Annotated in this window: 106 protein-coding genes (1 of these 106 running past the window's edge); 59 read left to right on the top strand and 47 right to left on the bottom strand. The window is 69.8% G+C overall.

Annotated elements, in window-relative coordinates:
- The 7 genes from AAF430_08545 to AAF430_08515 form a co-directional block, all read right to left on the bottom strand.
- On the bottom strand, positions 1 to 35 hold the beginning of the coding sequence (locus AAF430_08545; GenBank protein ID MEM7410267.1) for a biopolymer transporter ExbD. Its footprint begins 370 nt before the window's first position; the window shows 35 of its 405 coding nt (coding positions 1-35); it begins with the start codon at positions 33 to 35; the stop codon falls past the left edge of the window.
- 2 nt (positions 36 to 37) lie between these two features.
- Positions 38 to 439 (bottom strand): biopolymer transporter ExbD, encoded by a 402-nt coding sequence (locus tag AAF430_08540; GenBank protein MEM7410266.1) that lies wholly within the window; start codon positions 437 to 439, stop codon positions 38 to 40.
- 26 nt (positions 440 to 465) lie between these two features.
- Positions 466 to 1050 carry a MotA/TolQ/ExbB proton channel family protein gene (locus AAF430_08535; protein MEM7410265.1) on the bottom strand — a complete coding sequence of 195 codons (585 nt, stop codon included), beginning with the start codon at positions 1048 to 1050 and terminating at the stop codon, positions 466 to 468.
- The gene (locus AAF430_08530) at positions 1043 to 2518 is read right to left on the bottom strand and encodes a MotA/TolQ/ExbB proton channel family protein (protein MEM7410264.1); all 1476 of its coding nucleotides are present in this window, start codon (positions 2516 to 2518) and stop codon (positions 1043 to 1045) included. The genes AAF430_08535 and AAF430_08530 overlap by 8 nt, the downstream gene beginning before the upstream one ends.
- A 73-nt stretch (positions 2519 to 2591) precedes the next feature.
- Complete coding sequence (locus AAF430_08525; protein ID MEM7410263.1) at positions 2592 to 3356, bottom strand: DUF3450 family protein; 765 nt, start codon at positions 3354 to 3356, stop codon at positions 2592 to 2594.
- A 186-nt stretch (positions 3357 to 3542) separates the two neighbouring features.
- The gene (locus tag AAF430_08520; protein ID MEM7410262.1) at positions 3543 to 5105 is read right to left on the bottom strand and encodes a CHAD domain-containing protein; all 1563 of its coding nucleotides are present in this window, start codon (positions 5103 to 5105) and stop codon (positions 3543 to 3545) included.
- A gap of 9 nt (positions 5106 to 5114) precedes the next feature.
- Positions 5115 to 5663, bottom strand: coding sequence for a histidine phosphatase family protein (locus AAF430_08515; protein ID MEM7410261.1), 549 nt, complete (start codon positions 5661 to 5663; stop codon positions 5115 to 5117).
- Between the two features lie 70 nt (positions 5664 to 5733).
- On the opposite strand from AAF430_08515, the gene AAF430_08510 reads away from it, so the two are divergent.
- The 3 genes from AAF430_08510 to ppk1 all read left to right on the top strand — a co-directional run bounded on the left by AAF430_08510 (position 5734) and on the right by ppk1 (position 9359).
- On the top strand, positions 5734 to 6237 hold the full coding sequence (locus AAF430_08510) for an arsenate reductase ArsC (protein ID MEM7410260.1): 504 nt from the start codon (positions 5734 to 5736) through the stop codon (positions 6235 to 6237).
- Between the two features lie 137 nt (positions 6238 to 6374).
- A complete protein-coding gene (locus AAF430_08505) occupies positions 6375 to 7088 on the top strand; it encodes a response regulator transcription factor (protein MEM7410259.1) in 714 nt (237 codons plus the stop codon).
- A 75-nt stretch (positions 7089 to 7163) separates the two neighbouring features.
- A complete protein-coding gene (gene ppk1, locus AAF430_08500; GenBank protein ID MEM7410258.1) occupies positions 7164 to 9359 on the top strand; it encodes a polyphosphate kinase 1 in 2196 nt (731 codons plus the stop codon).
- Here the strand turns inward: ppk1 and AAF430_08495 are convergent.
- The gene (locus tag AAF430_08495) at positions 9347 to 11122 is read right to left on the bottom strand and encodes an ATP-binding protein (protein ID MEM7410257.1); all 1776 of its coding nucleotides are present in this window, start codon (positions 11120 to 11122) and stop codon (positions 9347 to 9349) included. The genes ppk1 and AAF430_08495 overlap by 13 nt on opposite strands.
- Positions 11123 to 11211: 89 nt before the next feature.
- Positions 11212 to 11895, bottom strand: coding sequence for a response regulator (locus AAF430_08490; protein ID MEM7410256.1), 684 nt, complete (start codon positions 11893 to 11895; stop codon positions 11212 to 11214).
- Between the two features lie 159 nt (positions 11896 to 12054).
- On the opposite strand from AAF430_08490, the gene AAF430_08485 reads away from it, so the two are divergent.
- Positions 12055 to 14352, top strand: coding sequence for a DNA polymerase II (locus AAF430_08485; protein MEM7410255.1), 2298 nt, complete (start codon positions 12055 to 12057; stop codon positions 14350 to 14352).
- Here the strand turns inward: AAF430_08485 and AAF430_08480 are convergent.
- Positions 14349 to 15458: a RuBisCO large subunit C-terminal-like domain-containing protein gene (locus AAF430_08480; GenBank protein ID MEM7410254.1), complete on the bottom strand. Its 1110-nt coding sequence runs from the start codon at positions 15456 to 15458 to the stop codon at positions 14349 to 14351. The genes AAF430_08485 and AAF430_08480 overlap by 4 nt on opposite strands.
- Before the next feature lie 125 nt (positions 15459 to 15583).
- Between AAF430_08480 and AAF430_08475 the strand changes: the two genes are divergently transcribed.
- The 4 genes from AAF430_08475 to AAF430_08460 are packed head-to-tail and all read left to right on the top strand — an operon-like array spanning position 15584 to position 21396.
- On the top strand, positions 15584 to 17356 hold the full coding sequence (locus AAF430_08475) for a MotA/TolQ/ExbB proton channel family protein (protein ID MEM7410253.1): 1773 nt from the start codon (positions 15584 to 15586) through the stop codon (positions 17354 to 17356).
- Between the two features lie 4 nt (positions 17357 to 17360).
- The gene (locus AAF430_08470; protein MEM7410252.1) at positions 17361 to 18152 is read left to right on the top strand and encodes a hypothetical protein; all 792 of its coding nucleotides are present in this window, start codon (positions 17361 to 17363) and stop codon (positions 18150 to 18152) included.
- A 20-nt stretch (positions 18153 to 18172) separates the two neighbouring features.
- Positions 18173 to 19174, top strand: coding sequence for a hypothetical protein (locus AAF430_08465; protein MEM7410251.1), 1002 nt, complete (start codon positions 18173 to 18175; stop codon positions 19172 to 19174).
- Positions 19171 to 21396 (top strand): DUF3604 domain-containing protein, encoded by a 2226-nt coding sequence (locus tag AAF430_08460; protein ID MEM7410250.1) that lies wholly within the window; start codon positions 19171 to 19173, stop codon positions 21394 to 21396. Before AAF430_08465 ends, AAF430_08460 begins: the two co-directional genes overlap by 4 nt.
- Here the strand turns inward: AAF430_08460 and AAF430_08455 are convergent.
- The 6 genes from AAF430_08455 to AAF430_08430 form a co-directional block, all read right to left on the bottom strand.
- Positions 21393 to 22058 carry an OmpA family protein gene (locus AAF430_08455; protein MEM7410249.1) on the bottom strand — a complete coding sequence of 222 codons (666 nt, stop codon included), beginning with the start codon at positions 22056 to 22058 and terminating at the stop codon, positions 21393 to 21395. The genes AAF430_08460 and AAF430_08455 overlap by 4 nt on opposite strands.
- Before the next feature lie 160 nt (positions 22059 to 22218).
- Positions 22219 to 22869, bottom strand: a complete 651-nt coding sequence (locus tag AAF430_08450) for a glutathione S-transferase family protein (GenBank protein MEM7410248.1) — start codon at positions 22867 to 22869, stop codon at positions 22219 to 22221.
- 93 nt (positions 22870 to 22962) lie between these two features.
- Complete coding sequence (locus AAF430_08445) at positions 22963 to 23907, bottom strand: alpha-L-glutamate ligase-like protein (GenBank protein ID MEM7410247.1); 945 nt, start codon at positions 23905 to 23907, stop codon at positions 22963 to 22965.
- Positions 23904 to 25430: a UUP1 family membrane protein gene (locus AAF430_08440; GenBank protein MEM7410246.1), complete on the bottom strand. Its 1527-nt coding sequence runs from the start codon at positions 25428 to 25430 to the stop codon at positions 23904 to 23906. Before AAF430_08440 ends, AAF430_08445 begins: the two co-directional genes overlap by 4 nt.
- Before the next feature lie 9 nt (positions 25431 to 25439).
- Positions 25440 to 25874 (bottom strand): RimK/LysX family protein, encoded by a 435-nt coding sequence (locus AAF430_08435; GenBank protein MEM7410245.1) that lies wholly within the window; start codon positions 25872 to 25874, stop codon positions 25440 to 25442.
- 442 nt (positions 25875 to 26316) lie between these two features.
- Positions 26317 to 27528, bottom strand: coding sequence for a citrate synthase (locus tag AAF430_08430; protein MEM7410244.1), 1212 nt, complete (start codon positions 27526 to 27528; stop codon positions 26317 to 26319).
- Between the two features lie 82 nt (positions 27529 to 27610).
- Between AAF430_08430 and AAF430_08425 the strand changes: the two genes are divergently transcribed.
- Together AAF430_08425 and AAF430_08420 are read left to right on the top strand one after the other, a co-directional pair.
- Positions 27611 to 28840: a citrate synthase family protein gene (locus tag AAF430_08425; GenBank protein ID MEM7410243.1), complete on the top strand. Its 1230-nt coding sequence runs from the start codon at positions 27611 to 27613 to the stop codon at positions 28838 to 28840.
- 122 nt (positions 28841 to 28962) lie between these two features.
- Entirely contained in the window at positions 28963 to 29967 is a 1005-nt protein-coding gene (locus tag AAF430_08420) for a hypothetical protein (GenBank protein MEM7410242.1), read from the top strand.
- A 10-nt stretch (positions 29968 to 29977) separates the two neighbouring features.
- Here the strand turns inward: AAF430_08420 and AAF430_08415 are convergent, their stop codons facing one another.
- Positions 29978 to 31156, bottom strand: a complete 1179-nt coding sequence (locus AAF430_08415; GenBank protein MEM7410241.1) for a cytochrome P450 — start codon at positions 31154 to 31156, stop codon at positions 29978 to 29980.
- A 42-nt stretch (positions 31157 to 31198) separates the two neighbouring features.
- Positions 31199 to 32662, bottom strand: a complete 1464-nt coding sequence (locus AAF430_08410) for an FAD-dependent oxidoreductase (protein ID MEM7410240.1) — start codon at positions 32660 to 32662, stop codon at positions 31199 to 31201.
- Between the two features lie 114 nt (positions 32663 to 32776).
- Here AAF430_08410 and AAF430_08405 point away from each other — a divergent pair, with 114 nt between their 5' ends.
- Entirely contained in the window at positions 32777 to 33373 is a 597-nt protein-coding gene (locus tag AAF430_08405; protein ID MEM7410239.1) for a TetR/AcrR family transcriptional regulator, read from the top strand.
- Positions 33374 to 33382: 9 nt separating this feature from the next.
- Here AAF430_08405 and AAF430_08400 read toward each other — a convergent pair whose 3' ends face one another.
- Positions 33383 to 33802 carry a Zn-ribbon domain-containing OB-fold protein gene (locus AAF430_08400; protein MEM7410238.1) on the bottom strand — a complete coding sequence of 140 codons (420 nt, stop codon included), beginning with the start codon at positions 33800 to 33802 and terminating at the stop codon, positions 33383 to 33385.
- Positions 33802 to 34971 carry an acetyl-CoA acetyltransferase gene (locus tag AAF430_08395; protein ID MEM7410237.1) on the bottom strand — a complete coding sequence of 390 codons (1170 nt, stop codon included), beginning with the start codon at positions 34969 to 34971 and terminating at the stop codon, positions 33802 to 33804. The genes AAF430_08400 and AAF430_08395 overlap by 1 nt, the downstream gene beginning before the upstream one ends.
- 115 nt (positions 34972 to 35086) lie before the next feature.
- Here AAF430_08395 and AAF430_08390 point away from each other — a divergent pair, with 115 nt between their 5' ends.
- Complete coding sequence (locus tag AAF430_08390) at positions 35087 to 35911, top strand: LLM class F420-dependent oxidoreductase (GenBank protein ID MEM7410236.1); 825 nt, start codon at positions 35087 to 35089, stop codon at positions 35909 to 35911.
- Between the two features lie 121 nt (positions 35912 to 36032).
- Entirely contained in the window at positions 36033 to 36677 is a 645-nt protein-coding gene (locus AAF430_08385) for a hypothetical protein (protein ID MEM7410235.1), read from the top strand.
- A gap of 3 nt (positions 36678 to 36680) precedes the next feature.
- Here AAF430_08385 and AAF430_08380 read toward each other — a convergent pair whose 3' ends face one another.
- Positions 36681 to 38375: a glutamine--tRNA ligase/YqeY domain fusion protein gene (locus AAF430_08380; protein ID MEM7410234.1), complete on the bottom strand. Its 1695-nt coding sequence runs from the start codon at positions 38373 to 38375 to the stop codon at positions 36681 to 36683.
- Between the two features lie 136 nt (positions 38376 to 38511).
- On the opposite strand from AAF430_08380, the gene AAF430_08375 reads away from it, so the two are divergent.
- Positions 38512 to 39552: an NAD-dependent epimerase/dehydratase family protein gene (locus tag AAF430_08375; protein MEM7410233.1), complete on the top strand. Its 1041-nt coding sequence runs from the start codon at positions 38512 to 38514 to the stop codon at positions 39550 to 39552.
- Here the strand turns inward: AAF430_08375 and AAF430_08370 are convergent.
- Both AAF430_08370 and selD read right to left on the bottom strand, forming a co-directional pair.
- Complete coding sequence (locus AAF430_08370; GenBank protein MEM7410232.1) at positions 39549 to 40649, bottom strand: inositol-3-phosphate synthase; 1101 nt, start codon at positions 40647 to 40649, stop codon at positions 39549 to 39551. The genes AAF430_08375 and AAF430_08370 overlap by 4 nt on opposite strands.
- Before the next feature lie 65 nt (positions 40650 to 40714).
- Positions 40715 to 42913, bottom strand: a complete 2199-nt coding sequence (selD, locus tag AAF430_08365; protein ID MEM7410231.1) for a selenide, water dikinase SelD — start codon at positions 42911 to 42913, stop codon at positions 40715 to 40717.
- A 172-nt stretch (positions 42914 to 43085) separates the two neighbouring features.
- Here selD and AAF430_08360 point away from each other — a divergent pair, with 172 nt between their 5' ends.
- From AAF430_08360 to AAF430_08345, 4 genes are all read left to right on the top strand, one after another.
- Complete coding sequence (locus tag AAF430_08360; protein MEM7410230.1) at positions 43086 to 43685, top strand: DUF924 family protein; 600 nt, start codon at positions 43086 to 43088, stop codon at positions 43683 to 43685.
- Positions 43686 to 43749: 64 nt separating this feature from the next.
- Positions 43750 to 44232, top strand: coding sequence for a hypothetical protein (locus AAF430_08355; GenBank protein ID MEM7410229.1), 483 nt, complete (start codon positions 43750 to 43752; stop codon positions 44230 to 44232).
- Between the two features lie 55 nt (positions 44233 to 44287).
- Positions 44288 to 44857 (top strand): lysophospholipid acyltransferase family protein, encoded by a 570-nt coding sequence (locus AAF430_08350; protein ID MEM7410228.1) that lies wholly within the window; start codon positions 44288 to 44290, stop codon positions 44855 to 44857.
- Positions 44858 to 44906: 49 nt separating this feature from the next.
- On the top strand, positions 44907 to 45560 hold the full coding sequence (locus tag AAF430_08345) for a GNAT family N-acetyltransferase (protein ID MEM7410227.1): 654 nt from the start codon (positions 44907 to 44909) through the stop codon (positions 45558 to 45560).
- A 10-nt stretch (positions 45561 to 45570) separates the two neighbouring features.
- Here the strand turns inward: AAF430_08345 and AAF430_08340 are convergent, their stop codons facing one another.
- Positions 45571 to 46461 carry a TauD/TfdA family dioxygenase gene (locus tag AAF430_08340; GenBank protein MEM7410226.1) on the bottom strand — a complete coding sequence of 297 codons (891 nt, stop codon included), beginning with the start codon at positions 46459 to 46461 and terminating at the stop codon, positions 45571 to 45573.
- 131 nt (positions 46462 to 46592) lie between these two features.
- Between AAF430_08340 and AAF430_08335 the strand changes: the two genes are divergently transcribed.
- The 3 genes from AAF430_08335 (at position 46593) to AAF430_08325 (ending at position 47617) form a co-directional block, all read left to right on the top strand.
- Positions 46593 to 47018, top strand: coding sequence for a DUF4345 family protein (locus AAF430_08335; GenBank protein ID MEM7410225.1), 426 nt, complete (start codon positions 46593 to 46595; stop codon positions 47016 to 47018).
- 23 nt (positions 47019 to 47041) lie between these two features.
- Positions 47042 to 47284, top strand: coding sequence for a hypothetical protein (locus AAF430_08330; protein ID MEM7410224.1), 243 nt, complete (start codon positions 47042 to 47044; stop codon positions 47282 to 47284).
- 108 nt (positions 47285 to 47392) lie between these two features.
- Positions 47393 to 47617 carry a hypothetical protein gene (locus AAF430_08325; GenBank protein ID MEM7410223.1) on the top strand — a complete coding sequence of 75 codons (225 nt, stop codon included), beginning with the start codon at positions 47393 to 47395 and terminating at the stop codon, positions 47615 to 47617.
- A 17-nt stretch (positions 47618 to 47634) separates the two neighbouring features.
- Here the strand turns inward: AAF430_08325 and AAF430_08320 are convergent, their stop codons facing one another.
- The gene (locus AAF430_08320; GenBank protein MEM7410222.1) at positions 47635 to 49599 is read right to left on the bottom strand and encodes a cation:proton antiporter; all 1965 of its coding nucleotides are present in this window, start codon (positions 49597 to 49599) and stop codon (positions 47635 to 47637) included.
- Between the two features lie 103 nt (positions 49600 to 49702).
- On the opposite strand from AAF430_08320, the gene AAF430_08315 reads away from it, so the two are divergent.
- The 3 genes from AAF430_08315 (at position 49703) to AAF430_08305 (ending at position 51864) form a co-directional block, all read left to right on the top strand.
- Positions 49703 to 50422: a hypothetical protein gene (locus AAF430_08315; protein ID MEM7410221.1), complete on the top strand. Its 720-nt coding sequence runs from the start codon at positions 49703 to 49705 to the stop codon at positions 50420 to 50422.
- A 74-nt stretch (positions 50423 to 50496) separates the two neighbouring features.
- On the top strand, positions 50497 to 50988 hold the full coding sequence (locus AAF430_08310) for a 2,4'-dihydroxyacetophenone dioxygenase family protein (GenBank protein ID MEM7410220.1): 492 nt from the start codon (positions 50497 to 50499) through the stop codon (positions 50986 to 50988).
- A gap of 12 nt (positions 50989 to 51000) precedes the next feature.
- The gene (locus AAF430_08305) at positions 51001 to 51864 is read left to right on the top strand and encodes a bile acid:sodium symporter family protein (GenBank protein MEM7410219.1); all 864 of its coding nucleotides are present in this window, start codon (positions 51001 to 51003) and stop codon (positions 51862 to 51864) included.
- A 9-nt stretch (positions 51865 to 51873) separates the two neighbouring features.
- On the opposite strand, the gene AAF430_08300 is transcribed toward AAF430_08305, so the two are convergent.
- Positions 51874 to 52632, bottom strand: a complete 759-nt coding sequence (locus tag AAF430_08300; GenBank protein MEM7410218.1) for a hypothetical protein — start codon at positions 52630 to 52632, stop codon at positions 51874 to 51876.
- A 157-nt stretch (positions 52633 to 52789) separates the two neighbouring features.
- Between AAF430_08300 and AAF430_08295 the strand changes: the two genes are divergently transcribed.
- Positions 52790 to 54970: a molybdopterin-dependent oxidoreductase gene (locus tag AAF430_08295; GenBank protein MEM7410217.1), complete on the top strand. Its 2181-nt coding sequence runs from the start codon at positions 52790 to 52792 to the stop codon at positions 54968 to 54970.
- A gap of 69 nt (positions 54971 to 55039) precedes the next feature.
- Positions 55040 to 56689 (top strand): AMP-binding protein, encoded by a 1650-nt coding sequence (locus AAF430_08290; GenBank protein MEM7410216.1) that lies wholly within the window; start codon positions 55040 to 55042, stop codon positions 56687 to 56689.
- A gap of 17 nt (positions 56690 to 56706) precedes the next feature.
- On the opposite strand, the gene AAF430_08285 is transcribed toward AAF430_08290, so the two are convergent.
- Both AAF430_08285 and AAF430_08280 read right to left on the bottom strand, forming a co-directional pair.
- A complete protein-coding gene (locus AAF430_08285) occupies positions 56707 to 56853 on the bottom strand; it encodes a hypothetical protein (GenBank protein MEM7410215.1) in 147 nt (48 codons plus the stop codon).
- Positions 56854 to 56864: 11 nt separating this feature from the next.
- The gene (locus AAF430_08280) at positions 56865 to 59102 is read right to left on the bottom strand and encodes a DUF3604 domain-containing protein (GenBank protein ID MEM7410214.1); all 2238 of its coding nucleotides are present in this window, start codon (positions 59100 to 59102) and stop codon (positions 56865 to 56867) included.
- Positions 59103 to 59530: 428 nt separating this feature from the next.
- On the opposite strand from AAF430_08280, the gene AAF430_08275 reads away from it, so the two are divergent.
- The 3 genes from AAF430_08275 (at position 59531) to AAF430_08265 (ending at position 63239) form a co-directional block, all read left to right on the top strand.
- Entirely contained in the window at positions 59531 to 60256 is a 726-nt protein-coding gene (locus tag AAF430_08275) for a PEP-CTERM sorting domain-containing protein (GenBank protein ID MEM7410213.1), read from the top strand.
- A complete protein-coding gene (locus tag AAF430_08270; GenBank protein MEM7410212.1) occupies positions 60243 to 61454 on the top strand; it encodes a hypothetical protein in 1212 nt (403 codons plus the stop codon). Before AAF430_08275 ends, AAF430_08270 begins: the two co-directional genes overlap by 14 nt.
- A gap of 120 nt (positions 61455 to 61574) precedes the next feature.
- The gene (locus tag AAF430_08265; protein MEM7410211.1) at positions 61575 to 63239 is read left to right on the top strand and encodes an amidohydrolase family protein; all 1665 of its coding nucleotides are present in this window, start codon (positions 61575 to 61577) and stop codon (positions 63237 to 63239) included.
- Positions 63240 to 63287: 48 nt separating this feature from the next.
- Here AAF430_08265 and AAF430_08260 read toward each other — a convergent pair whose 3' ends face one another.
- Positions 63288 to 64154, bottom strand: coding sequence for an NAD(P)-dependent oxidoreductase (locus AAF430_08260; protein MEM7410210.1), 867 nt, complete (start codon positions 64152 to 64154; stop codon positions 63288 to 63290).
- Between the two features lie 106 nt (positions 64155 to 64260).
- Complete coding sequence (locus AAF430_08255; protein MEM7410209.1) at positions 64261 to 65055, bottom strand: isocitrate lyase/phosphoenolpyruvate mutase family protein; 795 nt, start codon at positions 65053 to 65055, stop codon at positions 64261 to 64263.
- A 230-nt stretch (positions 65056 to 65285) separates the two neighbouring features.
- On the opposite strand from AAF430_08255, the gene AAF430_08250 reads away from it, so the two are divergent.
- Positions 65286 to 68342, top strand: a complete 3057-nt coding sequence (locus AAF430_08250) for a hypothetical protein (protein MEM7410208.1) — start codon at positions 65286 to 65288, stop codon at positions 68340 to 68342.
- On the opposite strand, the gene AAF430_08245 is transcribed toward AAF430_08250, so the two are convergent.
- Both AAF430_08245 and AAF430_08240 read right to left on the bottom strand, forming a co-directional pair.
- Positions 68339 to 69508, bottom strand: a complete 1170-nt coding sequence (locus AAF430_08245) for an acyltransferase family protein (GenBank protein ID MEM7410207.1) — start codon at positions 69506 to 69508, stop codon at positions 68339 to 68341. The genes AAF430_08250 and AAF430_08245 overlap by 4 nt on opposite strands.
- A 157-nt stretch (positions 69509 to 69665) precedes the next feature.
- A complete protein-coding gene (locus AAF430_08240; GenBank protein MEM7410206.1) occupies positions 69666 to 70382 on the bottom strand; it encodes a PEP-CTERM sorting domain-containing protein in 717 nt (238 codons plus the stop codon).
- Between the two features lie 359 nt (positions 70383 to 70741).
- Between AAF430_08240 and AAF430_08235 the strand changes: the two genes are divergently transcribed.
- Positions 70742 to 71272 carry a MarR family transcriptional regulator gene (locus AAF430_08235; protein ID MEM7410205.1) on the top strand — a complete coding sequence of 177 codons (531 nt, stop codon included), beginning with the start codon at positions 70742 to 70744 and terminating at the stop codon, positions 71270 to 71272.
- Positions 71265 to 72251: a fatty acid desaturase gene (locus tag AAF430_08230; GenBank protein ID MEM7410204.1), complete on the top strand. Its 987-nt coding sequence runs from the start codon at positions 71265 to 71267 to the stop codon at positions 72249 to 72251. The genes AAF430_08235 and AAF430_08230 overlap by 8 nt, the downstream gene beginning before the upstream one ends.
- On the opposite strand, the gene moaA is transcribed toward AAF430_08230, so the two are convergent.
- A complete protein-coding gene (moaA, locus tag AAF430_08225; GenBank protein MEM7410203.1) occupies positions 72248 to 73321 on the bottom strand; it encodes a GTP 3',8-cyclase MoaA in 1074 nt (357 codons plus the stop codon). The genes AAF430_08230 and moaA overlap by 4 nt on opposite strands.
- Positions 73322 to 73407: 86 nt before the next feature.
- On the opposite strand from moaA, the gene AAF430_08220 reads away from it, so the two are divergent.
- The 5 genes from AAF430_08220 to AAF430_08200 all read left to right on the top strand — a co-directional run bounded on the left by AAF430_08220 (position 73408) and on the right by AAF430_08200 (position 76455).
- Positions 73408 to 73908 (top strand): Rrf2 family transcriptional regulator, encoded by a 501-nt coding sequence (locus AAF430_08220; protein ID MEM7410202.1) that lies wholly within the window; start codon positions 73408 to 73410, stop codon positions 73906 to 73908.
- A complete protein-coding gene (gene grxD, locus AAF430_08215; protein ID MEM7410201.1) occupies positions 73905 to 74225 on the top strand; it encodes a Grx4 family monothiol glutaredoxin in 321 nt (106 codons plus the stop codon). Before AAF430_08220 ends, grxD begins: the two co-directional genes overlap by 4 nt.
- Before the next feature lie 137 nt (positions 74226 to 74362).
- Complete coding sequence (locus AAF430_08210) at positions 74363 to 74959, top strand: LemA family protein (protein ID MEM7410200.1); 597 nt, start codon at positions 74363 to 74365, stop codon at positions 74957 to 74959.
- A 71-nt stretch (positions 74960 to 75030) separates the two neighbouring features.
- On the top strand, positions 75031 to 75813 hold the full coding sequence (locus AAF430_08205) for a TPM domain-containing protein (protein ID MEM7410199.1): 783 nt from the start codon (positions 75031 to 75033) through the stop codon (positions 75811 to 75813).
- A gap of 3 nt (positions 75814 to 75816) precedes the next feature.
- Positions 75817 to 76455 (top strand): hypothetical protein, encoded by a 639-nt coding sequence (locus tag AAF430_08200; GenBank protein ID MEM7410198.1) that lies wholly within the window; start codon positions 75817 to 75819, stop codon positions 76453 to 76455.
- Between the two features lie 22 nt (positions 76456 to 76477).
- Here the strand turns inward: AAF430_08200 and AAF430_08195 are convergent, their stop codons facing one another.
- On the bottom strand, positions 76478 to 77350 hold the full coding sequence (locus AAF430_08195; protein ID MEM7410197.1) for a patatin-like phospholipase family protein: 873 nt from the start codon (positions 77348 to 77350) through the stop codon (positions 76478 to 76480).
- Positions 77351 to 77616: 266 nt separating this feature from the next.
- On the opposite strand from AAF430_08195, the gene AAF430_08190 reads away from it, so the two are divergent.
- The 8 genes from AAF430_08190 (at position 77617) to AAF430_08155 (ending at position 88279) form a co-directional block, all read left to right on the top strand.
- Positions 77617 to 78651 carry a PilZ domain-containing protein gene (locus AAF430_08190; protein MEM7410196.1) on the top strand — a complete coding sequence of 345 codons (1035 nt, stop codon included), beginning with the start codon at positions 77617 to 77619 and terminating at the stop codon, positions 78649 to 78651.
- A 311-nt stretch (positions 78652 to 78962) separates the two neighbouring features.
- Positions 78963 to 79859: an alpha/beta hydrolase gene (locus AAF430_08185; GenBank protein ID MEM7410195.1), complete on the top strand. Its 897-nt coding sequence runs from the start codon at positions 78963 to 78965 to the stop codon at positions 79857 to 79859.
- A 74-nt stretch (positions 79860 to 79933) separates the two neighbouring features.
- Positions 79934 to 80854: a lipoyl synthase gene (lipA, locus tag AAF430_08180; protein ID MEM7410194.1), complete on the top strand. Its 921-nt coding sequence runs from the start codon at positions 79934 to 79936 to the stop codon at positions 80852 to 80854.
- A gap of 13 nt (positions 80855 to 80867) precedes the next feature.
- A complete protein-coding gene (aceE, locus tag AAF430_08175) occupies positions 80868 to 83528 on the top strand; it encodes a pyruvate dehydrogenase (acetyl-transferring), homodimeric type (GenBank protein ID MEM7410193.1) in 2661 nt (886 codons plus the stop codon).
- Positions 83529 to 83530: 2 nt separating this feature from the next.
- Entirely contained in the window at positions 83531 to 84913 is a 1383-nt protein-coding gene (locus AAF430_08170; protein MEM7410192.1) for a dihydrolipoyllysine-residue acetyltransferase, read from the top strand.
- 8 nt (positions 84914 to 84921) lie between these two features.
- Entirely contained in the window at positions 84922 to 86652 is a 1731-nt protein-coding gene (gene lpdA, locus AAF430_08165) for a dihydrolipoyl dehydrogenase (GenBank protein ID MEM7410191.1), read from the top strand.
- A gap of 55 nt (positions 86653 to 86707) precedes the next feature.
- Positions 86708 to 87358 carry a PAS domain-containing protein gene (locus AAF430_08160; protein ID MEM7410190.1) on the top strand — a complete coding sequence of 217 codons (651 nt, stop codon included), beginning with the start codon at positions 86708 to 86710 and terminating at the stop codon, positions 87356 to 87358.
- 39 nt (positions 87359 to 87397) lie between these two features.
- The gene (locus AAF430_08155; GenBank protein MEM7410189.1) at positions 87398 to 88279 is read left to right on the top strand and encodes a haloalkane dehalogenase; all 882 of its coding nucleotides are present in this window, start codon (positions 87398 to 87400) and stop codon (positions 88277 to 88279) included.
- 9 nt (positions 88280 to 88288) lie between these two features.
- On the opposite strand, the gene AAF430_08150 is transcribed toward AAF430_08155, so the two are convergent.
- Together AAF430_08150 and AAF430_08145 are read right to left on the bottom strand one after the other, a co-directional pair.
- Positions 88289 to 89473 (bottom strand): HupE/UreJ family protein, encoded by a 1185-nt coding sequence (locus AAF430_08150; GenBank protein MEM7410188.1) that lies wholly within the window; start codon positions 89471 to 89473, stop codon positions 88289 to 88291.
- Between the two features lie 28 nt (positions 89474 to 89501).
- Positions 89502 to 90410 carry a peptidylprolyl isomerase gene (locus AAF430_08145; GenBank protein MEM7410187.1) on the bottom strand — a complete coding sequence of 303 codons (909 nt, stop codon included), beginning with the start codon at positions 90408 to 90410 and terminating at the stop codon, positions 89502 to 89504.
- A 101-nt stretch (positions 90411 to 90511) separates the two neighbouring features.
- Between AAF430_08145 and AAF430_08140 the strand changes: the two genes are divergently transcribed.
- Positions 90512 to 91258 carry a hypothetical protein gene (locus AAF430_08140; protein MEM7410186.1) on the top strand — a complete coding sequence of 249 codons (747 nt, stop codon included), beginning with the start codon at positions 90512 to 90514 and terminating at the stop codon, positions 91256 to 91258.
- A 15-nt stretch (positions 91259 to 91273) separates the two neighbouring features.
- Here AAF430_08140 and AAF430_08135 read toward each other — a convergent pair whose 3' ends face one another.
- The 3 genes from AAF430_08135 to AAF430_08125 form a co-directional block, all read right to left on the bottom strand.
- Positions 91274 to 91765, bottom strand: a complete 492-nt coding sequence (locus AAF430_08135) for a YHS domain-containing (seleno)protein (protein ID MEM7410185.1) — start codon at positions 91763 to 91765, stop codon at positions 91274 to 91276.
- Between the two features lie 70 nt (positions 91766 to 91835).
- Entirely contained in the window at positions 91836 to 92285 is a 450-nt protein-coding gene (locus tag AAF430_08130) for a hypothetical protein (GenBank protein ID MEM7410184.1), read from the bottom strand.
- 6 nt (positions 92286 to 92291) lie between these two features.
- Complete coding sequence (locus AAF430_08125) at positions 92292 to 92558, bottom strand: hypothetical protein (protein ID MEM7410183.1); 267 nt, start codon at positions 92556 to 92558, stop codon at positions 92292 to 92294.
- Between the two features lie 158 nt (positions 92559 to 92716).
- On the opposite strand from AAF430_08125, the gene AAF430_08120 reads away from it, so the two are divergent.
- From AAF430_08120 to AAF430_08080, 9 genes are read left to right on the top strand one after another with little or no spacing between them, the layout of a single operon-like run.
- Positions 92717 to 93469, top strand: a complete 753-nt coding sequence (locus AAF430_08120; GenBank protein ID MEM7410182.1) for a MerR family transcriptional regulator — start codon at positions 92717 to 92719, stop codon at positions 93467 to 93469.
- Positions 93460 to 94158 carry a ubiquinone/menaquinone biosynthesis methyltransferase gene (locus tag AAF430_08115; GenBank protein ID MEM7410181.1) on the top strand — a complete coding sequence of 233 codons (699 nt, stop codon included), beginning with the start codon at positions 93460 to 93462 and terminating at the stop codon, positions 94156 to 94158. The genes AAF430_08120 and AAF430_08115 overlap by 10 nt, the downstream gene beginning before the upstream one ends.
- The gene (locus AAF430_08110) at positions 94155 to 95549 is read left to right on the top strand and encodes a chorismate-binding protein (protein MEM7410180.1); all 1395 of its coding nucleotides are present in this window, start codon (positions 94155 to 94157) and stop codon (positions 95547 to 95549) included. The genes AAF430_08115 and AAF430_08110 overlap by 4 nt, the downstream gene beginning before the upstream one ends.
- Positions 95549 to 97354 (top strand): 2-succinyl-5-enolpyruvyl-6-hydroxy-3-cyclohexene-1-carboxylic-acid synthase, encoded by a 1806-nt coding sequence (menD, locus tag AAF430_08105; protein MEM7410179.1) that lies wholly within the window; start codon positions 95549 to 95551, stop codon positions 97352 to 97354. The genes AAF430_08110 and menD overlap by 1 nt, the downstream gene beginning before the upstream one ends.
- Complete coding sequence (gene menH / locus AAF430_08100; GenBank protein MEM7410178.1) at positions 97347 to 98204, top strand: 2-succinyl-6-hydroxy-2,4-cyclohexadiene-1-carboxylate synthase; 858 nt, start codon at positions 97347 to 97349, stop codon at positions 98202 to 98204. The genes menD and menH overlap by 8 nt, the downstream gene beginning before the upstream one ends.
- The gene (locus AAF430_08095; protein ID MEM7410177.1) at positions 98197 to 99099 is read left to right on the top strand and encodes a 1,4-dihydroxy-2-naphthoate polyprenyltransferase; all 903 of its coding nucleotides are present in this window, start codon (positions 98197 to 98199) and stop codon (positions 99097 to 99099) included. The genes menH and AAF430_08095 overlap by 8 nt, the downstream gene beginning before the upstream one ends.
- The gene (gene menC, locus AAF430_08090; protein ID MEM7410176.1) at positions 99096 to 100199 is read left to right on the top strand and encodes an o-succinylbenzoate synthase; all 1104 of its coding nucleotides are present in this window, start codon (positions 99096 to 99098) and stop codon (positions 100197 to 100199) included. The genes AAF430_08095 and menC overlap by 4 nt, the downstream gene beginning before the upstream one ends.
- The gene (gene menE, locus AAF430_08085) at positions 100190 to 101656 is read left to right on the top strand and encodes an o-succinylbenzoate--CoA ligase (GenBank protein MEM7410175.1); all 1467 of its coding nucleotides are present in this window, start codon (positions 100190 to 100192) and stop codon (positions 101654 to 101656) included. The genes menC and menE overlap by 10 nt, the downstream gene beginning before the upstream one ends.
- A gap of 52 nt (positions 101657 to 101708) precedes the next feature.
- The gene (locus tag AAF430_08080; GenBank protein ID MEM7410174.1) at positions 101709 to 103871 is read left to right on the top strand and encodes a transporter substrate-binding domain-containing protein; all 2163 of its coding nucleotides are present in this window, start codon (positions 101709 to 101711) and stop codon (positions 103869 to 103871) included.
- Between the two features lie 15 nt (positions 103872 to 103886).
- Here the strand turns inward: AAF430_08080 and cysK are convergent, their stop codons facing one another.
- A complete protein-coding gene (cysK, locus tag AAF430_08075; protein ID MEM7410173.1) occupies positions 103887 to 104843 on the bottom strand; it encodes a cysteine synthase A in 957 nt (318 codons plus the stop codon).
- 289 nt (positions 104844 to 105132) lie between these two features.
- Entirely contained in the window at positions 105133 to 105426 is a 294-nt protein-coding gene (locus tag AAF430_08070; GenBank protein MEM7410172.1) for a YheU family protein, read from the bottom strand.
- Between the two features lie 47 nt (positions 105427 to 105473).
- Here AAF430_08070 and metF point away from each other — a divergent pair, with 47 nt between their 5' ends.
- A complete protein-coding gene (metF, locus tag AAF430_08065; GenBank protein ID MEM7410171.1) occupies positions 105474 to 106334 on the top strand; it encodes a methylenetetrahydrofolate reductase [NAD(P)H] in 861 nt (286 codons plus the stop codon).
- A gap of 1 nt (position 106335) precedes the next feature.
- On the opposite strand, the gene AAF430_08060 is transcribed toward metF, so the two are convergent.
- The 4 genes from AAF430_08060 to AAF430_08045 are packed head-to-tail and all read right to left on the bottom strand — an operon-like array spanning position 106336 to position 109525.
- A complete protein-coding gene (locus tag AAF430_08060) occupies positions 106336 to 106932 on the bottom strand; it encodes a glutathione S-transferase family protein (protein MEM7410170.1) in 597 nt (198 codons plus the stop codon).
- A 2-nt stretch (positions 106933 to 106934) separates the two neighbouring features.
- Positions 106935 to 107993, bottom strand: coding sequence for an ABC transporter ATP-binding protein (locus tag AAF430_08055; protein MEM7410169.1), 1059 nt, complete (start codon positions 107991 to 107993; stop codon positions 106935 to 106937).
- On the bottom strand, positions 107990 to 108646 hold the full coding sequence (locus tag AAF430_08050; GenBank protein ID MEM7410168.1) for an ABC transporter permease: 657 nt from the start codon (positions 108644 to 108646) through the stop codon (positions 107990 to 107992). Before AAF430_08050 ends, AAF430_08055 begins: the two co-directional genes overlap by 4 nt.
- Positions 108647 to 108649: 3 nt before the next feature.
- Positions 108650 to 109525: a substrate-binding domain-containing protein gene (locus AAF430_08045; GenBank protein MEM7410167.1), complete on the bottom strand. Its 876-nt coding sequence runs from the start codon at positions 109523 to 109525 to the stop codon at positions 108650 to 108652.
- Between the two features lie 78 nt (positions 109526 to 109603).
- Between AAF430_08045 and greB the strand changes: the two genes are divergently transcribed.
- Positions 109604 to 110107, top strand: a complete 504-nt coding sequence (gene greB / locus AAF430_08040) for a transcription elongation factor GreB (GenBank protein ID MEM7410166.1) — start codon at positions 109604 to 109606, stop codon at positions 110105 to 110107.
- Between the two features lie 24 nt (positions 110108 to 110131).
- Positions 110132 to 110530 (top strand): NfeD family protein, encoded by a 399-nt coding sequence (locus AAF430_08035; protein ID MEM7410165.1) that lies wholly within the window; start codon positions 110132 to 110134, stop codon positions 110528 to 110530.
- A gap of 8 nt (positions 110531 to 110538) precedes the next feature.
- Here the strand turns inward: AAF430_08035 and AAF430_08030 are convergent, their stop codons facing one another.
- Complete coding sequence (locus AAF430_08030) at positions 110539 to 111936, bottom strand: aldehyde dehydrogenase family protein (GenBank protein ID MEM7410164.1); 1398 nt, start codon at positions 111934 to 111936, stop codon at positions 110539 to 110541.
- 57 nt (positions 111937 to 111993) lie between these two features.
- Positions 111994 to 113598, bottom strand: coding sequence for an apolipoprotein N-acyltransferase (lnt, locus tag AAF430_08025; GenBank protein MEM7410163.1), 1605 nt, complete (start codon positions 113596 to 113598; stop codon positions 111994 to 111996).
- A gap of 204 nt (positions 113599 to 113802) precedes the next feature.
- On the opposite strand from lnt, the gene AAF430_08020 reads away from it, so the two are divergent.
- Complete coding sequence (locus tag AAF430_08020) at positions 113803 to 114987, top strand: acyl-CoA dehydrogenase family protein (GenBank protein MEM7410162.1); 1185 nt, start codon at positions 113803 to 113805, stop codon at positions 114985 to 114987.
- The last annotated feature ends 356 nt before the right edge of the window (positions 114988 to 115343 follow it).

Genomic DNA, 115343 nt, shown 5'->3' with positions numbered 1-115343 from the left:
TCCTCCTGCTCGCTCAGTAGAGTCCGGTTCGGCACGACTAGTTCACCGTGTTGAAGCTCAACGCGACCGCGCCGCCGCGGCGGGCGGCGTCCCAGACGGCCACGAACACGCCGTGGCTCGCCTTCTCGTGGGCGCGAATCGTCACCGGCGTCTCCGGGTCGGAAACGCCGGCTTTCACGAGACCGGCGATCTCCGCGAGATTCACTTCCTGCCCGTCGTAGAGCACCTTGCTTTCGGCGGTGATCTCGAGCGTGACGTTCTCCGACTCCTCGAAGGAAGCGGCCGCCGCCACGTCGGGCTTGTCCGCCTGGAGCCCTTTCTCTTCGACGAAGACCGTCGTCACGATGAAGAAGATCAACAGAATGAAGATGCAATCGATCATCGGAGACAGATTGATCTCGGTGTTGTCTTCTTCATCGAGGATGCTGCGCTTCGGCATGGGGGAACCTGCGTCCGTTCGCCGGATCAGTCGAACTTGAAATGGCTGAGCGTGAGGCTCTCGAGGCGCGCCAGGGACGCTTCGATCTCGTGGCGCTGTCGCTGGATGATCATCACCAGGAAGAGCCCCGGGAGCGCGATCGTGAGGCCCGTCTGGGTCGTGACGAGCGCTTCGGAGATGCCCGAGGCCACGACGCCGGCGGTCTCGGCGCCGCCGCTGGTCGAGATCCCGAAGAAGGTCTGGAGCATGCCGAGCACCGTACCGAGCAACCCGAGCAGCGGGGCCGCGGCCACCAGGGTGCCGACGAACTTCGTGCGCCGGTCGATCAGCGAGACAATGCCGAGTCGCACCTCGTCAAAGCGGTTGCGGATCTGCTTCGCCGAGCGGACGTCGGCCTGGGTGTAGCGGATGATGTCGGCGACGTTGCCTTCGTCGGCCGACTCCGGGGCGCTCACCCACTGGAACCAGTGCGCCCCGCCCTTCTGCGAGATCTTCGTGCGCCGCACGTAGAGCACGAGCTGGAACGCCTGGGCGTAGATCAGCACGGCGACCGCGAAGAGCGGGATCATCACCCAGCCGCCCGACAGCCAGATGTCGAGAATCCTAGTCATCCGCGAGCCGCGCGCTCAGCGTGCGCGCGATCGCTCCCGAGGGAGGCGACGTCGCGTCCGGCGGGGCGGGCGCCGGCCCGCGCCGGATCGCCGTGGCGCCGTTGACGAAGGCGACCGACAGCTCCTCGAGCAGGCCCAGCTTCCGCTTCGCCATGCGCGACAGGGCGCCGTGCATGATCAAGGTGGGGATCGCGACGATCAGGCCGAGGGCCGTGGTGATCAGCGCCTCGGAGATACCGGAGGACAGGCTCTTCGCGTCGCCGGTACCGAAGATCGTGATGAGCTGGAAGGTCCGGATCATGCCGATGACCGTGCCCAGCAGACCCAGTAGCGGCGCCGCGGCGGCGGTGATCGCCAAGAACGGCAGGAAGCGTTCGAGCGACGGCCGTACGCGCAGGATCTTCTCGAAGAGCAGCTCCTCGATCACACCGCGCTTCTCGCCCGCGTTGGCGACGCCGGTCTGGAGCATCTCGCCCGCTACGCCGTCGACGCGCTCGGCCTCCCAGGCGGCGGCCTCGAGGTTGCCCTTCGAGAGCTCGCGGAGCACGCCGTCGACCTGCTCGGCCTCGGCCACCTGGAAGCCGAGGATCTCCATCGCCTTGAAGACCGTCAGCGCCAGGGCCGCCAGGCCGAGCCCGAGAATCACGTAGCCGACGGCCCCGCCATCATCGATGTACTGGAACAGGGTCTTCCGCGCCTTCTCGACTTTGAGGGCCTTGCCGAGCGTGGCGTCGAGGGGGAGGAGACCGGTGCCGGTGTTCGCGACCTGGACGATGTCACCGGCGAAACCACCCGGCAGGGGCACGACCACGGGGTCCGCCGCGTTCAACTGGTTCTCGACCAGCCCGCTGACCTCCCCGTCGGAACTCGCGTAGAAGACGGTCGGACCGAGGGCGATGAAGTTGCCCGCGGTCAACACGCCATCCGGGCTCAGGGCTTCGCCTGCGAACACCTGGCCCCCGAGCTGGGCGCCCAGCCGTTCGAGTCCGGCCTTCACCACGTCGAGCTGGGCTCCGCGGACGCCGCCGGCGTCGAGCTCCGGGTTCTTCTTCGCGAGACGCGCGGCGCTCGTCTTGGGCTCGTAGAGCGCGGTTTCCGAGATGTCGAGCCGGCTCTCGAAGTCGCGGACGAACTCGTCGAGGCGGCTGTCGATGAAGTCCTCTTGCCCGGACAGGGAGTCCACCTGCTTGCGCAGAGACGTCAAGTCGATGGTGCGGCTGTCACGCACTTTCAAGAGACCGTCGCGATCGCGGCGCAGCTCGAGCACCTGCTGCTCCAGCTGAGACACGGTGCGCGAGAGCGGGATCTTCTCCTTCGCGATTCGCGCGCGGGTGTCGCGCAGCTCGCGGAGGGCGCGCTCGAGGCGGCCGTCGATTTCGCTCTGGGCCCCGTCGAAGGACTGAGCGAGCGCGGGTGCGCTCAGACACAGCGCCGCGAAGATCACCAGAAGACAGGATCGCGTGTTCATTCGGGGACAGCCCGGCTCGTTCGGGGTTCTCGGGGTGACGAAAGATCGGAAGCGGACGACGGCGCCAACGCGCTCAGTTGGCTTGCACCGGCATCGGAACGAACTCGATCGTGTCGACGTTCCCCTCGTAGATGTCGAGGAGAAGGGCGGCATCTTCCGCGAGGTCGGGCTCATCGGTGAAGACCCAACCGTTCGCACCGGGACGCGCGATCCCGGCGGTCTCGCCCTGGGCGTCCACGTAGATCGCCTGGCCCAGACCCCAGTAGAGGGTGCGCACCTGGACTTTGCGATCGCCGCCTCCGACTGCGCGGGTCTCGCCGAGGAAGGTGGCCGTGCTGTTCCACTTCTCGGCTTGGGCCATCACGCCGAGTACGTTCATCATCCGCTGGCCCAGCTGGAGCTTCGTCAGGTCCGGGTCTTCGGGGATCTGGACGAGGAGCGGCTCGAGCCGCTTCTGCAGCGGCTCGGGAAACAGCGGCGCCAGCGCGAGCACCTCTTCTTCGAGGCCGCGGATCTCGGACTCGAGGGCCGCGTTCGCGCGCTGGTATTCGCCGCGCTGCAGCAGCAGGTCGCGTCGCTCGTCGTCGACCGTGGTAGACGACGCCTCGAGCTCCTGGATCTCGGCGTCGAGGATCTTCTTCTGCTGGCGCAGGAGATCCCGGGTCGAGCGCAGGGACTCCTGCTCGGCCTCCCAGTCCGACCGCTCTTCCGAAACGATCTGACGGGTCTCCACCCACTTGGATAGCTTCGCCCGGAAATCGCCCACGTTGTTCTGGGCCTGGGCGGGCAGCGCCAGTCCGAGAACACAACACACCCACGCGCTGGTCTTCGCCTTCACGGGCGCGAATCTATGGGACCGTCGCCGCGCTCTCGTGACGGAGGAGTCACGGTTGGACGGCGATTCCAGGGGACGTTGGAGTCGGTTTAGTGACGGTTTCGTGAATGCGGAGCGGTTCCTCGATCTGGATCCCGCCCGAGCGACTCTGCCCGCCCGCCCGGACCGGTCCTTGGCGGGGCCCCGATCCTACCGACGCGCCTTCCCTTTCCAGAAGGGCCTCGCCGACCGGAAGCGTTCCCAGGCCTCGTCCGCATCCGCGAGGGCCCGCTCGGCGTGTCGCACCATCCAGCCATTCACGAAACCGGCCATCTGATCGTGCGCGGGCATCCGCTCGTCACCGAGCCTCTCGAGAAGCACCCGGAGAATTCGCGAAACCGTTGCGCAGTCGTTGGAGCGCCCGAGCGCCCTCTGCAGCCTCGCGACGGGCTTCAGGAAACGCCGGGCGCGCGTTTCGGGGTAGAGGTCCCGAACGCTCTCGGCGAGATAGCGCAGGCGCTTGACGCGCAGCCGCACGGCATGGCGCTCGGCATCCGTGGTCGGGAGCGTTGCGCCTCGTCGCTTGAGCGACCGACGCCGGGAAGACAAGAGTTTGTCGGCGTAGTCCGTCGCCTGATCGAAGAGCCGGGCCGAGACCTCGTTGACCGGTTGGTTGCGCCAACCCGCCGCGGCGATCCAGCTGCCGATCTCGAGGGCGAGACGCGTGTGACGCTGGGAACGAATCGCATGGGTGGCTGCGCTCTGGCACTCGTCCCGAAGGGCCAACGCCTCCTCGCGGAGCCGTTTGAAGGCTTCGTCGTGGCCGCACCCGGCTTCCAGCGGCTGGATGACTTCGGAGAGGAACACGTCGAGATCACGCACGGGCCCGAGCATCTGTCCGAGCCAGCGGAGTTCGGAGCGGAACACGGCGACCCGCTCCTGGGGCAAGAGCTTGCGGAAGCCGCGGAGCGCCGCGCGGAGCCTGCGCACTCCGACGCGCATCTGATGGACCCCTTCGGGATCGCTGCCGTCGGCGGCAAGGTCGGCGTTCACCGTCCACTGGTGCAGCGCATGGGAGAGGATGCCGCCGAGCGCCGTTTCGACATTGGCGCCTGCAGGCAGGTCGACCCGTCCCTTGCGCTGTGCCCGGGGCATCTCGGCGCGCGCCAGCGCATGCCCGCGCTCGGCCTTGCTCCGTGCCAGCATCCACACGTCGAAGTGTTCCTGCAACATCAGCGCGAACTCGAAGAGGGCGGCGGGCGTGCCCGTCACGAGCTCGAGCTCGACTTCGTGGATCGGCATGCGTGCATCGCCGGCGATCACCTGCCCGCGATCGATGTCGACGCGGAACGCAGACTCGCCGCTGCCCAGCACGCGCGTGGAGCGCTCGAACTCGGTCCGGAAGCGCTCGACCAGCGGGGCGCCTCCCAGAGTCTCCTCGACGGCCGCGCGCATCGCCCCATCGTCGATGCGGCCGAGGTCGGGGCGCTCGCCGTGAAACGGCACTTCGATCTCCACGCGCTCGAAGAGCCCCCCGACGGTGGACCCACCTCCTTTCAGCGTCTGCACCGAGGTGTCGCCATCGCGGCGGAGGCGCAAAGCGAAGCCTGCGGCGGCGAGCCGGTCGTCGGCGCTGTCGAAGTAGCGCGACTCGAGCACGCGGGTCACAGCGCCGCTCACCGCGAGGGCCGTGACCACGGGGTGGGTCCCCAAACGCCGGAGATCCGACGTCGATGCTTCCAGCTTGAGTTCGACTTCGCGGGCGACGGCCACGGGACCAGCCTAACCCACGCCGGGGAGCGGCTGGCCATCCTCCGACGGTGGGGGCAGCTCGCGCGGCACCGCGAAGTGGACCAAGCGCCCACCGTTCCCGATCTCGGACCAGGATCCCTCGAGCTCGATCTGTGCCAGCGCCGCCGTCGGGAACTTGCTGCGCAGGCGCTCGCGTTGCGCTCTTTCTCCGCGCCGGGCCAGGTGAACCGCCAGCGCGGCGATTCCCGGGTTGTGCGCAATCACGAGCGCAGCGTCGACGGAAGCCGGTAGCGCCTCGAGACGACCGAGCAGGGTCGAGGGCTCGGCGAGGTAGAGGTCAGGCTCGGGTTCGAACCCGGGCCATGCGCCGAGCTCGGTCGCCAGGATTTCGGCCGTCTCGCGGGTGCGCACGGCGGACGAGCACAGCACCGCGTCGAAGCGTGCGCCGCGGGTCTCGAGATGACGGCCGATCCGGCGGGCCGCGTCGCGACCGCGCGCGTTGAGCGTCCGCTCGTGGTCCGAGGCGTCGGCGTCGGACCAGCTCGACTTCGCGTGTCGCAGCAGCCAGACGGTGTTCATGGGAACAGCGTAGCGCCGTGCGTCTCGCCACCGACCCACCGTTGTCACCCAGGATCCCTAGAATGCGCACATGGCCATTCCGAAGAACGTGCTCTTCCTCTGCACGGGCAACTCCGCGCGCAGCGTCCTCGCCGAGTGCCTGCTGCGGCGTCTGGGTGAGCCCGACGGCATAGCTTCCTACAGCGCGGGGAGCCATCCGAAGGACGCGCCCCATCCCCAGACGCTCGCTCTGCTCGAGGCGAAGGGATACGACACGAGCGACCTGCGCTCGAAGAGCTGGGACGAGTTCGCGGCCGAGGGTGCGCCACCGATCGACCTGGTGATCACCGTCTGCGACTCGGCCCGCGATGAGACATGTCCCATCTGGCCCCATGGGCCGATTGCGACTCACTGGGGAATCCCAGATCCGGCGGCCGCGCAGGGCAGCGAAGCCGAGATCGCGCGTGCCTTCGAAGCTGCGTACGCCGCGATGGAGCGCCGCATCGAGCGCTTCCTCGCCTTGCCGCGCCGCCTAACAGGCAACGACCTGGAGCGCGAACTGCACGCGATTGGCAACGAGACCGACGAGGGCTAGGGCCGCGGGTGGGGAACCGCGGGTCCTCCCTCACAAACGTGCTCTCCGCTTCACGCAAGCGTCACAAGGCTTTGGTTGCTTGGAGTGGCCCCTGAGGGCCGTTCACCGAAGTCGTAGGCGTGGAATCTCGTTTGGTCTTGGTCGTCGATGAGGACGCAGCAGTGCGGGCCGAGGTCCGGAGCTGTCTGGCGGATCGGCAACTCGCGTGCCGAGAGGCCGCGACTGCGAGCGAAGCGCTCGAAGCGGCTCTCGAGGAGCCGCCGGATCTCGTCTTGGTGGATCTGTACCTCCCGGACCAATCCGGCCTGGGTCTGTGCCGCACCTTCCGCGAATCGCCGGAACTGGAGTCGACTCCCATCATCGTGCTCACCAGCCGCGCGAGCGAGATGGATCGCGTGCTGGCGTTCGAATCGGGCGTCGACGATTTCCTGGCCAAGCCTTTCTACGCACCCGAACTCGGCGCCCGGGTGTCCGCCGTTCTGCGCGGGTTCGGTGGACGGCAACGACGCGACTCGGCCACGCTCTCGAAGGGCGGCGAGATCCAGGTCGATGTCGAGTCGGGCCGGGTCGTCGCCGGGGGACAGCGCGTCGACCTGACACCGCGGGAGCGGGATCTCTTGTTGGCCCTACTCGCCGAACCCGGCCGGGTGGTGCGCCGGCGTCAGCTCATCGACCGACTGTGGGGGGATGAAGCCCCGCACAGCGAACGGGCGATCGACGCGCACATCAAGAGCATCCGTCGCAAGCTGGGCGCCGCCCGGATCTACCTCGAAACCGTGCGAGGGGTCGGATATCGCGTATCCGAGGAAGGTCTGGCCGCCTCCCCGGACGGCGCGGGACCGAAGAACTAGCAGGATCTCCGGAGTCTCCCCGAGGGCGGGTGATAGACTCCCGCTCCCCTCCTGCCAGGAAAGCGATCTCGGTCGATGAGACGCGATCGGCTCCCCCACGACGCGTCGCGGGTCCCGGACCCGCGAAACGCGGAACAGACACGCTCGCCGGACGGCCACCCCGCCTTCCCGGAAGCGCGCTATTTCAACCGCGAACTGACCTGGCTCGACTTCAACGAGCGCGTACTCGCTCTCGCAGAAGACCCGTCTCTGGCTCTGCTCGAGCGCGTGAAGTTCCTGGCGATCGCAAGCCGCAACCTCGATCACTTCTTCCAGGTGCGCGTCGCCGGCCTGAAGGCCCAGGTCGAAGCCGACGTCGGTGCGCGTTCGATCGATGGGCGCTCGCCCGAGGAGCAGCTCGCGGCGATTCGCCCGCGCATCGTCGCGCAGATGGAGCGCCAGGACGATTGCTTCGGGAAGGAACTGCTGCCGCGCCTGCGCGACATCGGCGTCCGACTCTGTACCTGGGACGAACTCGACGCCAAGCGACAGTCCGCCCTCTCCGCGTGGTTCGAGCACCGTGTGTTCCCGGTCCTGACCCCGCTGTCGGTCGATCCGTCCCATCCGTTCCCCTACATCTCGAATCTCTCGCTCAACCTGGCGGTCGTGGTCCGGGATCCGGGCAACCAGGCCCTGCGGTTCGCGCGGGTCAAGGTTCCCCCGCTCTTCCCGCGCTGGATCCCGCTCCCCGACGAGCCGGACCACCGCATCCCGATCGAGCAGCTGATCGCCGCGCACGTCACTCTGCTCTTTCCCGGCATGGAGATCGCGTCGTGCACACCGTTCCGACTCACCCGTGACGCGGAACTCGCGCTCGACGAGAACGACGCCGAGGACCTCCTGCAAGCCGTCGAGTCCGGACTCAAGCGGCGCCTGCGCATGAACGCGGCCGTTCGGCTCGAAGCCCCCTGGCAGATGTCCGACCGCATCCTCGACCTGCTGCGGGCCGAGCTCGAACTCGGCGCCGACGACGTGTTCATGACCCGCGAGCTCCTCGATCTCGGCTCGCTCTGGGAGATCCACGGCATCGATCGCCCGGCCGCAAAGCGCGCCCCACACGTGCCCGTCACGCCGCCCGCTTTCGAGGGCATCGAGGACGGGGATGGAGGGCTGTTCGATGCGATGCATCGCGCCGACGTCCTGGTCCACCACCCCTACGAGTCGTTTCGAGATTCCTTCGAAGCGTTCCTCACCCAGGCCGCGGAAGACCCGGACGTGCTCGCGATCAAGCACACCCTCTATCGCACGGCCGGTGGTGGGGCCGCGGGCAGCGAGAGTTCGATCATCCGCACCCTGATCGACGCGGCGGAAGCCGGAAAACAGGTGGTCACCCTCGTCGAGCTCACCGCCCGCTTCGACGAGCAGGCGAACATCCGCTGGGCACGCGCCCTCGAAGAGGCCGGCGTCCACGTCGTCTACGGCGTGGTCGGCCTGAAGTCGCACTGCAAGGTCACCCTCGTCGTCCGCAATGAAAGCGACGGCATCCGGCGCTACGTGCACATCGGCACCGGAAACTACAATCCGCAGACGGCGCGCTCCTACGAAGACTTCGGACTCTTCAGCTGCAGCGGACCACTGGCTGCAGACGCCACCGACCTGTTCAACTCGCTCACGGGCTGCAGCAAACAGACCGACTACCGCAAGCTCCTGGTCGCACCGACGACCCTGCGACGCACTTTGCTCGAGGAGATCGAGCGCGAGAAGCAGGCGCCCGACGGGCGGATCGTGATCAAGGCGAACGGCCTCGCCGACCGCGCTCTGATCGACGCTCTCTACGAGGCGTCACGCGCGGGGACCCAGATCGACCTCATCGTTCGGGGCGTGTGCTGCCTGCGACCGGGCGTGCCGGGGCTCTCGGAGAACATCCGGGTGAGATCGCTCGTGGGCCCGTTCCTCGAGCACTCGCGCATCTTCCGCTTCGGGAGTTCGCCAGAGCGCACGCGCCTCTACCTCGGCTCCGCCGATCTGATGCCCCGCAACCTCGATGGCCGCGTCGAAGCCGTGGTGCCGATCGAGTCCCGCGAAGGCATCGAGCGCGTGGACGAGGTGCTCGAGCTCTGCATCGCAGACGACGCCCTGGCCTGGGAACTCGGTGCCGACGGCACCTGGACCCGGGCAGACCGGGGCCTCGGGCTCTCGGCTCAGGACGAGTTGGTGTTGCGCGCGCGCGAGCGGAGCCACTCGGCGATCGAGCAGCGCTTGCGGCGAGCGCCGGGACCCTACGGGATCTGAGTCTCGGCCTGCCCGACGACGGGTGCCGGTAGCGTGAAGATGAAACTCGAGCCTTCGCCCAGCTCGCTCTGCACGAAGATCTCACCCCCCATCGCCTGCACGAGATGCTTGACGATCGAGAGGCCGAGGCCCGTGCCTCCCAGCGCGCGAGAACGGGCGCGGTCCACCCGGTAGAAGCGCTCGAAGATCCGGGCCGTGTCCTCGGCGGGAATTCCGATGCCCGAGTCGCGAACGACCACCCGCACCCGGGACCCTTCGGACTCGATGGTGACGTCGATGGTGCCGCCGGGCTCGGTGTACTTCACGGCGTTGTCGATCAAGTTGGAGAGGACCTGATCGAGGGCCCTCGCATCAGCGAGTGCGGTCGACCCGTTCGGGACGTCGAGACGCACGCGGATCTCGCGCTCTTCGAACCGGAGCCCGGAGTCCGCGATCAGGCTTCGGGCGACCGTCTCGACGTCGATGGGAGCGATCTCGAGCTTCACCGTACGGCTCTCGATCGTGGACAGCGCCAAGAGGTCTTCGACGATGTTCGAGAGCCGCTGCGCGTGGCGGTGGATGACTTCTAGGTACGACTTCTGGTCCTCGGGAGCCAGCGACACCGACTCGAGCAGGGTCTCGGCGAACCCGCGGATCGCAGCGAGCGGCGTACGCAGCTCGTGGGACGCGTTCGCAACGAAGTCACGCCGCACGTCCTCGAGACGCATCAGTTCCGTGACGTCGTGCAACACCGCAACCGTCCCGATGCGCTCTCCGTCGGCGGGAAAGCGAGCCGCCTGCACCTGGAGCGTGCGCGGGTTCGCGCCGCCCAGCTCGAGGCTTCCCGCCACGGTCTCGTTGGTCGCGGCGGCGTCCATCAAGATGTCTTCGAGTTCGGCGTTGCGGATCCCCTCGAGCATCGGACGCCCCACCAGTTCCCCATGCAGGGCGAAGAGTTCGCCGAGGCGCGAGTTCGCGAGCAGGGTGACGCCACGCACGTCGACAACGAGCACGCCCTCCACCATCGCCTCGAGCACGGAACCGAGCTGCTCCTTGTCATCGGTGGCGCGCTGGAGCTGGGAGCGCAGCTGCCCCGCCATCCGGTTGATCGCGCGCGCGATTCCCGACAGATCGGGATCCGAGGTCTGAGGCACGCGCGCGTCCAGGCGTCCCTTCGAGATCCGGGCCGCCATCCGACGCATCTCGCGCATCGGACGCCGCTGAAACAGCCAATGGAAGAGCTGGAAGAGCGCCAGCGATCCGAGCGCCGAGAGCGCGATCAGCAGCAGGGCCTGTCGGCGAAAGCCACTCAGCGCCGCGTCGCGCTCGTCGAGATCGTGGGCCACGCGCACGAAACCGCCGGGCACCGCGATGGCGACGTAGCGCAGCGATCGACCGACCGTGCGGCTGGTTCGAGACGCGCGTCCGATCCCCGCCGCGCGTGCGGCCTGGACTTCCTCGCGCTCCCCGTGGTTCTGGACCGAGTCGATCCGCTGCGGCTCGATCTCGCTGTCGGCCAGCACCCGACCCGCGTCCTCGATCAGGGTCACGCGGATGTCGGCGTAGCGAGCAGCAGAGGCCAACGCTTCCGCCGCCCTCGGGCCACCGATCCCGCCGGGTCCCAGATTCGCGGCGATCGCCCGGGCGACGTGCTCGAGACGCGCGTCCAGACGCGCGAGATCGTTCTCGCGGAGCTGTCGATAGCCGAAGGGCTCCGCTGCGATCAGCAGCAGGGTCAGGAGCGCGGCGAAGGCCGCGGCGCGGGTGAGCGGTCTCCCCAGCATCCAACGGGTCTCCGGGGTGGGTCCGCGAGGGAACGAAGGGACACCGTGCGCGTCCCATCGCCCTGCTCGGAGAAGCGCTCGGAGGAGCGCTACTCCGAGAACCGATAGCCGACCCCGCGCACGGTCTCAATCAAGCTCCCCGCTGGACCCAGCTTCTCGCGGAGTCGCTTCAGGTGGGTGTCGATCGTGCGGGTCGTCACGGCGATGTCCGTGCCCCAGACGTCGTCCAGGAGCTGATCGCGGGTCATCACGCGCCCGGGACGGCGCATCAACCCGTGCAGGAGCGCGAACTCCTTGGCGGTGAGCTCGATCTCCTGGTCGGACACGAAGCAGCGGTGCCGTTCCGGGTCGAGCCGCAAGACCGCGTTCTCGAGCACGTCCGAGCTCTCGCGCGCCGCCGGCTGGCGCCGCCGCAGGACGGCGCGAGCGCGGAGTGTCAGCTCGCGAGGGCTGAAGGGCTTGGTCACGTAGTCATCCGCCCCGAGTTCGAGCCCCACCACGCGATCGACCTCGTCGGCCTTCGCGGTGAGCATGATGATCGGGGTCTCCGAGAGCGCCACATCGGCGCGAACCTGGCGACACACCTCGGTTCCCGAGAGATCCGGGAGCATCAGGTCGAGGATCATCAGGTCCGGAGGAGCGGCGCGCAGCTTCTCGAGGGCCTGGGAGCCGGTATCGGCGGTCTCGACCTCGAAGCCAGCCTGGCTCAGGTTGATGCGGACCAGTTCGAGCAGGTCGGGTTCGTCGTCGACGACGAGGATTCGCTGTGCCATCGGTCCCGAAGGCTATCGTGAGAGGGCTGCGATGCGGGAGGGATCGCGCGCCGCTGGCACCAAGAGTCTCGGAATCGTCACGGGTTCGCCACCCGGTCGCCCCGGGGGAGAAGCGCTGCGACGCCCCGGGCCGAGCGGCGCGCCCCCGCGAGAGGGTCCATGCCCGACGGCTACATCCTCCAACCCAGCTACCGCATCCGCGATGGGGTGGCCGTGGTCCAGCTCTTCGGGCGACTCGAGGATGGGCGCGCGTTCTGTGTGGAGGACGACCGCTTCCGGCCCTACTTCTTCGTGCGGGCCGAGGACGCCGACGCGCTCCGCGACACCGCGTCGGTCCGCATCGGCGACGCCGCACTGCGCAGCTTCGGGGGCCACGCTCTCGCGCGGGTCGAGGCCGCGACACCGGGCGACGTCCCGGCCCTGCGCGACCGACTCGCCCAGCAGGGACGGCCGCATTTCGAGTCCGACGTCCGCTTTCCCTATCGCTACCTGATCGACGCCGGCGTGCGGGCCGGCGTCGCGATCGACGGCGAGGCGACCGAACGCGACGGGCTGGTCTGGTTCCGCAACCCGGCGCTGACACCCGCGGCGGTGCGACCCCAGCTGCGCGTTCTGTCTCTCGACCTGGAGACCGATCCGCGCGGTCGCGAGATCCGCTCGGCCGCGCTCGTCGGCGACGACGCGGACGAGGTGCACCTCGCCGGGCGCGGAGAGATCACGGGCGCGACCGCCCACGCCGACGAACGTGCGCTGCTGCGCGCCGTCGCCGAGCGCATCCGCGCCCTCGACCCGGACGTGATCACGGGTTGGAACGTGATCGACTTCGATCTGCAGCTCATCGCCAAGCGTCAGCGGGAGCTGCGCGTCGGGGCCTCGCTCGGTCGCGTTCCGGGCGAGATGCGCTTCCAACAGGAGATGGGCTTCACCCGCCAGACGCGGGGCACCCTGCCCGGCCGGATCCTCTTGGACGCCCTCCCCGTCGTGCGCGATGCGCTGCGTCTCGAGGACTACCGGCTGGAGACGGTGGCGCGGCACGTGCTGGGGCGCGGCAAGCTCCTGTCCGAAGAAGTCGCGGATCCGGCCGCGGAGATCGATCGGCTCTACCGCGAAGAACCCGAGGCCCTGGTCGCCTACAACCGCGAAGACGCCCGACTCGTCCTGGAGATCCTCGAGCACGAAGGCCTCCTGGCCCTGAGCCTCGAACGCAGCCTGTTGACCGGGATGCCCCTCGACCGCGTGGGCGCGTCGATCGCTTCGTTCGATCGGCTGTACCTGCCGGCCCTCCGCAAGCGGGGCTACGCCGCGCCGAGCGTCGACAGCTCGCGGAAGAGCGCCCAGGTCCGAGGCGGCGCGGTGCTCGACAGCCGCCCGGGCTTCTTCGAGAACGTCGCGGTCTTCGACTTCAAGAGCCTCTACCCGAGCCTGATCCGCACCTTCCAGCTCGATCCGCTCGCGCACGTCCTGGCCGATGACGCGCCGAACCCGATCCAGGCCCCCGGCGGCGCCCGCTTCGCCCGCGAAGGCGCCCTGCTGCCCGAGATCCTCGAGGGCTTCGCCGAGCGCCGCGACGCGGCCAAGGCCCGCGGCGACCGGAACGCCGACCAGGCGATCAAGATCATGATGAACGCCCTGTTCGGCGTGCTCGGAGCAGCGTCGTGTCGCTTCTTCGATCCCGCCATCGCGAACGCGATCACCGGCTTCGGCCAGGAGATGCTCGCGCGCACCCGTGCCGCCTTCGAAGACGAAGGCGTCGAGGTGATCTATGGCGATACGGATTCGGTCTTCGTGCTGCTCGCCGCGGACGGCAGCGACGGCTCGGACCAGGCCGCGAAGCTGCGCGAGCGGGTGCAGACCCGCATCGCCGCATGGGTCGAAGAGACCCACGGCGTCACGTCCCACCTCGACCTCGAGCTCGAGAAGGTCTACGACCGCTTCTTTCTGCCGCGGGTGCGCGGCGGCACCAGCGGGAGCAAGAAGCGCTACGCCGGCCGTGTCGACGGTCGGCTGGCGGTGGTCGGCCTCGAATCCGTGCGACGAGATTGGCCGGCGATCGCGGGACACCTGCAGCGCGGCATGCTCGAACGCGCCTTCGACGGCGACACCGTCGTGCCCTTCGTCCGGGAGGTCGTGAACGCGGTCCGCGCCGGCGAACGCGACGCCGAGCTCGTCTACGTGAAGCGGCTGCGCAAGGGGTCGCTCGATCGGTACACCCAGTCGGCGCCGCCCCACGTCCAGGCCGCGCGCAAGGCCGGGCCGCGGGCCGGGCCGGTAATCCGCTACCTGGTGACCCAGCGCGGACCCGAGCCGGTCCTCCCGGGCCAACCGCTGCCCGACGACATCGACCGCGCCCACTACGTCGACCGGGTGCTGCGCCCCCTCGCCGAGGCCGTGCTCACGCCGCTCGGCGAGCACACCGAGGATGCCCTCGGAGAACCGCGCCAGCTCGGTCTCCTCTAGGCGGGCAGCGCGGCGGACGCGTCGTGCACGGCCTGCACGAAGGCGCGGCTGCGCGCCTCGGGGCCTGCGTCGTCGAGCTGCAGACTTCCCCCGACGAGCAGCATCGTGTCGCGCCCGTAGAAGGACACGATCTCCGCGGCGTTCTCGAGCTCGATGCCACCGCCCGGTACCGGCAGGCTCGGCCGCAGCCCTGCCCAGGGCGCGCGCAGCCCGTCGGCGATCGACGCGCAGGCGGGACGCGGCGTCTCGAAGCGCCCGCCGTACCCCACGAAGATCACCGCGTCGGCACCGTAGAGGCGCAGCAGCTTCCCAAAGAGCAGCTCGGGTGCGTACGCGACCGCGCCCCCGTGCGAGGGATGGGCCAACACCGGGACCGACGAACGCGCGCAGATCTCCGAGAACGTCGGCAGCCCGATCAGCATCGGCGACGCCATGACCGCGCGCGCACCCAGGTCTTCGGCCAGGCGAAGCTCGTCGAAGACCCGACCCGGGGTGCCGATCAGATTGGGCGCGTAGAGCACCCGGTGCCCGGTGGCGTCGGCGACCTCCTCGACGGCGCCGAGGCACGCGCGCACTCGGGCCTCGAAGGGACAGAACGCCTGATTCGCCAATCCCTGATCGTCCTTCACCACGTCGATCCCGGCCCGCCCGAAGGCGCGCAGCAGATCGGCCAGCGCCTCGGGGCGGTGGCCGAGCGGCTTCACCGCCGTGCAGGTGAGCGCCCGGTCGGCCGCCCCGGTGGCAGCGCGCAGGGCCTCGAGCCCGTGCCGCGGCCCGCCGAGGGCGCGCGCCAGGCTCTCGGGGACCTCGATGTCGACGCAGCGCACGTCGGCCGCGAGCGAGCTGTTGCCGAAGAGCACGCCCAGGGTCTGGGCCGGATCCAGCCCCGTGGCGTCCGCCGGGTAGGCGATCGTGGCGCGGCTCCGGCCTTCCTCACCGGCGGCCGCGACCTGCTCCACGCGCCCCAGGACGTGCTCGGCGATGAAGGCGTCGCGCACCACCACCCGCGGCACTTCGACCGTCTGTTCGCGGGCGATCCCCTCGGCCCGGGACTCGGCCTCCGGGAGGGGTACGGCGAGCTCGTAGGTGACGCGAAGGAATTCCATGGCCGCGGTCTCCCGGGGAGTCGAACGCCGCGGGAAGCCCCGAACCCAGCGCTGGGCGCAGTATATGCGGGGTCCTCGGCTGGGCGCCCCGACCGGGACATGAAATACTTCCGGCAGAGGAACGTTTGCCGGACCGCACACACAGCGAAGACGTCTTTGCCCACGCTGCCACCAACGTGGCGCTCGCCTGGACCGGCGCGGTCGCGGTGATCGTCACGGCCGTCTTCTACCTGGGTCTGGTCGATCCGCTCCTCGACACGTCCTTCGGCGCCCTCTTCGGAGATCGGGGACGGGTGCCCTACGCGATCACGTTCCTGTCGGCGTGGGCCGCCATCATCCTGGGCGTGAAGTACGCCCGGCTGCGCCGCGAGCGGGCGGTCCTCGAAGAGGACCTGCTCCCGGCCCGACTCGGCGACACGATCACCCCCGAAAACACGCCGGCGCTCCTGGCCCATCTGGATGCGCTCCCCGCGCCCGCCCGCTCGGGCGTGCTGGCGACGCGCCTGCGCCGCGCGCTGGTGCACTTCGCTGGCCGCGGCGACTCCCGAGAGGTGTCGCAACAGCTCGGCGCCCGGGCCCAGGCCGACGCCGACGCGGTCGAGTCGAGCTACACGCTGGTGCGCGTCTTCATCTGGGCGGTTCCGATTCTCGGCTTCATCGGCACGGTGATCGGTATCGGGACCGCGGTCGGGGGGTTCTCCGAATCCCTCGATGCCGCGGCCGATCTCGCGGTGATGAAGAGCGCGCTCGGCAGTGTCACGACGGGGCTGGCCGTCGCCTTCGACACCACGCTCCTGGCGCTCGTGATGAGCATCCTGATCATGTTCCCAGCCAGTGCCGTCCAGAAGTCCGAGGAGGACTTCCTCGTCGCCGTCGAGGACTACGCCGAACTCCAGCTGCTGTCACGCCTGGCGAGCGACCCGCTCGGTTCGGAAGCCGACGTCGCGCAGCGGGTCGAAGCCGCTGTCGCGCGGGCGATGGCGGCGCACGAGGCTCAGCTGCGGAACTGGGGAGAGCGACTGGGCCAGATCGGCGAGACGCTCTCGGGCCAGGTGCTCTCGGGTTGGCAGAAGGTCGACGAGCTGTTGCGCGTGCGACAGGGCGAACAGCTCGAGCGCCTCGACCAATGGGCGCATGCGCGCCAGCAAGAGGCCAGCGACGAACTCTCGGAAACCCAGCGCAACCTGCTCCGCGACTTCCGGTCGCACCTGGAAGGCATGGCCGCCGAGGCCCGGCGGATCCAGGAACTCGGTGCCGCCCGCGTCGACGATCAGCTCGCGGGGATCGAGCGCCTTCACCGCCGGCTCCAGGAACAGCAGGCGATGGCCGGGGAGGCCCAGCGCGTCCAGGCCCAGGAGCTCTCGGGAACGGCCGAGAAGCTGGCCCGCACCCTCGGTCACATTCGCAGCGAAGCCAGCGAGGTCCGCGACGAGGGCGCACGCGCCTTCGGTGACTTCGCCGAGCAGTTGCGCGACGCCGCTCGCGAGGCCCAGGCCTTCCAGCGAGACATGGCGAGCGCCGAAGAGTCCCAGGCCCACACACTGCACGCGGCGAGCGAACGACTCGCCGCGACCCTCGGGCGCATCGACGAGCAGGTGGGGGGCCTCGAACGCTGGCGCCAGGAGCAGGTGCGCGGCGTGATCGAAGCCGATCGGGAGTCGGCCCTCGAACGGCGCTCCCACGAAGAGCGGCACGCGGCGCTCCAGGAGCGTCAACGCGAAGCCCTCGGCCACGCCACCCACGAGCTGAGCGAAACCCTGCGTTCCCTGCGTAGCGATGCGAGCGCGGTGCGGGGAGATCTGGGCGAGGTGGCAGACCGCCTGGGACGTGCGCTCTCGGCGATCGAAGCGCGCGCGGGAACCGGCACGCGGCTCTCGCGCTTCTTCCGCGGAAGCTGAACCCATGCCGCGGCCGCGTCGGCGCAGCGCCACGGCGCTGTCGCTCTTCCCCTTCCTCTCCGTCCTCGCCTGCATCATCGGGACGCTGACGCTGCTCATCACCGCGACCGCCATTGGTGAGATCGGCCACGAGGCCGTCGACGAGGACGCGCACGCCGAACGCCTGGTCGCCAATCAGCAGAGCCGCGCCGAGCTCGAACGCCTCGAGGCGCTGGCAGCCGAGGTGACCCGTCTCGAGACCGAGCAGTCGACGGCCACCTCGCGACGGAACGCGCTGCGTTCAGAACGCGAGGCCCTGGGTGCGCGGCCGGACCGCGTCGCGCCCCTCCAGGCGCGCCTGACCCGCGCCGAGGCGCGGGTAACCGCGCTGCGCTCCGAACTCGAGGAGCAGATCGCCTCCCAGTCGGAGCTCGAGCGACAGGTGGAGGTGCGGCGGCGCGCGCGAGCGCAATCGCCGATCGCGCTCGAACCCTCGGGCAGCGGCCGCGACCTCGCGCCCCACTTCATCGAATGCCGACGCGACGAGATCATCCTCTACGAAGAGCCGGATCGGCGTCCGAGCCGGGTGCCCGCCCATCGCATCGCCACGAGCCTCGACGTGCGCCACTTCCTGAGTCGCGTGCGTGCCACCCCGGGCGCGTCTGCGATCCTGTTGAACCGACCGAGCGGTGTCGCCAGCTGCCGGGCGGTCGAACAGCAGGCCGGACTCCACCGCGCGCGACACGGGCGCATGCCGATCCCGGAAGTCGGTGAACTCGACTTCTCGCGCATTCCAAAGAGCCAGGGCAGCTCCTGATGGCGCGGTCGCGGAGAGGCGTGGAGGCCAACCTCGATTCGCTGCTCGACACGATGGCGAACGTCACGGGCATCCTGATCTTCATGCTCGCCGTCACCCAGCTCAGCATGGGGGACGCCATGGGTCGACTGCGCGCGCAACTCGGCGCCGAGGCGGCGGGAATCTCCGCCGAAGCCTTCGATGCGGCGATCGCAGAGACGCAGCGGCTCGAAGCTCAGCTGGCTCCTCTCCAGGCCGAGGGACTAGAAGCGCGTCACTCCGCAGCAGAGGCCCAGGCGCGCGCACTCGCCGACGAGATCGAAACCCTCGCCTCGGAAGTCGCGCTCGCCGGCGTCTCTCCCGAAGCCCTCGAGCGCCGCCTCCAAGCAGCCGAATCCCGGGCCGCCGATCTCGAACGCGCCGTCGCCGACGCGCGAGGCGAAACCGATCACTGGTCGGCGCGACTGGCGAGCGTGGCCAGCGCGCCGGTCGGACGCTCGGCCCGGCTGCCCGACCCGCGACCCGCACCGAGCGGCGCACGCCGGCTCGCGGTGCTGTGTCGCTACGGGCGCGTCCAGGTGATCGACGACCGTCGCCTCGTCACCGAGCTCTGGCGCGGAGTCGAAGAGGCCCTCGGCCGACCGCGGCACCAGATCGCGACGGGCTTCCTGCCGATGCTCGAGCGCATTCGGCTGAGCTCCCATTTCTCGCGCTTCCCGGTGGGCGCGGCCGGTCTGCGCTGGCAACTTCCGCGCGAGGGCGAGCTGGCGGCACGTCTCGAGTGGGCCCGCGAGAGCCTGGGAGAACCCGCCGAGACCGTGGCGCTGGCCGGGTCGAACTTCCAGCGCGAGCTGCGACGCACGAGCGCGCGACGGGCGTACCTCGAGTACTTCGTCTGGGAAGACAGCTTCGGCGCATACACCGCGGCGAGGCGGGCGTCCGACGATGCCGGTTTCGCGGCGGGCTGGCAGGCCTTCGAGAAGAACGAGGACCTCTTCCACTACCTCGGTCGCCAGGGCTCGTCTCCGCGGTTCGTCGATTGAGCGACCCGACACTCGCACGCACCCTGCTCGGTCTGCTCGGTCTGCTGATGGCGTGCAGCGGGTCCGAGCTCGACGTCGGCGAGATCGCGGGGGGGACGCGCACCCGCACGCCCCATGCGCGCGCGGACTCGGAAGCGGCGAGCGCGGCGGGCATCGCGAGCGAGAAGACGATCCTCTTCGGGGATCTCCACGTCCACACGACGTTCTCGATCGATGCCTACCTCTACGGGCTGCCGATCTTCGGAGGCGAGGGGGCGCACCCACCCGCCGACGCCTGCGACTTTGCGCGCTACTGCGCGGAACTCGACTTCTTCTCGCTGAACGATCATGCCGAGGGGCTCACGCCCGCACGCTGGCGCGCTTCGATCGAGAGTCTGCGCGCATGCGATGCACGTGCCGGCGACCCGGCGAACCCGGACCTGGTGCCGTTCATGGGTTGGGAGTGGACCCAGACGAACCCAGCGCCGGAGGATCACGAGGGACACAAGAACGTGGTCTTTCCCGGCCTCGGGGAAGACGACCTGCCGACGCGACCGATCTCCGCGCTGGCGGACAACACGATGGCGCGCGCCAGGGGCCTCTCGCTCGCGCGCGGCGCGGAAGCGCTCTTGAGCGTCACCGCACCTCACTACGCCGACTTCCTCTACTGGGTCCGCCAGCTCGCAGGAACGCCCTTCTGCGAACCCGGCGTCGACACGCGAACGCTGCCCGACGACTGCCACGAGAACGCGCCGACCGCGGCGATCCTCTTCGAGAAGCTCGATCAGTGGGGTCTGCCGTCGCTGGTGATCCCGCATGGAACCGCCTGGGGCATCCACGCGCCGCCGGGCGCCTCCTTCGCGACCCAGCTCGCGCAGGCGAGCCACGACCCGAAGCGCCAGCGGCTGCTCGAGGTGTTCTCGGGTCACGGTGCGTCGGAGCGCTACGCCCCTGCTGCGGCGAAGGCAGAGGCGGTGCAGCGCGCCGGAGGCTGTGCCGAACCGACCGCCGAGTTCCTGCCCTGTTGCTGGCAGGCAGGCGAGATCGTGAGGGCGCGCTGCGACGATCCCACCTCCGAGGCCTGCGCCGCGCGCGTCGCGGAAGCGCGTCAGCGCGCGAGTGAAGCCGGGCGGCGTCCCCACTGGGTGCTCCCGGATACCGAGCCGGCAGACTGGCTCGACTGCGATCAGGACCGCGGCGCCTGGAAGTCGGCGCTCACGCCGCGGCCCGGCATGAGCGCACAGGCCGCGCTCGCGTCGCACGCGACCGACGTAGACGGCAACGAGCTGCGCTTTCGCTTCGGCCTGATCGGCTCGAGCGACATCCACACCGCCCGCGCGGGCAGTGGCTACAAGCAGGTGCGTCGGAAGGGCATGACGGACGTGCGCGGTTTCGCCTCGGAGCGGGCCGAGCGTTGGCTCACGCGCTTCGTCCACGGCCGGCCACGCGCGGACGGGGGTGCGGTGGAGAGCTCGCCCGCACGCCTCGGCTTCCGGGGCCTGCTCGACGTCGGCCGGACCTCGAGTTTCCTCTACCCCGGCGGACTCGTGGCGGTCCACGCGGAGGGACGCGATCGGGCGAATGTCTGGGACGCCCTCGAACGCCGCGAGGCCTACGGCACCAGCGGTCCGCGTCTGCTCCTGTGGTTCGACCTGCTGAACGGGCCCGAGGGCCGAGCGCCCATGGGCAGCGTCGTTGCGCAGCGCGCGACGCCCGCGTTCGAGGTGCGCGCGATCGGCAGCCGGATTCAGCTCCCGGGCTGCCCGGACGAGACCCGGGCCGCGCTTTCCGAGTCACGGATCACGCGGCTGTGTTTGGGGGAATGCCATCACCCGGGCGAGGCCAGGCACCCGATCGAGGCGATCGAGATCGTGCGGATCACCCCGAGCGCCGACCCCGCGACCCTCACCGAACGCATCGAAGACCCGTGGCTTCGTTTCGAATGCCCGGGGGACCCGGCGGGTTGCACGGTCCGGTTCGAAGACCCGGCGTTCGGGGACGAGGATCGCGTCTACTACGCGCGTGCGCTCCAGGCGCCGACGCCGGCCATCAACGGGGCCGGTCTTCGCACGCGCTTCGACGCAGCGGGAAACGCCACCGGGGTCACCCCGTGCTACGGCGGATGGAGAACGCCCCGGGACGAGGATTGTCTCGCCCCGGGGCGTGAACGTGCCTGGTCGTCACCGCTCTTCCTCGACGTCGACGACGTCGAAGCCGAGAGCGAGAGCGAGCGCTCCGACTAGGTCTGGGTGAGCGGCACCAGGCGGAGCTCGACGCGGCGGTTCAGGGTACGGCCCCCGGCGGTGTTGTTGTCCGCGACCGGGAACTGCTCGCCGAAGCCCTCGGTGATCACGCGCTGGCGCATCACCTGCTGACCCACCAGGTACTGACCCACCGCCTGCGCACGCCGCTCGGAGAGCTCCTGGTTGTAGCTGTCGGAGCCGGTGCTGTCGGTGTGGCCGGTGACCTCGATGATCGTCTTGTCGAACTCGTCGAGGACGAGAGCGACCGAGTTCAGCACTTCGTAGAACTCGGGCTTGATCGACGCGCGGTCGGTCGCGAAGGTCAGGTTGCCCGGCATGTTCAGGTAGAGGTCGTCGCCAACGCGGGTGACGCTGACGCCACTGCCCTGCAGACGCTCGCGGAGCTTCTTCTCCTGCAGATCCATGTAGGCGCCGACGGCGCCGCCGGCGAGGGTGCCGACACCAGCCCCGATGAGTGCGCCGCGCGCCCGGTTTCGCTTGTCGGCCAGTGCGCCGATGGCCGCGCCGGCGGCCGCGCCCACCAGGGCGCCGATGGCGGTGCGCGCCACCTTGCGCTCGCCGGTAAAGGCATCGGTGGTGCAGGCCGCGAAGAAGACGCTGGCCACACATGCAGCGATCACACGAATCCGGTTTCGTCGCATCACGGTGTTTTCTCCTGGGTTTCCGCCCGCTTGCATACTAGCCCAGGGCTTCCCGGGCACGCGGGTGGGGACGTGGCGGCTTCGACGCAGAAGCCGCGGGTGAGATTCAGAACGCTCGCGTTCGCAGACGAGAACGCTCCTTTCGAGAATGGACTCGGAGTCAGGCGCGCATCCCGACGGCGCCTGCTTTCGGGTGCAAGCTCGCTTCGGCGCTCGGGCGCGCGTTCACGCGCTCGAACCACGCATCGACGTTCTTGAGTTCGGTGTCGCGGGGCTGTCCCACTCCGGCAAAGAAGTCCATCAACGTATAGAGCTGAATGTCCGCCAGGCTGAATCGGTCACCGCAGATCCAGCTGCGACCGGGCAGCAGACCGTCCAGCAGCGCCAACCCGTCCTGGGCGATGGCTTTCAGGCCGGGGGCGGCATCGGGAAGCGTGCGCATCCGGTCCTGGAACATCGAGAGTCCTTCGCCGTAGCGAAACCCGTTGGACATCGGCTCGGTGATGCCCAGCGTGAGGCGCCGCGTCCACATCCGCGTCTCGGCGCGCTCCTCGGCCGTGCTGCCGATCAGCGGCGGTGCCGGGTGCTTCTCTTCCAGGTACTCGCAGATCACCGTGGTCTCGGCGATCACCCCGCCGTCATCGAGAGCCAGGGCCGGCAGCTGGCCGTAGGGGTTCTTCTCGCGGTAGCCCTCCGCGCGGTTCTCGCCGCCCATCAGGTCGACGGCTTCCGAATCGATCGAGAGACCCTTCTCCGCCACGAACATGCGAACGAGGCGCGGATTCGGACCGAGAGCGTCATAGAGTTTCATGCGAGATCTCCTTGGATGGGGGCGCTTTGGCGCGCGGGCACCCAGCCGGCGGCGTGCCGGACGGCGCTGGGCCGGGCAGCATACAACGGTCGCCTAGAAGCTTCCGAAGTGGTCGCGCGCGAAGGCGACCCGGTCGGTCACCGGCGGGTCGCTGCGCTCGGCCAGCCAGGCATCCACGCGCTCGAGGCGGGGACGCAGCCCCTCGTCGTTCGCGGTCTGGATGCTGATCCCCGGCCGCGCGTTCAGCTCGAGCATCATCGGCCCGTACTTCGCATCGAGCACGACGTCCACGCCGAGGTAGCCGAGCGAGGTGAGATCGTGACAGCGCGCAGCCAGGTCGAGAAGCTGTCCCCAACCCGGGATGCGCAGACCTGCCAGGGTCTTCCCCGTATCCGGATGCGCCTCGATCATCCGCTCGCGACACACGGCCCGGCGGGTCGTGCCGGTCGCGAGGTCGATCCCCGCTCCGACGGCGCCCTGGTGCAGGTTCGCCCGCCCATCCGAGGCGCGGGTGGGCATGCGGACCATCGCCATCACCGGAACGCCGCGGTAGACGAGCGTGCGGATGTCGGGCACGCCGCGGAAGGCGACGTCTTCGAAGAGCGGATCGAAGGCCACGCGGTACTCGATCATCGCCGCGTCCGGCTGCCCGCCGAGGCTGTACATCCCCGAGAGCGCATTCGAAACGTGGTACTCCACGTCCTCGGCGCTGATCACCTCGCCGCTGGCCTTGACCAGGCGATCGCCGTAGCGATCGCTGATCACGAGGATCCCGTTGCCGCCGCTGCCGTGGGCGGGCTTGATGACGAACTCGTCGTAGTCGGCGAGACGCTCGCGTAGATGCTTGAGCTCGTGGTAGGCGCGCACCACGCCGTAGAGGGGAGGCACCGCGATGCCCGCCTTCTCCGCCAGCCGCTTCGTGCGCAGCTTGTCGTCGACGAGCGGGAAGTAGCGCCGCTCGTTCCAGCGACTGATCAGGTCGGCGTTTCGGGCATTGATGCCGAGTACGCCTCTCTCCTGAAGGCCCTGGAAGATCACGCCGACTCCTCGGCCGTCGTGCCGAGCGCGCGGAAGCGGTAGAGCTCGGAGAGGCGATACCCGCTGTAGCGGCCCAGGAGGAGCATCAGAGCCAGCGCCACGAGCAGGAGCTCGGGGAAGACGAAGCTCAGGTGCTGCACGAGCCGGTTCGAGAAGACGGCGTACGCGATCACCGCGACGACCAGGCTGCCGACCGCCTGTTGGAGGGCGGCGCGCGCCCCGACCTCTTCCCAGACGACGCTCATGCGCTCGATCACCATCGTCAGGATCACGATCGGGAAGAGCGCGGTCGACAGCGCGCGCTCCATCCCAGCCCCGTAGCCGAGCAGACTGGTGAGGCCGAGGATCAGCACGACGATCGTGAGGACCGCCGCCATCCGCGGGACGAGCAGGAGCTTCAGCCGCTCGAGGAAGCGTCGCGCGAGCAGACCGAGCGCCACCGTTGCGCTGAACAGCACGACCCCCCACAACAGCTGGGTCTCGCGAAACGCGAGAGCGATCAGGATCGGCATGAACGTGCCGAAGGTCGCGAGCCCCACGACGTTGCGCAGCAGCACCACGAGCAGACTGCCGATCGGCAGCAGGACGAGGACCTGGTACACGGCCTGGGTGGCGATCGGGAGCTCCAGGAACGACAGCCACGGGAGCGGGCTCCCGAGCACGGCGGCGCGCGCGCGTGCCACCTCGACCGATCCGTGGCGGTTGCGCAGCACCGAGAAATCGACGCGCGCGCGGCGTCCGCCTTCCACGTCGAGCAGGGGACCGTCGCCCCACGACCAGACCAGGAAATCGCTGGGCAGCCCGATCACGCCGGTCGTCGGATCGAAGAACACCCAGTCGGTCTCGTCGTGGACGGCCAGCCAGGAGTCCAGCGGGATCTCGCGGGCGCGATCGCGCAGCTGCAAGCCGCGGATCTCGCGCGCCGGAATGCGGGCGCCCGCCAACAGGTGGATCGCCAGCGGGACGCGCTCCATGTCGCGCTCGAGCACTGGGCGCGCGAACTCGTCCGGGGTCGGATCGGCGAGTCGCGCCAGCAGCATGGAGGCGAAGGTGGGGATGTCGGCCGACTGCCGGCGCACCTCTTCGCGCAGCGCCTCGGCGGCGGCGGCGAAGGCCTCGTCGGGTTCCTCGGGAGGCTGGGGGAAGTTCGGCGGCGGCGGCGGCGCGGACACGCTGCCGGGGTGGACGACGGCGCGGTAGTAGAGCGTTTGTTTTCCCGAGGCGCGCCGCTTCGCCCAGAGTGCGGCGCGCTTGCCGTCGACGCCTTCGCTGGTCAAGCCGAAGCCCGAGCTCACGAAGCTCTCGTCGATCACCTCGAAGTTGGGCGGGGACTCGGGGATGCGCAGTGCCACCCGCGCGGCCTTGTCGCGCGATTGGAACTGCACCCGCGCTTCGACGGTCCACACCGACGTACGTTCTCGCGGTTCGAGCGGCAAGCCGAGGATCGCGGCCTTGTAGTAGAAGAGGCCGAGACCGGCGAGCGCGATGATCGCGCTGAGAACGAGGAGTTGGTGGTTCCGCACGAGAACCTGCTACCGCGCCGCGGTCTCGGCGGCGCCGGGACAATCCGGCTCGGAGGTGAGGGTCTGCCCCGAGTCGACCACGGCGACGCCCGCCAGGAAGTTGCGGCCGAGCAGCACCGGGTAGACGAATCCCTCGCGGTCGGCGAGAGAGACCTCGACGCTGCGCAGCTCGCGGCCCAGGCAGAGGGACATCTTGACGACGGGGCGCCGGTCGAACTTGTCGTCGGGTCGCCGGATCTTCACGAAGCGTTCCACGCGGCGCTCGAGTTCGACCTCGCGACCGTCGCGGTCCTCGATCGTGAACCGGACCCAGCGCTTGCCGTCGCGCTTGAAGACCTCCTGGTTGCGGGCGTCGATCGAACTCGTGGTCGCGCCCGTGTCGAGCTTCGCCTTCACGCGCGTGGAGCCTGGCTCGACGCGCACCCACTCGACCCAACCTCGCACCCGTGGATCACCGGCCCGAGGCTCGGCTGCGCAGGAATCGGCACCGAGAAAGCCGAGGGCTGCGATCGCTGTGGCCCACGCCACCGGCCGACGCGCCCGGACCCTTCGCCCGCAGCCGCCTCGCCCACTCGCATGGGTGTACTCGCCGAAACCCACGTCTCCCCCGTACTCCGCCGCTGGTCAGCCCCCACGCGGGTCTCGGTGATCCCGCTGACGGGCGCTGTGACCCGAGTCACCGGACCCCGAGGCAGGGCTCGCGCGGCGGCGGGATGCTACTCGCCCGGAGGGTCCGGGGGAAGCCGAGGCCGACCCCCGTCGGTGGAGGCCGATCCGGGCCGAGGGGGACCCTACGGCGTCGGATTCCGACCATGGGCGCGGTCCAGACGACGCTCGGGCCTTGCCCGAGAGGTCTCTCGAACGGGCGACGCTTCCTGCGAACGGCCTACGCGGCCCGCTCGTCGGGCGAAAGCCAGCGCCGGCCGAGTTCGCCCGCGTAGTGGACCCGCGGACGAATCAGTCGATCTTCCTCGATCTGTTCGAGCACGTGGGCCGTCCAGCCCACCACCCGCGCCACCGCGAAGGTCGGCGTGAAGAGCGGCGTCGGCAGTCCGATGCCCGCCAGGAGCAGCGCCGTGTAGAACTCGACGTTCGTCTGGAGCGGACGGTCGGGCTTGCGCTCGGCCAGCACGCGCAGGACTACGGCCTCTACTTCGCGGGCCGCCCGAGGCAGGGAGGCGGCCGCCGGGTCGGGGAACAGGCGATCCACCGCCGCCCCGAGCACATCGGCGCGCGGGTCCCGCACTCGGTAGACGCGATGGCCGAATCCCATGATGCGGCGTCCCGCGTCGAGCGCGTCGTGCACCCATCGCTCGGCCAGCGAATCGAGGGACTCCCCGCTGCGCTCCGCCTCCTCTTGCAGGTGGATCACCATGTCGAGAGCGGGGCCCGGAGCCCCGCCGTGGAGCGGACCCTTCAGGGCTCCGAGTGCCGCCACGATCGCGGAGCCGATGTCGGAGCGCGTGCTCGTGACGACCCGCGCGGTGAACGTCGATGCGTTCATTCCGTGGTCGACGGCCGTGTTCAGGTACGTACCGAGGGCGCGAACCACTTCGGGCTTCGGCGGCTCACCGTTCAACATCCACAGGTAGTTCGCAGCGTGTCCGAGCGACGGATCCGGAGCCACCGGTGCAACGCCCCGCTGCAGCCGGGCAAAGGCGGCGACGGCGGTGGGAACCGCGGCCACGAGCCGCAGCGCGCGCTGTTGGTTCGCCGGGTTCGGCTCGGCCTGGAGCTCGGTGGCGTGCAATGCGGGCTCGCCCACCCCCAGACTGCCGATCGCCATCCGCAGCGCATCCATCGGCGCGACATCGGCCGCGGCCGCCGCCTCGAGCAGCGCCAGCGTCGGCGCGGGCAAGGCGCGCCGGGAGGCGAGCTCCCCGTGCAAACCCGCCAGCTCGGCCAGCGTGGGCAACCGGTCGTTCCAGAGCAGGAAGAGCGTCTCCTCGAACTCGGCCCGGGACGCCAGCTCTTCGAGCGCGTACCCCCCGATGACGAGCTCGCCGGCATCGCCGTCCACCCGTGAGAGGCGGGTCTCGGCGATGGCGACGTTTTCGAGCCCGCGCGAGAGCGGGAACTGCTGGGGCGGTTGTTGCATGAAGTCCTCCCGGGCGTTGGCGCGCACCGAGAGAGCTAGATCGATGCTTGAATATTGTCAATCTTGATGATTAAATCAAGTAATGGAGCAGAACCTCTCGCCCGCGGGCGGCGCCTGGCTCGACGCGGCCGAGGCGGCCCGGCGCCTCGGTGTCCGCCGGGACACTCTCTACGCCTACGTCAGCCGGGGCTTGATCCGCTCCGAGGCCCAGCCCGGGACGCGTGCCCGGCGCTACGACGCCTCGGACATCGAACGACTGCAGCAGCGTCGCGAGGCGCGCCGCGATCCGGCCAAGGCGGCCCAGGAAACCCTGCACTTCGGCGCTCCCGTTCTCGAGAGCGCGATCACCCGCATCGACGCGGGACGCCTCTTCTACCGCGGCCGCGATGCGACGGCCCTCGCGCGTTCCCACCGCTTCGAACAGGTCGCCGGCTGGCTCTGGGGCCTTCCGCTCGACGCCGGCCTGCCCGAGAGCGGGCGCAGCTGGCCCTCGGCCTGGAAGCGACGCCAGGCGCTCGACCATCTTCCCCCGCTCGAGGCGTTCGCGAGCGTGCTGCTGGCAGCGGCGGCCGAAGACGCGACCGGCTACACGCGCGACGTGTCTCTGTTGCGTCGACACGGGGCCCACATTCTCGAGCTCGTGACGGGTGTGGCGACGGGCCGCCAGACGGCCAGCCCCGAAACGGGGATCGCCAAACGGCTCCAGCTCGCCTGGGCACCCCGTCGACGCGCGGCGCGGGAAGTGATCGAAGCCGCGTTGATCCTCTGGGCCGACCACGAACTCAATGTGAGCACCTTCACGGTGCGTTGCGTGACGTCGGCGGGAGCCAGCGCCTACGCGGCCGTGGTGGCCGGCTTGTCCGCGCTACGCGGTGTGCTGCACGGGGGCATGACCGAACGCGTCGAAGCCCTCTTCGAGGAGGTCGGGCGACCCGAGCGGGCGGCCGAGGTCCTCGCCGCGCGCTTGCGACGCGGCGAGCGCCTGCCCGGCTTCGGGCATCCGCTCTACGCCGACGGGGACCCGCGTGCGGTCGCGCTGTCCGCGCAGCTGGCCGCGGCCGGCGGATCCAACGCGGAAGCCGATCTCGCGGCGGCGATCGGCGCCGAGAGCCAACGCCTGATCGGGCGCGCGCCGAACATCGACTTCGCCACCGTCGCGCTTCGGCGCGGACTGGGGCTCCCGAGTGGTGCCGCCCTCGCGCTCGTCGGGATCGCGCGCAGCGCCGGCTGGATCGCGCACCTGCTCGAGCAGGGGGCCGACGCGCGGCTGATCCGGCCGCGCGCCCGCTACGTCGGACCGCCCTGCGGCTAGCCCGCCCCGGCCGCCGCCGCGGGAACAGCGAAAAACCCCCTCCAGATCGGATGGTTAGCAGCCCTCAATGCCGCCCGCCGAGCTGCCGATACGGGTACCGACCCCCCGCGCTGGAGGTGCCCATGGCGTGGCCCGGATCGGCGACTGGAATCGCATGGGGAATGGGGTGTCTGCTGCTCGGCATGGCCTCGGTCGGGAAACTCGACGCCCCGGCGTCCCCTGACCTCGACCTGCCGGAGCAGCCGCTGCGCCGGATCTTCGAGCGGGTGAGCCCGAGCCCCGCGGCGTTGCTGACGAAGCAGCCCGGCGGCGGCGTGGTCACTGTGTCGCGACGCGGCGTCGAACGACTCGATCCCGACGGCGGGGAGAGCCGCAGGATCGCCCTCCCCGATTCCGACGGACGCGCGCGCGCAGGTCGCTTCACCGCCATCCATGTCGACCCGCGAGGAGCGCTCTGGCTCGGCACCGAGCAGGGCGCGGTCTTCGAACGGCAGGACTCCGCCTGGCTGCCGCGAAGCTCGGTGGGCCGGGGTCCGAAGGGACCGATCCGCGCGATCGCGAGCTTCGGTGACGACCGTTGGGTGGTGAGCGATTCGCTCTGGCGCGTCGGCCCCGAAGGCATCTGGATGCGCGTGCCGCTCCCGACCCTCGCTGCCGTCGATGCCTTCGCCGCCGACCCCGAGGCCGGCGTCCTCGCTGCGAGCGGAGGTCGGGTGTGGCGCTACGACGCGGCCGGTTGGCGGGCGATCTGGCGCTCCACGGGAACCACGCCGGACGTGCTGTGTCTCGCGCTGGGTCCGGAAGCGAGTGCCTGGATCGGAACCGACGACGGCCTTGCCGAGGTCGACGCCAGCGGTGAGGTGCACTGGTCGCTGCGGGGCGAACGCGTCACGGCGCTGGCGCCCCTCGCCACCGGCGCCTTCGCGATCAGCGACCGACGCGGACTGGTGACGCGGTTCGCCGGCGCCTGGCGCCAGGTGACTTCGTTCCGTGAGCTCGCCCTGCGCGACGTGGCGGCCCTCGCCGTGACGGAAGGCGGATCGGTCTGGCTCGCGCGCGGCCACCAGGGAACCTACGTGGGGGGCTTCACGTCCCCGGCTCCGCCGTCGGTGTCGAGCGGACCCTGACGCGAAACCCCTAGAAGGTCGCCGGCAGCTCCAGCCACCCCTGCACGAACTCGGTGCGGTTGCGCACGGCCCCCGCCTCGTCGATCTCGTACTCGGGGAGACGTCGCATGACTTCTTCGAGGGTGATCCGCGCCTCCATCAGCGCGACGTGCTTGCCGAGGCACATGTGGACGCCGTGGCCGAAGGCGAGCATCCGCGGCGGGCGGCGCAGCATGCGGTACTCGGTCGGCGCCTCGAATTCGGCTTCGTCGCGGTTGGCGGACGCCCACATGAACATGCACTTCTGGCCGGGCTTGAAGACGTGCCCACCGAACTCGACCTCGGCGGTGACGGTGCGGCCCAGATGCTGGGTCGGCGTATCGAGACGCAGACCCTCGAGGAAGGCGTCCTGGGCGAGGCTGAGGTCGCCGGCCAGCTGCGCGCGCTGGTCGGGGTGCTGCCAGAGCCGGTAGAGCGTCGCCGCGAGCGCCTTCGGCAGCGTGTCGGTGCCCCCGATGAGAATCACGCTCGCCAGCGAAGCGAGACGGAAGTCGTCCATCTTGTCGCCATCGACGTCGGTGTTCATCACGAGCTCCAGGACGCCCTTCGCCTGGCCCGGGTTCTTCCGCAGCGCCTTCACGTGGTCGAGGATCGTGAAGAACATCTCCTTGCCGGCCTCGTCACTCTTCTCGGTGGAGCCCCAGTGATCGTCGCGGCGGAAGAAGATCCCGTTCACCCAACCGAGCGCCTGGTCGGCGAGCTCGAGCGGCAGACCGATCGTCGAGAGCGCGCCCCGCACCGATACCTGGGCAGCCAGGTCCTGCACGAAATCGCAGCGGCCACGCTCGACGATCGCGTCGACGAGCTCGGTGACGATCGGGCGCAAGTCCGACTCCACGCGCTTCACCGCTCCCGGCTTGAAGAGCGACGCGACCTGGGCGCGGTACTTCGAGTGCTGGGGCGGGTCCATGCTCGCGAAGGACAAGTTCAGTGGCGTGTCCTTCGTCAACAGATGCAGCGGTGTGGTCCCTTCAGTGGCCGTGAAGTGCTTGAAGTCGGGACCGGCGCGCCAGATGTCCTCGAAACGCGACAAGAACCAACAGTCGTACTCCTCGACATAGTAGATGGGCTCTTCGGCGCGGATGCGCTCGTAGACCGGATAGGGGTCGCCGAAGCGGACCTCGTCCATGAAGGGGTGGTACTGGACCATCGATGTCGACTCCTGTGAGGCGGGACGGGCGGCCCCGCCCGTTCATGCGGCTGCGGCGCCGCGCCCTGCGATGCGACCGAAGATCTGCGCTTCTCCGATCGACGTCCCGCTGCTGTACCCGGGCGAAGAGATCGAAGCGGCGGTCCGACCGGCGGCCCACAGTCCGGCGATCGGCGCGCCGTCGGCGTCGAGCACGCGCGCCTCCGTGTCGGTGGAGAGCCCACCGAGGGTGAAGGCGGCGTAGATCGCCTTGTCCCAGGAGAGATCGATCGCGCCGAAGGGCGGCGTTGCCAGCGGCTTCACGTACTCGGTTGACTTGTGGAAGACGGGATCCTCGCCCCGCGCCGCGTTCTCGTTGTAGAGCGCGACGGTGGACTGGAGAGTCCCGGCGGCGAAGCCGAGTTCCGTCTCGAGTTCTTCCACGGTCTCGGCGGCGTGGATCTCACCGCCGGCGAAAACGGGGCGCTCGAAGCTCTCGTCGTCGAGGATCAGCCAGACCTCGCCGCCCTGCTGAAGCAGGGCAACCTCGCCGGCTCGCCCCTGATAGACGTCCTCGGGCATGAAGCGCTGCCCGTACTTGTTGACGAAGATGCCCTGCATGAGCTGCTTTGGCGGGTAGAAGGGCAGCGTTACCGAACCCATGTGCATGCGGATGGCGGCGCCGCCAGCGCCCATACCCATGCGGATGCCGCGCCCGTCGTCGCCCTCGGTGCTGGCGCGGAACCGTGCCTTGCGCAGCGCCGGTGCGTACTGGCGGATCATGTCCTTGTTGTTGATGAAGCCGCCCGCGCACAGCACCACGCCGCGTTCGGCGCGGTAGTGGCGGGGCTCACCCGCGACGATGGCGTGCACGCCGACGACCCGGCCGGCTTCGTCGACGATGAGACGTTCGCACAGAGTGTTCGCCTCGATCGTCGCACCAGAAGACTCGGCGGCCGCCATCAGCGTCTGCATCAGGAAGGCACCGGCCTGTCCTTCCTTCTGCGGCATGTGGGCGCGCGGCGCGGGTTTCGCCAGGTCGCGAAACGGATGGACGAGCTCGTTGCCCGAGTAGGTCAGGCCTTCCTCGCCGGGCGACAGCATGCGCAGGGGGTAGAACTCGGCCTTGAAGGGGACGCCGAGCTCCACCAGCCAATCGACGTGCTCCACGCTCGCCTCGCAGTAGGCGCGGATGCGCGCTTCGTCGGGCTCGGGACCGCACGAGGCCATCAGGTAGTCGACCATCGCGTCGACGCTGTCCTCGAAGCCGCAGGCGCGCTGCAGGGAGGTTCCCCCGCCGAAGTACATCATCCCGTCCGAGGCGGCGGTGGTGCCTCCGCCCCCGCCCGCGCGCTCGAGCACCCGCACCCGGGCGCCCGCCCGACCCGCCTCGATGGCGGCGCACGCGCCAGCGGCACCGAGCCCCACGATCAGGACATCGTCCGTGGCATCCCAGGACGGCACGGCGGCGGCCGGCAGGGCCGTGGCGGGACCGCTGCGGAGCGGGTTCGAAGCGGCTTCGGGCATGCGCGGGCTCCCGCGGTTGGAGGTGCCGAAAAAATTAGAGGAACCAGTTGAATAGGAGATTTTGTGAATGGTTGTCAACTGGTAACTTCCGGGCCGTCCGGGTAGCCTGACCGGGTGCGAAAGCGAACCTCCGAGCGGATCCTCGACGCGGCCGAAGCTGCCTTCGCCGAGCGGGGCTACGACGCCGCTTCCCTGGGCGAGATCGCGGATCGGGTCGGGATCCGACCTCAGGGCATCTACAACCACTTCGCGAGCAAGTGGGCGCTCTACGAGGCCGTGCTCGAGCGACTCCTCGATCCGTTCCTCGCGCTGCTCGACGACGCGGTCGAGCAGCCCGACCTCGAAGCCAGCCTTGCCCGCGAGGTCGCCTTCCACGCGCGCAACCCGCACCTCGCGCGGATCCTGCAGTACGCGACGCTCGCCGGCGGCGAACAGCTCGAGCTCTTGCTGGCCCGCTGGTACCGACCCTTCTTCGAACGGGCGCGGCTCCTCTCCCACGAGAAGAACGCGATCGTTCAGAAGAACCCGGCACTCCTGCCCTGGGTGGTGACCGGCTTCCACTCGCTGATCCTGGGCTACGCGACGATGGCGCCGCTCCACCGCGAGTTGCTCGGCATCGACCCCTTCTCGGGGGAAGGAGTGCTGCGCCAGACCGAGTTCCTCTCGGAGCTGCTCGGTCTCTTGAACGCCCAGGGCGCGCCCGCGCGCTGAGGCGTCGGCCTAGCGCAGGCGCCAAAACGGAATGCCGATCCCGTCACCGGCGGCGATCGCGTAAGCCTCGACCGGCAGGCCGATCCGCACGGCGTCGACATCGCAATCGGTGATGCTCCCGAGCATCTGCACCCCTTCCGGGAGCGCGATCATCGCAACGACGTAGGGCAGCTCGTCCTTGAAGGGCGGCGCGCCGAACTGTCGTACCACGGTGTAGGTGTAGACCTCGCCGACGCCCGACGCCTCGGCCCACTCCGGGTCGGCGCCGCAGGCGAGACACAGGGGACGGGGGTAGAACTGGCGATGACCGCAGTTCGGACACAGCTGGTAGAGCAGCCGTCCCTCGCCGGCCGCCTCCCAGAAGACGCTGTAGAGCGGATCGGGCTCGGGCAGAGGCTTCTGCCAGTCGACGCCCTTCACGACTTCCATCAAGCGTTCCCTCCGCGTCCGAGCAGCACCGCCCCGATCGCCGACAGCCAGCCACCCGACCCGATCGCGAGCGCGACGTCGCAGTCGGGCACCTGGGCCTCGCCCGCCTGTCCGCGCAGCTGTCGCACCGACTCGATCAGCAAGAAGACCCCGCGCATGCCCGGGTGACAGCTCGAGAGCCCGCCACCGTCGGTGTTCAAGGGATGGCGACCGCCACGCCGCAGGAACCCCTCGGCGACGTAGGGGCCACCCTCCCCCTTCGCGCAGAATCCCGCGTCCTCGAGCAGCATCAGGACCGTGATGGTGAAGCTGTCGTAGAACTGGAGCACGTCGACGTCCGCCGGCGTGAGCCCCGCCTGGTCGAAGGCTTCGGGCGCGCAGCGCGCGGCGGCGGAGCGGGTGAAGTCGCCCATCTGGTGGATGTTCCAGTGGGTCATCCCGCCAGCGGCGCCGAGCACCGACACGGCGGGTTGGCGCAGATCACGGGCGCGTTCTTCGGTGGTCAGGATCAACGCACCGCCCCCGTCCGACACCACGCAGCAGTCGAGCTTGTGAAGCGGGTCGGCGATCATGCGCGAACCGAGCACATCCTCGACGCCGATCGGATCGCGGTAGAGCGCGTTCGGATTGAGGCCCGCGTACTCGCGGACGCCGACGGCGATCTCCGCCAGCTGCTCCGAGGTGGTGCCGAACTCGTACATATGGCGCTGGGCCACCATCGCGTAGGCGCCCACCAGCGAGTTGCCATAAGGAGCGTCGAACTGCATCGGTCCGCCGACGCGACGACCGCCGCGCCCACCGCCCGTACCCAGGGCGCGCCCCATGCGCGAGAGGTAGTCGGACCCGTAGGTGATGGCGGCGGTCTCACACAGCCCGGCGCGCAGCGCAGCGACCGCGTGCTGCACGTGGAACTCGAAGGAGGATCCGCCGACCATCGTCCCGTCGATGAAGCGGTGCTCGATGCCGAGCGTCTCGGCGAGGGTGACGGGATCGTCCCCGGGCGCCATGCCACCCGTCGAGAGGAAGCCGTCGATCGCCGACTTCTCCAGGCCACAGTCGGCGAGCGCGCGCTGTAGCGCCTGGGCGTGATGGCCCACGGCGGAGAGGTCGGGCGCCTTCGGATAGTCGGAGAGTCCAACGCCCACGATCACCGGGTCTCGCGCCGCCATGTCGATTCTTCGTGGCCTCCTCGCTGGCGACGGTAGTCGCGGCTACCCAAAGCCTGCCACCGCGGTCTAGGATGAGCGCCGAACCGCGCGCCGCCAAACCGCCACGGAGGCCCCGATGCACACCGGCATCATGATCTTCCCGACCGACTACGCCATCCCGCTCCCGGAGCTCGCCCTCGAGGCCGAGAACCGCGGGCTCGAGTCGCTGTGGGTGGCCGAGCACTCCCACATTCCGACGTCGCGGAAGTCGCCGTGGCCCGGCGGCGCCGAGCTGCCGAAGATGTACTACGACTCGCTCGACCCCTTCGTGGCGCTCTCTGCCGCAGCGGCCGTGACCCAACGCATCAAGCTCGCCACGGGCATCTGCCTGGTCATCCAGCGCGACCCGATCCACACCGCGAAAGAGGTGGCCTCGCTCGACGTCATCTCCCAGGGACGCTTCCTGTTCGGCATCGGCGCCGGCTGGAACGAAGAAGAGATGAACAACCACGGCACGCCCTTCGAGGGGCGCTTCGGCCTGATGCGCGAGCGCATCGAAGCCATGCAGGCGATCTGGACCGGGGAAGAGGCCGAGTATCACGGGAAGCGCGTCGACTTCGATCCGATCTTCATGTGGCCGAAGCCGGTGCAGAAGCCGCACCCGCCGATCCACGTCGGTGGCGCCTTCCCCGGCGGCGCGAAGCGCGCCGCCCGCTATGGCAATGGCTGGATCCCGATCGGCGGTCGCGACGACGAACTCGTCACCCAGATCCCCGAGTACCGGAAGCTCGCCGAGGAAGCCGGCCGCGGGCCGGGCGAGGTCTCGATCTACGGCGCGGCGGTCGACGACTGGAGCCGCTACCAGGATGCGGGCGCGAACCGGGTGGTGCTCGGCCTACCGCCCGCGCCCCGCGACAAGATCCTGCCGATCCTCGACCACTACGCGAACTCGATCGGCTGATCCTCCCCGCGCGGTTGCGCGCCGCTGCAGAAACCGCTGTGAACTGCAACACAGGGGTTCGACCTGCGATGGGGTTTCCTGACGTCCGGGCTCACGGACGGGCCCACCGAAGGAGACCTCGATGCGTACCCCTGTGGCGATTGCTCTGCTCAGCGTGTTTCTGATTCTTGCCCCGCTCCCGAGCGCGGCCCAGTCGGGCAGCGACGGTCTCTCTGCCGAGCAGGCGGAAGAGCTGAAGCGCGCGATGGAGATGCTGAAGGCGCAGGGGATGGATCCGAAGCAAGCGCAACAGCTCGAGCAGATGCTGGGGGGCGCGGCGCGCCAGGAGAATCAGAACCGCCAGGCCGAAGCCGACCGCGCCCGCTCCGCGTTCCTCGCGGAACACGGTCCAAAGGGCACCGCGGTCGTCGAGGTCGACGGCGAGCGCTTCGAGCTCACGATCACCCGCTGCGAGACGTTCGCCGGGCCGAGCGTTCGCGACGTCTGGACGCTGAGCGCGCGACAGGGTCCGGACCGCCGCGAACCGACCCTCCACGTCACCAGCAAGGGCAGCCACTACCAGCGCGGACCGATCCAGTTCACCGACGGAGAGCGACGCTGGCGCAGCGTCGAAGAATTCGACGCTCCCTTCGCGGGTGGGAAGCTCCGTTGGAGCGGTGCCGTACACGTCCAGGCCGACGACGCTGCCCCCGCGACGGGCCAGACCCAGCTGCGGGTCGAGGCCGATTGCCGCCAGACGACCCAGTCCCCGATGCCCGGGGTCTGATCCCTACTTCCCTTTGCCCTTCACCTTGGCCCAGGTGTCGCGGAGCGTGACCGCGCGGTTCCAGACCGCCGTGTCACCGGTGGAATCGGGATCGGCGCAGAAGTAGCCGTGGCGTTCGAACTGCACGCGGCGCCCGACTTCGGGAGCGGCAAGCGCCGGCTCGAGTCGCGCCTCCTCGAGGACCTCAAGCGAGTTCGGGTTCAGGTGGACCGTGAAGTCCTCGCCCTCGGGCACGTCCATCGGGTTCTCGACGCTGAAGAGCGTCTCGTAGAGGCGCACCTCGGCCGGAATCGCATGCTCCGCCGACACCCAGTGGAGCGTCCCCTTCACCTTGCGTCCGTCCGGCGCATCGCCGCCGCGGGTCTCGGGATCGTACGTGCAGCGAAGCTCGACGATCTCGCCCTCCGCGTCCTTCACGACCTCGGTACAGGTGACGAAGTAGGCGTAGCGCAAGCGCACCTCGCGACCGGGCGCGAGTCGGAAGAACTTCTTCGGCGGATCCTCGAGGAAGTCCTCGCGCTCGATGTAGATCTCGCGTGAGAAGGGAACCTCTCGGGTGCCCGCGGACGGGTCCTCGGGGTTGTTGATCGCCGTGAGCGTCTCGCTCTGGCCCTCGGGGTAGTTCTCGATCACCAGCTTCAGCGGGCGCAACACCGCCATGCGGCGCGGCGCCGTGCGATTCAGCTCTTCGCGGACCGACGCCTCCAGGCGCGCCAGCTGGATGGTGTTGTCGCGCTTCGCGATGCCCACCTCGGTGCAAAAGCGCCGCATCGCCGTCGGCGGGTAGCCGCGCCGGCGGATCCCCGAGATCGTCGGCATGCGCGGATCGTCCCAGCCGCGCACGTGCCCCTGCTCGACGAGGCTGCGCAGTACGCGCTTGCTCATCACGGTGTGCGAGAGATTCAGGCGCGCGAACTCGATCTGCTGCGGGTGACACTCGACGTCCAGCTCGTCGAGGATCCAGTCGTAGAGCGCGCGGTGGTCGACGAACTCGAGGGTGCAGAGCGAGTGGGTGATGCCCTCGATCGAATCCGAAAGACAGTGCGCGAAGTCGTACATCGGGTAGATGCACCACGCGTCCCCGGTGCGGTGGTGCGGATGCTTGTGCACGCGGTAGAGGATCGGATCGCGCAGCGTCAGGTTCGGCGACCCCATGTCGATCTTCGCGCGCAGCGTGCGCTCGCCGTTGTCGAACTCGCCAGCCTTCATGCGGGCGAAGAGGTCGAGGTTCTCCTCCACGGAGCGATCGCGGTAGGGACTGTTCTCGCCGGGCTCGGTGAGCGAGCCGCGACGCGCCGCGATCTCTTCGCTCGAGAGATCGCAGACGTAGGCCTTCCCCTTCTCGATCAGCTGGACGGCGAAGGCATGCAGCGGCTCGAAGTAGTTGGAGGCGTAGTACTGGTGATCGCCCCAGTCGAACCCGAGCCAGCGAACGTCGTCGCGGATCGAATCGACGTACTCGACTTCCTCGGCCGTCGGGTTCGTATCGTCGAAGCGGAGGTGGCAGACCCCCTCGTTCTCGCCCGCGACGCCGAAGTTCAGACAGATCGACTTCGCGTGACCGATGTGGAGATAGCCGTTCGGCTCGGGGGGGAAGCGCGTCACGACGCGGCCCCCGTTCTTTCCCGCCGCGAGATCCGCGGCGATGATGCTGCGGATGAAATCGTTGGGCGGGTTCGGCGCTGAAGAATCGGCCATGGTCTCCTCGGCTCGGAGCGGCGCCCGAGTCTATCGGGGACTGCTTCGGCCACGCCAACGATAGGCTGTAGACGCGTTTGGCGGCAGCGTCGCGGGCCAGCGGCCCGTGCGGAGCCAGCCGCTAGACTGCGCGCCGATGCACGTCCTGGTCACGGGAGCGACAGGCTTCCTGGGCTGCTTCAGCGTGGCCGCGCTGCATGCCCGGGGGCACACCACGCGGGTGCTGGCGCGGAGCCAGGGCAAGGTCGAGCGGGTGCTGAACGCCCGCGGCGAGCGCCCCCGTGAAATCGTCGTGGGCGACGTCACCGACCCGGACGTGGTGGCGAAGGCCCTGGACGGGGTCGATGCGGTCATCCACGCCGCCGCCGTCGTGGCGATCGAAGCCCGGCGAGCGGACGAAGTCGAGGCCACGAACGTACGGGCCGTCGAGTTGGTGATCGGAGGCGCCCACGAGCGCGGACTGGGCGCGATCGTGCACATCTCGAGCATCGGCGCGCTCGTCACGCCGGGCGGACCGCCCGTCTCCCAGAACTCCCCGCTGGCGCGGCCCGACAACGCCTACTCGCGCTCCAAGGCCGAAGGCGAGGCGTTCGTCCGTCAGCTCCAGCAGGCAGGCGCACCGATCCGCACGCTGTATCCGGTCGGGATCCTCGGGCCCGACGATCCCGGCCTCAGCGAGAGCAACCACACGGTGCGCACCTTCATCCGCGACGCGATGGTCGACACGACGGGCGGCATGGAGATCTCGGACGTGCGCGATCTCGCCGAGATCGTCGCGCGCCTGGTCGAGCCCGAGAGCGCGCCGGGACGCTACGTCGTGGGCGGCTTCTACCTGCCCTGGCCCGAGCTGATCGCGCTGATGGACGAACTCACCGGTAGGCGGGTGCGGCGTATGACCGTCCCGGGCCCGCTGCTGCGCGTGATCGGAAACGCGGCCGACGTGGTCAAGCGCGTCGTTCCCTTCGACTTCCCGCTCTCCCGCGAAGCCATGCAGCTGGCCACCCAGTGGCCGGGGGTGGTCACCTCACCGAACGTCGAGGCCATGGAGATCGCGTTTCGCGATGGCCGCGAGACCTACCGCGAGACGATTCGCTGGCTCTACGAGACCGGGCACCTGACGCCCGAGGAAGCCGGGCTCCTCGCCGCCGCAGACATCGGGGCCTCGGCGAGCCGCTAGTCGTCCTCGCCGCGCACGAAGGCCTCGGTGCGGCGGTGCGCTTCGTCGTCGTTCCACTGACGCGGCGGGTGCTTCATGAAGAAGGCCGAGGGCCCCTCGACGACCCCGCCCTGGCCGCGGTCGGCGGCGAGCTTCGCGCAGCGGATCGCGTCGATCGACACGCCCGCCGAGTTCGGCGAGTCCTCGACCGAGAGTCGCAGCTCGAGGTGCATCGGCACGTCGCCGAACAGCCGCCCCTCCATGCGCAGGAAGCACACCTTGTTGTCGTTCTGCCATGCGACGTAGTCGCTCGGCCCGACGTGGATGTCGTCGGCCTCGATGCGTTCCGACGCCACCGACTGCACGGCTTCGGTCTTCGAGATCTTCTTCGACGCCAGGCGGTCGCGGTTCAGCATGTTGAGGAAGTCGGTGTTGCCGCCCGTGTTCAGCTGATAGGTCCGATCGAGCTTCACCCCGCGCTTCGCGAAGAGGTCGGTGAGCATGCGGTGGGTGATGGTCGCACCGAGCTGGGCTTTGATGTCGTCACCCAGGATCGGAACGCCCGCCTCTTCGAAACGCTTCGCGAACTCGGGATCGCTGGCAAGAAAGACGGGAATGCAGTTGACCACCGCGACGCGCGCCTCGAGCGCGCACTCGGCGTAGAAGCGCGCGGCCTCTTCGGAACCGACCGGGAGGTAGTTCACCAGGACGTCCACACGGGCGTCGCGCAGCGCCTCGACCACCTCGCTGCGGCTCGCCTCGGCCTGGTCCGACACCAGGAAACGACGGTCGTCGGCGTGGTCCTCGAAGTGATCGGCGACCCCATCGAGCACGCGCCCCATGCGGACGCGCACGCCGGTCTTGGGGACGCCCTCGCAGAAGACCTGGGTGCAGTTGGGCTTCTCGAAGATCGCCTCGGCGACATCCTTGCCGACCTTGCGCAGGTCGACGTCGAAGGCGGCCGCGACTTCGAGATCCTGGGGCCGCATTCCCCCGATCTCCCAGTGCATCAAACCGACTGCAGTCGCCGGATCGGCGTCCTGGTAATAGCGGATTCCCTGAACCAGCGAGCTGGCGCAGTTGCCCACCCCGACGATGGCGATTCGGACGTTGGGCACGCGATCTCGTGGCCCCCTCAGTTCCCCGTGGATCTGGTCTGGTTAGTGGAGGTAGCGAGGCCTTGTCAAGAATCCGAGCCGGCGATCTCGACGCGGATGCCATCGGCCTGCGCGGCGCGCACGGTCCCGATGCACGCGGCGTGCACGTCACCCGCTGCGTGCAGCGCGCGGAGCGCGCCCTCGAGCGCGGGCTCGGCGACGCCGAAGAGCAGCCCGCCCGAGGTCTGCGGATCGAAGAGCAGCGCGAGATCCACGGGTGCGGGATCTGCGGTCGGCACGAGGCCGGCCCGCGCGCGTTCGTTCTCGGCGTGGTAGGTGCTGCGCACGCCCCGCGCGAGCAGGTCGCGCGCGCCGTCCCAGCCCGGCACCTCCGCCGCAGCGACCCGGGCCGCGACGTCACTCGCCTCGCACAGCTCGCGAAGATGTCCGAGCAATCCGAAGCCGCTGATGTCGGTGCAAGCCCGCGCCCCCATGTCGAGCGCAATGCGGGCCGCGGCCGCGTTCGAACGGGACAGACCCGCGAGTAGCGCCACCAGCAGTGGCCCCGGAAGCTCGCCCCGCATGTCGGCAGCGAGCAGCACCCCACTACCGAGGGGCTTCGTCAGCACCAGCCGATCCCCGGGCTGCAGACCCGACGCCGGCAGCAGCCGATCCCCGGGCACCCCCGTCACCGACAGGCCGACGTAGAGGTCCTCCCCCTGCGTGGTGTGTCCTCCGAGCAGCGTGATTCCTTCGGCGTCCAGTGCAGCGCGCACGCCCGAGAGCACCTGGAAGAGCAACTCCTCGGCGCGGACAGGATCGCTCTCGGGCACGTTCACCAACGCCAATGCGTGTCGGGGCTGACCGCCCTTCGCGAGCACGTCACTCACGGCATTCACCGCCGCCACGCGCCCCACCGTGAACGGGTCGTCGCTGAAGGCCCGGAACGCGTCGATGGTGGCGAGCACGACGTCGCCGTGCGGGAGCTCGAAGGCGGCCGCGTCATCGGGCTCGGCGAGTCCCAGGCGAACGCTCGGGTCCTCGGGTGCCTTCGGCAGACGCGCCAAAGCAGCGGCGAGAGGGGTCGCTCCCACCTTCGCCGCGCAACCGCCGCATTCCATCTCTTCCATCCCCATGGACTCGGCGCTCGGGAACGACGAACGGGGCCGCCCCTGGGCGTCGAGCACCTGGAAACGGTCCATGAAGCGGCGATCGATCCAGTCCTTGAGCCGCCAGACGCGCGCCCCCTGCGCCGTGAAGCCCCATTTGGCGCCGAGCGCTTCGCGATTTCCGGTATTGAGCAACGCGAGGAAGTCGCGCTGGGGGCGATAGCGCTGCAGCGCACCACCGCGCAGCCGCGCGCGCAGGTTCGCGTCGAGTACGGGGCCTCCGCGCACCGCATAGACGCCCGCCTTCCGCACCCACGGCGCAAAGGGAAGTGCAGCGCAGTCGCCGGCGGCGAAGAGCTCCGGGAAGCCCTCGACCGAGAGCTCGGGCGTGACGCGCACGAAGCCCGCCTCATCCTTCGGAAGCCCGGGACCGTCGGGGAACGACAGCGGCGCCGCACCCGTCGCCCAGACGATGAGGTCGGTCTCGACCGCTTCGCCGTCGGTGAGCTCGATCCGTCCCGGCCCAACGGCCGCCACCCGCCCCTCGCGCGTGGCGATCCCCCGCTCGCGCAGCAGGTCCGCCGCGTGCCGCTGCAGTCGCGGTGACGTCCCCGCCAGCAGCGGTCCGGCGCTGATCAACGAGAGCTTCGGCCCGCGCGACTGCAAGCGCGCCTGCAGCGTGAGGGCGAGTTCGACGCCGGCGGCCCCACCGCCCACGACGTGGATGCGCGGCTGCTCCGAGAGCGCGGCGACACGCGCGTCGAGTTCGCGGACGAAGGTCGCGATCGGACGGGTAGCGAGCGCGTGCTCGCGCACGCCGGGCAGGTCCAGCCCGCGCACGGTGGCCCCTACGTCCAGACTCGCGACGTCGTAGCTCACGGGCGGTCGTCCCTCGAGTTCGATGCGCTTCGCTGCGGCGTCGATCGAGCGCGCTGCGGCGAGAATGACGCGTGCGCCGGCACGCCTCGCGAGGGGGCCCGCGTCGATCTCCAGGTCGGCCGCGCGGTAGTCCCCCGCGACGAAGCCGGGGACCATGCCCGAGTACACCGCGACCGGCTGATCTACGACGAGGGACAGCCGGACCCCGGCCACGGGCGCCATCATCCAGCGCCGCAGCACCTGGACGTGGGCGTGACCCGCGCCCACCAGGACCAGGTCTGCGGAAGTCGCGGCCATGGCGCGACGGTAATCCCGGCGCCCCGTGGCTCCAAACCGGCCGACCCGCCGGCCGGCTCGGGTAGAATGCGCCGCGGAACGGGGGGACGGCGTCGCAGCACAGGGACTGCGGCGCGGAGCTCCCGCCGGGTTCGCGGGTGACGCGAACCTTCTGTTCGGAGCGCAACCGCCGATGCTGCACGCGGACGAGCTGCACGCGTTCTGGTTCGGTGACCTGGGCAGCGACGGCCTGTCCGACTCCGAGCACAGCGAGCGCTGGTTCCGCCCCGACCCGGATTTCGACCAGGCCTGCCGCGAACGCTTCGGGGCGGCCGTCGAGCAGGCGCTGACGGGCGACCTGGACGGCTGGGCGGATGCGCCGCGCAGCCGCCTGGCGCTGGTGCTGCTGCTCGATCAACTGCCCCGGAACCTGTTCCGAGGCGATCCGCGGGCCTTCGCGGGCGACCCCGCTGCCCTGGGCTGGGCGGAGCGCTCGCTCGCCGAGGGCAGCGACCTGCGGCTGCTGCCCATCGAGCGCCATTTCCTCTACCTGCCCTTCATGCACGCCGAGGATCCGGGGCACCAGGAGCGCTCGGTGGACTGCTTCTCGCGGCTGGTGGACGACGCCCCCGCCGCCGGCCGGCCGCGCTTCGAAGAGGCCCTGCGGTACGCCCGGGAGCATCAGGACGTGATTCGGCGCTTCGGGCGCTTCCCGGGGCGCAACGCGGCCCTGAGCCGCGATTCCAGCCCCGAGGAGGCCTCCTACCTGGCCGAGTCCGGGGCCTTCGGATAGCCCCCTCCCGCTTCACTCCGGCGCGCGATTGGCCGATACGACGGGCGTTCCCCCGAAGGAAGCCATGTCGAGCCCGCCCTTCAGCGAGGAAGCGATGAAGACTCGAAGACGTGCGCGGAACTCTCTGATCGAGCCCCGCCTCCAGCTGGCCCTGCCGGCCCTGCTGGTCGTGGTGACGGCCGTCTTCGGTGCGGGTCAGCTCTACCAGAGCTATCTGGCGTTCGGTCGGTTCTACGCCGCGATCGAGGGGACGCTCGCCTCGGATGCGCACCATCGCCTGCTGCTCGCGCAGATGAACGACTACCTGACCACGAGTGCGGTGATCGCGATCTTCTACGTCCTGGTCGTGACCGCGATCGGGATCGCCTACACGCACAAGATGGTCGGCCCCATGGTCGCGTTCCGACGTCAGGTCCAGGCGCTGATCGGTGGTGATTTCACGGCCCGCGTGAACCTCCGCAAGCGCGACGCGTTCCTGGGGCTCGCGGACGACCTCAACGAACTCGCCGAGACCCTCGGACATCCCGAGAAGCCGCCCGCCGACTGATCGCCTTGCGCGCCCTGGGGAACCCGCCACACTCGGGCTTTCCCCAGGAGTCCCCTTGAAGATCCGCCTCGCGAAGTGGTTTCTGCGCCTGGCCGGCTGGACTCCCGAGGGAGCCGTCCCCGATGCGCGCGGTTACGTGCTGATCGCGGCGCCGCATACCACCAACTGGGACCTGCTCTACTTCCTCGCCCACGCCTGGTCGTTCGGGGTGCGGGTGTCGTGGATGGGGAAGCACACCCTGTTCCGCGGCCCCATGGGCAACATCATGCGACGTCTCGGTGGGATCCCGGTGCAACGGGATCGACGCAACGACCTGGTGGCGCAGATGGCCGAGGCCTTCGAGCGCCAACCCGACCTCGTGTTGACGGTGCCGCCCGAGGGCACGCGCAGCCGGGCCGAGCACTGGAAGTCGGGCTTCTATCGGATCGCGCGCGCTGCGGAGGTCCCGATCGTGATGGGTTTCCTCGACTACACGCGCAAGGTGGGAGGCCTCGGACCGACGCTCTGGACCACCGGCGACGTGAAGCGCGACATGGAAGAGATCCGGCGTTTCTACGGCGACATCGACGGCAAGTACCCCGAGCGCTTCGGGCCGGTCAGCCTCCAGGAAGAGGCCGCCGGCTAGCGCTCCAGACGCCTGTGTCCTGACTCGCCCCCCGGCATCGGAAGCGAGCATGGAACGAAGCGACGTCGTCCTGCGGCGCGCCGCGCCGACCGACGCCCCCTTCCTCGCGTGGGCGATGATCGAGGCCGAGCGCGGCACCGATCCCGAGGGCGAGTGGGACGCAGTGCTGCCGGGGCCGCCCGACGCGCGCGAGGCCCTGCTCGCGCGCATCGCGACCACCGAGCCGGAGCACTTCTGCCACTGGTCGCGCTTCCTGGTAGCGGAACACGCGGGCGAGCCGGTCGCCACGCTCTCGGGCTACATCGCCGCGCGTCACACCCATGCCCACTTCCGTCGCGCCTGGTACCAGGCCTTCCTGGAGCACGGACACAGCGTGGCCGATGCGCTGGACGCCTGGGCGCGCTTCGGGCCCTTCCAGCACGTCTCGGTCGATCTCCCGCCGGAGGCCTGGCGGGTCGAGTGGGTCGCCGTGCATCCCGCCTGGCGCGGGAAGGGACTCGTGGGCGCGCTTCTCGAGGCGAACTTCGCCCGGGCGCGCGCGGAGGGCTGCGACCGCGCCGTCGTCGCGACGGCGCTCGAGAACGCGCCGGCCCGGCGCGCCTACGAGGCGGCTGGCTTCGTGGCCTTCGCCCGGTGGGAGCACGACGACTACCGCCAGGCGAGCGGCAGCGCGGGCAACGTCTACCTGCGGCGCAGCCTCTGACGCATCCGGATCAGCTCGACGGCTTCTGCCGTCGCAGCCACTCGCGGAGCAGCTTGTCGTGGCGACTCGTGTCGCTCAGACCGCCCTTGCGCAGGAAGGGCTCCCAGCGCGCGGGCGCCGCGGCTTCGGGACGGTCTCCCATCACCGTGACGCGCTGGATGATGCGCTCCTCTTCGAAGTCGTTCAGCACGAAGTGCTGGGTGCACCGGTTGTCCCACATCGCGACCGTGCCCTTCGTCCAGCGGTAGCGGACGGTGAAGCGCGGGTTCGAGACCCAGCGGGTGAGGTGACCGAGCAGGAGGTCGCTCTCCTCACGAGACAGCTCGACGATGCGTCGCGTGAAGTGCTCGTTCACGTAGAGCACGCGACGACCGGTCTCCGGGTGGAGGCGGACCACCGGGTGCACCGTCATGGCTTCGGGACGCTGGTGAGGGTCGGCGTTGTGCAACGCCGTCAACCCGAGACAGAGTTCCTGGAGCGGCGCCGACAGCTCGTCGAAGGCGCGATACAGGCTCGACCACATCGTGTCTCCACCCACCGCCGGGCAGGCGACCATGTGAAGGATCGAGTAGAGCGCCGGCTCTTCGAGGAAGGTGAGATCGGTGTGCCACTCGTCGGCGACACCGCCGCGGCTCGCGCGCAGCTCGAAGACCTTGTCGGCGAGGTCCGAGTCGGCGTTCTTGAGATGCGGATGCCCCTGGAGCTCTCCGTAGTGGGCGCCGAAGGTGACGTGGGCTTCGACGGTCGGGTGCTGATCCGGGAAGAACAGCACCTGGTGTTCCCAGAGCAGCTCCTCGATCCCACGCGCCACCGTGGCATCGACCGCCGCGAGATCCACGCCGCGCACTTCGGCGCCCAGCGCTCCCGCCAGACGTGTGACTTCGAGTCCAGGTAGGGCCATCGGCGCTCTCCTCGCGTGGGGACGCCGAGTATCGCACGAAACGCCGTGCCCCCACGGCGGAGCCACTGGACCCGGATCCGCGCGGCGAAGTGGTCCTGACGGGCCGACGTCCCCTCTCCTACCTTCGTCGCATGGACGCGCCGCGAGACACCTGGGCCTGGGTTCTCGGGTTCATCGGCATCGTCAGCCTGTTGAACGCGCTCTGGATGCTGGCGGGGCCACAGCATTGGTACACCGAGATTCCGGCCGGCGTTCCCGACACCGGACCGTTCAACGCCCACTTCGTCCGCGACATCGGCTGTGCCTTCCTGACCGTCGGTATTGCGCTCGTGTGGGCCGCCCGCGTCCCGGCCTGGCGGCCGCCCCTGGTGGCGGTGTCGGCCCTCTTCCTGGTCGCCCACGCTCTGCTGCATGTCTACGACACGGCGCGCGGTGCGGTCGGACACGACCACTGGCTCCTCGACCTGCCGGGCGTCTACCTCCCAGCCGTCGTGACGGCGGTCGCCACGCATCGTTTCCTGTCGCGTTCGGGTTCGGCGGAACCCGACGCGCTCTGACCCTCGCACGCCCGGAGGCTCCCATGGCTCGCATCGAGGGCATTCAAGACGACCAGGCCTCGGCCCTGACGCGCGCGGTGTTCCGCGGTGCGAAGCAGCGCGCCGGCCAGGTGCCCGACCCGCTACGCATCATGGCCCTCAGCAAGTCGGTGATGTGGGCCGCGGGCTTCTACGAGCTCGCGAGTGCGAAGGGTTCGCGCGTTCCAGCGGCGCTGAAGGCGTTGGCCGGGGTCAAGGCCGCGGCCATGATCGGTTGCGTGTTCTGAATCGACATCGGCTCTGCCGTCGGCAGAGAACACGGCCTCAGCGAAGAGCAGCTCCTCGCGATTCACGACTTCGAGGAGAGCGACGCCTTCGACGCGCTCGAGAAGACCGTGCTCGCCTACACCGTCGCACTCACCGAGACGCCGGCGAACCCGAGCGACGCTCTGGTGACCGAGCTGCGCAAGCACCTCGACGACGAGCAGTGGGTCGAGCTGACGGCAGCGATCGCCTGGGAGAACTTCCGCGCGCGCTTCAACCGCGGCTTCGACGTGTCCGCCCAGGGCTTCTCGGAAGGGGCGGTCTGCCCGATCCCCGAACACGCGGCCAAAGCGTAGTCTCCGCGAGCGAGCGATCAGTCGTCTTCGTCGAACAGCTTGCGGAGGCGTTCCAAGGCCGCCGGCTCCCCCACCACCAGCAGACGGTCCCCGGAATGGAGCGCGTAGTTCGCCGGTGGACTCACCTGGGTGGACCCGTCGCGCTCGACCGCCACGACGCTCGCACCGGTGTCCTCGCGGATCGCCAGACTCGCGAGGGTGGCCGGGTCCAACCCCGCGTGGAAGCCGTGGGGAATCTCGACCCAGTCCGACGTGACCTCTTCGAGTAGGTCGGTGAGCCACGGGTCGAGGATCGTCTCGGTCTCGCGGAGGAAGACGTAGCCCTCGTCGCGAAGCTCGCTGGCGAAACGCAGGATCGACTCCTCGGGGAAGTTGAACTGACGCAGGGTCTCGGCCAGGAGCTCGAGCGTCGACTCGAACTCCTCGACGACCACCGTGCTGGCTCCGCTCTCGGCGAGACGATCGACGTCGAGGACAAAACGGGTGCGCGCGACGATGGGAACGTCCGGCGTCAAGCGGCGGACGCTGCGCACCACCTCGAGCGTCGCAGCAGCGTCGGCCAGAGCGAGCACCACCAGCCGCGCGTCGCGCACGTCGACCTGCGCGAGCAGGGTCGAGCGCGTGGCATCTCCGTAGACGACCGGCTCGCCCCGCGCCGCGGCTTCCCGCACCGCCGCCGCGTTCGTGTCGACGGCGCGGTAGGGGATCTGCCGAGAGCGCAGCACCCGGGCGATGTTGCGGCCGGCCAGTCCGAACCCGACCAGGACGACGTGGCCGCGCTCTTCGACGGGCGCCTCGGGATCCGGACGGCGTTCGAGGCCGGCGCCGAGCCCCCCGGCGATGCGCGGTGCGGCGGCGACCAGGAACGGGGTGGCGACCAGCGTGAGGATCGAACCCGCGACGAAGATCTGTCCCAGGGTCGGGTCGAGCAGCCCGGCAGCGGCGGCCACGCCGGAGAGCACGAAGGAGAACTCTCCGGTCTGGGCCAGCCACAGCCCGGTCAGGACGCCCAGGCGAACGCCGAGACGCAGCACGCCGGCCAGGATCAGCGCGATGAAGCCGGCCTTGAGCACCACGACGCCGGCCGCGTAGGCGAACACCGCCCCGGCCTGCTCCCAGGCGACGGCGGGATCGAAGAGCATGCCGACCGCGGTGAAGAAGACCGCGAGCAGCACGCCCCGCAGCGGGACCACCTCGGCGAAGAGCTGGTGGGCGTAGGGCGACATCGAGAGCACCAGCCCACCCATGAAGGCGCCCACGGAGAGCGTGAGCCCGATCTCTTCGGCCACCACTGCCGATCCGAGCACGGCCAGGAACGCCGCCATCGTGAAGATCTCTCGCGAGCGGATGCGCGCGAAGCGGTCGAGCAGGGTGGGCAAGACGAAGCGCGCGACGGCCGCGAACAACACCAGCGCAGCGAGGGCACGCCCGAAGGCGACCAGGATCGCGGTGCCCCCCGCTTCGGGGCCAGCGGCCAGGATCGGCACGGCGAGCAGGAACGGAACCACGCAGAGGTCCTGGAAGAGCAGGATCCCGATCGCCAGCTGACCATGGGGGGCGTCGAGTTCCCCGCGTTCGCCGAGCATGCGCATCACGAGCGCGGTACTCGACATCGCGATCAGCGCACCGAGCACCAGCGCCTCGCGCAGCGGCAGCCCGAACCCGGAGGCGAGTGCCGCGACGACACCCAGGGTGAGCGTGACCTGCAGCCCGCCCGCCAGCAGAGCGGGCTTCCAGAAGCGGCGCAGGCGCTCGATCGGCAGTTCGAGGCCGATCTCGAAGAGCAGGAAGACCACGCCGAGCTCGGCGATCTCGCGCACGACCTCGGGATCGGAGACCCAGCCGAGCCCGCCGGGGCCGACCGCCACGCCCACGACCAGGAACGCCGCGATCGACGGTAGACGCAGTCGCTCGAAGAGCGCCGCCGTGGCGGTGGCGGCGGCGAGCAGTCCGAGCAGCTCCGGTAGGAAGTCGAGACCCAAGCGCGCAAGGTGCTTCGAAGCGGCCCGCGACGCCATGCCACCGCACGCGTTCGCGGACGCCCGGACCCGACCGCGCTATGGATTGCGCGCACGGAGGACCGACATGGCACGCTTCCTCGGGTACGGGATCGCCGCGCTGGTGGGATTGATCGTCGTCGCAGGCGCGATCGTCTACCTCTCCCTCGATTTCTTCGTGGCCCGGGCGATCGAGAGCGAGGGCAGCGCCGCGCTCGGGACGCCCGTGCAGGTGGATGCGGTGGATCTCACCCTCACCGAGAGCCGCGGTGCCGTTCGGGGCGTGGAAGTCGCCAACCCGGAGGGGTTCAGCGACGCACCCGCCTTCGTCCTCGGCGAGGTCGCGCTCGCCATCGACGCCGAGTCGATGGCCGAGGAGACGATCCGCTTGAACGAGATCCGGATCGGCGATTCCCGGGTGCGCGTGGAACTCGGCGAGCGCGGGTTCTCGAACCTGGAGAAGCTCCTCGAGGTCGTCCGCAGCCCGGCCGAGCCGACGCCCCAGGAGAGTGCCGGCGAGCCCGCGCGCTTCCGGGTCGACGAGCTGCGTTTCGCTGGGGGGGAGATCGTCCTCGCGCGCGAGGGGAAGAAGGACCAGATCCTCGACCTGCCCGAGATCCGGCTGCGGGACCTCGGGGGCAGCGAGGGGGCGACCGGGGCCGAGATCGGCCGCCTCGCCACCGAGGCGCTGCTCCAGCGCGTGGCGCTGACGGCCGCCGGTCACGAACTCGGGGACGTGCTCGAACGGGAGATCGGCGGCGCCGCGGGCGAAGCGGCCGGCGACATCCTGCGCGGCATCTTCGACTGAACCGCCCCGAGCCTGCGCTTGCCGGCGTCGGCACGCCTTCGCTACGCGTGACGCCAGCCGGTGAAGGAGTTCCCATGGCCACTGCGAGCGAATCAACGACGGTCGGCGACCCCACGGCAGCGGCGCCCCTGGCCGTGCATTTCGGCGCCGAAGACCTGCCCTTCGTGGAGATCGGCGACGGCAGCCAGCTCAAGGTGATCCAGGTGGATCGCGCCCAGGGCCTGTGGGTGATCGAGAACGTCTTCCAGAACGGCTACCAGGTGCCCACCCACAAGCACACTGGCCCGGTCTGGGGCTTCACGGTGTCCGGGGCGTGGAAGTACGCCGAGTACGACTACGTCAACCGCGCGGGCTCGATGCTCTACGAGCCGGCGGGCTCGGTCCACACCCTCCAGTGCATCGAAGACACGACCCGCGTCTGGTTCCACATGACGGGCTCCAACCTCAACCTCGACGCCAAGGGCGAGATCGAGTCGGTGGTGGACGGCGACGTCACGCTGCAGGCCTACCTCGCGCTGTGTGAGGCGCAGGGCTTCGCGCGACCGAACGTGCTGATCAGCGGCTAGCCCGCGACGCGAATGCAGCAGCTCGATCAGGTCCTGCTGGCGCTGTTCCTGTTCCTGACCATGTTCGGGATGGGCTCGACGCTGTCGGTGCCCGACTTCCGACGCGTGCTCGCGCGTCCGCGCGCCCTGGCTATCGGGGTCGCGAGTCAGTTCGTCTGGATGCCTTTCGCGGCCTTCCTGCTGGCGCGCGCGCTGGGCCTTCCCGACGCCCTCGCCCTGGGCCTGATCGTGATGGGCTGCTCGTCGGGCGGCACCACCTCGAACCTCTTCTCCTACTACGCGGGCGCCGACCTCGCCCTGAGCATCGCCATGACGGTCACGTCGACGGTCGCGGCGCTCGTGCTGATGCCCCTGGCCCTGGGGATCTACACCGCTCCCTTCACCGGCGACGACCTCGAGGTGCCCTACGCCAACGTCGTTTCGACCCTCGTGGCCGTGTTGGTCCCGGTAGCCGCCGGGGTCTGGCTGCGCACGCGCCGCCCCGACTGGGCCCGGCGGGCCGAGCGGGTGGGTAGCCTCGCCGGCATCGCGGTCCTGGTGCTCGTCTTCGCGGTGAGCGTGTTCCGCGACCACGAGCGGATCACGAGCTTCAGCGCGGCCGAAGTCTTCGCGGGCACGGCGCTGGGGCCGCTGGGCTTCGTCTTCGGGTGGCTCGGCGCGCGTCTGTTGCGCGTGCCGGGCCCCCAGCGTCGCGCGATCTGCCTCGAGACAGGCATCCAGAACGCACCGCTCGCGATCGGTGTGATCGTGGTGAGCTTCGCCGATGCCCACGCGCAGGAGATCCTGCGCGTGCCGCTCCTCTACGGCGCGCTGGTCGTGCCCGCCTCTGCCGCGGTGGCCGTCGCCTTTCGGCGGGCGACCACCGAGGCCAGCTGAGCTCCCGGGCTAGCGCGCGCGGGAGGCCGGCAGCGGCTTGCGGAACGCGACCTCGACGCCTTCGCGCAGGGCGCGGTCGTCGTCGAAGGCATCGTCGCGCAGGGTCGCCGCGATCTCGTCGCGGGTGTCCGGCTTGATTTCCTGGAGGAGCGCCAGGCCGCCGGTGCCCTCGAAGAAGAGCTGGCCATCGGACTGGAGGATCGCCACGTGGAGCGAGGCCGCGGCGAGCTCGCCGTTGACGCCGCGCTGGGCCACGACGAGCCCCTCGATCGCAGGCACGTCCAGGGACGGCATGTCGATCCGCTGGCGGACGCCGTCCCAGCTCGCGGTGCTGCCACGCACCTTCGCGACGCGGGTCACGAGGGACGGGAAGACGATCTTCTCGTAGTCGACCTGCTCGGCCACGCGCTGGGCGAAGAGCGCGTAGGCGTCATAGACGCCGGGCTTCTGGCCCGTCTCTTCCTCGCGCTTCTGAAGCTCGGCCATCACGTCGTTCCAGAGCGCGACGCCACTGGTGCGCTCGATCGCGGTGACGGGGCGCTCCTGGGCCGCGAAGTGCTGGAGCATCTCCTGCCAGACCGGCTCGATGCCGGGCTCCACCTCGTCCACGGCGCGGACACCGAGGTTGGGCGGAACGAGCACGATCCGGCCGTTGCCGAGATCGACGCTCTCTTCGGAGAAGGCGGGAGCGGCCGAAGCCAGGATCCCGACCAGGAACAGGAACACGACGAGGGGGAGCGCGCGCTGTGCGCACTTGGGGTGGTGCATGAGGTGTCTCCGTCGCAGGCGCGAGTGAGGTCCGGCCCAGGTTTCGACGCGATGCGTCGGCGACTTGAGACCCAAGAGGGGTCATTTTCCACATGCGCGTGTAGGGCTTCGAAGCTGCCGCCTCACGCACCGGCAACGGTGTGCGAAAATGAGGAGGATGGCCCGAGAAACCCGCCCCTCGTACTGCCGATTCTGTTTCAACGCCTGCGCGATGCTCGTCGACTTCGAGGACGGCGAACCGGTCGCGGTCCGCGGGGACCGCGAGAACCCCGTCTACCAGGGCTACTTCTGCGTGAAGGGCCAGCAGCTGCTGGAGGCGCGCCGACACCCGGAGCGGCTCCTCCACAGCCAGAAGCGCGACGCGGCGGGGCAGCACCGGCCCATTCCTTCTACGCAGGCCTTCGACGAGATCGCCGAGCGACTCGCCCGAATCCGCGAGACCTACGGCCCGCGCTCGATTGCGCTCTACAGCGGCACCTTCAGCACCGCCAACCCGGCAAACGGGACCCTGGCCACCGCGTGGATGAAGGCCCTCGGATCTCGGATGGCGTTCAACTCGAACACCATCGATCAACCCGGGAAGGCGCTGGCCCAGGCACTCCACGGGATGTGGATGGCGCCCTTCCAGGACTTCGCCACGGCCGACGTCGCGCTGCTGATCGGCGTCAACCCGCTGGTCGCGATGTCGGGCGGGATCCCCCAGGGCAATCCGGGCCGGTTCCTGGAGGACGCCCTGGCGCGCGGCTTGCGTCTGATCGCGATCGATCCGCGCCGCACGGAGACCGCCCGCCGCGCCCAGCACTACCTGCAACCGCGCCCCGGGGAAGATGCGGCGATCGTGGCGGCGCTGCTGCACGTCATCCTGGAAGAGGGGCTACACGACGCCGGGTTCTGCGAGGAGCACGTCGGGGGCCTGGATGCCCTGCGGGCCGCGATCGCGCCGTTCACCCCTGCCGAGGTCGCGCGCCGCGCCGACCTCGAGCCCGACGCCCTGATCGCCGCCGCGCGCCTCTTCGCCACCGCGGGGCGCGGCGTCGCCACGGCCGGGACCGGCCCGAACATGTCGGGCAACGGCACGCTCTTCGAGTACCTGCTGCTGTGCCTCAACACGGTGTGCGGCCGCTGGCTGCGCGCCGGCGAGCGCGTCGCCAACCCGGGCGCGGTCGTCCCTACCTTCTCCGCGAAGGCACAGGCGCTGCCCCCCTGGCCGGCCTGGGGCTTCGGCGAGAAGCTTCGCGTACGCGGTTTCACCAACACGGCGGCGGGTATGCCGACCCCGGCGCTCGCGGACGAGATCCTGCTGGAGGGCGAGGGGCGGGTGCGGGCCCTGGTGAACCTCGGCGGCAATCCGGTCGCCGCGTGGCCCGACCAGCGGAAGACGCTCGCGGCGCTCGAGAAGCTCGACCTGCTGGTCCAGATCGACATCAAGATGTCGGCGACCGCGCAACTCGCCGACTACGTGATCGCGGCGAAGCACTCCCTCGAGATGCCGGGCATCACGCTCAATCAGGACTACCTGGCGCTCTACGGTGTCGGCTTCGGTTACCCGGAAGCCTACGGCCAGTACACGCCGGCCCTGGTGGCGCCGCCCGAGGGCTCCGACGTCGTCGAGGAATGGGAGTTCTTCTACGAGACGGCCCGCCGCATGCAGCTGCCGCTCGCGCTGAAGCAAATGGCACTGACCGGGCCGGCACGCGGCGAACCGATTCCCCTCGACATGGACGACAAGCCGAGTTCCGAGGACATCTTCGCCATCCTGATGCGCGACGCGCGCATCTCCTTCGAGGAGCTCAAGCGCCATCCCCACGGCGCCACCTTCCCCGAGCCGGCCGTGCACGTGGCCCCGAAGGACGCCGGCTGGACCGGACGCCTCGACGTCGGCAACACCGACATGCTCGCCGCGCTGGCTGGACTGTCCGCCGAAGCGCGCGTGGAGCCTGGCGAAGCGTACCCGCTGCGCTTGATCTCCCGGCGCATGATGAATGCGTACAACTCCTCGGCGCGCGACCTCCCCGCGCTCCAGCGCAAGTGGCGCTACAACCCGGCCTTCCTGCACCCGGACGAGCTGGCCACCCTCGGCCTCGCGCCCGGCGATCGCGTGTCGATCGTGTCCGACCACGCGCGCATCGACGGCATCGTCGAAGCCGACGCCAGCCTGCGTCGCGGCCTCGTCTCGATGAGCCACGCCTTCGGCGGGGCCACCGACGACGACGACGTCGCCGAGCTCGGCAGTAATACCGGCCGCCTGACTTCCGTCGAACGCGAATACGACCCCTTTTCAGGGCTGCCGCGGATGAGCAACATTCCGGTCCGCATCGAACGCGCCGCCCTGCGCTGAGCTCCTTCCGGCCTGCGCCTCGTCGCGTCCGCGTTCACCCCCCCACGACCCCGACTGGAGGCAGCCGCTTTGGAGTTGGTCCCGTTCCGTCATTGGATCGTCGCGCGCCGCGACGACGACCGCCCTGCCCTGCGCTTCGAGGATCAGACGCTCAGCTACCGCGCGTTCGTCGCGGGCTGCGCCCAGCGCGCCGCGTACCTGCTGGCGAATCGGGGCGACGGCCCCCTGCACGTGGGCGTCCTGCTCGACAACGTCCCCGACTTCCCGATGTGGATCGGCGCCGCCGCGCTCGCGAAGGGCGTCATCGTCGGCATCAACCCGACCCGCCGCGGCGCCGAGCTCGCCCGCGACATCCGCCACACCGACTGTGGCTGGATCGTGACCGAAGCCGCCCACCGCGACCTGCTCGCGGGCCTCGACACCGACGTCCCCGCCGATCGCATCCTCGACGTCGACACGCCGGCCTTCGCGGAAACGCTCGCGCCCTACGCCGGGGCCGACATTCCCGACGTCGAGGTCGAGATGAGCGACCTCCTGCTTCTGCTCTTCACCTCGGGCACGAGTGGCGCACCGAAGGCGGTGATCTGCAGCCAGGGGAAGCTGTCGCTCGTCGCCCAAAATCTCGCGGGCCGACTCGCCCTCGACGAGAACACGGTCTCCTACCAGTCGATGCCAATGTTCCACAGCAACGGGCTGTTCACCGGCACCGCACCCACGATCGTCGTCGGCGGCACCGCCGTCCTGCGCCGGAAGTTCTCGGCGTCGGGCACGATCCCTGACATCAAGAAGTACGGTTGCACCTACTTCAACTACGTGGGCAAGCCGCTCTCCTACATCCTCGCCCAACCCGAGCGCCCCGACGACGCGGACAACCCGCTGCGGGTCGTCTTCGGCAACGAGGCCGCCGACCTCGACATCGAGCGCTTCGCGAAGCGTTTCGCCACCGAAGTCGTCGACGGTTACGGGTCGACCGAAACCGGTGTCGCCGTCCAGCGCACGCCCGACATGCCGAAGGGATCGCTCGGACGCGGCGACGACGCCACCCGCGTGCTCGATGCGGAAACAGGGAACGAGTGCCCGCCGGCTCGGTTCGATGATTCGGGTCGCCTGCTGAACGCCGAGGAAGCCATCGGGGAGCTCGTCAACACCGGCGGACGCGCGCTCTTCGAGGGCTACTACAACAACGACGAAGCGAACGCCCAGCGCATGCGCGACGGCATGTACTGGACCGGCGACCTCGCCTATCGCGACGCCGACGGCTTCATCTACTTCGCCGGCCGCGACTTCGAGTGGCTGCGCGTGGACGGCGAGAACTTCTCCGCCGCGCCCGTCGAGCGCATCCTCGCGCGCTACCCGGGGGTGGTGCTGTCCGCCGTGTACGCGGTGCCCGACGAAGAGGTGGGCGACCAGGTGATGGCCGCCCTGGAGGTGACCGATCCCGACGGGTTCGACCCCGCCGCCTTCGACGCCTTCCTCGCCGAGCAGGCCGACCTCGGCACCAAGTGGACGCCCCGCTACGTCCGGCTGAGTACCGCGCTGCCGGTGACCCAGACCAGCAAGGTGCAGAAGCGCCAGCTGCGGGCCGAACGCTGGGAGTGCGACGAGACCGTGTGGTACCGCCCCGAACGCGGTGCCGCGCTGCGTCGGCTGGAAGCGGCGGACATCGCTGCACTCCGCGAGCGCTTCGTCGCCCGCGGACGGGAATCCCAGCTGATCTGAGCCGCGCTCCGACCGTGCTAGGGCGCGGGCACGTCGACGGGTGCGGGCGCGGAGGTCTCGACGGGCGGAGGCGACTCGGTGCGCGAGAAGCGCAGGGCACCGAGCACGGCACTCAGCGCGAGCACCAGGATGGCGATGATCAGCGGACGTCGGTCGCGGAACACGGCGGCGAAGCTTATCGCATTGCCGCCGACAGCCCGGCGGCGCGCGGCAGCGCCGCCGTCGCTTCCGAGACGGGCGCGGCGGCCGGGGTGACGAAGATCGGCGACGACCAGGCGCGCTCCTCATTGTCCGCGAGGCAGTCGTCCTCGGGCGACGTGCGGTCGTCGCCGTAGCAGGGGTCGACCTCGAGACAGTCCCCCGCGTCGTCGGTGGTGCAGCGGACCCCGCCGGCATTCACGGCCGGCGTCGGTTCCTGGATCGCGCGCACGTAGTAGGCGACCTCTCCCTCTGCGGACGTAAACTCCGGGTCTTCGAACTCGACGCGGCAGCCATCGCCTGCGTCTTCACAGGGCAACACCCGCCAGGGGTCTTCGACCCGCGTCTCGACGGGCGACGCGCCGGCGCTCGCCCGGATGCGCACCACCTCGATGCGGGTGATGCGTCGACGGCGTTCGCCGGGGTGGAAGCACTCGCCGAGACACAGCGCCTCGAGTCGCTCGGGGGTGAGCGCGTCATGCACCGGATCGGGGCAGCCCGGGCGTTGTTCGAAGGCGCCCGCCGCTGCGACACGGAAGCGCGGCGTATCGGCGAAGTCCTGGACCCAGGCGCCCATCGGCTGGGGACCCTCCGCGCTGTTCATGAGATCGAACCACAGGAGAATCCGGTCCCCCGACGTCCCGTAGACCTCGCGTCGCTCGAAGGCATCCCAGATCGCTTCGCGATCGCGCCCGCGGGCGTGCACCGCGGCGAGCCCTCCCGTGTACAGGTACGACGCCGCGCGCTCCATGTAGCGCCGCCCCGCGGTTCCGATCTTCGCCCAGTCGATCGGGCGCGACTCGGCGACGGGATCGTCGCCGCTGCCGTTGCGCACCGGCGACGCCTCCGTGTTCTCGAGGCGCGCGAACTCCTTGAAGCCGTTGCCCGGTCTCGCGTCGTGGGTGTCGCTCGAGCCGATGAACCCGAACCGGTAGCGGCGTTCGGCGCCGCCCGGCCCGTCGGTGGAGGCGAACGCGGTCGCCGCCTGGGCGGACCCGGCGGGACGATGGGAGAAGGCCGGGTTGAAACAATCGCGACACTGATCGCAGTCGAGCCAGTCGGCGACCTCGGCGCCGGGGACGGTCTGGAAACCCGACGCTCCGGCCTCGAGGTAGTGACGTTGCGCCGTCTGGGCGCGGGCGTCGCAGTCCTCGCCCGACTCGCGCTCGCAGCGTTCCCGGATGATCTCACCGGCGCGCCAGCAGCAAGGCAGATAGTCCGGCGTCGGCACGGGACACATCGCCGCCTCCCCGGGCCCCTCGGCCGCCCAGTCGCGGTAGGGCTCGGCGCTGCCGTGCCCCGAATAGATCTCGAAGAGGCGCTGACGCGACGGGTCGTGTTGTCCCGCGGCGAGTTCGCGTTCGAGGGAGAACCCGCGCGGTGTCATCAGGCCCCAGCTCGTGCCGTGGGGGATCACGATCGATGGCGTGTCCCAGGCGTCGAGCTTCGCGTGGAGCGTGCTCGGATCCGGCGCAACTTCGTGACAATCGAGAGGCAGCTCACGCGGGTCGACCCCGGCGTCGCAGGCGGGCACTGCCTGCAACGCGTCGGTGTAGTAGCCGTAGTCGAAGATCCGCTGACGCTCCGAGAAATGCAGGGTGGCCAGGGCGAGGGTCGCCACCGGACCGAACGACATGGCGCGAAACTGGGGGCGGGGTGCCGCGATCGGGCGGGCGGGAACCCGCGTCCGATCGGTTTCGAGGAGCACCACGTTCTTGTGTCCGTAGTGCTCTTCCGGCGTCGGACCGACCTGGCTCCATTCCCAGCCCAGGAAACTCACGAGATCCGGTGTGTCCCCGGAGCCGGCCACGCGGTTGCACTCGGTGATGGCGTCGATCGTGTCGGACCAGTGGCGCGGCGAGATGCCCTCGGCGTGGTCGTTGATGCTCCAGAAGTCCAGATCGGCGCAGAACCGCGCGAAGTCGCAGGCGTCGGCGGGAGGGTGGACACCGCTCCCCCCGAGCATCGGCAGCGACATGATGAACGCGTCGGGGGAGAAGGTGGTGTGGGTGTGGAGGTCGCCGAACAGCACCTGGCTGTCGTCGGGCAAGCCGTTTTCCGCGCGCACGGCGGACTGAGCCGCGTCGGGAGCCCGCTCCCAGCCGGGATCGAGCGCATGCTCGGTCACGGCTCCCGGCCCCTGGTGCTCGCCGCTGCACGCCAACAGGGCGGCCACCCCGATCAGGCTTCCTGCGAGACGGCGTCCCCGTGCCATGGGCTCCTCCAACTCGTCCGCGCTCCCGGGCCTCGGGTCCGTCGATGCCCGGGGGCTACGCGCGGGCCGGCAGGGTACTCCGGCCCGGCGCTCGGTGAGCACGAGGATCGGCAGGCCGCTTGGCCCCTAGGGGAAAACGGAAACGCGTTTCCATCGCCCGGTGGAAAACCCCTTCCGTGTTCCGCTGCGTGCCGCCTGCCGCTCACTTGCCGGCTCTCGAGCACGCGGGGAATAGGCGTAACCTCTCAATTTCAATAGGGAATTTTTACCCGAAAAAGCTCCCCCTGTTTTCCGCCATGGCATTAAGATTGCAACCTCGCGCGACTGGGAAGGGGCGCGATCCAGCGCCTGCCGCGGCCGCTTTTCGAGCCGCGCGGCCGGGCTCCTTCCACGAAGCGTTTTCAACCCTTGGGAAGGGGACCCTGAAGATGATTGCCTCTCGCTGTGCACGCGGATTTGCTCTCGCCGCCGTCCTTCTGCTCCTGGCGCCCACCAGCGCCCTCGCCGTCAACTACGGCGACTTCACTTCGGACACCGTCGAGTTCCTCCAGGTGACCGATTTCGGCGGCGGCTTCGGCACGCCGACCACGAACCTCGACACCCTCGACTTCAACCCGAGCATCGTCGCCGGCCCCGGCGGCTTGGCCTTCGAGCAGCTGAACTTCACGGTTCGCACGCTCGACCCCGACGGCCCGGGCCCGGACCGCTTCCTGATCGACCAGTTCATCGTCGACATGGACGGCATCGCGAACGTCTTCACCGGCACCTCGGTGGTGGACGCGAGCGTCACCGTCGACATCACGGAAACGAACCTCGGCGGCACGGCGCCGGTGAACTCCACGACGACCCCGTACAACCAGGTCCTGAGCGTCCCCGGCGGCACCTGGAACAACAGCTTCGTCTTCGATGTCGGCACCATCCTCGGCGGCTTCCCGGGCTTCGAGACGGCCTCGGCCACCGAGATCCAGATCTCGATCCTGATCACGCTGAACAACACGGGCGCCGGCGTCAGCTCACTGACCAACACCGAGGGCATGACCTTCACGTTCCTCGGGCCCGGTTCGGTCGTTCCGGAGCCTTCGACGGGTCTGCTCCTGAGCTTCGCCCTGGGCGGTCTCGGCATTTGGCGCCGCCACGACCGTGGGCGCTGCTAAGCAAGGGAAGCGACGCACCGGCTCCCTCGCCCTAGCGATCGCACTGGTTCTCGGCTGGCTGCCGCTCACGGCGACCGGAGTTGTCGTCCTCAACGGGCAGCAGCCGGCACAGAACACCACCAGCGCCGGCCTGAACGGTGAGGCGGCGGTGGTGCAGGACGCCGGCGTGTTCGGTGGCTTCCTGGCGACCGCCGTGGGTCCGCGTCACTTCCTCGCGGCGAAGCACATCGGCGGCAGCGTCGGCCAGACGATCACTTTCGACGCTGGCCCCAACCAGGGCACCTACACGACGATCGGGTTCGTCGACGATCCCGCGTCGGACCTGCGCCTCTGGCGCATCAGCGGCCTGTTCGCCTCCTGGGTGCCCCTCTACACGGGCAGCTCCGAGCTGAACGCCACCATGACCGTGTTCGGCAGGGGCGGCGGCGCGGGGCCGAACGTGTTCGTCTCCGGGCAGTTGCGCGGGTTCGAATGGGGTGGCAGCGGGGTCTGGTCCTGGGGCCGCAACCGCATCGAGCGCTTCGTCAACGACCCCCAGCTCGGACCGCTGATCGCCGCCGACTTCAACGCCTCCGGCGGCGTCGCGAACGAGTGCCACATCTCCGGGGGCGACTCGAGCGGTCCCTGGCTCGTCTTCGACACGGTCGACGGCGCCTGGGAGCTCGCCGGCATCAGCTCCTCGGTGACCGGCCCCTTCCAACAGAACGTCGGTGGCCCGTCCGGGATCGTCTTCGACGCGATGCTCTGGGAGTACGGTGGCCTCTACATCGGCGAGGCGGGTTCCGAGTTCCTGGTGCCGTTCAACCCCTTCGCCCCGCGCCCGACGTCGGCGTTCGCCGTTCGCGTTTCGGATCGCGCGGCCTGGATCGCGCCGCAGCTGGTCGTCGACACGGACGGCGATGGCCTGACCGACGATGTCGACAACTGCACGCTGATCTCCAACCCGTCGCAGGGGGACACGGACTCCGACGGCTTCGGGAATGGCTGCGACTGCGACTTCAACCAGGACAATCTCTGCGACTCAGAAGACTTCGGCGACAACTTTCTGCCCGCCTACCAGACGGGCGTCGATCCCGGGATCGGCACGGACATGAACACCGACGGGGCCGTTTCCGGTGAGGACTTCCTGCTCTTCCTGCCGGGCTTCGAGACCTTCGGTGCGCCGGGACCCTCCGCTGGGACGGCCTGGAAGCCCTAGCACCCGCTTCCGACCGATCCGCACCCCGCCCTGCGCGCGCCCGCGGTAGAATCGCTCTCCGCGCCCCCACCGCCGGCTGCTCCTGGCCCGCGGCTCGTGGCGCAGACCAGGAGTGAAGCGATGTCCTCCCTCGTGATCCGCGGCGGCAGCGTAATCGACGGCACGGGCCGTCCGGGCTTCGACGCCGACGTCCGCATCGAAGACGGCCGCGTGGCCGAGATCGGGACCCAGCTCTCGGGCGACACCGAACTGGATGCCAGCGGCGCCGTCGTGACGCCCGGCTTCATCGACATCCACACCCACTACGACGCCCAGGTCTTCTGGGACCCGGCCCTCACCCCGTCCTGCTTCCACGGCGTGACCACCGTCGTCGCGGGGAACTGCGGCTTCTCGGTCGCCCCGACCCGCGCAGCCGACCGCGAGACGATCGCGCTGACCCTCGAGAAGGTCGAGGACATGAATCCCGCCTCCTTGATGGAAGGGATTCCTTGGGACTTCGAGACCTTCCCGGAGTACCTGGCATCGGTGGAGCGGCGGGGCACCGTCCTGAACTACGGCGCCTACATCGGGCACACCGCCCTGCGTCTCTTTCACATGGGCGCGGACGCCTACGAGCGCGCCGCCACCGACGACGAGGTGACGGCGATGGCCAGCTCCGTGCGCGAGGCCATGCAGGCCGGCGCCGTTGGCCTGGCGTCGAGCTTCGCGCCGACCCACGTCGGCATCGACGGCAAGCCGGTGTGCAGCCGTCTCGCCGAGCTGTCCGAGTTCGAAGCGCTCGGCAAGGAACTCGCGAAGCTCGGACGCGGCGTGATCGAAGCCACGCTGGGCGAGGGGTTCGCCTTCGACACGATCTACGCCTTCCAGCGACGCGTCGGCGTGCCGGTGACCTACACGGCCCTGCTCGCGATCCCGGGACTCTGGCAGCACGGCTCGAAGATCCACGCGGAGCAGCTCGCCGAGGGCACCGACGTCTGGCCCCAGATCTCGTGTCGCAAGATCACGCTCCAGACCCAGCTCAAAGAGCCTTTCCCCTTCGATCAGGCCGCGTGCTTCGCGGCCCTCCACGCGGGAACGCGCGCCGAACGCGAAGCCGCCTACCGCGACGCGGCCTGGCGATCCCGGGCGCTCGACGAACTGGCGAACACCCCGCTGCCCACGCGCTGGGAGAACTTCGAGCTCGCCGAGAGCAACGTGCACACCGACCTGATCGATCGCAAGCTCGTCGACCTGGCGAAGGAGCGGGGCGAGTCTCCGCTCGACACGATGATCGCCCTCTCTCTGGAAGAGAACCTCGAGACGCGCTTCCGCTACGTGCAGGCGAACGACGACGAAGAAGGCATCGCCCATCTCCTCCAGCAGGAACAGATGGCGATCGGACTCTCAGACGCCGGAGCCCACGTCGGCATGCTCTGCGACGCACCGCTCCCCACCGACCTGCTGGGCAACTGGGTGCGGGAACGCGGCGTGCTGCCGCTCTCCGAAGCCGTCCGCAAGCTCACGTCCGAGCCTGCCTCGATTTTCCGCTTCGAAGATCGCGGCGTGCTCACCCCCGGCGCCCACGCCGACGTGTGCGTCTTCGATCCGAACACGGTCGGGCCCGGGAAGCTGCGTCGAGTGCGCGACTTCCCGGCCAACGCCGACCGCCTCACGGCCGACACCCCGAGCGGAATCCGCCACGTGCTCGTGAACGGGACCCCGATCTGCCGCGACGGCGAGAGCCGGGTCGACCAGCTGGAGGACCGGCCGGGCGTGCGTCCGCGCCAGCTGCCCTTCGGGTCCTGAGATGATCCCGAGCGGTCGACGGCCGCCGCGGCGATGGACCGCCGCGCATCAGCGGCGCGCCGGGTCGGTCACGCCGTAGAGCCGCGCCATCGACTGGGAGACCAGCGAGCCGACGGGCAGCGACACCCCCGACTTGCGCGCCAGCGTGAGCGCCCAGGCGAGATCCTTCTCGGCGATGTTCATGTGGTTTCGCATCAACGCCTGAAAGCCGTCGCTCGTCCGCACGTCCTCGGGCGCTTTGTGCGTGGCGAGGTACATCACCATCATGTCGGTGAGCTGACCGTTCGCGCGACCCGCCTGCTCGAGAACCTCCTGGGGCAACCCGACGGCCCGGGCCAGCGCCATCGATTCGTAGGCCGCCGCCCACTGGATGTAGGTGATGAGATTGATGCAGAGCTTCAGCTTCGCACCGCTGCCGAGTTCCCCGGCATGCACGAGGGGAACCTCGCTGGTGGCCTCGAGGTAGGGCCGCGCCTTCTCCAAGGCGTCTTCCGGCCCGCCGATCAGGTAGGTGATCTGCTTGTTCTGGGCGCGCGCCGCGCCTCCGGTGACGCAGGCGTCCATCACGGCCACCTGCTTCTCGGCCGCGGCTGCCGCGACCTCGGCCGCGGTCTCGGGCAACACCGTACTGTGAATCAGGATCACGCCGCCCGCCGACATTCCGGCCACGAGTCCGTCGTCGCCGAGCGCGACCTGGCGGACGTGATCGTCCTCGGGCACGCAGATCCCGACGATGTCGGCCTGGGTCCCGAGTTCGCGTGGTGTGGCCGCGGCCTTGGCTCCCCCGGCGGTCAACTCGGCCACCGGTTCGGGCGCGATGTCGAAGACCGTCGTCTCGAAGCCCGCAGGCGCCAGGTGCGCGGCGATGGGCTTGCCCTGATTGCCGAGGCCGATGAAACCGGTGCGAATCGTCATGGAAGCTCCTTCGGGCGCCAACCCTATCACTCGCTCCCGCCGGGACGCGAGCCGAGGAGTCCGGAGAACCGAGGGTCGGGATGACCGAGGAGTCCAGAAGAAAGGGTCAGCTCAAGGCGTCGCGAACGGATCCGGCGTGGGCGAGCGCTCGCTGCCAGAACGCGTGGGTGCCCGCGCCCAGCAACTCCTGGGCCGCCTCGAGCAGCGCCGCCTGGGTCGCCATGTGGAGGGCACTCCCCGTCGAGACGCGCGTGACGCCCGCCTCGAACAGCTCGGGCACGGAGGGACCCCCCGGCAGGATGAGCCCGTTGATCGGACGGTCCACCGATGCGACGACGCTCCGGAAGTCCTCCAGGCTCGAGAGACCCGGCGCGTAGAGCACATCGGCGCCGGCCTCCTGGAACGCCTGCAAGCGCGTGATGGTGTCTGCCAGATCCGGATGGCCCCGGAAGTGATTCTCGGCGCGAGCCGTCAGAACCAGCGGCTCCTCGAGCCCCTGGTTCGCCTCCACCGCCGCACGAATGCGCTCGGCCGCCAACTCGGCCGGATAGAGACCGACGTCGGGTCCGCCGTAGTCCTCGATCGAGCCACCCGCGAGCCCGGTCTCGGCCGCGCCGCGGATCGTCTCGGCCGCGTCCTCGGGACGGTCTCCGAACCCGTTCTCGAGATCGGCAGAGATCGGCAACTCGGTGACACCGACGAGGTCGCGCGCGTGGGCGAGCACCTCGTCGCGGGTCACGTCCCCATCCAGCCGCCCGCGGGTGCCCGCGAACCCGGCACTGGTGGTGGCGAGGGCGGGAAACCCGGCCGTCTCGAGCAGCCGCACCGAGCCGCGATCCCAGGGGTTGGGGATGATGAAGGGCGTCTTGTGAAGCTCGAGGAAGCGTTGGCGCTGACCCATGGATCCTCCGACGGTTGGGGCGCCGAGTATCGCTTCGCCGGGTCTCCCGGAGAAGGTCCAACCCCGCGCGGGCAGCAGGGGCCAGTGCTCGGATCGGCGCCCGGCCCGGGTCCGACCCAGAGTCGGAGAACCCTCCCACCCCACGGGGCCGCCAGCTCCCGGCCCCGCGAAAACCACCCGTTGGCGCGCCGCCTTGGGCACAATGGGCCGTCCCAATTTCCGGAGGTCCCATGCGTGGTGCCCGCGCCGCTGTCCCTCGCGCGGCGGCAGCTCTGCTGTTCCTGCTCCTTTTCGCGTCTGCCGGGCATGCCCAGCCCGCCTACGTCCTGTTCGAGAGTGGCCCGGTCCGGCCGGTCGCCCTGTCGCCGAACGGGCAGAAGCTCTTCGTGGCGAACACACCGGAGGGCCACCTCGAGATCTTCGACGTCGACGCAGAAGGCGAGCTGACTCCGGCAGGGAGCGTGCCCGTCGGCCTCGAGCCGGTCACGGCCGTCGCCCGAACCGACAGCGAAGTCTGGGTGGTGAACCATCTCTCCGACAGCGTGAGCATCGTCGACGTGGGCAGCACGCCGCCCCGTGTCACGCGCACCCTGCTGGTCGGCGACGAGCCCCGCGACCTGGTGTTCGCGGGCACGCCCGAGCGGGCCTTCATCACCACCGCCCACCGGGGCCAGCACCGCATCGATGGGTCGATTTCTGCGGTGACCGGGGCGGGCGATCCCCAGCTCACGACCGAGGGCATCGGACGCGCCGACGTCTGGGTATTCGACGCCGCGTCGCCCGGTGCGGCCCTCGGCGGTGTGCCGGTCGAGCTCCTCAGCTTCTTCGCGGACACGCCGCGCGCCCTCGCGACCGATGGCACCACCGTCTACGTCGCGGCCTTCCACTCGGGCAATCAAACCACGGCGATCCCCGAAACGGCGGTGCCGAACGCGTTTACCAACAGCTGCGGCGGGGGCGGCGTCGGTACCGGCGTGCCGGGCCCGAGCGACAACGCCAATGGCGATTCGGCCCCCCAGAGCGGACTGATCGTTCAGTTCAACGGATCCGATTGGGTCGATGCCCAGGGCTGCTCCTGGAACGCGGCCGTCGAGCTCGAGCTGCCCGACCAGGACGTCTTCGCCGTCAACGCGAACACGTTGGCCTCGGGCAGCGTGTTCACCTCGGTGGGAACGATCCTCTTCAACATGGTGCTCAACCCGACGACCGGGAAGCTCTACGTCACCAACACGGAAGCGCGGAACGAAGTGCGCTTCGAAGGGCCAGGCGATCACGGCGGGACCACGGTGCAGGGCCACCTGGCCGAGTCGCGCATCACCGTCATCGATCCGGCCGCCCCGATGACGGCGCCCGATCCTCAGCACCTGAACCAGCACATCGACTACGGCCAGCTCCACACCGACGCCGGTGCCAACCATGCGGCGATCGCCGCCCAGATCCCCCACAGCCTCGCGACTCCCGTACAAGCGGTGGTGGGCCCGGATCAGAAGGTCTACGTCGCCGCGTTCGGCTCGGCAAAGATCGGCGTGTTCGACGCGTCCGATCTCGAGGACGCGAACTTCGAGACGAATTTCGACCCCACGGTGGAGAGCGCCAACTACATCCCCACCGGTGGCGGTCCGGCCGGCCTCGCCCTCAACACCGCTGGCGATCGGCTCTACGTCTACACCCGCTTCGACAACAGCGTGTCGATGATCAAGGTGGGCGGCGCGTTCACCACCACGGTGCAGACCGTGCGGATGCCGACCGCCGAGCCGGATTCCGTCGTCGACGGTCGCCCGGTGCTCTACGACGCCGTCAACACCTCGGGGAACGGCGAGGCCTCGTGCGCCAGCTGCCACATCTTCGGCGACTTCGACAGCCTCGCCTGGAATCTCGGCAACCCGGACGACCCGTCGACGTCGAACCCGCAGGACGTACTCGGCGCAGGCCCGGGCACCGGGCCCGACTTCCACCCGATGAAGGGGCCGATGACGACCCAGACGCTACGCGGCATGTCGACCCACGGCGCCCTGCACTGGCGCGGCGACCGCAGCAACGGCTTCTTCAACCCGGCGCCCTCCCCGTGCGTGAGCCCGGCCGCCGGCGACTGCGATGAAGCGCTCTCCTTCAACAACTTCATCGTCGCGTTCGAGGGCCTGATCGGACACGAAGGCCTCATCGCCACGACCGAGATGCAGAAGTTCACCGACTTCACGATGCAGCTCATGCAGCCGCCGAACCCGGTGGCCGCCATCGACGGCACCCAGACCCCCGAAGAAGCGAACGGCGAGACCGTCTACTTCACGAACCCCTCGGACGCGAGCATCACCTGCAACTTCTGCCACGTGTTGAACCCGGGATTCGGATTCTTCGGGTCGGGCGGGTCGCAGACCTTCGAGGGTGAGCCCCAGCTCTTCAAGGTCGCTCACCTGCGCAACATGTATCAGAAGGTCGGCATGTTCGGGCTCGTCGGCGTGACCGGTTCCACGAACACCGGCCCCCAGGTACGCGGTTTCGGCTTCCTGCACGACGGCGCGGTCGACACGCTCTTCAACTTCCTGAACGAAGGTCCCTTTGCTCTCACGACCAACCAGATCGAGGAGCTCGAGGCCTTCATGCTCGCCTTTCCGAGCGACCTGGCCCCGGTGGTCGGGCAGCAGATGAGCGTCGGGCCAGGTAGTGATGGCAGCCTGAACGGCGCGGGCGACACGATCACGGTCGGCGTGAACGGGCGCATCGATCTGCTCGACACGCGCGCCAGTACCTTCTTCTCGTCGGCCACCCTGGGCGGCCCCGTCACCGAGTGCGACCTGATCGCGAGCACCGTCGAGGGCGGCGCGCAGCGCAGCTACGCCGAGGTCGGCGGCATGATGCAGCCCGACGACGGCGGCGCGGCGATCGCGCTCGCCACGCTGAAGAACCTGGCGCGAACGAGCGGCGCCGGCTCGAACTCCCAGGACATCAACTTCTCCTGCGTGCCGCCGGGTTCGGGCGTGCGGATGGGCAATGACCGTGACCAGGACGGCACACTGAACGCCGTCGACAACTGCCCCGGCTGGCCGAACGGAGCGTCGCTCGGCACCTGCACGGCGGGCGACGCCGCAACGCTCGGGGGCACCTGCACGGCGAACGGCGACTGCGGGGCGGGCGGCGTCTGCTCCCTGGCCCAGGAAGACGGCGACGGGAACGGCACCGGAGACGCCTGTGAGCCGGTGCTGCTGCCCGAACCGTCGCGGGGCTTCGAGGCTGTCGCGATCGTCGCAGCGGTGCTGACCTTGGCTCGCGCGCGGCGGGCCCGGGCCTAGCTCCGGCCTTCCACGGGCCGCTCCCGCGGCCCGTGGAGCCAACGCCCCAAGCCCCGGTAGCGCACGCCCGTGTGATACAGCGCCAGTAGCAGAGGGAAGCTGACGCCCAGCACCCCGGCGAACTTCAGCGCGGCCGGCAGCGGCCAGGAGGCCGCGCAGATCCCGAGCGCCGCGATCAGCGGGAAGTGGGTCAGGTAGACGAAGTAGGCGGCGTCCGAGAGGTAGCGCTGGGTCGGATGGGCGTCCGAGAAGCGCACCCAGAAGAAGCCCACGACGCCGTAGAGCAAGCTGCAGGTGAGCACGGCGGAGAGGACGCGCCCGGCGACGTCGACCCAGGGCGCGGGCGCGCCCGCGGCGACCCGGCTCAGCGCGATCAACCCCGGCAGCACGACCGCCACGGCGACCAGCAGGTGCGCACGCCAGCCGTGGGCGAGCCGGTCGAGCTCGGCGCGTCGCGAGAACAGCACGGCCCCCGCCGCGAAGAAGAGCCCGTAGTAGGCGAGCAGATGCGGAACGGGCGCCAGCTCCGAGACGCCGTCGACGTTCCAACCGCTCATGAAGCCCATCGCGATCGCCGTGGGAACCACGAGCCAGACGGCGCGCGCGCGACCGGTGAGCCCCGATCCGAGACGCGCCGTTCCTGGGAACGAACGCCCGTCGAAGAGGCCCTGCCAACCCACGAACACGGCGGTGTGGATCAGCAGGTACTCCAGGAACCAGAGGTGCCAGACCGTCGCGAAGACGCCGAGCCCGTGCTCATGAAAGTGAGCGGACAGGGAGGCGATGAAGTCCCCCACCACCGGGTCGATGGGACGCGCGAACGCTCCCCAGATCCAGATCGCGCGGGTCAGCGGCACCAGGACGAGACAGGCCACGACGAACGGCACGACGATCCGCTTCACCCGATGGCGGAGGAAGGCGCGCGTGCCCACGCGATCCCACAGGAGCGCGGCGAAGAACCCGGACATCAGGAAGAACGCGGGCATCCGCACCGCGTGGATCAGGGTGTTCGCCAGATCGAAGAGGCCGCTGCGGGACGGGTCGCAAACCGCCCAGCTCGAGGGACACCCCTGGGTGTAGGGAACCGCCGCGTGCAGGACGAGTCCCAGCTCCATCGCGCTCGCCCGCAGGGCGTCGAAGGCGGGGTAGCGCTGTGGAGCGGTCACGCGCGCTGGCCTCCACCTTGCGGGCCAGCACGCCTGGCCCGGGCCGTCAGTCTACCGGCTCGGTGCGCGCGACTGCGGTGAGAAGACGCCCCGAAGAGAAACGCCCCGGTCCAGGGGAGCCGGGGCGTTTCGATCGAAGCGAGAGCAGCTTGGCGCGTTAGGAGCGGCGGCGCAGCGCGAGAGTCCCGAGGCCCAGCCCCACCAGGAGCACAGTGCTGGGCTCGGGCACGAAGACCAGGTTGTCGAGGGCGGCCGAGCCGGCGAAGAACACGTCGAGCTGGACGACACCGGTATCGTCGAAGCCGGCATCCTGGGACGCGGTGGCCAGCGGATTCCCGGGACCCACACCCACCTGAGCGGCGAGCGTCGTGAGGTCGAGGGTCTGGATGCCGATCGCGCCCTGGGCGATGTCGCCGGTCCAATCGAAGGGCACGTCGTAGATGCGGCTGTTGCCTCCCCCGTCGGTGAGGGTGACGGTGGCCGGGCCGTTGCCGTTGATGTCGATCAGGTCGAGCGAGAAGAGCTGCGCCGCCTGGGAGAAGACGAAGCTGATCGTGCCGCCGTTCGCGTCGTCGTCCGGCACGTCGAAGATGCCGGAGGTGGTCTGGGTCGGCTCGTTGTCGTCCTGCAGGATCAGCGCGAGGCCCGAGTTCACGAGCAGGTCGGTGTCCTCGCCACCGGCGTTCGGGCCGGGGTCGCTCGTGTCGAAGGCCGCGACGCCCTGGTTCGAGCCCGAGCCCGAGATCGTGACGGTGCCGTCGGGGGTGACGACGACGTAGGGCCCAGCTTCGCCGTTCAGCAGGAACTCGAAGTCCAGGGTCGTGGCCGCGGAGGCCGCGCCGGGAGCCAGCAGACACGCGGCGACCAGGCCCACCAGGCCAGTCGTGACAGATCCGCGTGTCGAAACAGAAGAGCGTCGGCACAGTGCCGGAGGGAACGCCATGGTCTCGATCTCCTTCCCGAGGAGGGCCCAATGAACGGGGAGGACAAGAGCAAGTTCCGTACCAGGTGACGCGATCTCGTGTCGCCCGGATGGGGGATCCGCAAGCAGCCGAAAAGTCAGGGATTTCGCGGCTCTGCAAGTTCGCCTGCACGCGCTCTGCCGGCCCGGGACAGGAACCGGATTGCCATCTCGACGGAACGATAATTCCTAGCGGGCCCGCGGTTTCCCACCGGGGACCCGTTTTGCGGACTAGTCTTGTATTTCAGAAATTTCTGAAATACAGTGACTGCATGTCAGCGACTGCCGAATCTGCGGAAGCCGCGTTCGTCGATGCCTGGGCATCGATGGCGGGGCTGTTCAGTTTCAGCCCATCGACCGCACGGATCAGCGGGCTCCTGATCGGCTCGGGCCACGCCCTCTCGCCAGCGGAGATCTCGGAAAGGCTCGGGCTGAGCCGGGGCAACGTGAGCATGTGCTTGAAGGAGCTGCGCGGTTGGGGAGTCGTGCAGCGGTCGTCGCGCCCAGGCGACCGGTGCGACTACTACGAGAGCCGCGGCGATCTCTTCGAGCAAACCCTCGCGATCGCCCGCGAGCGCAAGCGACGCGAGTTCGATCCCGTCGTGCATCAGGCGCTCGATGCCCTCGCAACGCTCTCCGAGCAGGCCGACGACCCAGAGCGGGCCGCGCGACTGGCGGCGATCGGTGAGTACCTACGCACCGTCGACCGCCTGGGACGGGAGGTTCTCGACAACCCAATGGCCTCGGCCGCCATGATCGCACTCTTGAAGAGCCAGTTCGGAGCGGAAGGAAATGATGCCTAGCGCGACTTCCCACCGTCTAGAACACCCCGCGAGCGCGCTGACGCGCGACGCCCTGCAACCCGTCACGAACGGCGGCGCTGCGGCGTCGGGATCCATCGGTCGCATCGAGTTCGCTCCCGGGAAGTCCCTGTGGCTCTGGCTTCATCTGGTGGCCGCCGGTGTCGTATTGGCTCGAGGTATCGCCATCGGGGACGCCCTGGCGGCCTGCCTGCTCACGCTTCCGACACTTTGTCTGGGGCACTCGGTAGGCCTGCACCGGGGAATCATCCATCGGACCTATCGAACCTCACGATTCTTCCAGCGATTCCTGGTGTCCCTGTTCCTGCTAACGGGTCTGGGCGGCCCCCTGTCGTGGATTCGTCTCCACCACGTTCGCGACTACTGGCAGAACCGCAGCGATTGCCCGCGCTACTTCGCGTATCGACACAGCCTGCTGCGTGACTTCCTGTGGAATCTGCACTTCCGCTTCGTACCCGCGTCCTGGGACCGGTACGAGCTCGATCCGGAAATCGAGTCCGACCCGTTCCTGCGATTCTGCGAACGCACGTGGTGGATCTGGCCGATCCTTGGCTTCGCTCTCGTCGGCGGCACCTGGGGGTGGGAGACGGCCTTGGTGGTGGGTCCCGCTCGTGTCGCGGGCGGCGTGGTGGGCCACTGGTTCATCGGTTTCTGGACCCACAAGCACGGCCGATCGCGCTTCGATATCGCCGGCGCGACCGAGGTCGGCACGAACTCACTGTTGCTGGGATGGATCTCCTTCGGCGAAGGATTCCACAACAACCACCACGCGCATCCAGACTCCGCGCGCTTCGGCGTGGAACCGAGCGAGTTCGACTTGGGCTGGACGATGCTGCTCGCGCTCGAGCGCCTTGGACTCGTACGAGACCTGCGAGCGTGGTCGCGCGGAAACGCCCCACGCCGTTCGCAGGCGCCAGGCTTCGAACGCGCATTGGCTCCGTTGCGAGCCGTCGAGCGCTAACCGCCGACCTGGTACATCTCGATCTTCGGGCGGGGTCGGGACGCGTCCGCCGGGCCGAGCCCGGCACGCTCCTCCGAGTAGCGATCCCGGCGGGCGTGCCAGACGTCGGCGATCCGCTCGCGCAGTTCGTCGTCGCTGGCGCCGTCGCGGAGCGGGCCGCGCAGATCGACGCCCCCCGCAGCGAAGAGGCAGGTGACCAGGCGGCCCTCGATGGTGAGTCGCGCGCGAGTGCAGTCGCCGCAGAAGGGCTGGGACACCGATGCGATCACGCCGATCTCTCCGCCGCCGTCGCGGTAGCGCCAGCGCCGGGCCACCTCACCGGCATAGTTGGCGTCCTGGGCCTCCAAGGGAAGGGCCGCGTCGATGCGTTCGACGATCTCCTGGGCGGTCACCACCTGGGAGTGGTCCCAGGCGTTGAGCGTGCCCACATCCATGAACTCGATGAAGCGCAGAATGTGGCCGGTGCCGTGGAAGTGGCGGGCGAGCTCGACGATCTGGTGATCGTTCACGCCCTTCTGCACGACGCAGTTGATCTTGATCGGGCGCAGCCCGGCGGCGGCCGCCGCGTCGATGCCCTCGAGAACCCGCGCCGGGCTGAAGTCGCGGCCGCTCATCTTGCGGAAGATCGCCTCGTCGTGGCTGTCGAGGCTCACGGTGATCCGCTGGAGGCCCGCGTCGGCGAGGGGCTGGGCGAGCTTCGGAAGCAGGTAGCCGTTGGTGGTGAGGGTCAGATCCTGAAGCCCCTCGATCGCGCGCAGCGAGGCGATCAGGTCGGGCAGGCCGGTGCGCAGCAGCGGCTCGCCCCCGGTGATGCGGATCTTCTCCGCCCCGAGCTCCACGAAGAGGCGCGCCAGGCGCTCCAGCTCCTCGAAGCGCAGCAGCTGGGGCCGCGGCAGGAATTGATATTTCTCGCCGTAGATCTCCGCAGGCATGCAGTAGGGACAGCGGAAGTTGCAGCGATCCGTCACGGAGATCCGCAGGTCGTGCAGGCGACGGCCCAGGGCGTCTCGGGCCGGCGCACCGGGCGACGCGGACGCGGGGGTTTCGGAGGGCTCGGTGTGGGGAGGCACGGAGAACCAGACGGAGGCCGCGCTCCCATGGGAAAGGAGCCGCGGGGAATGTTGACTCGCGGGTATAGTATCGTAGCCTGAGCCGGGTGCAGCTCCTGGCCAGTGAAGAGTACGGCCTTCGCTGCCTGCTCCAAGTGGCGCGGGCGGGCGGGCCCGACGCGACCCCGGTCTCGATCTCCGCGATCGCCGAAGCCGAGGGGCTCTCGCCGCAGTACACGGCGAAGCTGATGCGCGAGCTGCGGATCGGGAAGCTGGTCGAGAGCGTGCGCGGTGCCGACGGCGGTTACCGTCTGGCGCGACCGGCCCGCGAGATCAGCGTCTGGAACGCGCTCCAGGTCCTCGGGGGCACCTTCTTCTCCGAAGCCTTCTGCGCCTGCCACGGCGGCCAGCAGCCCCAGTGCGTACGAAGCAGCGACTGCTCGCTCCGCGCGCTCTGGCGCACGATCCAGGCGGCCCTGCGCGACACCCTCGAGGGCGTGTCCCTCGCCGACCTTCAACGCGACGAGCGCAGCATGCTGCACTGGCTCGACCCGTCGCGGCTCACCCCACTCACCGCCCTGCCGACTCCGAAGGAGGACCCGCAATGAACGAAGACATGCGCAGCCGCATCGCCGCCCTCGTGCAGGACCACCCGGTCCTGCTCTTCATGAAAGGGCACCGCCACATGCCGCAGTGTGGGTTCTCGGCAACGGTCGTTCAGATCCTCGATCAGCTGCTCCCCGAGTACGAGACGGTGAACGTGCTCGAAGACCCCGAAATCCGCGAAGGCGTGAAGGCGTTCTCGTCGTGGCCGACGATTCCCCAGCTCTATGTGGGCGGTGAGTTCCAGGGCGGCTGCGACATCGTGATCGAGATGTACGAGAGCGGCGAACTCCAGCGCCTGCTCGACAAAGCCGCGGCCTGACCCACGGCGCGAAGCCATCGCGGTCTTTCGCCGCCATCGCGCCCGGATGCAGTGGAACGACCGCGGCGCCCTGGTGCAGACTCCCGGGCTCCGGGCCCGCGCGACTCCGCGCGACTGCCCCCAACCGGGAGACCCTCGTGAATCAGAGCCTTCGCTACGCGCGCGTGGCCTGCCTTCTCGTCGTATTGGCCCTGGCGCCCCAGGGCTGCGGCTACAACCGCATCCAGGGTGCGGACGAAGAGGTGAAGGCCGCCTGGTCGGAAGTCAGCAACCAGTACCAGCGTCGCGCCGACCTGATCCCGAACCTGGTCGCGACAGTGAAGGGCGCCGCCGATTTCGAGCGCGAGACCCTCGAGGCGGTCGTGCGCGCCCGCGCCAGCGCGACGAAGATCGAGGCCGGCCCCGAGCTGCTGGAGAACGCCGAGATGTTCCGGCAGTACCAGGCGGCCCAGGGCGAGCTCTCCCGTTCGCTGGGTCGGCTCCTCGTCACCGTCGAACGCTACCCTGACATCAAGGCGACCGAGGCCTTCCGCGACCTCCAGGCTCAGCTCGAGGGCACCGAGAATCGCATCGCCGTCGCGCGCAAGCGCTACGTCGATCAGGTCGCCGAGTACAACAAGCTCGTGCGCTTCTTCCCGACCAACCTGACGGCGCGCTGGCTGCTCGGCGCCGAGGTCCGCCCGAACTTCGAAGCGGAGCCGGGTGCCGAGACGGCGCCGGAGGTGCAGTTCTGACGCGATGCGGGGTCGGTGGGCTGGCGCTCGGGCTGGTCCTGCTCGCCGCGATCGCGCACGCGCAGCAGCCGATGCCGCGCCTCGAGGCGCGCGTCACCGATCTGGCGGACGTGCTCGCACCCGACGCGGAGGCGCGGCTCGCGTCGCAGCTGGCCGCCCTCGAGCAGGAGACGAGCCATCAGCTGGCCGTGCTCACGGTCCCGTCGCTCGAGGGCGAGCCGATCGAGGAGTTTGCGCTGCGCGTGGCCGAAGGCTGGGGGCTCGGGCGCGCCGGCTTCGACAAAGGCGTGCTGCTCGTCGTCGCGATCGCCGAACGCCGCATCCGCATCGAGGTGGGCTATGGGCTCGAGGGGGCGATCCCGGACGTCACGGCGAAGCGCATCATCTCGGATGGAATCCGCCCGCTGTTTCGCCGCGGCGACATGGCCGGGGGCATCACGGCCGGGGTGAACGCGCTCGACGCCGCGGCGCGCGGCGAAGTCCTCCCCCTGCCCGAGCGCGGCAGGCCCCGCCGCGGCGGCTTGCCCCTCGAAGAGCTCGCCTTCGCCGTGTTCTTCGGCGGGATCTGGGCGCGCATTCTCTCCGGTGGCAAACGCGTCGGGGGTGCGCTGGTGGGTGCGGGGATCGCGGCCGGTATGGCGACTCTCTGGGCCGGCTTCGGATGGTGGGTCGGGGTCGCGGCGGTGCTGGCGTTCCTGTTCGGCATGTGGTGGCCGGGGCACCCGGGTTCGCTGGGTTCGCATGGGCGTGGCGGCGCCTGGGGGGGCGGCTTCGGCGGTGGCGGTTTCGGAGGCGGTGGCTTCAGCGGTGGAGGCGGAGGCTTCGGAGGCGGCGGCGCCTCGGGGGGTTGGTAGGCGATGCGGCCGAGCACCTGGATCGATGCCGATGGACGCGAGCGCCTCGAGGCCACCATCCACGAGGTCGAACGAGCGACCGAAGGAGAGTTGATCGTCGTGGTGGTCCCCGCCTGTGACGCCTACGCCGACGTCGGCTGGCGCGTCGGCGTCACCTTCGCGCTCCTGGCCTATCTCGGGGTCGCGATCGCGTTTCCGCCGCAGCCCTTCTGGCTCTACCTCGGGGTCCAGGGCTTGGCCCTCGCCCTCGGGCACGCGCTGGCGCGGCTCGCACCGCTGCGGCGCCTGCTGCTCCCCGGGCCCTGGGTCGAGCACCGCCTGGCGCAGCGCGCACGTCGTGCGTTCACCGAGCACGGGCTGGCGCGCACCCGCCGACAGACCGGGATCCTGGTCCTCGTCTCGCTCCTCGAACGCCGGGTGATCGTGCTGGGCGATGCGGGGATCAACGCGGTGCTGGATCCGGACGAGAGCTGGCAGCAGGTCGTCGACCTGGCGGTGAAGGGATTGCACGCCGGGCAACCGGTCGACGGTCTCGACACCGCCCTGCGACGCTGCGGCGAGATCCTCGCGCGACACTTCCCGGCCCCGACCCCGCGCGAGGATCAGCTGCCGAACGCGGTGATTCTCGAGGACGAGCTCTAGCGCCGGGACGCGCGGGCCCGCGTCAGTGGATGTGGGGCATCAGCTGCATGGGGAAGGGATCGCCGGTGCGTCCCTCGAGCCCTCCGTCGTCGATCCAGGCCGCGGTCGTGCTCTCGCCCGCATCCATCAGCTCTTCCGTACGGCTGAAGTCCGACGACGACACCTTCAACGGGCAAAGAGGCGGCACCACCAGGACCTCGATGTCGCGCTGGAAGCGCTCGACGTCCACCACGAGCTGACGGCACATGATGTGGTTCAGGGAGTTCAACACGACGCCGAGAGGCCCGCGCGGCCGCTTGCCGAGCGCGCAGGCGTAGCCCGCGGGCAGGACCACCACCCGGGTGGCGCCTAGCGTGGCGGCCACCGAGATCGGCGTATTGCTGGCAACACCGCCGTCCACGACCTCGCGGTCACCGACGCGCGCCGGCGGGAACATGCCGGGAATCGCCGCACTGGCGACGAGCGCATCGATCGCGTCTCCCTTCGACACGACCACCTCGGTCCCCGACAGGATGTCGGTGGCCACGGCGTAGACCGGCACCTGGGTGTCCTCGAGGCGCTCGTAGGGAAGATTGCGCTGGAGCATGCGCCGCAGTCCGTCGGGCTTCACGAGGCTGTCTCCCACCGCGCAGATCCCCAGCACGCTGCGCATCGGCGAGAAGGGGAAGATCGTGCCGCGGGTGATTCCACGCCAGATGCGCTCGAGACCAGCGACACCCTCGCCGTCGGGCGACCAGCCGAAGTAGGCCGAGTTGATCGCCCCGACGGAGGCCCCCACCAGCAGGTCCGGCACCACACGATGGGCCGCCAATGCGCGGAGCATGCCGACCTGGATGGCGCCCAGACTGCCACCGCCGGCCATCACGAACGCCAACTTCTCTTCGCCGCCTGCCATCGGCTCGCCTCCACGTTTCGGGCCCGTTGGATGACGCGATCCCCGCGGCGTTGCGCGGCGAACGGTCCGACGCATCCTAAGCCAACGGGTGCGCGGTGCCGACCTGCTCGGCACCGGGCCGGAACTCTGGTGGAAACCCAACAGGGAATCTCCGCGCGCAGTGCTGGAGCTTTCCGCTGCCCCTGGGTCCCATCCGAGGCGCCGCCCCCCGCCGCGCCCGCGGTTCCACGTTCAGCCGCGGGCACAACACGCCGAAGAATCGCGGGGTGCTGGACGCGAATCGACCGGACATTCAGGCCGTGTTCCTCGACCGCGGGGAGCTCGACGATGTGCGCAGTCTGCTGCGCGACCTCGAGATCGAGTTCTGCGCAGCGCGCAACGCCACGGTCGGCGAGCAGGTCGCGCTGCTGATCTCGACGCCCGACCAGGCGCGCGCCCTCGCGGCGGGCGACGCGGAGGCGCCGCCCCATCGCCTGCATCTCTCCGTCTGCCGGGACGCAGCAGACCTGTCGGTTCCCTGCGACCTGACCTTGTCTCGCCCGATCGACCCCGAGGCGTTGCGGCTGCTCGCGCGCCGTCTGGATGCGGACGGCGCCGATCGCCGACTCGCCACCCGGGTCGCGCTCGCGCTGCCGGTGCAGATCGTGGTCGGCGAGGACCGCCGCGACGTCGTGCTGGCCCGCGCTTCGATCGGAGGCTGCGGGCTGATCTCGCCGGCACCGGTGCCCGTGGGCGCGCCCCTGCGGATCGAGGTGCCCGAGGATCTCACCGCGCCGCGCCGCCTCGCGCTGGCCGGCTGCGCGCTCTCCTGCCGCGAGACGACCACGGCGGACGGCGACACCTTCGACATCTCGGTGGCCTTCGAGCCCCTGGAACTGACCGATCGCGTGACTCTCCGGTCGCTGATGGCGGGACACGCGGTCGACTATCGGCCGGAGCGCGGCAAGGCGAAGCGCAACGGCCAGCGGGTCGGACGCGAGCGGCCGCGGGGTCGCTACCGACGCCGGGTGCTCGCGGCCTGCCGCGGCGACGCCGCCGTCCTGCTCGCACGCGATCTTTCGAGTGAGGGCGTGGCGATCGAGCTGCAGGACCACTTCACGCTCGGCGATCGGATTCGGGTCGCGCTGACCGACACCTCACCCGATCCGCCGCTGCTGCTCGAGGCGGTGCTCGAGCGGCGCGAAGAGGACAGCGGCTTCCTCCGCTTCTGCACCCTCGACGACTCGGCCCAGGCGCGCCTGGATGCGCTCCTGCGCGCCGTCGCTGGCGAAGACAGCGACGAAGCGCGCCTCTCGCTCTAGCCGCTCACGCGCGCTGGAGAACCCGGTCGGCGGCGACCCAGGTCGCCTGCGGCTGGCCGGTGCGGTGCGTCTGCGGGGGGCCGCGGCGGCGTGGGGAGGGGGAAGGTTGAGGCGGCGAGGCGCGGGGTACTCGACTTCAGCAGCAGCGCAGCGTCTTCAACAGGGCAACAGCACACATCTACGTGCCCCTCGCCGACCCCTCCCGGGATTTTTCATCGGGCGACCGTCGCTGGGCCTTGACCGCCGAGTGCAGGCACGGAACGGTTTTGTCTGCGTCCCGTCTTGTTTCGCGCCCAGAGGAACGAACGCTCATGACATCCCCGCAAGCGAGGCCCGAGTGGTTCGACCGGGCACTCGCAGAGACGCCGACCGACGGTCACATCACCGTCGAAGGAGCGAAGATCCACACCCTCACGTGGGGAGAAGCGGGCCGCCCCGGTATCGTGTTCGTGCACGGAGGAGCAGCCCACGCACACTGGTGGAGCTTCATCGCTCCGCTGTTCCTGCCCGAGTACCGCGTGGTGGCACTCGACCTCTCGGGACACGGCGACAGCGATCGCCGCGACAGCTATCCGCGCGAGCTCTGGGCGCGCGAAGTGATGGCGGTGATCCAGGCAGCCGACTTCGCCGGCCCCCCGATCGTCATCGGGCACAGCATGGGCGGCTTCGTCACGATCGCCACCGCCGCGGCCTACGGCGATCAGCTGGCAGGGGCCGTCATCCTCGACTCACCAGTCCGCCGGCCGGATCCGGAGGAAGAGGAAGGCACCCACGGTCGTTCGTTTCGAAACCCGAAGACCTACCCGAGCATCGAGGCGGCCCTGGAGCGCTTCCGCACCGTCCCCGGCCAGCCGAGCTCCCTGCCCTACGTCATCGACCACATCGCTCGGCACTCGCTGATGCGGGTCGAGGCGGGCTTCACCTGGAAGTTCGACCCCGCCCTGTTCGTGCGGACCACGCGGCGCGCCACCCACGAGATCCTGCCGAAGGTCAGCTGCCGGGTGGCCCTGTTCCGCGCGCAGCACGGGCTCGTCACCCCGGACATTGGGGAATACATGTACGAGCTGCTGGGCAGAAACGCGCCCGTCATCGAGATCCCGGAGGCGTACCACCACATCATGCTGGATCAACCGCTTTCGCTCGTGACGGGCCTGAGGACGCTCCTCGCCGATTGGGAGCACTCCCTCCCCCGACGTCGGCGGTCCTGAGGCGCCCGCCCGGACGCGCCGGTCGCAGCTCACCTGCTTGCGGGATCCGTCGATACGGTAGTTTGGAGTAAGGCATGGATTCCGAACCCACCCGCCTCGCCAAGACCGACGTCCCGCCGGCGAAGCCGCCCTGGCTGCGGATCCGGCTGCACGAGTCGGCCGAGTTCCAGGACACCCGCGCGCTGATGCGGCGGCTGAAGCTCGGGACCGTCTGCGAGGAGGCCGCCTGCCCGAACATCCACGAGTGCTGGTCGCAGAAGCACGCCACCGTCATGGTGCTCGGTACGGTCTGCACCCGCGCCTGTGCGTTCTGCAACGTCGCCACGGGGCGCCCGGACCGGGTCGATGCCGAAGAGCCCGCTCGGCTGGCCGAGGCGGTGGCCGAACTCGGCCTGCGCCACGTCGTCATCACCTCGGTCGATCGAGACGACCTCGAGGACGGCGGCGCCGAGCACTTCGTCCGCTGTATCGAAGAGATCCGGCGCGCCACGCCCGCTACGACCATCGAGATCCTCACGCCGGATTTCCGCCACAAGGAAGGCGCCATCGAGCGCGTGGCTCGCGCGTGCCCGGACGTGTACAACCACAACGTCGAAACCGTGCCGCGGCTCTACCGGCGGATCCGCCCGGGAGCCAACTTCGAGCACTCGGTGGAGCTCCTGGCCCGCGCGAAGCGCTGTGAGCCGCGGCTGTTCACGAAGTCCGGGCTGATGGTGGGGTTGGGTGAAGAGCCCGATGAGGTGCTCGCCGTGATGGACGCGCTGCGCGCGGCCGACGTCGACTTCCTGACGATCGGCCAGTACTTGCGCCCGACGCCGAAGCACGCAGCGGTCGAGCGCTACGTCACCCCCGAGGAATTCGAGCAATACCGTGACCAAGCCGCGCAGCGCGGCTTCCAACTGGTGTCCGCCTCGCCGCTGACCCGGTCCTCCTACCACGCAGACCGCGACTTCCAGCGGCTGCGCGCTGCGCGAGACGAAGCCCAACCCCGCTAGCCCGGAGGATCGCGTGTCCGATCGTCCCGTCGACGTCGACCCCCAGGAAACCCAAGAGTGGCTCGACGCGCTGGAGTCGACCCTGCAGCGCGAGGGGCCGCTGCGCGCGCACTACCTGATCGAGCGGCTGATCGACAAGGCGCGCCGCTCCGGGGCGCACCTCCCGTACAAGGCGACCACGGCCTACCTGAATACGATCCACGCCGCGGACGAGCCGGCGCCGCCTGGCGAGTCCGGGCTCGAGCACCGGATCCGCTCGATCATCCGCTGGAACGCCCTGGCGCTGGTGGTCCAGACCAACCGCGAGAGCTCGGAGCTCGGCGGCCATATCGCGAGCTTCGCGAGCGCCGCCACGCTCTACGACGTGGGCTTCAACCACTTCTTCCACGCGCCGAGCGAGGACTTCGGCGGCGACCTCCTCTACATCCAGGGACACTGCTCGCCCGGCATCTACGCGCGGGCGTTCCTGGAGGGACGCATCGGTGAAGCCGAGATGCATCGCTTCCGCCGCGAGGTCGGTGAGCGGGGCCTGTCGAGCTACCCCCACCCGTGGCTGATGCCTCACTTCTGGCAGTTTCCCACCGTCTCGATGGGGCTCGGCCCGATCATGGCGATCTACCAGGCGCGGCTGATGAAGTACCTCGCGCACCGCGGCCTGATCGACGCCACCGAGCGCAAGGTCTGGGCGTTCATGGGCGACGGGGAAATGGACGAACCCGAATCGCTCGGCGCCATCGGTCTCGCCGCCCGCGAGAACCTCGACAACCTGGTCTTCGTCGTGAACTGCAACCTGCAGCGCCTCGACGGCCCGGTGCGCGGAAACGGCAAGATCATCCAGGAGCTCGAAGGCACCTTCCGCGGCGCCGGCTGGAACGTGATCAAGGTGATCTGGGGCGACCGCTGGGACCCCCTGCTCGCGAAGGACAAGAACGGCCTGCTCCTCCAGCGGATGGAGGAGGCGGTCGACGGCGACTACCAGAACTACAAGGTGCGCGGTGGCGCCTACACCCGCGAGCACTTCTTCGGGAAGTACCCCGAGCTCGCCGAACTCGTCGCCAACATGACCGACGACGACATCTGGCAGCTGAACCGCGGCGGCCACGACCCCCAGAAGATCTTTGCGGCCTACGCCGCGGCGACCCAGCACACCGGCCAGCCGACCGTGATCCTCGCCAAGACCGTGAAGGGCTATGGCATGGGCGAGGCCGGCGAAGGCCAGAACATCACCCACCAGCAGAAGAAGATGGGTGAGGACGCGCTGCGGGTGTTCCGGGATCGCTACCGCATCCCGATCCCGGACGACCAGATCGCCGAAGCGCCCTTCTACAAGCCGGCCGAGGACAGCCCGGAGCTCCGCTACATGCACGAGCGCCGACAGGCGCTCGGTGGCTATCTGCCCGCGCGGTCGAGCGAGACGCCCACGCTGGAAGCGCCTCCCCTCGAGACCTTCGAGAACGTGCTCAAGGGGTCGGGGAAGCGCGAGATCTCCACGACGATGGCCTTCGTGCGCATCCTCACCGCGCTCGCCCGGCACCCGGAGCTGGGAAAGCGCGTCGTGCCGATCGTTCCCGACGAGGCGCGCACCTTCGGTATGGAAGGCCTCTTTCGGCAGCTCGGGATCTACGCGTCGGAAGGCCAGCTCTACGAGCCCGTCGATCACGAGCAGGTCATGTACTACCGCGAGGATCAAGAGGGACAGATCCTGCAGGAAGGCATCAACGAGGCCGGCGCGATGTCTTCGTTCATCGCGGCCGGTACGGCCTACGCCAACCACGCCGTCCAGCTGATCCCCTTCTACATCTTCTACTCGATGTTCGGGTTCCAGCGCATCGGCGATCTGGCCTGGGCCGCCGGCGACTCGCGCACCCGGGGCTTCCTGCTCGGAGGCACGTCCGGACGCACCACCTTGGCCGGCGAAGGCTTGCAGCACCAGGACGGCCACAGCCATTTGATGGCCGCCACCATCCCGAACTGCGTGGCCTACGACCCGACCTACGCCTACGAGCTCGCCACCATCATCCAGGACGGGCTGCGGCGCATGCTCAGCGAGCAGGAAGACGTCTTCTACTACATCACGGTGCTGAACGAGAACTACCACCAACCGCCGATGCCCGAGGGTGTCCGCGAAGGCATCGTGCGCGGGATGTACCTGCTCGAGGAGGGCGAGGCGAAGGGCCAGGCGCGGGTGCAGCTGCTCGGGAGCGGCGCAATCCTGCGCGAGGTGCGTGCCGCGGCCGAGCTGCTCCAGAACGATTGGGACATCGACGCCGACGTGTGGAGCGTCACGAGCTTCAACGAGCTGCGACGCGACGGACTCGAGAGCGAGCGCTGGAACACGATGCACCCGCTCGACACGCCGAAGACGTCGCACGTGCAGTCCTGCCTCGCCGATCGCCGCGGGCCGGTCGTCGCGGCAACCGACTACATCCAGTCCTACGCCGATCAGGTCCGACCCTTCGTGCCCGGGCGCTATGCGGTCCTCGGCACCGACGGCTACGGCCGCTCGGACACCCGCGAGCGCCTCCGCCACCACTTCGAGGTGGACCGCTACTACGTCACCGTCGCCGCGCTCAAGGCGCTGAAGGACGACGGAGAGATCCAGCCGAGCGTCGTCGCCCAGGCGATCGAGAAGTACGGCATCGATCCCGAGAAGCCGTCACCGGCGAGGAGCTGAGCATGGGCGAAAAGCGCGAAGTGCTGCTCCCCGACATCGGTGACTTCGAGGACGTCGAAGTCTCCGAGGTGCTGGTGTCCGCCGGGAGCACGGTCGCCGTCGAGGACTCGCTGATCGTCCTCGAGAGCGACAAGGCGAGCATGGAGATCCCCTCGCCCTTCGCGGGCACGGTGCTCGAGATCAAGGTCGGCGTGGGCGACATGGTGAGCCAGGGCGCTCTGATCGCGGTGCTCGAAGTGAGCGACGCCGCCGCGGCGACCGAGCCCGAAACCGCGGAGACGGCGCCCGCTCCGCCCGTCGAAACGCCTGTACCCACGACGGATCGGCCGGCACCCGCCGCGCCACCCGAACCCCAGCCGATCGCGCCCCCAGCGCCGCGGACCGCCCCTTCGGTGCCCACCACGGCCCCGGCCGAAGGCGCCGGAGCCGAGGTCGCCTCGGCGCCGCCGCTCACCCCGGCCCCCGACGCCGCCCCGCCCCACGCAAGCCCGTCGGTGCGGCGCCTGGCCCGAGAACTGGGCGCCGACCTCGCCCTGGTCCCCGCCACGGGCTCGAAGGGCCGCATCCTCAAAGAGGACGTGCAGCGCTACGTGAAGAGCATGATCGAGAAGGGAACGGCTGCGGGCGTTCCGATCTCGGGCGTGTCGGTCGCTGCACCGCCACAGATCGACTACGCGAAGTTCGGGCCGACGGAGATCCAGCCGCTCAACCGGATCCGCAAACTCTCCGCCGCGAACCTCCACCGAAGCTGGGTCACGGTTCCCCACGTCACCCAGTTCGACGAGGCCGACATCACCGAGCTGGATCGCTTCCGCAAGGAGATGAAGCCCGAAGCCGAGGCGCGTGGCACGAAGCTCACCTTCCTGCCCTTCGTGCTCAAGGCCTGCGCCTACGCCCTGAAGGAGCACCCGCACTTCAACGCTTCCCTCGACCATACCGGCGAGAACCTGATCACGAAGCAGTACTACAACGTGGGCGTGGCGGTCGATACGCCCGCCGGCCTCGTCGTCCCCGTGGTGCGCGACGCCGACCACAAGGGCCTGTACGAGATCGCGAGCGAGCTGATGGAGATCTCGGAGAAAGCGCGCACCCGAAAGCTCCGCCCGACGGACCTCCAGGGAGCCAGCTTCAGCATCTCGAGCCTCGGCGGCATCGGCGGCACCTTCTTCACCCCGATCGTGAACCATCCAGAAGTCGCCATTCTCGGCGTCGGGAAGATGGACTGGCGTCCGACCTGGGACGCGGGGACGAAGACCTTCGAACCGCGGCTGATCCTGCCCCTGTCGCTCTCCTACGATCATCGCGTCATCGACGGAGCGGATGCCGCGCGGTTCACCACCCGGCTCGCCGCGCTGCTCTCGGACCTGCGGCGCCTGATCCTATAGGAAGACGCGTGGCCACCAAGACGATCGCGGTACCGGACATCGGTGATTTCGAAGACGTCGAGGTCATCGAGGTCCTCGTCACACCGGGTCAGCGCATCGCGCGGGAAGATCCGCTGGTGACGCTCGAGAGCGACAAGGCCTCGATGGACGTGCCGTCGCCCGAAGCGGGCGTCGTGCGCGAGGTGCTCGTCGCCGTCGAGTCGCGCGTGCGCCAGGGCACGCCGCTCGTGGTGGTCGAGGTCGAGGCGTCGGCCGGGACGGCCGCACCGGAGGCGAAGCCGACGACGACGAGCGCTCCCCCGGCATCAGTGGCAGAGCCCGTGCCGAGTGCAGGCGACGCCGACGTCCGGGCCGAGGTCCTGGTCATCGGCTCGGGACCCGGGGGCTACACCGCGGCGTTTCGCGCGGCGGACCTCGGGAAGCAGGTCATCCTCGTCGAGCGCGACGAGACGCTGGGCGGCGTGTGCCTCAACGTCGGGTGCATCCCTTCGAAGGCTCTCCTCCACGTCGCCGAGGTGATCGGCGAGGCGCGCGCGCTCGCGAAGCACGGCGTCGACTTCGGCGAACCGACGCTCGATTTCGAGAAGCTGCGCGCCCACAAGGACGGAGTGGTGGGACGCCTGACCGGGGGCCTCGTCCAGCTCGCGAAACAGCGCAAGGTAGGGGTCGTGCGCGGGGTGGCACGTCTGGTGGACGCGCACGCTGCGGTCGTCGAGACCTCCGAAGGCCCCCAACGAATCGCTTTCGATCACGTGATTCTCGCCGCCGGGTCCGAGCCCGTCGCCTTGCCTGGACTGCCCGACGATCCGCGCATCGTCGACTCCACCGGCGCGCTCGAGATCGACCCCGAGGTGAAGAGCCTGCTCGTGGTCGGCGGCGGCATCATCGGCCTCGAGATGGCGACGGTGTATGCGGCACTCGGCTGCGCCGTCACCGTGGTGGAGATGCTCCCCCAGCTCATGACCGGCGCCGATCCCGACCTCGTGCGACCGCTGCTGCGTCGGATCCAGAAACAGTTCGCCGCCATCCATCTCGAGACCCGCGTCACCGACGTGTGGGCCGAGGATGACGGCATTCACGTCCGCTTCGAAGGCGCGAAGGCGCCCGACGAGGCGAGCTTCGACCGCGTGCTCGTCGCCGTCGGGCGGCGTCCGAACGGGACCACGCTGGGCCTCGATGCCGCCGGGGTCCGCGTGGACGAACGCGGCTTCGTCCCGGTCGATGCCGAGCAACGCACCGGCGTGCCCCACATCTTCGCGATCGGGGATCTCACGCCCGGCCCGATGCTCGCGCACAAGGCGACCCATGAAGGCAAGACAGCCGCAGAAGTGATCGCCGGCGAGCCCGCCGCCTTCGACGGCGACCGGATACCGTCGGTGGCGTACACCGACCCCGAGGTCGCCTGGGTCGGGCTGACCGAGACGGCCGCGAAGGAGCAAGGGATCGAGGTGGAGATCGCCCATTTCCCGTGGGCGGCCAGCGGCCGTGCCCTGTCGGTGGCCCGTAACGAAGGCCTGACGAAGCTCATCCTCGAGCCGAAGACGCGACGCCTCCTCGGGGGCGGCATCGTCGGTCCGAACGCCGGCGAACTGATCGGCGAGATCGTGCTCGCGCTGGAAATGGGCGCCGATGCAGAGGATGTCGCGCTGACGATCCACCCCCACCCCACTCTGTCGGAGACCGTCGGGCTGACAGCCGAGGTCGCCACGGGTAGCGTGACCGACATCCTGAAGCGCTGACCCTGCCACGCGCGGGGTCTTGGCGACCACTCTCTTCGTGGGGGGCGAGGTGGCGGTGGAACGGTCCCGGGACGAGCTCTTGGCGGAGATCGCGGCCCTGCGCGCGCGGGTGGCCGAGCTCGAACGCCCGGAAGCCGGGCCGAGTTCCCAGCGGGTGCGCGAACTCCTCGAGCAGATCCCCGCCTTCGTGTGGACCATCGACCTCGAAGCGCGCCTGACCTGGTGGCGCGGCGGCGCCCTGCAGAACCTGCCCCTCGACGAGGTCGAGACCCTGGGCAAGACCGCCACCGACGTGTTCGGCGACCATCCGGAACACCCGGTCATCCAAGCCCACCGGGCCGCCCTCGAAGGCGAGCCCTGCCGCTTCGAAGTCGAGATCGGCGATCGCGTCGTGCGCGCCCACATCGAGCCGCTGCGCACTTCGGGCGAGATCATCCAGGGCGCCATCGGCGTCGCCTTCGACATCACCGAGCGCGTCCGCGCCGAGCGCGATCGGGAAGCCTTGATCGTCGATCTCCAGGCCGCGCTCGACCGCGCGAAGGCGCTCGGTGGACTCGTGCCCATCTGTACACACTGCAAGAGCATGCGCGAGCCTCGGGGACGCTGGCTGCCCGCGGACACCTATCTTCAGCAGCACTTCGATGCCGACCTGAGCCACGGCATCTGCCCGGCGTGCATGTCCCAGGTGATGCCGGTTCGCCGCTAGCCCAGCGGCGGGGTGCCCTGCCAAGCTACCCTGCGCGGCATGATTTCCCCCGACGAACGCTACGAGAAGAAGCGCATCGAAGTCCTCGGTCAGGAGATGGCCTACGTCGAGGTGGGCAGCGGCGACCCGATCGTCTTCCAACACGGGAACCCCACCTCTTCGTACCTCTGGCGCAACATCATTCCCCATCTCGAAGGTCACGGGCGCTGCATCGCGCCGGATCTCGTCGGGATGGGCGACTCGGCGAAGCTCCCGGACTCCGGCCCGGAGCGGTACACGTTCACGGAGCACGCGCGCTACTTCGAGGCCCTGCTCGAAGCGCTCGACGTGCGCGAGCGCGTCACGTTCGTAATCCACGACTGGGGTTCGGCGCTCGGCTTCGACTGGGCGCGGCGCCACCCCGACGCCGTCCGGGGTATCGCGTACATGGAAGCGATCGTGTGCCCGATGTCCTGGGAACATTGGCCGGAAGGAGCAAAAGGTGTCTTCCAGGGCTTCCGCTCGCCGGCGGGCGAGCAGATGATCCTCGAGAAGAACGTCTTCGTGGAGAACGTGCTGCCGGGTTCCGTACTGCGTGGTCTCACCGACGCGGAGATGGACGTCTACCGACGACCCTTCGCGAACCCGGGAGAGGACCGTCGCCCCACGCTCACCTGGCCGCGACAGCTCCCGATCGATGGCGAACCAGCCGACATCGTCGCGCTCTCGACGCAGTATGCCGACTGGCTCGGACAGAGTCCGGTGCCGAAGCTATTCATCAACGCGGAGCCGGGCGCGATCCTGACGGGTCCCCAACGCGAACGCTGTCGCAGCTGGCCGAACCAGACCGAAGTCACCGTCGCCGGCTCCCACTTCGTCCAAGAGGATTCGCCCGACGAGATCGGCGCCGCGGTGGCCGAGTGGCTGGGGAAGATCGACTGACGCGCGGGATCAACCCAGCGTTCGGGTGATGAACCAGAACAGGCCGAGCCCGCAGACGGCGGCCGATCCGACCTCGGCGACGCGCGGGGCCCAACGCTCGGGACTCCAGCGCGAGAGGCCCAGCAGCAGGGGCCAGGCGAGCGCCACGACGGCAAGCTGACCGAGCTCGACGCCGACGTTGAAGCCGAAGAGCGCCGGGACCAGCCGGTTCGCCGGCAGGGCCATCTCGGCCAGGACTCCCGCAAAACCGAAGCCGTGGACGAGACCGAAGGCGAAGGCGACGGCCGCGCGCAGCCGTCCTGGCGCTGCGACGCGATCGAGGAGCGCGAAGTGGCAACCGGTGAAGAGGGCGAGCCCGAAGAGTACGACCGGGCCCACGTTTCCGACACCGAAGAGCGACGCCACGCCCAGCGCGATCATCCCGGCCAGGCTCAACCACGGCACGCTGCGACCCCGGCCCCCGAGCAACCAGGCGTTCTCGGCGGCGACGAGCGCGATCGAGTAGCCGATCAACGCCTCGACGGCGTGGCCGTCGGGCCGCACCCAACCCAACACGGCCAGCCCGAGCGTGACGCTGTGGGCGAGGGTGAAGGACGTGACGAGCGCGGCCACTTCCCGCACACGCCGCGCGAGCAGCAACAACGCCAGGACGAAGGCCAGGTGATCCCAGCCGGTGACGATGTGCTCCACGCCGAGCACTACGTACTCGAGCAGGGTCGTGCCCGCGGCAGCAGGTTCGCCGCCGGCCGATTCGAAGGTCCAGCGGGAGTCCGCCTCGGTCAGGACGCGCTCGCGCGCGGCATCGTCGGGCGCGGCGACCCGCGCGAAGTGCATGTGGGACGGAGCCACCTCGAGGAGCGCCCGGCTCTCGACGGCCCCCGGGCCTGCGCCGTCGCAGCGCACGCGCCAGAAGAAGTGAGCCCAGCCCTTCGGTGCCGTCTCGGCGATGGGCGGCTCGACGGGAACACAGCGGAGCTCCCCGCGGTAGAAGGAGACGTGTTCGGCGAGGTAGAGCGCAGCCCGACCGCCGGAACGCGTGTCGAAGTGGGGATCGAAGGCCAGCCGGGAGAGTTCGAGGAGCGGGATGCGCAGTCGCACCTCGGCGGTGTCGCCGCGCACCAGCCAGCTTGCGTAGGAGACGCTGCGCGTGTGGGCCGCGGCCTCGCCCACGCCACAGAGTACGAGCGCCAGCACGGCGAACACTCGCAGGCTGCGGCCTCGATCAGGAATCGGCGGCACGAATCCGCACGTCGGCGCGAGAGCGCAGGTCTTCGAGATAGCGTCGCAATGCCTCGTCACCGGAGCGTCGACGCAGCTCCGCGCGCACGTCGTCGCCGATCTCGGAGAGCGGAGGCACGAAGCCCGGAGCACGATCCACCACCTGCAACACGTGGTAGCCGCTCGCGCCGCGCACGGGATCGCTCGTCGCTCCCAGCTCGAGGGCCTCGGCGGTCCGCGTCGCGGTGGGTCCCAGGTACTCGCGCAGCTTCGTCGTTGGAAGCAGGTCGGCGGGAACCGGCGCCACCGGCGGATCGCCGAGTTCTTCGGCCACGGCCTCGAAGGACTCGCCCGCACGCAGCCGCGCGACCACCTGCTGGGCCCGCTCGGAGGCCTCGGCCTCGCTGCGCAGGGCCGGGCCGCGCACCCACACCTGGCGCACCCAGAGGCGCTGGGTGCGCGCGAAGTACGCCTGGTTGTCGGCGTAGAACGCGGACACCTCGGCCTGCGTGGGCTCGGCGTCGTCGGCCTGGGACACCACCAGCTCGATCACGGCCGCGACGATGTCGCCACGCACCCGGCGGTCGTGACGCACCAGGCCGAGTTCGATCCCCCGCTGCACCAGGAGCTCCTCGTCGAGCAGGCGGTCGAGGACGTGCTGGCGCTCTTCCGGGCCCAATGGCTCCCGGCGGTCCGCGTCCAGGGCGGCCAGCGCCCGGTCGAGTTCCTCGAGCCGGATCACCTCTCCGTTCACCGACGCGGCCGCGTTCCCGGGCAAGCCGGCGCCGACCTCACCCGAGCGCAGGAGCCCGACGGCGGCGGCCAGCAACCCCACGACGGCGCCCACGGCGAGCCAGAGCAAGGCTCGGGGGGATCCATACGCCGACCCCACCTTCGATTCCGGCGCCGTCATCGGCCCTTGGGTAGCGCAGGACGCGCTCCGGGGCGGCCCTCCGCAGGGCACAAGTCCAACCCGCCACCGTCCGATGAGCCCCTGGAAGGACGGGAGGGGGAATGCGCAACGCGATCGGGCTCTGTGGAGTGCTCTTGCTGGTAGCGGTGGGAGCCGCCGCCGACGTGGTCGAGCTGCGGGATGGCCGCAGCCTCGAGGGCCGGTTCCGAGGCGCCACCCAGCAAGCGGTCCGCTTCGAGACCGGCGGCGTGGTACAGGTGATTCCGGTCGCCCAGATCGTCGCCGTGACCTTCCAGCCCGAGCCCGGCCCTGCGGCTGGGGTCGAGCCCGCTCCGCCGGCGGACCGATCCCTCGTGCCGAGCGTGGCGCCGACCGCTGCGCCGAGCGGCCCCGGCCAGGCGATCGCGGGCGGAAGCGCGCGCCCGGCTCCTCCCGCGGCGCGTCAGGAGCCTGCGATCCGCCGGATCGAACTGCCTGCCGGGACGCGCCTGCGCGTGCGACTGCAGGATTCGCTGGACCCGCGCCAGAGCACCGAGGGCGATCGCTTCGCCGGTTTCCTCGACGGCGCTCTCGTCACCGGCGAGACCACGCTGGTCCCGGCGCGCGCGCCGGTGTACGGCCGCGTCAGCGCGGCGAGCCCGACGGGTCCGCCGCTGCAGCGGCTGCGCCTCGAGCTGACCTCCCTGCAGGTGTCGGGTGCCCCGGTCGAGATCGTCACCGGCAACCAGGAAGGCGTCGGTGGCGCGGGAGTCGTGACCGAAACCGACAGCAGCGGACGCATCGCGAGCGGCAGCCTGCTCGAGTTCCGGCTGCTCCAGTCGGCCGAGTGGAGCGTCGAGGCTCCCTAGTTCGCCCCGATCGAATCAGCCATCGCGCAGGCCCGGCCAGTTCGCGTCGGCTTGTTCGATGAAGCGTGCGCGATCGGCGGTCCAGCGATGCTGGATGCGCGGGCTGAGGTTCAGATAGAGCTTCCCGTCGACGATCGTCCACGCCTCGGGGTCGATCCCGGCGGTGCTGCCGTGGGCGACCGCGAACGCACAGTAGCCACCGTACTGGGGCGCATAGCGCTCGGGGTCGGCGACGAAGAGGTCCCGGTGCTCGGCGCTCGCGAAGCGCCAGGTGGCACCGTTCCAGCGGTGCTCGTACTCGGCCTTGCCGGCGGTGGCGGCACCGTCGGCGAAGTAGGCGACGACGTCCGTGCCCTCCACGGCCACGCCGTTCCGGTCCTGGTGCACGGCTTCGACACCCGACGCGGCGTGGGCGAACAGCAGGGTCGCGAGGAGCGCCCAGGTCGTGCTCGCGAGAGACGGCGAGCGCGGGCGGGACGGCGAGCGCAGACGAGACGGGAATGACATCGGATCCTCCAGCGGGTTCATCGGTGGGGTGTCTCTGCGATGCCGGCTGGTGCTGCGGGATTCACGGGCGCTAGAGGGCCAGCCGAACCGCCCGCCCTTCCCGACCGGCGAGCACCACGAGGTACTGGAGCCGTGAGAGGGTGCGCTGGTACTCCCGGTTGTCGATCACGATGCAGTACTCCCGGGGCGGAGCGTCCGCGGCGCCGACCCGAAACTCCCAGGTCGCGCCATACGTGCTCCGGTCGGCCTCGTAGAGGATCCGCGACGCCTCGGACAACGCGCGCGGCTCGAGGACGGCGTCGCATCCCGCCTCGATCGGACCGACCGCCAGCGGAAGCCGGTTCAAGGCCTCGACGACGCCGTGACCGTGGAGAGCGTGCAGCGAGTTCGGCGCCAATCTCACACGGGCGCAGGTCACGACCTCTCCGTTCGGGTCGAGGACGAAGCTCGTGGCCTCCCCCGAGCGAAAACCGGGCTGTTCCGCCTCGGCCCGACTGTGGTCGTAGTAGACGCGCTCCACGCGCCGCTAGGAGTCCCCGTCGCATCGCGTCCGAGAGGGCACGACGCGCTGGCATTGGAGGCCTTGGGTCACCCCGCTCGAGAGCACCGCGCAGGCCGTGCTCTGGGCCATGGCGCGAGCCTGCTCGCGATCGGCGCCCGACGATTCGCGACAGGCCTCCCGGCCCGCAAAGGTCAGACACACCTCACAGGTGACGGCGGTCTGGCCCAGCGTGGTCCAGACCAGGGCCGCGAAGAAGATCCCGGCCAACAACACCCCCGCCGCCACGCGCATGAACACCTCCCGGGCCCGCCGCGCGGACCGCGCAGAGACGGGTAGCGCCTCTGGCCCCGGGGCGGGCGTCAGGCATGGGAAGCCGGACGGGCGAAGCGCCAAGTAATTGAAATTGCTAATGATTCGACGATTCGAGCAGTTACTCCTATAATGAATGCGTGGAATATCTCGTCGAAGCGCTGGCCTCCTCGACCGGAGTGGGAGTGGACACGATCCGCTTCTATCAGGGTCGCGGCCTGCTCGATCCGCCCATCCGCCGCGGTCGGGTCGCCTACTACGGCGAACCCCACGTGGAGCGGCTGCGGCGCATCCGGGATCTGCAGGGACAGGGGTTCAGTCTCGACCAGATCCAGAAGGTGCTCGCGTCCGAGCAGGGGGAAGAGCGCACCCTGCTCCAGGCCCTCGTGGATGCCCGCGTCGGCAATCGCACCTGGACCCTCCCGGAACTCGCGGCCGAGTCGGGTGTGCCCGAGGTGCTGCTGCGCGCCGCGATCCAGACGGGGCTGCTCGAGCCCCTCGATACCGACGGCGAGCCCCGCTTCAGCGAAGCCGATGTCGAGATCGCGCGCGTCGGGATGGATCTCCTGAAGGCGGGCTTTCCGCTGCACCTGCTCTTGCAGCAGGCCACCGCCCACAACCGGAACATCCGCGAGACCTGCGACGCCGCGATCGGGCTCTTCGACGACCACATTCGCAAGGGCGGCGAGACCGCCGGCGACCTTCACGCCATCACCGACCAGTTCCAGCAGCTGCTGCCGATGGTGACGCGGTTGGTGGCGATGCACTTCCAGCGCACGCTCGTGACGCGCGCGCTGCAGCGTCTCGACGGCAGCGAGGAGCGCGACGCGCTCGAAGCCGCTCTGGAAGCCTTGGATCAAGCGCGCCTCGAAGTGGAGGTCGCATGGCGATAGACGCCCTACCGCCGCCGGAAGAGAAGCGCGCCGCGGTGAAGGCGATGTTCGATCGCATCGCCCCGCGCTACGACGCGCTGAACCGGATCATGACCCTCGGGCTGGATCAGCGCTGGCGCAGCCGTGCGCTGGACGCAGCCGAAGTCGGTGCCGACGACATCCTGGTCGATCTCGCCTGCGGTACCGGGGATCTCGCCGAGCAGGCCGCGGCGCGGGGTGCCCAGGTGATCGGCGTGGACTTCGCGCGCGAGATGCTGCGCGGGGCCCAGCGGCGACTCGAAGGGGTTTCGCTGGCGCAGGGAGATGGCGCCGCCCTGCCCTTCGCGACGGGTTCGGCGACGGTCCTCACCTGCGGCTTCGCGCTGCGCAACTTCGTCGAGCTGGGTCAGGTGTTCCGAGAGATGGGACGCGTGTTGACGCCGGGCGGACGCCTGGTGCTGATCGAGGTCGACCGCCCTCCGAGCGGCGTGGTGCGCGCAGGACACTCGCTCTACTTCGATCGCGTCGTTCCGAAGGTGGGCGGCTGGCTTTCCGACCGTGCGGCCTATGCCTACCTGCCCCAATCGACGAGTTACCTGCCGGGCGACGACGATCTGCGCGAGATGCTCGAGCTCGCCGGCTTCAGCGAGATCACGAAGCAGCGATTGCTCCTCGGCACGGCCCAGATCCTGATCGGGGTGCGCTCGTGAGGCGGCGCGCGGAAACCACCCTCGCCGATGCGGCGGCAGAGGCGTGCGCCACCGCCGGTCGCGAAGCGCGTCGCCAATGGCTCGCGTGGACGCGGACCGATACGTCGGAAGGAGATCTCTTCGAACGGCTGATCGGCTCGCCGAAGGCCCGCTTCGGCTACGCCATTCCCGCGGCCGAGCGCGCCTGGGCGGGGCGAGGCCAGGCCGCGAGCGTGATGGCCCAGGGGACCCGTCGCTTCGAAACCGCGCAAGAGCGGATGGCGGATGTCTCGGCGCGACTCTGGTGGGGAACGGACACCGGCGGTGGTTCGTCCGGTAGCCCCCTGTGGGTCGGGGGCTTCGCCTTCGACGATGCGCCGAGCCACGGCCTGTGGGACGCCTTCCCGCCGGCGTGCTGGTGGATCCCCGAGACCCTGTGGACACGCACGGGCGAGCTCGGACACTGCACCGCCACGGTCGCCGTCGATCCAGGCGATGACCCGGCAACGACCGTCGAGCGCGTCGAAGCCGCGTGGGCGGTGGCCTCCGCCCCGACACCGACCGCCTGCCCCTCGCGCGCTGCCGAAGCGCTGCATCTGGAAACGGCCCGGGCTGCAGCCGAGCATCGCGCACTGGTCGAAGCGGCACTGGCCGCGATCTCGCGTGGCGAACTCGAGAAGGCCGTGGTGGCCCGCGCGCTGGACGTCGAGCGCGAGGCTCCGATCGACGTCTGGAAGCTCACTCACGAGCTGCGCCACGGTCACCCGGCGAGTGCGACGTTCTGGGTCGGGCTCGGCGATTCGGATTTCGTCGGGGCCACCCCGGAGCGCCTCCTGCGACGCGAAGGCAGCGAGATCCGCGCGATGGCGCTGGCCGGGTCGGCCGCGCGCGGCCGCGACCCGGAGGAGGACGGCCGCCTTCGCCGCGCACTCGTCGAGAGCAAGAAGGAACAGGCCGAGCACGCGGTGGCGGTCCGTGAGTTGCGCGACGCCCTCGAAGACGCGGGCGCCGAAGTCGACGCCCCGGATTCGCCGGGCGTGCTCGAGCTCGGCGGGGTGCGCCACCTGCACACGCCGCTGCGCGGCCACTTCGAGAGCGATGCTTCCCTCTTCGACGTCGCGCGACGCTCGCATCCGACCGCGGCCGTCTCGGGCGCGCCGCGGCTCGCGTCGCGCGCCTGGCTGGGTGAGCACGAAGCGCTCGAGCGCGGCTGGTACGCGGGGCTCGTCGGCTTCACCACCCCGGACGGCGAAGGCGAGCTATCCGCCGCGCTTCGCTGCGCGTTGGTCCAGGACCGACGCGCGCGACTCTTCGCCGGCGGCGGTATCGTGGCGGGCTCGGATCCGGACGCCGAGCTGCGCGAGACCCGTCTCAAGTGGAACGTCGTCCTGCCACTGCTGCTGGATCTCTAGTGGCTCCGCCGTCGGACACACCGCCGCCGGTCGCGAGCCCGGTGGCGGATGCACCGAACCGCAACCTGGCCGTGGCCCACGCCCTGTTCGAGGAATGGGAACGCGCTGTAGTGACGCATGTCTGCGTGTGTCCGGGCTCCCGCTCTGCCCCGCTCGCCATCGCGGCCGCCCAGGCGGCACTTCCCCACAGCGTTCACCTCGACGAGCGCTCGGCGGCGTTCTTCGCATTGGGCGTCGCGAAGGCCTCGCGCGCGCCCGCCATCGTGCTCTGCACTTCGGGCACGGCCGCCGCGAACTTCGCGCCCGCCGTCGTGGAAGCGCACTATGCGCGGGTTCCGCTGCTCGTGCTCACGGCCGACCGACCGCCCGAGCTGCGCGACTGGGGCGCCGGCCAGACCATCGACCAGCCGCGCCTGTACGGGAGCCATGTGCGTTGGTTCGCCGAGGCGCCCCTCCCCGAGGCCGACGAGGCCGGGCTCCGCTACGCACGCGCGCTGGCCTGTCGGGCCGCTGAAGTCGCGTCGGGGACCGTACCCGGCCCGGTGCATCTGAACCTGCCGTTCCGGGATCCGCTCGACCCGCGACCGGTGCCAGCCGACAGGGCATCCCCGCGTTCGACGGTGGCCGAAAGCGGCCGCGACCGGAGCGCCTACGCGCGCGTCGAAGCAGCGGCCCCGCTACCGAACGAGGCCGCCTTCGCAGGCCTGGTCGAGCAACTTCGTACCGCGGAGCGGGGTGTCGTCGTGGTGGGACCGCTCGATGCGACGCCGCGCGAACGCGACGCGCTGGTCGCGCTCGCGGACCGGTTGGGGTGGCCGCTGCTCGGCGAGGCCACCGCGCAGCTCGGCGGCGCCGGCATCGGCCGGGCCCACGCGCTGATGGCCGACCCGGACTTCGCTGCCGCCCACCGACCCGATGCGGTGCTGCGCTTCGGTGCCGCACCCACCTCGAAGCCCATTGCCCACTGGCTGCGCGACGCAGCACCGGACGTCTATGTCGTCGTCGACCCGGCGGAGCATTGGCACGATCCGGACCACCGGGCGAGCGAGTGGTGGCAAACCGAGATCGCGGCGTTTGCGGACACGCTGGCGTCGCAGCTCCCGAAACCGGAACAAGGCACTTGGCAGGCGGCCTTCGCCCGGGCCGACGCCGCTGCGGACCGCGTGCTGGAAGCGACACTCGCCGCCGAGGAGGAACTTCTCGAGGCGCGCGTCGCCCACGAGCTGATCGGGAGCCTCGGTCCCGAGGACGCCCTCTACGTCTCGAGCAGCATGCCGGTCCGCGACCTCGATCAGTTCTGGCCGAGCGGCCACGCGGGCCCCCGCGTGCTCTGCAATCGGGGTGCGAACGGGATCGATGGTCTGATCTCGTCGGCAGCCGGGGCGACCCACGCGCGCGGCGGGCGGACCGTCCTCTACGTGGGCGACCTCGCGTGCCTTCACGACCTCTCGGGTCTGCTCACCGCGCAACGGCTCGGCCTTCCGCTCACCTTGGTCGTGGTCGACAACGACGGTGGCGGCATCTTCTCGATGCTGCCGGTCGCCGCGTTCGGGGATGCCGCTTCGTTCGAAGAGGTCTTCCACACCCCGCATGGTCACGACCTCGTCCGCCTGTCGGAGGCAGCGGGCGTTCCGAGCGAGCGCATCACCTCCTGGCTCCATCTGCGCTCGGCGCTGAAGCAGGCCGCCGCGGCCGAGGGCCCGCGCTGTCTCGTCGTTCCCACCCGAGCCGCGGCGAGCGTCGAACAGCGACGCACGTTGCAAGCGGCGATGCACGAGGCCGCACGAGAGGCCTCCCTTGACTGAGCGTGTGACCCACGTCTCGGCCGCGGGCGTGTCCCTCGCCGTGCATGCCTGGGGCCGCGGACCGAGCGTGCTCGCGCTCCACGGTTTCACAGGAACCGGGGGCGGGTTCGCGCCGCTCGCCGCGCGGTGGTCGCAACGCTACCGCGTCGTCGCTCCCGACCTTGTCGGACATGGCGCCAGCGAGGCCCCGAGTGTCGCGGCGCCCTACGCGATGGAGGCTTGCGTCGAACAGCTGTCGGCCCTCATCGACGCGAAGGCGCTCGGGCGCGTGCATCTCTTCGGCTACTCGATGGGGGGCCGTACGGCCCTGGCCTTGGCCGCGCGCGCTCCCGAGAAGGTCGCGTCGCTGGCGCTGCTGGGGGCGAGCCCCGGGCTCGCCGGCGAAGACGAGCGCGCCGCGCGACGCGCGAGTGATGAAGCGCTGGCCGCGCGCATCGAAGCCGACGGCGTGGCCGCGTTCGTCGAGTCGTGGGAGTCGCTGCCACTCTTCGCTTCCCAGACCACCCGACTCGACGGCGACACCCGGGCCGCGCTTCGACGCGACCGGCTGTCCCAGCGCGCGTCGGGCCTGGCGGGTTCGCTCCGGGGCATGGGGACCGGCGCACAGCCGGCGCTGCACGCCGCCCTGGGAACGCTGTCGGTTCCCTGCTGGATCGCAGCCGGGGCCGAAGACACGAAGTTCGTCGCCATCGCCGACCAGATGGCTGGGCAGATCCCCGACGCGCAGCGCGTCGACGTCCCCGCAGCCGGGCACGCCGCGCACTGGGAGAACGCCAACTTCCTCGCCGCTTCCCTCTCGGAGTTCTGGAGCCGCGTCGAGGCCCGTTCGGAAGCGAGCCACGATGGCTGAAGCGGCGCTGGCCGAACGTCCCTCGGCCCTGCAAGCGTGGTGGCTCGCGAGCCGACCGCGCACGTTGCCCCTGGCGGTCGCGCCGGTTGCCGTCGGGACGGCGGTCGCCGCACACACGGCCGAGCCCCAGTGGCTTCCCGCCCTCGGCGCCCTGGCCGGGGCGCTGTGTCTGCAGATCGGGTCCAACTTCGTCAACGACTTCGCCGACGCCGAGAAGGGGGCCGACACCGAGGCGCGACAGGGACCGCCGCGCGCCGTCCAGCAGGGCTGGCTCACTGCCCATCAGATGCGACGCGGTGCCGTGCTCGCCTTCGGGCTGGCCTTCCTCGTCGGCCTCTACCTCGTCGCGGTGGGCGGCTGGCCGATCCTGGCGCTCGGGCTGGTATCGATCGCCGCGGGCTATGCGTACACCGGCGGGCCGTACCCGCTGGGTTATCACGGCCTGGGCGACGTCGCGGTGTTCCTGTTCTTCGGCCTCGGTGCGGTGTGCGGCACGGTCTGGGTGCAGCTCGGCACGCTGCCGCTCGAGGCGTGGTGGGCGGCGCTGCCCGTGGGCGCACTCGCGACGGCGGTGCTCTGCGTCAACAACCTGCGCGACGTGGCGACGGATCGGGTAGCCGGCAAGCGCACGCTGGCCGTGCGCTTCGGTGAGACCGCGGCGCGGGCCGAGTACACGGGGCTGGTCGCACTCGCCCTCGGTGTGCCGCTCGTGTGGTGGCTCCTGCTCGATGCCCAGTGGATCTGGCTTCCGCTCTTGTGCGCACCGCCCGCGATCGGCCTGGTGCGCGCGTTGCGCCGCGAACGAGGCTCGGCGCTCAACCCGATCCTCGAACGCACCGCGCGGCTGGCGCTGCTCTTCTCGGCGTTCTTCGCGGCGGGAATCGCGCTGTCGTGATCCAGGTCGCCGAGTTCTGCCTGCGACCCTTCACGCTTCCGTTGCGCACTCCACTGGCGACGGCCCACGGCACGATCCGAGCGCGCGAGGGCTGGATCGTGCTGCTGCGCGACGCTTCGGGCGAAGTCGGCTACGGCGAGGCCGCGCCCCTGCCCGGGTTCGGCCTGGAATCCCGGGAGGAAGCCGAAGCCGCCCTGCGCGCGGTGGGTGCAGAACTCTGCAAATTCGGCCGCCGGTCGCTGATGACGAACCTCGACCACGTCGATGCGATGGCGAAGGATCGCCCCTGTGCCCGGGGCGCCCTGGATACGGCCTTGCACGACCTCGCGTCGCGTTTGCAGGGGGTTCCCCTGTCCGCGTTGCTCGCCGACCGAGGGCGCCGGCGTCCGCGGGCACGCGTCGGGGTCGCGGCCCTGTTGAGCGCGACCGGCCCCAGCGATCTCGGCGAGGAAGCCGCCGCCGCCGTGGCTGCGGGGTTCCCGGCGCTCAAGCTCAAGGTAGGACTCGGCAACGCCGACCTGGAGCGCGTCGCCGCCGTGCGGCGCGTCTGCCCTGACGCCGTCGAGCTCCGGCTGGACGCGAACGGGGCGTGGGAGGAGGCGGACGCACGCGAACGACTGGCGGCGCTGGCGCCGTACCGGCCGGCCTGGGTCGAACAGCCGGTCGCCGACGTCGAGGCGCTGGCGCGTTTGCGGGAGACCTCGCCGGTACCGCTCGGCGCAGATGAGTGTCTGAGCAACCACGCGAGCGCGGGACGCATCGCCGAGCGGCAGGCCGCCGATGTCTGGGTGCTCAAGCCGGCGGTGCTGGGGGGGCTGCGCGCGACCCAGGCGATGGCCGAGCTCGCACGCGCCTCCGATGCACTTCCGGTGATCGGAGGCTTCCTCGACTCCGCGGTCGGGACGTGGGCCGCCGTGTCGCTGGCCGCTGCGCTCGCAAAGGGACCGCCGTCCGGGTTGGGTCCGGTACTCGCCGCCGACCTCGGGGCGCCCCCGCGCCTCGAGACCGGACACTTCCACGTGCCGACCGAACGCCGAGCGGTGCATGTCCACCTCGCCTGGGCTCCCGACGCCCCGATCGAAGCCATCCCATGCCCGTGAGTTCGCTCGATTGGCTGGCCGAGCGGGCCGCGCGAACGCCCGCCGCCCGCGCCCTCGAACGGGCCGACGTGCACCTCGACTACGGGGAGCTTCACCGTTCGGTGTCGGACGTCGCGAACGCGCTGGAGCGCTGTGGCCTCGGAGCGGGCGACCGACTGGCGGTCGCCTGTCCGGACGGCGTGCACCTCGCCCGCGCGGTCCACGCGGCGCGCCGGCTCGCGCTCTGCCTGGTTCCCTTGAACCGGCGCCTGACCGCCGCCGAGCTCGCGTTCCAGCTCGAGGACGCGGGCGCGGCCCTCTTGCTCCACGATCCCTCGGAACACGACGCGGTCGCGGCGGCGACCTCGGCCGGCGTACCGCACGTCGCGTGGCCCGACCTCGACCGCGGCGACGTCCTGGCGCTGTCACGTCCGGCCGATCCCGCGCTCGACGCTCGCGCGGCCACGCTGATCTACACCTCGGGCACGACGGGACGCCCGAAGGGCGCGCTCCTCACGCCCGCGAACTTCGAAGCCTCGGCCATCGCTTCGGCCTTCGGGCTGGGGTCGTCGCCCCAGGAACGCTGGCTCGCGTGCCTGCCTCTCTTCCATGTCGGAGGTCTCTCGATTCTCTGGCGCAGCGTGCTCCAGGGCAGCACCGTCGTCGTGCACGACCGCTTCGAGCCCGAACGCGTTGCAGACGCCTTGATGGAGGATGGCGTCAGCGCACTGTCGCTCACCGCGACGATGCTCGTACGCCTGCTCGACGTCTGGCCCCGCGGCGCCGTCCCGCCCGAGCTGCGCTTCCTGCTGCTGGGTGGGGGTCCGTGTCCACAACCGCTGCACGACCGCGCGCTGGCGAACGGCTTCCCCGTGGCGCTGACCTACGGGCTCACCGAGGCGACCTCGCAAGTGGCGACGAGCCCCCCCGAGCGCGCGAGCGATCCGGGTCTGATTCCACTCTGGGGAACCGAGGTGCGCGTGGTCGACGCGGAGGGTCGCGACACGGACACCGACGGGGAGATCTGGGTGCGTGGCCCGACGGTGATGCGGGGCTACTGGAACCGCCCCGAGGCGACGGCCGAGACGCTGCGTGACGGCTGGCTGCGCACGGGGGACCTCGGTCGCTGGGACGCCCAGGGCCGACTCCACGTGCTCGAGCGGCGCAGCGATCTGATCGTTTCCGGGGGGGAGAACGTCTACCCGGCCGAGATCGAGGCGGTGTTGAGCGCGCATCCCCAGGTTGCCGAGGTAGGCGTCGCGGGCCGCTCCGATGAGCGCTGGGGCCAGGTGCCCTGGGCGTGGATCGTCGCGCGCGACGGCGCATCCCCCACAGGAGAAGAGCTCGAGGGCTTCTGCCGCGCGCGACTCGCCGGCTACAAGGTGCCCGCGCACTTCGAAACGGTCTCGAGTCTCCCCCGAACGGCGGCCGGAAAGCTCCAGCGCCAGCGGCTCGGGCGGGAGGACAGCGACGCCTAGGCGCGCCGCCCATCCCTTTACACGACTCGCCGCGCCGTCCAGAATCGACCCGATGCAGGGGGGAACGGGTCTGCTCTCGCGCGGCGCGCGCACTCTGGCGCTCGGAGTCGCGCTGCTCGGCATCGCGTTGCTCACGTCGGTGTGGGCCGGAGTCGCCCGCGCCGACGACCTCGAGTCGATCCGACGCCGTGGCCACCTGCGCGTCGTGCTCCCGCGCTACGAGGCGTCGCCCGTGCTTCCCGCGGCGGGTCGTCCCCTCGAAGCCGAGCGCAGCCAGGCCGTCGCCCTTGCCCAGGAGCTCGGCGTGTCGGTGCGCTGGGTCTACGTCGACGGGTTCGACGAGGTGATTCGCGCGATCGCCGACGGACGCGGCGATCTCGCCGCCGAGAACCTGACGGTGACCCCGTCCCGCCGCGAACGCGTCGCCTTCACGGCGCCGGTGGCTGTCGTGCGTGAGCTCGTGGTCGCGCGGCGCGACGGGACCCGCTTGCGTGGCCCCGCCGACCTCGCGGGACGGCGCATCGGGGTGCGACGCTCGTCCTCGCACTGGGAACGACTGCAGGCGCTCGCGCAGGAGTTCCCGGATATCACGGTGGAGGCGGTCGACGAAGATCAGAGCCTCGAACATCTGCTGGCACGGGTGGCGCAGGGCGATCTCGACCTGACCCTCGCCGACAGCAACCTGTTGACGCCCCTCCTGCCCGCCCACCCCGAGCTGCGGGCCGCGTTCGCGCTCCCCGGGATGTCGCTGATCGCCTGGGCCCTCGCGCCCGACGCACCGAAGCTGCGTCGCGCGGTGGATGGCTTTCTCACGCGGATCCGCCAGGACCGTCGGTTCCCCGGGCGCTCGGTCGGCGACCTGGCCGCGATCCGCGAGCGCGGCGTGCTCCGCGTCCTCACCCGCAGCAACGCGGCCCACCACTACGTCTGGAACGGTCGGATCCTCGGCTTCGAGTACGAGCTGGCGCGTGAGTTCGCGCGCCGGCTCGGCGTCGAGCTCGAAGTGGTGGTGCCCCCCTCCCATGCGGATCTCGTTCCCTGGTTGCGGAAGGGACGCGGCGACCTGATCGCGGCCTCCCTCCTCCGGTCTCCCGAACGCGCCGAAGCGCTGGGCGTCTCCTTCTCCGAGCGCACCCAGCGGGTGCGCCCGATGGTGGTCGCGCGGCGGGACGAAGCTTCACTCGCCGACCTCACCGCGCTGGAGGGTCGACGCATTCACGTGCGACGCAGCAGCGCGCATTGGCAGATCCTGCACGCGCTCCGCGCGAGCGGCCTCGCGATCGAGATCGAGGCCGTGCCGGAGGATCTCGAGACCGAAGAGATCATCGAGGGCGTGGCGCTCGGCGTCTACGACCTCACCGTCGCCGACAGCCACATCGTCGACATCGCGCTGGCCTGGCGCGACGACGTCCGCGCTGCCCTGCCCCTCTCGGGGTCCACCGAACTCGGCTGGGCCGTGCGTCGGCACAACCCGGAGCTCCGCGCGGAGATCGACGCCTTCTTCCGCAAGGAGTACCGGGGCACCTTCTACAACGTGCTCGCGAAGCGCTACTTCCGATCGCCGGCCCGCATTCGACTCCACGCGGAGAATCGCGCCTCACGGGCGGGACGCCTGTCGCCCTTCGACGAGCTGCTACGGCGCTACGCCAGCCGCTACGGCTTCGATTGGCGCTTGATCGCCGCGCAGATGCACCAGGAGAGCAAGTTCGACCCGCGCGCGCGCTCCTTCGCGGGAGCGCGAGGCCTGCTGCAGGTGATGCCGCGCACCGCGCGTTCGGTGGGGCTTCCGAACGTCGAGCACCCGGAAACCGGCATCCACGCCGGCATTCGCTACCTGGCACGCCTGCGCGGTCGACTCGAGGACTCGCTCTCGGTCGCGGATCGCAACTGGCTCGCCCTCGCCGCCTACAACGCCGGCGAAGGGCACCTGGCAGACGCGCGTCGGCTCGCTCGCGAGCGGGGCCTCGACCCGAACCGCTGGTTCGGCCACGTCGAGACGGCGATGCTGGCGAAGCGCAGCCGCAGCGTCGCCGCGAAGAGCCCGATGGGCTACTGCCGCTGCGACGAGCCCGTTCGCTACGTGCGCGCTGTGCGCGACCGCTACCTCGCCTACGTCCAGGTGGCCGGCGAGGCGGTCCCGCCTCGTCGCGCACTCGAGTCGCCGGTCGCGCAGAACGCGATCGCAGGCCCTCGGACGGCCGACGCCACGCGCTAGCCCGCGCGGGTTCGCCTAGAGCGTGGAGAGCCAGGCCTCGTCCGAGCCTTCCTCGACGTCGTCGAAGAGCCAGGTCGACAGGTAGCGATCGCCGGTGTCCGGGAGCATGACCAGAATGGTCGATCCCTTCTCGGCCTGCTTCGCGATCTGGAGACCCGCCGCCAGCGTCGCCCCGGCTGAGAGCCCGACGAAGATGCCCTCCTCTGCAGCGAGACGGCGCGCGCACTCCTTCGACTCGTCCTCGCCAACGGGGATCAGCTCGTCGAAGACCTCGGCGTCGAGCACGTCCGGCACGAAGTCGGGCGTCCAACCCTGGATCTTGTGGGGCTGCCATTCCTTCCCCGCCAGGAGCGAGGCCGGCTCGGGTTCGGTGGCCACGATCTTCGTGTCGGGACGCGCGCGCTTGATCACCTGACCGGCGCCGGTGAGCGTGCCGCCCGTCCCCCAGCCGGTCACCCAGTAGTCGAGCCGACGGTTCGCGAAGTCGCGCAGGATCTCGGGTCCGGTGGTGTTGCGATGGTACTCGGGGTTCGCCGGGTTCTGGAACTGGCGTGCCAGGAACCAGCCGTGCTGCTCGGCGAGTTCTTCGGCCTTCTTCACCATTCCGGTGCCGCGCTCGGCCGCCGGCGTCAGGATCACCTTCGCACCGAACGCGCGCATCACCTTGCGCCGCTCGATCGAAAAGGACTCGGCCATCGTCGCCACGAAGGGATGGCCCTTCGCCGCACACACCATGGCGAGCGCGATGCCCGTGTTGCCCGAAGTGGCTTCGACGATGGTCTGGCCCGGCTTCAGGACGCCACGCTTCTCGGCGTCCTGGAGGATCGCGTAGGCGAGGCGGTCCTTGACCGAGCCGCCCGGGTTGAAGGCCTCGACCTTCGCGAAGAGATCGATGCCCGGAGGCGCGATGTGGTCGAGGCGCACGACCGGGGTGTTGCCGATCGTGTCGAGAATGCTGTCGTAGATCATCAGAACTCCTGGTGGCCGACCGCGTCCGGGTCGAAAGGCGGTGGTTGGCGCGGTCCGGGCGCGGCCGCGAGCGAGGCGGGGGTGTGTGGCGGATTCTCCTTCTCCCGTTACTCGCGCGCAACGGTCCATCGCAGCCCAAGGGTGCCCGTCCACCGACGGAGAGCACCGCGTTGACGGCAGCACCGTCGGCGGGACAGAATGGCCTCACTGGGTAAGGGGTTCGTTTTGCGACCCCGGTGTGGGGTCGACCTCGTCGGCTCCACACCTCTCGGCGCCCCGAAGCTGCGCGCGCCTACCCGTCGGGGAGTTCGCGGGCGGGCACCAGCGTGGTCGTCTCGGACCCCGGATCGAACACGATGCCGATCTCGCCGCGCTCGAGCTGGCGGCGCAGGTCGGCGACCTTCTCGGCCAGGCTGCGCTCGACGCTCCCGTAGTCGGTTCCGTCGCGGCTCGCGAACTCCTCGAGCAGGGCGCTCACGACCTCGGGCGGCAAGGCGTCGCGTGGCACGACCACGTGCTGCGGGGCGTCGTCGTCGAAATCGCCGGACATCGCGGGTAGGGTGTCGGCCCCGACGGATCGAGGCAAGGCTGCACGCGTCTCCTATACTCCTCCGACCCCCGGGGAAACCCGCCATGCAGATCGCCCAGCTCTACCAGCAGAAACGTCCGGTCGTCTCCTTCGAGTTCTTTCCGCCGAAAACGGACAAGGGCGTCGAGATCCTGATGCGTGCGGTGACCGAGCTCTCGGAGCTCGGCCCCGACTACATCTCGGTCACCTGCCCCCTCGAGAAGGGACGGCGCTCGCTCACCTTCACCCTGGTCGCGCGGATCCAGAACGAGTTCGACGTCCCGACCATGGCCCACCTGGTGACCGTCCACTATTCGCGCGACGAGGTGCGCGACGTACTCGCGGGCCTGCGCAGCGACGGCATCGAGAATCTGCTCGCCCTGCGCGGCGACCTGCCCGACGACGGCGAGATCGAACGAGAGTTCGCGTACGCATCGGACCTGGCCCGGGTCGCGCGCGAGCAGGGCTTCTCCGTCGGCGGCGCTGCCCATCCGGAGCAGCACCCGGACTCGGCGGATTGGGACACGGAGATGCTGGGTCTTCGGCGGAAGGTGGAAGCGGGCTGCGAATTCCTCGTCACCCAACTCTTCTTCGACAACGCCGACTACTTCGACTACGTCGATCGCGCGCGTACTGCGGGGATCGAGGTGCCGATCGTGGCGGGGATCATGCCGATCACGAGCCTGCCCGGCATTCGACGGATGGCGGCGATGAACGGTAATCGGATCCCCCAGGAGCTCGAAGCCGAACTCGAGGCCGCCGGAGACGATCCGAAGAGCGTCGAGGAGATCGGCGTTCGCCACGCGACGGCGCAGTGCGAGGCGCTGCTCGACGGCGGCGCGCCGGGCATCCACTTCTTCACGCTGAATCGCTCCCCTTCGACCCGCCGCATCTTCAAGGCGCTGCAAGCCTCGGGACGGGTCTAGCTCACCCCTGCGTGATCGGGATGTGCCCCGGCTGCGCGGCCACGCGTCCGATCCAGGCCCGCACGCGTGGAAACGCGCCGAGGTCGTACCCGCCTTCGTCGGCAACGTGGGTGTACGCGTAGAGCGCGATGTCGGCTACGCCGTAGGTTTCGACGAAGAAGTCGCGACCGTCCAGGTGCTCTTCCATGACCGCGAGCGCCTGTTCTCCCCGGACCCGTCGCTCGGGCACCTCCGAGGCGTGCTCCTCGAGCGCGCCCGTGTGCGCCCAGAAGCGCAGCACCGCGATGTAGGGCTCGTGGCTGTACTGCTCGAAGAAGAGCCAGCGCAATACCTGGGCGCGCTGGACGCGGTCCTGCGGCCAGAAGCGGGTGCCCTCGGCCAGGTAGCAGAGAATCGCGTTCGACTCGGGAAGCACCGTCCCGTCGTCGAGCACGAGGGTCGGGATCCGGCCGTTTGCGTTCAGCGCCAGGAACTCGGGCGTGCGTGTCTCGCCTGCGACGATGTCGAGCTCGATGCGCTCGACCCGACGCTCCAACTGATGGAGGAGCAGGCGCACCTTGTAGCCGTTGCCGGACTCGAGATAGTCGTAGAGGCGCATCGTCACTCCGCTTTCGCTCGGGGCTCGGGCATCCAGTGCAAGTGCCGCGCGCGCACCGCGAGCGCGACGGGTGCGCCTTCCGCGAGCTGTTGCGCTCGCGCGCTACCCGAGAGCAGCAGACCACGGAGGTCGGTCTGCCCGACCAGCACGTGGACCCGCACGAGCTGGCCATCATCGCGGAGGGCCTGGACGGTCCCGCTCGGCAGCGCGATCGCCTCGGTATCGTCGACCGCTCCGAGACACAGGTGTTCGGGGCGCAGACCGACGCTCCCGCGCGCGCCAGACTCCGCATCGGCGGGCGGTGGCAACACGAGGTCCGACCCGACGACCGCGCCCTCCGCCTCGATCCTCGCCGACCAGAGATTCTCCATTCCGACCAGAGCAGCGACCGCCGCATCCGCCGGACGCGAAAGCACCGCGTCTCGTGGGCCGACCTGACGCAGCTTCCCGTCGAGCAAGACGGCCACGCGATCGGCCAGGGGAAGCGCGCCGCGCAGATCGTGGGTGACCATCACGATCGCGATGCCCTCTGCGACGGCCAGCTGCCGCAACTCGTTCGCCAGACCGCGTTGGGCGGCGAGATCGAGATCGTCGAAGGGTTCGTCCAGCAGCAACACTTTCGGGTCGACGGCGAAGGCGCGGGCCAATGCCGTGCGGCGCCGCTCGCCCCCCGAGAGCACGCCGACACGACGTCCGGCCAGGCCCTCCATCCCGAAGCGCTCGAGCGCCCGCAGCGCCTTGGCATCGGCAGCGTCACGCGGCACTCCACGGCCTCGCAGGGCGACGCGCACGTTGTGCAAGACCGTCCCCGAGAAGAGCGCCGGCTGTTGGAACACCAGCGTCGCCGTCTCGGGCCCGATTCCGTGCAGCCGTCCCGTCACGTCCGACTCGAGCCCGGCCAGCACGCGCAGGAGCGTGCTCTTCCCCGCGCCGTTCGGCCCGAGCACCACCAGCACTTCGCCGGGTTCCACCGCGAGCGCATCCACCTCGAGACGGAACGCTCCCGTCTTCGAACGGCGCTCGACGACGACCTCGCGGAGCTCGAGAACCGCTGCGCTCACGAGCGTCCACTCTGCTGAACGACGGTCAGGAGCGCCGCCAGCGAGATCATCAAGCCGAAGAGCACGGCGGCGAGCCCCAGAGCCGCTTCGAAGTCGCCCATCTGGGTGTGCATCAGGATCGCGGTGGTGAGCATGCGGGTCTCACCGCGCAGGTTGCCGCCGACCATCATGACGGCACCGACTTCCGAGAGGATCCCTCCGAGCGCCGCGATCACCGCCGCGAACAGCCCGAGGCGGATCTCTCGAAGCAAGAGCCAGCCCCGCCACCCGGTCGAGACGCCGAGGGTGCGCACCTGGAGCATCCAGTCCTCGGGAAGCGCCGCGACGGCGGCCAGCGTGATACCGACGACCATCGGCAGCGCGATCAGCGCCTGGGCCAACACCATCGCCCAGGGCGTGTACATCCAACCGAGGCCACCAAGGGGACCGCTGCGCCAGAGGAGCAGTGCCACCAACAGACCCACCACCACCGGCGGCGCTCCCATGCCCGCGTTGACACCGGTCACCACGGCTGCACGCCCCGAGAATCGCCGTTGGCCGAGGAAGATGCCGATCGGCAACCCGATCCCGAGCGCGATCATCAGGGCCGACCCGCTCACGGCGAGGGTGCGCAGGGTGATCTCGACCAGCTCTCCTTCACCCAGGCCGATCATGCGCTAGTTCGCCGCGGCCGACTCGACCCCGCGCAACGGTTGGAAGAGCGGGGCTCCGAAGCGGTCGGTGCCGTACTGGCCAATGGTGCGCTGTACGTCGGGCGCGACGAGGAAGCGCTCGAAGGCTTCGGCTTCGACGGTGCGGACGCGCCCGGGGAAGCGCGACGGGTCGACGCGCAAGATGGAGTAGACGTTTTCGAGCACGGGCTCGTCACTGCTGTGCCGCACGAGCCCGGTGCGCTCCCGGTAGTTCAGGAAGGTGCCGAGGTCGGACAAGATGTAGGCCCGACGCTCGGCCGCGACCTGCAGCGAGAAGCCCATGCCCGAACCGGTCTCGATCACGCCTTCCCAGGGCGCTTTCGGGTCGAGGCCAGCCGCGCGCAGCAGTGCCTGCTCCTTGCGATGGGTTCCCGAATCGTCGGCGCGGCTCACGAATGGTGCACCCGCGGTGGCAATGCGCTGGAGCGCAGCCGTCACGCTGGTAGCGCTACTCGCGGCTACCGGATCCGACGCGGGGCCCACCAACACGAAGTGGTTGCGCATGAACGGGACCCGCGCGACGGCGGCCCCTGCCGCCACGAGCTGCTCGTCCCCAGCCTTGGCGTGGGTGACCAGGACATCGGCGTTGCCCTCGGCTCCCATGCGCAGCGCGGCCCCGGTGCCCACCGCCACCACCTGGACTTCGATTCCGGTACGCTCGCGAAACAGCGGCAACAGGCGGTCGAGCAGACCCGAGTCGCGGAAACTCGTGGTGGTCGCGAGGAGCAGCCGGTGCGCCCCGCCCTCGGCGCCAGCGGGCGCTCCCGGGGTCGCCAGAGCGGCCCCGAGCGCGATCGCCGCAAGCCAGCCGAGTCCGGAGAGAATCGAGCGAATGCGCACCAAGGCCTCGAGTGGGACGGGGTTTCAGGGAACGGCCGAGAATACCGGAAGCGTCGTGCGCCGCGCGAGGCGACGCCGATGAGCCGGCGCCCCACGCAGCGCCCGCCGCGCTCGCCCTACATCACGCGCGCGGGCGAGCAGCGGCTGCAGGACGAATACCAGCAGCTGTGGTCGGTCGAGCGTCCGAAGGTGGCCCACGAGGTCGGTGAAGCGGCGGCCCTGGGCGACCGATCGGAGAACGCCGAGTACATCTACGGTAAGAAGCGCCTGCGCGAGATCGACAGCCGCCTCGAATTCCTGAACAAGCGCCTCGACGAACTCGAGGTCGTGCAACCCCGGGACCGCGGCGACGGCAAGGTCTACTTCGGTGCGTGGGTCTCCCTCGAGGCCGAAGACGGCAGCCAGGTGGAGTACCAGATCGTCGGACCCGACGAATTCGACGTCGAGGCCGGGCGCATCAGCATGGACTCCCCCGTCGGGAAGGCGCTGCTCGGCAAGGCCGAAGGCGATGAGGTCGTCGTACGCCGCCCCAAGGGCGACATCGTCTACGAGATTCTGGGCGTCCGGTATTCCACTGGCTAGATCCGGGTTCGGGCCCGAAACACGATGATGATCTCCAAGACCTTCCGCCGTTACCTGCTCCTCGAGCTGCCGGGTTGGACCCTGGCTGCGGTGTTGCTCTGGTTCATCGTCGATCGCTGGGGGCTCGCGCTCCATTGGGCGGTGCTCTTGTGGCTCGGCTGGGTGGCGAAGGACTTCGCGCTCTACCCCTGGCTGCGCAAGGCCTACGAAGATGGTCCGGACGCCGCGGAGCTGTTGGTGGGGCGCGAAGGCGAAGCCCTCGATCGCCTCGACCCGGGCGGATACGTGCGGATCGGCCCCGAGCGCTGGCGCGCGGAGCTCGGCCCCGACCACGACGCCGTCGACGCCGGCGCACGGGTGCGCGTCCGCGCGGTGCACGGACTCACCCTGGTCGTCGCGGCAGTCGTGGACGAGCGGGGCTGACCCCGGGTTCAGCCCTTCGCGACGTTGAGGGTCTGGAGCTCGGTGAACCCGAGCAGCCCCCAGGGCCCGTTCTCGACGCCGACGCCGCTCCACTTCGCCCCACCAAAGGGCGCGTGGGGCACGATGTCGACGTGCTTGTTGACCCAGGCGGTGCCGCACACGAGCCGCGACGCGACATCGGTGGCGCGCTCGACGTCGTTCGACCACACCGAACCCGACAAGCCGAACTCGGTGCCGTTCGCGCGCTCGACCGCGTCGTCGACGTCCCGGTAGGAGAGCAGCGGCAGCGCCGGACCGAACTGTTCTTCGTCGACCAGCCGCACGCCCTCGGCCACGTCGGTGACGATCGTGGGCTCGAAGAAGTAGCCGTCGCCGCTGCGGGCGCCGCTGCCGTGGATCGTCGCGCCCGCGGCCTTGGCGTCTTCGAGCAGCTCGCAGACGCGCTCGAACTGGGGCGCGTTGTTGATCGGACCGATCTGAGACGCCGCGTCGAGACCGTCGCCCACGACGACGCCACGCGCGATGTCGGTGAGCGCGTCGCGCACGTCGGCGAGGCGATCCTCGTGGACGAACACGCGCTTCACCGCGCTGCAGATCTGGCCGCTGTTCTCGAAGGCGCCCCAGAAGAGCCTCTCGGCCACGGCGCCCGGATCGACATCGGGCAGCAAGATGGCCGCGTCGTTGCCCCCGAGCTCGAGGGTGAGGCGCTTCAGGTCGGGCGCGGCCGCGGCAGCGACGCGCTTACCGGTGGCGACCGAGCCGGTGAAGGAGATCTTCCGCGGGATCGGGTGCTCGGTGATCCAGGCGCCGAGCTCGTCGCCGCCAGACACCACGTTGAGCACGCCCGGCGGCAAGACGTCGCGCAGGATCTCGCCGAGCACCAGCGTCGAGAGCGGCGTGTAGGGCGAGGGCTTGATCACCACCGTGTTCCCGGCGAGGAGCGCTGGCGCGATCTTCCAGACGCCCAGCAAGACGGGAAAGTTCCAGGGCGTGATCGCTCCGACGACGCCGAGCGGACGGCGGCGCACTTCGATGCGGGCCTTCTCGTCGTCCTGGACGACTTCCACCGGGATTTCCAACCCGGCCGTGAAGTCGAACCAGACGGCCGAGCCCATGAACTCGCCGATGGCCTTCTGGAGCGGCTTCCCCTGCTCTTGGGTCAACACCCGCCCCGCTTCGGGTGCGGCCGCGCGCAGGGCCGCCGCGCAGTCGCGCAGGGCCTGCCGGCGGGCCTGCTCGTCGCGGCTCCAGGGACCGAAGGCCGCCTGGGCCGATTCCATCGCCTCGTCGAGCTGAGCCCGGGAGCAATCCGGGGCCTGGGCGAAGGCCGCGCCGGTGGCGGGGTTGATGACCTCGCGGGCGCCAGCGCCGGCGACCGCCTTTCCGTCGATGGTGAGGGTGTGCATGAGGGAGATCCTTTCGCGGGCGAAGGGAGGATCATACCGCCCTGGACGCGTTTCGGTTCAACCTCGATGGCGGCGGCTCCTTCCGACGAAGGAGCGAGCCAACCCTCCGGCAACGCAGCCGAACCCGACGGGCAACGCGAGGATCGCGACGCGTTCGCGGTGGGTCGGAGGCACCACCGTGGTCGGGAGCTTCACGCGCAGGGACGCATAGCGATCGAGGGGCAGCTGCCGCGCGATCCGACCGTAGGGATCGACGTGGGCCGTGCGGCCCCCGTGCGCGACCCGGAGCAACGGCAATCGCTGTTCGATGGCGCGATAGCGGGCCATCGCGAGCACGTGATCCGTGACCGTCTCCGAGCCGACCCAGCGGTCGTCGGCCAGGTGGACGATGGCCACGCTGTCCTGGGTTCGGCGTCCCGCGACCAGGGAAGGAAGCAGCGCCTCGAAACACAGCGCGACCACGACGGGATGCGGGCCACGAAGCGGTAGCGCCGAAGTCTCCTCCTCGACGCGCAGCCCGCGTCCGGCGGCGCCAATCAGCGTAGAGACGATCCCTCGGCCCGGGAACCCGCTCCCGCTCTCCACCACGGGCACCGCGCGCTCCTTGTCGAGGCGCCCGACGATGCCCGCCCGCGGTGCGATCCACAGGGCCGCGTTGCGATACCGGCCGGCTGTCTCCGAACGCATCACCATCCCGGTGAGAACGGGGGTCCCCAACGCGGTCACCCAGTCCGTGACTTCCCTCTCGAGTTCGCGGTGTCCGTCGAGGGGAGTCGTCAACAGGTTCTCGGGCAGCACCACCGCATCGGGTCGCCTCGAACCGGCCTCGAAGGCGCGTCGCGTCTGATCCCGCACCCGCTCCAGGTGCAACGGCTGAGAGCGGGCGACCCAACGATCGCCGCGCGGCAGGTTGGGCTGGACCACCAGCCATTCGCTCGAACCCGACGACGCGGGCGTCGCTCGGATCGCCTCCGCAACCCACACCCCACAGGCGGCGAGACCGAAGACTGCCGCCGCCAGTGCGGTGGCCGGCGGGAACGCGCGCGCTCGCTCGGTGCGATGGGCCGCGCCGATCCACTCGGCCGTCGCCAGGTTCGACGCGACGAGCAGCGCCGAGATCAACGGCACCCCTCCGACGAGCGCCAACTGCGCCACGCCCAGAGCGCCCCACTGGGTGTGGCCGAGTAGCGCCCAGGGCACGCCCGAGACCGACACCCAGGTCTCGATTGCGAAGATCGTCAGCGCGGCGATGCCGCACCGACACCCGAGTGAGGCATAACGACCGAGGGCGATCGCGGCGCCGAGTCCGAGGAACACCGGGAGCTTCACGGCCGCGACGGCGAGCAGCGCGGCCGACCAGGACCCGAGCGGCGACGCTCCCTGCGAGCGGAGCGCCGAGGGCGCCCAACCGGCGACCCCCGCGCCGTAGACGAGCCCCACCCCGATCGCGAGGCCGGCCTGCAGGCGCGGACGCGCCGATCGCGCCGCGACGATCCAGGGGACCAACGCCACGCTCGCCAGGAACCAGGCGCGGGGCAGATGGAGAGGCACCGCGAGGAGGCCGCCCGAGGTCAGGGCCAGGAGGATGCGGGGAAGGGCCGAAATGCAGCGTGCCTCGCGTGGAGTCGCTGCGAGCGTTCCACGCGGGGGGCGCGGCCCCATCCCTCCGCGGGCGACGGATCCGGGCAATGACCCGCTTTCTCCCCCGAAAGGCGACGAAACTCGTCGAGCCGTGCGGCCTGACTCTCAGTCACGGTGCAATCTGGGGCGGGTCTCCTTAAAATGTCAGGGTTCCTGTCTAAAACACCGCGCCAGGGCCCCGCGCGCCGGCTCGACACCCGGCCCGCCCAGCGCAGGAGGACCCCCATGGATCTGTCGTATTCCCCCGAGCAGCTCGCCTTCCGCGACGAAGTGCGCGCCTGGATCGCCGAAGCGATGCCGCCCGAGATGAAGCGCAAGGCCGATGCCGGCGCGAGCTTCAGCCACGCCGAGACCATGGAGTGGCACAAGATTCTCTACAAGAAGGGCTGGATCGCCCCGAACTGGCCCAAGGAAGTGGGCGGCACGGGCTGGGACATCGGCCGCCGCACGATCTTCCAGGACGAGATCGTCCAGGCGAACACGCCCGAGCTCTCGCCCTTCGGTCTCGTGATGGTCGGGCCGCTGATCATCCAGTTCGGCACCGACGAGCAGAAGGAGCGCTTCCTGCCCAAGATCCTCTCGGGCGAAGAGGTCTGGTGCCAGGGCTACTCCGAGCCGAACTCGGGCTCGGACCTCGCGAGCCTGCAGCTCCGCGCGGAGAAGGACGGGGACGACTACATCCTCAACGGCCAGAAGACCTGGACGACCTACGCCCAGAACGCGGACTGGATCTTCGTGCTCTGCCGCACCGACAACAGCGGCCGCAAGCAGGAGGGCATCTCCTTCCTGCTCGCCGACGTGAAGAACACGCCCGGCATCACGGTCAAGCCCTTCCTCACCACCGGCGGCACGGAAGCCTTCAGCGAGACCTGGTTCAAGGACGCCCGCGTCCCCCAGGAAAACCGAGTCGGCCCCGAGCACGGTGGCTGGAAGATGGCGAAGGCCCTGCTCGGCCACGAACGCACGTCGATCGGCGGAGTCTCGGAGAGCGGCAAGTGGGTGAAGCGCGTGAAGCAGATCGCCGCGAACCGCCCGGTCGGTTCGGGCACGCTGCTCGACCAGCCCCAGTTCCGTCGCCGCATCGCCCAGCTCGAGATGCGCTTCCGCGCGGTCGAGATGGCGAACCTGCGGACGCTGGCCGCGGCCCAGCTCGGCCACGCGCCGGGGCCCGAGAGCTCGATCATCAAGGTCGTGGGCACGGAGCTCCAGCAGGAGCTGACCGAGCTCGCGATGGACGCGATGGGGCACGGGGCCCTGGGCTGGTTCGATTCGCCGGAAGAGGCGCTCCCCGAGCACGAGCGCTGGGTGGCTTCGCAGTTCAACTACCTGCGGGCGGCCACGATCTACGGTGGATCCAACGAGATCCAGAAGAACATCATCTCGAAGCACATCCTGGGTCTGCCCAGCTAACCCGACTTCTAAACTTTGTGCAGAATTCTACTGACTAGAGATCATTGTTTAGAGGTCAGTGGGCTGAGATTGCGTTGAAACGATGTTTTAAATTTTACATTGTTGTAGGTGAAGGATTTATGGAGAGCCAGCACCTGACTTGAAGTTCTTTCCTGATTATAACAGTGAAAGGTGGCGACCCAGCATGTCACTACCTGACGGAGGCCAGCTGCAAGGCAAATATTTTTTAACCATCCGATTGTAGTGTTTTGTAAATCATCATCTTCCCTCTCAACATTACATCCTATTTTATGTACATGAAATTTGGCTGCACCCTACGACTAGTGTTGGTGAGCTCCATGCCAAATTAATTTTAT

This window comes from Myxococcota bacterium, from assembly GCA_039030075.1.
In the GTDB taxonomy this organism is placed as follows: domain Bacteria; phylum Myxococcota_A; class UBA9160; order UBA9160; family SMWR01; genus JAHEJV01.
Note: the sequence above shows the minus strand (reverse complement) of the source record. Positions and strands in the feature narration are given on the sequence as shown.

Coding starts and splice junctions, on each gene's coding strand:
- ppk1 (MEM7410258.1), top strand. CDS start 7,164: ATGAGACGCGATCGGCTCCCCCACGACGCGTCGCGGGTCCCGGACCCG.
- AAF430_08255 (MEM7410209.1), bottom strand. CDS start 65,055: ATGGGTCAGCGCCAACGCTTCCTCGAGCTTCACAAGACGCCCTTCATC.
- AAF430_08115 (MEM7410181.1), top strand. CDS start 93,460: ATGGCGATAGACGCCCTACCGCCGCCGGAAGAGAAGCGCGCCGCGGTG.
- selD (MEM7410231.1), bottom strand. CDS start 42,913: ATGGCCGCGACTTCCGCAGACCTGGTCCTGGTGGGCGCGGGTCACGCC.
- AAF430_08305 (MEM7410219.1), top strand. CDS start 51,001: ATGCAGCAGCTCGATCAGGTCCTGCTGGCGCTGTTCCTGTTCCTGACC.
- AAF430_08480 (MEM7410254.1), bottom strand. CDS start 15,458: ATGGAATTCCTTCGCGTCACCTACGAGCTCGCCGTACCCCTCCCGGAG.
- AAF430_08415 (MEM7410241.1), bottom strand. CDS start 31,156: ATGGTCCAGTACCACCCCTTCATGGACGAGGTCCGCTTCGGCGACCCC.
- AAF430_08425 (MEM7410243.1), top strand. CDS start 27,611: ATGGAGCAGAACCTCTCGCCCGCGGGCGGCGCCTGGCTCGACGCGGCC.
- metF (MEM7410171.1), top strand. CDS start 105,474: ATGCAGATCGCCCAGCTCTACCAGCAGAAACGTCCGGTCGTCTCCTTC.
- AAF430_08125 (MEM7410183.1), bottom strand. CDS start 92,558: ATGCGCGTGGCGGCGGGGGTGTTGTTGGCCGGGATCTTCTTCGCGGCC.
- greB (MEM7410166.1), top strand. CDS start 109,604: ATGAGCCGGCGCCCCACGCAGCGCCCGCCGCGCTCGCCCTACATCACG.
- lipA (MEM7410194.1), top strand. CDS start 79,934: ATGGATTCCGAACCCACCCGCCTCGCCAAGACCGACGTCCCGCCGGCG.
- AAF430_08395 (MEM7410237.1), bottom strand. CDS start 34,971: ATGGCGGCGCGAGACCCGGTGATCGTGGGCGTTGGACTCTCCGACTAT.
- AAF430_08335 (MEM7410225.1), top strand. CDS start 46,593: ATGGACGCGCCGCGAGACACCTGGGCCTGGGTTCTCGGGTTCATCGGC.
- AAF430_08200 (MEM7410198.1), top strand. CDS start 75,817: ATGCGGCCGAGCACCTGGATCGATGCCGATGGACGCGAGCGCCTCGAG.
- AAF430_08495 (MEM7410257.1), bottom strand. CDS start 11,122: ATGCTGGGGAGACCGCTCACCCGCGCCGCGGCCTTCGCCGCGCTCCTG.
- AAF430_08260 (MEM7410210.1), bottom strand. CDS start 64,154: ATGACGATTCGCACCGGTTTCATCGGCCTCGGCAATCAGGGCAAGCCC.
- AAF430_08470 (MEM7410252.1), top strand. CDS start 17,361: ATGCCGCGGCCGCGTCGGCGCAGCGCCACGGCGCTGTCGCTCTTCCCC.
- AAF430_08295 (MEM7410217.1), top strand. CDS start 52,790: ATGGCCCGAGAAACCCGCCCCTCGTACTGCCGATTCTGTTTCAACGCC.
- AAF430_08450 (MEM7410248.1), bottom strand. CDS start 22,869: ATGAAACTCTATGACGCTCTCGGTCCGAATCCGCGCCTCGTTCGCATG.
- AAF430_08230 (MEM7410204.1), top strand. CDS start 71,265: ATGCCTAGCGCGACTTCCCACCGTCTAGAACACCCCGCGAGCGCGCTG.
- AAF430_08185 (MEM7410195.1), top strand. CDS start 78,963: ATGACATCCCCGCAAGCGAGGCCCGAGTGGTTCGACCGGGCACTCGCA.
- AAF430_08280 (MEM7410214.1), bottom strand. CDS start 59,102: ATGGCACGGGGACGCCGTCTCGCAGGAAGCCTGATCGGGGTGGCCGCC.
- AAF430_08345 (MEM7410227.1), top strand. CDS start 44,907: ATGGAACGAAGCGACGTCGTCCTGCGGCGCGCCGCGCCGACCGACGCC.
- AAF430_08080 (MEM7410174.1), top strand. CDS start 101,709: ATGCAGGGGGGAACGGGTCTGCTCTCGCGCGGCGCGCGCACTCTGGCG.
- AAF430_08410 (MEM7410240.1), bottom strand. CDS start 32,662: ATGCCCGAAGCCGCTTCGAACCCGCTCCGCAGCGGTCCCGCCACGGCC.
- AAF430_08340 (MEM7410226.1), bottom strand. CDS start 46,461: ATGGCCCTACCTGGACTCGAAGTCACACGTCTGGCGGGAGCGCTGGGC.
- AAF430_08375 (MEM7410233.1), top strand. CDS start 38,512: ATGCACGTCCTGGTCACGGGAGCGACAGGCTTCCTGGGCTGCTTCAGC.
- AAF430_08490 (MEM7410256.1), bottom strand. CDS start 11,895: ATGGCACAGCGAATCCTCGTCGTCGACGACGAACCCGACCTGCTCGAA.
- AAF430_08020 (MEM7410162.1), top strand. CDS start 113,803: ATGGATCTGTCGTATTCCCCCGAGCAGCTCGCCTTCCGCGACGAAGTG.
- AAF430_08250 (MEM7410208.1), top strand. CDS start 65,286: ATGCGTGGTGCCCGCGCCGCTGTCCCTCGCGCGGCGGCAGCTCTGCTG.
- AAF430_08430 (MEM7410244.1), bottom strand. CDS start 27,528: ATGCAACAACCGCCCCAGCAGTTCCCGCTCTCGCGCGGGCTCGAAAAC.
- AAF430_08300 (MEM7410218.1), bottom strand. CDS start 52,632: ATGCACCACCCCAAGTGCGCACAGCGCGCGCTCCCCCTCGTCGTGTTC.
- AAF430_08315 (MEM7410221.1), top strand. CDS start 49,703: ATGGCACGCTTCCTCGGGTACGGGATCGCCGCGCTGGTGGGATTGATC.
- AAF430_08205 (MEM7410199.1), top strand. CDS start 75,031: ATGCCGCGCCTCGAGGCGCGCGTCACCGATCTGGCGGACGTGCTCGCA.
- AAF430_08485 (MEM7410255.1), top strand. CDS start 12,055: ATGCCCGACGGCTACATCCTCCAACCCAGCTACCGCATCCGCGATGGG.
- menE (MEM7410175.1), top strand. CDS start 100,190: ATGCCCGTGAGTTCGCTCGATTGGCTGGCCGAGCGGGCCGCGCGAACG.
- AAF430_08515 (MEM7410261.1), bottom strand. CDS start 5,663: ATGAACACCGTCTGGCTGCTGCGACACGCGAAGTCGAGCTGGTCCGAC.
- AAF430_08540 (MEM7410266.1), bottom strand. CDS start 439: ATGCCGAAGCGCAGCATCCTCGATGAAGAAGACAACACCGAGATCAAT.
- AAF430_08380 (MEM7410234.1), bottom strand. CDS start 38,375: ATGGCCGATTCTTCAGCGCCGAACCCGCCCAACGATTTCATCCGCAGC.
- AAF430_08170 (MEM7410192.1), top strand. CDS start 83,531: ATGGGCGAAAAGCGCGAAGTGCTGCTCCCCGACATCGGTGACTTCGAG.
- AAF430_08530 (MEM7410264.1), bottom strand. CDS start 2,518: ATGAACACGCGATCCTGTCTTCTGGTGATCTTCGCGGCGCTGTGTCTG.
- AAF430_08420 (MEM7410242.1), top strand. CDS start 28,963: ATGGCGTGGCCCGGATCGGCGACTGGAATCGCATGGGGAATGGGGTGT.
- AAF430_08265 (MEM7410211.1), top strand. CDS start 61,575: ATGTCCTCCCTCGTGATCCGCGGCGGCAGCGTAATCGACGGCACGGGC.
- AAF430_08275 (MEM7410213.1), top strand. CDS start 59,531: ATGATTGCCTCTCGCTGTGCACGCGGATTTGCTCTCGCCGCCGTCCTT.
- AAF430_08145 (MEM7410187.1), bottom strand. CDS start 90,410: ATGACGGCGCCGGAATCGAAGGTGGGGTCGGCGTATGGATCCCCCCGA.
- AAF430_08385 (MEM7410235.1), top strand. CDS start 36,033: ATGCGTACCCCTGTGGCGATTGCTCTGCTCAGCGTGTTTCTGATTCTT.
- AAF430_08355 (MEM7410229.1), top strand. CDS start 43,750: ATGTCGAGCCCGCCCTTCAGCGAGGAAGCGATGAAGACTCGAAGACGT.
- AAF430_08155 (MEM7410189.1), top strand. CDS start 87,398: ATGATTTCCCCCGACGAACGCTACGAGAAGAAGCGCATCGAAGTCCTC.
- AAF430_08035 (MEM7410165.1), top strand. CDS start 110,132: ATGATGATCTCCAAGACCTTCCGCCGTTACCTGCTCCTCGAGCTGCCG.
- AAF430_08050 (MEM7410168.1), bottom strand. CDS start 108,646: ATGATCGGCCTGGGTGAAGGAGAGCTGGTCGAGATCACCCTGCGCACC.
- AAF430_08330 (MEM7410224.1), top strand. CDS start 47,042: ATGGCTCGCATCGAGGGCATTCAAGACGACCAGGCCTCGGCCCTGACG.
- AAF430_08030 (MEM7410164.1), bottom strand. CDS start 111,936: ATGCACACCCTCACCATCGACGGAAAGGCGGTCGCCGGCGCTGGCGCC.
- AAF430_08060 (MEM7410170.1), bottom strand. CDS start 106,932: ATGCGCCTCTACGACTATCTCGAGTCCGGCAACGGCTACAAGGTGCGC.
- AAF430_08360 (MEM7410230.1), top strand. CDS start 43,086: ATGCTGCACGCGGACGAGCTGCACGCGTTCTGGTTCGGTGACCTGGGC.
- AAF430_08195 (MEM7410197.1), bottom strand. CDS start 77,350: ATGGCAGGCGGCGAAGAGAAGTTGGCGTTCGTGATGGCCGGCGGTGGC.
- AAF430_08095 (MEM7410177.1), top strand. CDS start 98,197: ATGGCTGAAGCGGCGCTGGCCGAACGTCCCTCGGCCCTGCAAGCGTGG.
- AAF430_08455 (MEM7410249.1), bottom strand. CDS start 22,058: ATGCGACGAAACCGGATTCGTGTGATCGCTGCATGTGTGGCCAGCGTC.
- AAF430_08235 (MEM7410205.1), top strand. CDS start 70,742: ATGTCAGCGACTGCCGAATCTGCGGAAGCCGCGTTCGTCGATGCCTGG.
- AAF430_08310 (MEM7410220.1), top strand. CDS start 50,497: ATGGCCACTGCGAGCGAATCAACGACGGTCGGCGACCCCACGGCAGCG.
- lnt (MEM7410163.1), bottom strand. CDS start 113,598: ATGGGGCCGCGCCCCCCGCGTGGAACGCTCGCAGCGACTCCACGCGAG.
- AAF430_08510 (MEM7410260.1), top strand. CDS start 5,734: ATGGCCATTCCGAAGAACGTGCTCTTCCTCTGCACGGGCAACTCCGCG.
- AAF430_08400 (MEM7410238.1), bottom strand. CDS start 33,802: ATGGAAGTCGTGAAGGGCGTCGACTGGCAGAAGCCTCTGCCCGAGCCC.
- AAF430_08140 (MEM7410186.1), top strand. CDS start 90,512: ATGCGCAACGCGATCGGGCTCTGTGGAGTGCTCTTGCTGGTAGCGGTG.
- AAF430_08135 (MEM7410185.1), bottom strand. CDS start 91,765: ATGTCATTCCCGTCTCGTCTGCGCTCGCCGTCCCGCCCGCGCTCGCCG.
- grxD (MEM7410201.1), top strand. CDS start 73,905: ATGAACGAAGACATGCGCAGCCGCATCGCCGCCCTCGTGCAGGACCAC.
- AAF430_08390 (MEM7410236.1), top strand. CDS start 35,087: ATGCACACCGGCATCATGATCTTCCCGACCGACTACGCCATCCCGCTC.
- AAF430_08535 (MEM7410265.1), bottom strand. CDS start 1,050: ATGACTAGGATTCTCGACATCTGGCTGTCGGGCGGCTGGGTGATGATC.